The 115,343-nt window shown below is 56.4% G+C and carries 104 protein-coding genes, 1 tRNA gene and 1 riboswitch (1 of these 106 running past the window's edge); of the genes, 44 read left to right on the top strand and 61 right to left on the bottom strand.

The window, feature by feature from the left end; translation table 11 throughout:
• Positions 1-620 carry the 3' portion of an HD domain-containing protein gene (locus KOE80_RS00525; protein WP_226348082.1) on the top strand. 22 nt of this gene lie to the left of the window's left edge, so only the last 620 of its 642 coding nucleotides appear in the window; its start codon lies off the left edge, out of view; it ends in the stop codon at positions 618-620.
• Positions 621-633: 13 nt separating this feature from the next.
• Here KOE80_RS00525 and KOE80_RS00520 read toward each other — a convergent pair whose 3' ends face one another.
• The 4 genes from KOE80_RS00520 to KOE80_RS00505 form a co-directional block, all read right to left on the bottom strand.
• Positions 634-1,008 (bottom strand): nucleotide pyrophosphohydrolase, encoded by a 375-nt coding sequence (locus KOE80_RS00520; RefSeq protein WP_026484969.1) that lies wholly within the window; start codon positions 1,006-1,008, stop codon positions 634-636.
• A 71-nt stretch (positions 1,009-1,079) separates the two neighbouring features.
• Positions 1,080-1,541, bottom strand: coding sequence for a YaiI/YqxD family protein (locus tag KOE80_RS00515; protein WP_088451220.1), 462 nt, complete (start codon positions 1,539-1,541; stop codon positions 1,080-1,082).
• 3 nt (positions 1,542-1,544) lie between these two features.
• Complete coding sequence (locus KOE80_RS00510; protein ID WP_083054211.1) at positions 1,545-1,811, bottom strand: hypothetical protein; 267 nt, start codon at positions 1,809-1,811, stop codon at positions 1,545-1,547.
• 168 nt (positions 1,812-1,979) lie between these two features.
• Entirely contained in the window at positions 1,980-2,882 is a 903-nt protein-coding gene (locus KOE80_RS00505) for a LysR substrate-binding domain-containing protein (RefSeq protein ID WP_226348081.1), read from the bottom strand.
• 106 nt (positions 2,883-2,988) lie between these two features.
• On the opposite strand from KOE80_RS00505, the gene KOE80_RS00500 reads away from it, so the two are divergent.
• From KOE80_RS00500 to KOE80_RS00475, 6 genes are all read left to right on the top strand, one after another.
• A complete protein-coding gene (locus tag KOE80_RS00500) occupies positions 2,989-3,744 on the top strand; it encodes an SDR family NAD(P)-dependent oxidoreductase (protein ID WP_226348080.1) in 756 nt (251 codons plus the stop codon).
• A 24-nt stretch (positions 3,745-3,768) separates the two neighbouring features.
• Complete coding sequence (locus KOE80_RS00495; protein WP_226348079.1) at positions 3,769-4,632, top strand: transketolase; 864 nt, start codon at positions 3,769-3,771, stop codon at positions 4,630-4,632.
• Entirely contained in the window at positions 4,629-5,627 is a 999-nt protein-coding gene (locus KOE80_RS00490) for a transketolase family protein (protein ID WP_226348078.1), read from the top strand. The genes KOE80_RS00495 and KOE80_RS00490 overlap by 4 nt, the downstream gene beginning before the upstream one ends.
• A gap of 81 nt (positions 5,628-5,708) precedes the next feature.
• Positions 5,709-6,710, top strand: coding sequence for a TRAP transporter substrate-binding protein (locus KOE80_RS00485; RefSeq protein WP_226348077.1), 1,002 nt, complete (start codon positions 5,709-5,711; stop codon positions 6,708-6,710).
• A 27-nt stretch (positions 6,711-6,737) separates the two neighbouring features.
• Complete coding sequence (locus KOE80_RS00480; protein WP_226348076.1) at positions 6,738-7,280, top strand: TRAP transporter small permease; 543 nt, start codon at positions 6,738-6,740, stop codon at positions 7,278-7,280.
• 1 nt (position 7,281) lies between these two features.
• Positions 7,282-8,547, top strand: coding sequence for a TRAP transporter large permease (locus KOE80_RS00475; protein ID WP_226348075.1), 1,266 nt, complete (start codon positions 7,282-7,284; stop codon positions 8,545-8,547).
• Positions 8,548-8,698: 151 nt separating this feature from the next.
• On the opposite strand, the gene KOE80_RS00470 is transcribed toward KOE80_RS00475, so the two are convergent.
• Both KOE80_RS00470 and KOE80_RS00465 read right to left on the bottom strand, forming a co-directional pair.
• Entirely contained in the window at positions 8,699-8,980 is a 282-nt protein-coding gene (locus tag KOE80_RS00470) for a peptidylprolyl isomerase (protein ID WP_009463196.1), read from the bottom strand.
• Between the two features lie 96 nt (positions 8,981-9,076).
• Entirely contained in the window at positions 9,077-9,784 is a 708-nt protein-coding gene (locus KOE80_RS00465) for a TerC family protein (protein ID WP_035271346.1), read from the bottom strand.
• Between the two features lie 458 nt (positions 9,785-10,242).
• Between KOE80_RS00465 and KOE80_RS00460 the strand changes: the two genes are divergently transcribed.
• The 3 genes from KOE80_RS00460 to KOE80_RS00450 all read left to right on the top strand — a co-directional run bounded on the left by KOE80_RS00460 (position 10,243) and on the right by KOE80_RS00450 (position 14,317).
• Positions 10,243-10,749: an RNA polymerase sigma factor gene (locus KOE80_RS00460; RefSeq protein WP_226348074.1), complete on the top strand. Its 507-nt coding sequence runs from the start codon at positions 10,243-10,245 to the stop codon at positions 10,747-10,749.
• Positions 10,739-11,734, top strand: coding sequence for a FecR family protein (locus KOE80_RS00455; protein ID WP_226348073.1), 996 nt, complete (start codon positions 10,739-10,741; stop codon positions 11,732-11,734). The genes KOE80_RS00460 and KOE80_RS00455 overlap by 11 nt, the downstream gene beginning before the upstream one ends.
• A 147-nt stretch (positions 11,735-11,881) precedes the next feature.
• A complete protein-coding gene (locus tag KOE80_RS00450; RefSeq protein WP_226348072.1) occupies positions 11,882-14,317 on the top strand; it encodes a TonB-dependent siderophore receptor in 2,436 nt (811 codons plus the stop codon).
• 123 nt (positions 14,318-14,440) lie between these two features.
• Here KOE80_RS00450 and KOE80_RS00445 read toward each other — a convergent pair whose 3' ends face one another.
• From KOE80_RS00445 to kynU, 13 genes are all read right to left on the bottom strand, one after another.
• The gene (locus KOE80_RS00445) at positions 14,441-15,250 is read right to left on the bottom strand and encodes a phosphodiesterase (RefSeq protein WP_226348071.1); all 810 of its coding nucleotides are present in this window, start codon (positions 15,248-15,250) and stop codon (positions 14,441-14,443) included.
• Between the two features lie 9 nt (positions 15,251-15,259).
• Positions 15,260-16,102: a carbohydrate ABC transporter permease gene (locus KOE80_RS00440; protein WP_009463184.1), complete on the bottom strand. Its 843-nt coding sequence runs from the start codon at positions 16,100-16,102 to the stop codon at positions 15,260-15,262.
• The gene (locus KOE80_RS00435; RefSeq protein ID WP_009463182.1) at positions 16,102-16,992 is read right to left on the bottom strand and encodes a carbohydrate ABC transporter permease; all 891 of its coding nucleotides are present in this window, start codon (positions 16,990-16,992) and stop codon (positions 16,102-16,104) included. The genes KOE80_RS00440 and KOE80_RS00435 overlap by 1 nt, the downstream gene beginning before the upstream one ends.
• Positions 16,993-17,004: 12 nt before the next feature.
• Positions 17,005-18,267 carry an ABC transporter substrate-binding protein gene (locus tag KOE80_RS00430; protein WP_203145139.1) on the bottom strand — a complete coding sequence of 421 codons (1,263 nt, stop codon included), beginning with the start codon at positions 18,265-18,267 and terminating at the stop codon, positions 17,005-17,007.
• Between the two features lie 19 nt (positions 18,268-18,286).
• The gene (locus KOE80_RS00425) at positions 18,287-19,387 is read right to left on the bottom strand and encodes an ABC transporter ATP-binding protein (RefSeq protein WP_009463178.1); all 1,101 of its coding nucleotides are present in this window, start codon (positions 19,385-19,387) and stop codon (positions 18,287-18,289) included.
• The gene (locus KOE80_RS00420; RefSeq protein WP_009463176.1) at positions 19,384-20,154 is read right to left on the bottom strand and encodes a DeoR/GlpR family DNA-binding transcription regulator; all 771 of its coding nucleotides are present in this window, start codon (positions 20,152-20,154) and stop codon (positions 19,384-19,386) included. The genes KOE80_RS00425 and KOE80_RS00420 overlap by 4 nt, the downstream gene beginning before the upstream one ends.
• Positions 20,155-20,307: 153 nt before the next feature.
• Positions 20,308-22,047, bottom strand: coding sequence for an amidohydrolase (locus tag KOE80_RS00415; protein ID WP_226348070.1), 1,740 nt, complete (start codon positions 22,045-22,047; stop codon positions 20,308-20,310).
• Positions 22,048-22,138: 91 nt separating this feature from the next.
• The gene (locus tag KOE80_RS00410) at positions 22,139-22,690 is read right to left on the bottom strand and encodes a peroxiredoxin (RefSeq protein ID WP_083054219.1); all 552 of its coding nucleotides are present in this window, start codon (positions 22,688-22,690) and stop codon (positions 22,139-22,141) included.
• 88 nt (positions 22,691-22,778) lie between these two features.
• Entirely contained in the window at positions 22,779-23,327 is a 549-nt protein-coding gene (locus tag KOE80_RS00405) for a TetR/AcrR family transcriptional regulator (protein WP_035271362.1), read from the bottom strand.
• A 199-nt stretch (positions 23,328-23,526) separates the two neighbouring features.
• On the bottom strand, positions 23,527-23,979 hold the full coding sequence (locus KOE80_RS00400; RefSeq protein ID WP_226348069.1) for a hypothetical protein: 453 nt from the start codon (positions 23,977-23,979) through the stop codon (positions 23,527-23,529).
• Between the two features lie 30 nt (positions 23,980-24,009).
• Positions 24,010-24,471, bottom strand: a complete 462-nt coding sequence (locus KOE80_RS00395) for a hypothetical protein (protein ID WP_226348068.1) — start codon at positions 24,469-24,471, stop codon at positions 24,010-24,012.
• A 359-nt stretch (positions 24,472-24,830) separates the two neighbouring features.
• Positions 24,831-26,204 carry an amino acid permease gene (locus tag KOE80_RS00390; protein WP_026484954.1) on the bottom strand — a complete coding sequence of 458 codons (1,374 nt, stop codon included), beginning with the start codon at positions 26,202-26,204 and terminating at the stop codon, positions 24,831-24,833.
• 37 nt (positions 26,205-26,241) lie between these two features.
• Complete coding sequence (kynU, locus tag KOE80_RS00385) at positions 26,242-27,492, bottom strand: kynureninase (RefSeq protein ID WP_226348181.1); 1,251 nt, start codon at positions 27,490-27,492, stop codon at positions 26,242-26,244.
• A gap of 143 nt (positions 27,493-27,635) precedes the next feature.
• Between kynU and KOE80_RS00380 the strand changes: the two genes are divergently transcribed.
• The gene (locus KOE80_RS00380) at positions 27,636-28,097 is read left to right on the top strand and encodes an Lrp/AsnC family transcriptional regulator (RefSeq protein WP_021447021.1); all 462 of its coding nucleotides are present in this window, start codon (positions 27,636-27,638) and stop codon (positions 28,095-28,097) included.
• Between the two features lie 43 nt (positions 28,098-28,140).
• Here the strand turns inward: KOE80_RS00380 and KOE80_RS00375 are convergent, their stop codons facing one another.
• The 3 genes from KOE80_RS00375 to KOE80_RS00365 form a co-directional block, all read right to left on the bottom strand.
• Positions 28,141-28,845, bottom strand: a complete 705-nt coding sequence (locus KOE80_RS00375; protein WP_226348067.1) for a GntR family transcriptional regulator — start codon at positions 28,843-28,845, stop codon at positions 28,141-28,143.
• A gap of 113 nt (positions 28,846-28,958) precedes the next feature.
• Positions 28,959-29,387, bottom strand: a complete 429-nt coding sequence (locus KOE80_RS00370) for a hypothetical protein (RefSeq protein WP_035271368.1) — start codon at positions 29,385-29,387, stop codon at positions 28,959-28,961.
• Positions 29,388-29,591: 204 nt separating this feature from the next.
• Positions 29,592-30,605, bottom strand: a complete 1,014-nt coding sequence (locus KOE80_RS00365; RefSeq protein ID WP_226348066.1) for a TetR/AcrR family transcriptional regulator — start codon at positions 30,603-30,605, stop codon at positions 29,592-29,594.
• 507 nt (positions 30,606-31,112) lie between these two features.
• Here KOE80_RS00365 and lldP point away from each other — a divergent pair.
• From lldP to KOE80_RS00310, 11 genes are all read left to right on the top strand, one after another.
• Positions 31,113-32,780, top strand: a complete 1,668-nt coding sequence (lldP, locus tag KOE80_RS00360) for an L-lactate permease (RefSeq protein ID WP_035271369.1) — start codon at positions 31,113-31,115, stop codon at positions 32,778-32,780.
• Positions 32,781-32,858: 78 nt separating this feature from the next.
• The gene (gene lldR / locus KOE80_RS00355) at positions 32,859-33,638 is read left to right on the top strand and encodes a transcriptional regulator LldR (protein WP_009462556.1); all 780 of its coding nucleotides are present in this window, start codon (positions 32,859-32,861) and stop codon (positions 33,636-33,638) included.
• Positions 33,635-34,774, top strand: a complete 1,140-nt coding sequence (gene lldD, locus KOE80_RS00350; protein WP_026484948.1) for an FMN-dependent L-lactate dehydrogenase LldD — start codon at positions 33,635-33,637, stop codon at positions 34,772-34,774. Before lldR ends, lldD begins: the two co-directional genes overlap by 4 nt.
• Positions 34,775-34,776: 2 nt before the next feature.
• The gene (gene dld / locus KOE80_RS00345; RefSeq protein ID WP_060186218.1) at positions 34,777-36,498 is read left to right on the top strand and encodes a D-lactate dehydrogenase; all 1,722 of its coding nucleotides are present in this window, start codon (positions 34,777-34,779) and stop codon (positions 36,496-36,498) included.
• Positions 36,499-36,794: 296 nt separating this feature from the next.
• Complete coding sequence (locus tag KOE80_RS00340; protein ID WP_226348065.1) at positions 36,795-38,582, top strand: ABC transporter ATP-binding protein; 1,788 nt, start codon at positions 36,795-36,797, stop codon at positions 38,580-38,582.
• On the top strand, positions 38,576-40,342 hold the full coding sequence (locus KOE80_RS00335; RefSeq protein WP_226348064.1) for an ABC transporter ATP-binding protein: 1,767 nt from the start codon (positions 38,576-38,578) through the stop codon (positions 40,340-40,342). Before KOE80_RS00340 ends, KOE80_RS00335 begins: the two co-directional genes overlap by 7 nt.
• A complete protein-coding gene (locus KOE80_RS00330; RefSeq protein WP_226348063.1) occupies positions 40,342-41,286 on the top strand; it encodes an ABC transporter permease in 945 nt (314 codons plus the stop codon). The genes KOE80_RS00335 and KOE80_RS00330 overlap by 1 nt, the downstream gene beginning before the upstream one ends.
• Positions 41,283-42,224 carry an iron chelate uptake ABC transporter family permease subunit gene (locus KOE80_RS00325; protein ID WP_226348062.1) on the top strand — a complete coding sequence of 314 codons (942 nt, stop codon included), beginning with the start codon at positions 41,283-41,285 and terminating at the stop codon, positions 42,222-42,224. Before KOE80_RS00330 ends, KOE80_RS00325 begins: the two co-directional genes overlap by 4 nt.
• Positions 42,221-42,997 (top strand): ABC transporter ATP-binding protein, encoded by a 777-nt coding sequence (locus KOE80_RS00320; RefSeq protein WP_226348061.1) that lies wholly within the window; start codon positions 42,221-42,223, stop codon positions 42,995-42,997. Before KOE80_RS00325 ends, KOE80_RS00320 begins: the two co-directional genes overlap by 4 nt.
• Entirely contained in the window at positions 42,994-43,998 is a 1,005-nt protein-coding gene (locus KOE80_RS00315; RefSeq protein WP_083054236.1) for a siderophore ABC transporter substrate-binding protein, read from the top strand. The genes KOE80_RS00320 and KOE80_RS00315 overlap by 4 nt, the downstream gene beginning before the upstream one ends.
• Positions 43,999-44,105: 107 nt before the next feature.
• Positions 44,106-46,358 carry a TonB-dependent receptor gene (locus KOE80_RS00310; protein ID WP_226348060.1) on the top strand — a complete coding sequence of 751 codons (2,253 nt, stop codon included), beginning with the start codon at positions 44,106-44,108 and terminating at the stop codon, positions 46,356-46,358.
• 88 nt (positions 46,359-46,446) lie between these two features.
• Here the strand turns inward: KOE80_RS00310 and KOE80_RS00305 are convergent, their stop codons facing one another.
• The 3 genes from KOE80_RS00305 to KOE80_RS00295 form a co-directional block, all read right to left on the bottom strand.
• Positions 46,447-46,944, bottom strand: coding sequence for a GNAT family N-acetyltransferase (locus KOE80_RS00305; protein WP_226348059.1), 498 nt, complete (start codon positions 46,942-46,944; stop codon positions 46,447-46,449).
• 161 nt (positions 46,945-47,105) lie between these two features.
• Entirely contained in the window at positions 47,106-48,107 is a 1,002-nt protein-coding gene (locus KOE80_RS00300) for a 2Fe-2S iron-sulfur cluster-binding protein (protein WP_226348058.1), read from the bottom strand.
• 94 nt (positions 48,108-48,201) lie between these two features.
• Positions 48,202-48,723: a MarR family winged helix-turn-helix transcriptional regulator gene (locus KOE80_RS00295; protein ID WP_063689037.1), complete on the bottom strand. Its 522-nt coding sequence runs from the start codon at positions 48,721-48,723 to the stop codon at positions 48,202-48,204.
• A 102-nt stretch (positions 48,724-48,825) separates the two neighbouring features.
• On the opposite strand from KOE80_RS00295, the gene KOE80_RS00290 reads away from it, so the two are divergent.
• Entirely contained in the window at positions 48,826-49,803 is a 978-nt protein-coding gene (locus KOE80_RS00290; protein WP_226348057.1) for a tripartite tricarboxylate transporter substrate-binding protein, read from the top strand.
• Positions 49,804-49,821: 18 nt separating this feature from the next.
• Positions 49,822-51,384, top strand: a complete 1,563-nt coding sequence (locus KOE80_RS00285; protein ID WP_226348056.1) for a sulfatase-like hydrolase/transferase — start codon at positions 49,822-49,824, stop codon at positions 51,382-51,384.
• 60 nt (positions 51,385-51,444) lie between these two features.
• Here the strand turns inward: KOE80_RS00285 and KOE80_RS00280 are convergent, their stop codons facing one another.
• On the bottom strand, positions 51,445-52,257 hold the full coding sequence (locus KOE80_RS00280; protein ID WP_226348055.1) for a helix-turn-helix domain-containing protein: 813 nt from the start codon (positions 52,255-52,257) through the stop codon (positions 51,445-51,447).
• Positions 52,258-52,567: 310 nt separating this feature from the next.
• On the opposite strand from KOE80_RS00280, the gene KOE80_RS00275 reads away from it, so the two are divergent.
• Genes KOE80_RS00275 through KOE80_RS00265 form a run of 3 tightly spaced genes read left to right on the top strand, consistent with a single transcriptional unit; the run spans position 52,568 to position 56,498 of the window.
• Entirely contained in the window at positions 52,568-54,034 is a 1,467-nt protein-coding gene (locus KOE80_RS00275) for an alanine/glycine:cation symporter family protein (protein WP_226348054.1), read from the top strand.
• Between the two features lie 59 nt (positions 54,035-54,093).
• Positions 54,094-55,497 (top strand): aspartate ammonia-lyase, encoded by a 1,404-nt coding sequence (locus tag KOE80_RS00270; RefSeq protein ID WP_226348053.1) that lies wholly within the window; start codon positions 54,094-54,096, stop codon positions 55,495-55,497.
• Positions 55,494-56,498 carry an asparaginase gene (locus KOE80_RS00265; RefSeq protein WP_226348052.1) on the top strand — a complete coding sequence of 335 codons (1,005 nt, stop codon included), beginning with the start codon at positions 55,494-55,496 and terminating at the stop codon, positions 56,496-56,498. The genes KOE80_RS00270 and KOE80_RS00265 overlap by 4 nt, the downstream gene beginning before the upstream one ends.
• A gap of 244 nt (positions 56,499-56,742) precedes the next feature.
• Here KOE80_RS00265 and KOE80_RS00260 read toward each other — a convergent pair whose 3' ends face one another.
• The 7 genes from KOE80_RS00260 to KOE80_RS00230 form a co-directional block, all read right to left on the bottom strand.
• Positions 56,743-58,131 (bottom strand): MFS transporter, encoded by a 1,389-nt coding sequence (locus KOE80_RS00260; protein ID WP_226348051.1) that lies wholly within the window; start codon positions 58,129-58,131, stop codon positions 56,743-56,745.
• A gap of 11 nt (positions 58,132-58,142) precedes the next feature.
• On the bottom strand, positions 58,143-59,279 hold the full coding sequence (locus KOE80_RS00255) for an FAD-dependent monooxygenase (RefSeq protein ID WP_226348050.1): 1,137 nt from the start codon (positions 59,277-59,279) through the stop codon (positions 58,143-58,145).
• The gene (locus KOE80_RS00250; protein ID WP_413228913.1) at positions 59,276-59,761 is read right to left on the bottom strand and encodes an acyl-CoA thioesterase; all 486 of its coding nucleotides are present in this window, start codon (positions 59,759-59,761) and stop codon (positions 59,276-59,278) included. The genes KOE80_RS00255 and KOE80_RS00250 overlap by 4 nt, the downstream gene beginning before the upstream one ends.
• 8 nt (positions 59,762-59,769) lie before the next feature.
• Positions 59,770-61,437: an AMP-binding protein gene (locus KOE80_RS00245; protein ID WP_226348048.1), complete on the bottom strand. Its 1,668-nt coding sequence runs from the start codon at positions 61,435-61,437 to the stop codon at positions 59,770-59,772.
• 19 nt (positions 61,438-61,456) lie between these two features.
• Positions 61,457-62,338, bottom strand: coding sequence for a VOC family protein (locus KOE80_RS00240; protein WP_226348047.1), 882 nt, complete (start codon positions 62,336-62,338; stop codon positions 61,457-61,459).
• A gap of 85 nt (positions 62,339-62,423) precedes the next feature.
• Positions 62,424-63,689, bottom strand: coding sequence for an alpha/beta hydrolase (locus tag KOE80_RS00235; RefSeq protein WP_226348046.1), 1,266 nt, complete (start codon positions 63,687-63,689; stop codon positions 62,424-62,426).
• A 145-nt stretch (positions 63,690-63,834) separates the two neighbouring features.
• Positions 63,835-64,533 (bottom strand): TetR/AcrR family transcriptional regulator, encoded by a 699-nt coding sequence (locus tag KOE80_RS00230; protein WP_086069486.1) that lies wholly within the window; start codon positions 64,531-64,533, stop codon positions 63,835-63,837.
• 230 nt (positions 64,534-64,763) lie between these two features.
• Between KOE80_RS00230 and KOE80_RS00225 the strand changes: the two genes are divergently transcribed.
• Positions 64,764-65,762, top strand: coding sequence for an AraC family transcriptional regulator (locus KOE80_RS00225; RefSeq protein ID WP_226348045.1), 999 nt, complete (start codon positions 64,764-64,766; stop codon positions 65,760-65,762).
• A gap of 14 nt (positions 65,763-65,776) precedes the next feature.
• Here KOE80_RS00225 and KOE80_RS00220 read toward each other — a convergent pair whose 3' ends face one another.
• The 11 genes from KOE80_RS00220 to nadE form a co-directional block, all read right to left on the bottom strand.
• Positions 65,777-66,514 (bottom strand): SDR family NAD(P)-dependent oxidoreductase, encoded by a 738-nt coding sequence (locus tag KOE80_RS00220; RefSeq protein WP_226348044.1) that lies wholly within the window; start codon positions 66,512-66,514, stop codon positions 65,777-65,779.
• Positions 66,515-66,558: 44 nt separating this feature from the next.
• Positions 66,559-67,464, bottom strand: coding sequence for a transporter (locus KOE80_RS00215; RefSeq protein WP_226348043.1), 906 nt, complete (start codon positions 67,462-67,464; stop codon positions 66,559-66,561).
• A 22-nt stretch (positions 67,465-67,486) separates the two neighbouring features.
• Positions 67,487-69,016, bottom strand: coding sequence for an aldehyde dehydrogenase family protein (locus KOE80_RS00210; RefSeq protein ID WP_226348042.1), 1,530 nt, complete (start codon positions 69,014-69,016; stop codon positions 67,487-67,489).
• A gap of 192 nt (positions 69,017-69,208) precedes the next feature.
• A complete protein-coding gene (locus KOE80_RS00205; protein ID WP_413228912.1) occupies positions 69,209-70,255 on the bottom strand; it encodes a porin in 1,047 nt (348 codons plus the stop codon).
• A gap of 463 nt (positions 70,256-70,718) precedes the next feature.
• Positions 70,719-71,894 (bottom strand): DUF4236 domain-containing protein, encoded by a 1,176-nt coding sequence (locus KOE80_RS00200; RefSeq protein ID WP_226348041.1) that lies wholly within the window; start codon positions 71,892-71,894, stop codon positions 70,719-70,721.
• Positions 71,895-72,534: 640 nt separating this feature from the next.
• Positions 72,535-75,462 (bottom strand): DEAD/DEAH box helicase, encoded by a 2,928-nt coding sequence (locus KOE80_RS00195; protein WP_226348040.1) that lies wholly within the window; start codon positions 75,460-75,462, stop codon positions 72,535-72,537.
• 533 nt (positions 75,463-75,995) lie between these two features.
• Positions 75,996-76,661: a hypothetical protein gene (locus tag KOE80_RS00190; protein ID WP_226348039.1), complete on the bottom strand. Its 666-nt coding sequence runs from the start codon at positions 76,659-76,661 to the stop codon at positions 75,996-75,998.
• Between the two features lie 396 nt (positions 76,662-77,057).
• Positions 77,058-77,282, bottom strand: a complete 225-nt coding sequence (locus KOE80_RS00185; RefSeq protein ID WP_226348038.1) for an antitoxin VbhA family protein — start codon at positions 77,280-77,282, stop codon at positions 77,058-77,060.
• Positions 77,283-77,611: 329 nt separating this feature from the next.
• A tRNA-Leu gene (locus KOE80_RS00180) sits at positions 77,612-77,696 on the bottom strand.
• Between the two features lie 312 nt (positions 77,697-78,008).
• Positions 78,009-79,073, bottom strand: a complete 1,065-nt coding sequence (locus tag KOE80_RS00175; RefSeq protein WP_021447032.1) for an AI-2E family transporter — start codon at positions 79,071-79,073, stop codon at positions 78,009-78,011.
• Between the two features lie 628 nt (positions 79,074-79,701).
• Positions 79,702-80,529 (bottom strand): ammonia-dependent NAD(+) synthetase, encoded by an 828-nt coding sequence (gene nadE / locus KOE80_RS00170; protein WP_226348037.1) that lies wholly within the window; start codon positions 80,527-80,529, stop codon positions 79,702-79,704.
• Between the two features lie 283 nt (positions 80,530-80,812).
• Between nadE and KOE80_RS00165 the strand changes: the two genes are divergently transcribed.
• The gene (locus KOE80_RS00165; protein WP_226348036.1) at positions 80,813-81,466 is read left to right on the top strand and encodes a GntR family transcriptional regulator; all 654 of its coding nucleotides are present in this window, start codon (positions 80,813-80,815) and stop codon (positions 81,464-81,466) included.
• Between the two features lie 84 nt (positions 81,467-81,550).
• Here the strand turns inward: KOE80_RS00165 and KOE80_RS00160 are convergent, their stop codons facing one another.
• The 6 genes from KOE80_RS00160 to ilvD all read right to left on the bottom strand — a co-directional run bounded on the left by KOE80_RS00160 (position 81,551) and on the right by ilvD (position 88,512).
• Positions 81,551-82,999: an amidase gene (locus KOE80_RS00160; protein WP_226348035.1), complete on the bottom strand. Its 1,449-nt coding sequence runs from the start codon at positions 82,997-82,999 to the stop codon at positions 81,551-81,553.
• Positions 82,996-84,288 carry a TRAP transporter large permease gene (locus KOE80_RS00155; protein ID WP_226348034.1) on the bottom strand — a complete coding sequence of 431 codons (1,293 nt, stop codon included), beginning with the start codon at positions 84,286-84,288 and terminating at the stop codon, positions 82,996-82,998. Before KOE80_RS00155 ends, KOE80_RS00160 begins: the two co-directional genes overlap by 4 nt.
• Positions 84,289-84,801 (bottom strand): TRAP transporter small permease, encoded by a 513-nt coding sequence (locus KOE80_RS00150; RefSeq protein ID WP_226348033.1) that lies wholly within the window; start codon positions 84,799-84,801, stop codon positions 84,289-84,291.
• A gap of 18 nt (positions 84,802-84,819) precedes the next feature.
• Positions 84,820-85,842: a TRAP transporter substrate-binding protein gene (locus KOE80_RS00145; RefSeq protein WP_226348032.1), complete on the bottom strand. Its 1,023-nt coding sequence runs from the start codon at positions 85,840-85,842 to the stop codon at positions 84,820-84,822.
• 152 nt (positions 85,843-85,994) lie between these two features.
• Entirely contained in the window at positions 85,995-86,480 is a 486-nt protein-coding gene (locus KOE80_RS00140) for a cupin domain-containing protein (RefSeq protein ID WP_009462584.1), read from the bottom strand.
• A 172-nt stretch (positions 86,481-86,652) separates the two neighbouring features.
• Positions 86,653-88,512, bottom strand: coding sequence for a dihydroxy-acid dehydratase (gene ilvD / locus KOE80_RS00135; RefSeq protein ID WP_026484131.1), 1,860 nt, complete (start codon positions 88,510-88,512; stop codon positions 86,653-86,655).
• Positions 88,513-88,675: 163 nt separating this feature from the next.
• On the opposite strand from ilvD, the gene ppc reads away from it, so the two are divergent.
• Both ppc and KOE80_RS00125 read left to right on the top strand, forming a co-directional pair.
• Positions 88,676-91,510 carry a phosphoenolpyruvate carboxylase gene (gene ppc, locus KOE80_RS00130; protein WP_060186179.1) on the top strand — a complete coding sequence of 945 codons (2,835 nt, stop codon included), beginning with the start codon at positions 88,676-88,678 and terminating at the stop codon, positions 91,508-91,510.
• 139 nt (positions 91,511-91,649) lie between these two features.
• Entirely contained in the window at positions 91,650-92,432 is a 783-nt protein-coding gene (locus tag KOE80_RS00125) for a sulfite exporter TauE/SafE family protein (protein ID WP_060186178.1), read from the top strand.
• Positions 92,433-92,517: 85 nt separating this feature from the next.
• Here the strand turns inward: KOE80_RS00125 and KOE80_RS00120 are convergent, their stop codons facing one another.
• Positions 92,518-93,087: a class I SAM-dependent methyltransferase gene (locus tag KOE80_RS00120; RefSeq protein WP_035273583.1), complete on the bottom strand. Its 570-nt coding sequence runs from the start codon at positions 93,085-93,087 to the stop codon at positions 92,518-92,520.
• 119 nt (positions 93,088-93,206) lie between these two features.
• Between KOE80_RS00120 and KOE80_RS00115 the strand changes: the two genes are divergently transcribed.
• The gene (locus tag KOE80_RS00115; protein WP_009462588.1) at positions 93,207-93,428 is read left to right on the top strand and encodes a hypothetical protein; all 222 of its coding nucleotides are present in this window, start codon (positions 93,207-93,209) and stop codon (positions 93,426-93,428) included.
• A gap of 4 nt (positions 93,429-93,432) precedes the next feature.
• Positions 93,433-94,647 carry a class I SAM-dependent methyltransferase gene (locus KOE80_RS00110; protein ID WP_088451292.1) on the top strand — a complete coding sequence of 405 codons (1,215 nt, stop codon included), beginning with the start codon at positions 93,433-93,435 and terminating at the stop codon, positions 94,645-94,647.
• A 223-nt stretch (positions 94,648-94,870) separates the two neighbouring features.
• On the opposite strand, the gene KOE80_RS00105 is transcribed toward KOE80_RS00110, so the two are convergent.
• Positions 94,871-96,013: a tRNA CCA-pyrophosphorylase gene (locus KOE80_RS00105; protein ID WP_226348031.1), complete on the bottom strand. Its 1,143-nt coding sequence runs from the start codon at positions 96,011-96,013 to the stop codon at positions 94,871-94,873.
• Positions 96,014-96,024: 11 nt separating this feature from the next.
• Complete coding sequence (locus KOE80_RS00100; RefSeq protein ID WP_226348030.1) at positions 96,025-98,127, bottom strand: lytic transglycosylase domain-containing protein; 2,103 nt, start codon at positions 98,125-98,127, stop codon at positions 96,025-96,027.
• On the opposite strand from KOE80_RS00100, the gene KOE80_RS00095 reads away from it, so the two are divergent.
• Positions 98,126-98,755, top strand: a complete 630-nt coding sequence (locus KOE80_RS00095; RefSeq protein WP_035273579.1) for a 5-formyltetrahydrofolate cyclo-ligase — start codon at positions 98,126-98,128, stop codon at positions 98,753-98,755. The genes KOE80_RS00100 and KOE80_RS00095 overlap by 2 nt on opposite strands.
• A gap of 143 nt (positions 98,756-98,898) precedes the next feature.
• Here the strand turns inward: KOE80_RS00095 and metF are convergent, their stop codons facing one another.
• The 4 genes from metF to metK all read right to left on the bottom strand — a co-directional run bounded on the left by metF (position 98,899) and on the right by metK (position 103,048).
• Complete coding sequence (metF, locus tag KOE80_RS00090; protein ID WP_021447042.1) at positions 98,899-99,738, bottom strand: methylenetetrahydrofolate reductase [NAD(P)H]; 840 nt, start codon at positions 99,736-99,738, stop codon at positions 98,899-98,901.
• On the bottom strand, positions 99,735-100,073 hold the full coding sequence (locus KOE80_RS00085) for a phage holin family protein (RefSeq protein ID WP_009462594.1): 339 nt from the start codon (positions 100,071-100,073) through the stop codon (positions 99,735-99,737). The genes metF and KOE80_RS00085 overlap by 4 nt, the downstream gene beginning before the upstream one ends.
• 42 nt (positions 100,074-100,115) lie before the next feature.
• Positions 100,116-101,513: an adenosylhomocysteinase gene (gene ahcY, locus KOE80_RS00080; RefSeq protein ID WP_026484121.1), complete on the bottom strand. Its 1,398-nt coding sequence runs from the start codon at positions 101,511-101,513 to the stop codon at positions 100,116-100,118.
• A gap of 74 nt (positions 101,514-101,587) precedes the next feature.
• A riboswitch (S-adenosyl-L-homocysteine riboswitch) is annotated at positions 101,588-101,680 on the bottom strand.
• A gap of 204 nt (positions 101,681-101,884) precedes the next feature.
• Positions 101,885-103,048: a methionine adenosyltransferase gene (gene metK, locus KOE80_RS00075; protein ID WP_026484120.1), complete on the bottom strand. Its 1,164-nt coding sequence runs from the start codon at positions 103,046-103,048 to the stop codon at positions 101,885-101,887.
• A 237-nt stretch (positions 103,049-103,285) separates the two neighbouring features.
• Between metK and KOE80_RS00070 the strand changes: the two genes are divergently transcribed.
• From KOE80_RS00070 to KOE80_RS00050, 5 genes are read left to right on the top strand one after another with little or no spacing between them, the layout of a single operon-like run.
• Positions 103,286-104,140: a lysophospholipid acyltransferase family protein gene (locus KOE80_RS00070; protein ID WP_035273572.1), complete on the top strand. Its 855-nt coding sequence runs from the start codon at positions 103,286-103,288 to the stop codon at positions 104,138-104,140.
• Positions 104,137-105,027, top strand: coding sequence for a lysophospholipid acyltransferase family protein (locus KOE80_RS00065; RefSeq protein WP_009462598.1), 891 nt, complete (start codon positions 104,137-104,139; stop codon positions 105,025-105,027). Before KOE80_RS00070 ends, KOE80_RS00065 begins: the two co-directional genes overlap by 4 nt.
• An 8-nt stretch (positions 105,028-105,035) precedes the next feature.
• The gene (gene dapF, locus KOE80_RS00060; RefSeq protein WP_083054274.1) at positions 105,036-105,959 is read left to right on the top strand and encodes a diaminopimelate epimerase; all 924 of its coding nucleotides are present in this window, start codon (positions 105,036-105,038) and stop codon (positions 105,957-105,959) included.
• 2 nt (positions 105,960-105,961) lie between these two features.
• Entirely contained in the window at positions 105,962-106,639 is a 678-nt protein-coding gene (locus KOE80_RS00055) for a DUF484 family protein (RefSeq protein WP_083054275.1), read from the top strand.
• A complete protein-coding gene (locus KOE80_RS00050) occupies positions 106,627-107,667 on the top strand; it encodes a tyrosine recombinase XerC (protein ID WP_413228911.1) in 1,041 nt (346 codons plus the stop codon). Before KOE80_RS00055 ends, KOE80_RS00050 begins: the two co-directional genes overlap by 13 nt.
• 1 nt (position 107,668) lies before the next feature.
• Here the strand turns inward: KOE80_RS00050 and KOE80_RS00045 are convergent, their stop codons facing one another.
• The 4 genes from KOE80_RS00045 to KOE80_RS00030 are packed head-to-tail and all read right to left on the bottom strand — an operon-like array spanning position 107,669 to position 110,505.
• Positions 107,669-108,730: a metal ABC transporter substrate-binding protein gene (locus KOE80_RS00045; RefSeq protein ID WP_226348029.1), complete on the bottom strand. Its 1,062-nt coding sequence runs from the start codon at positions 108,728-108,730 to the stop codon at positions 107,669-107,671.
• Positions 108,730-109,629: a metal ABC transporter permease gene (locus KOE80_RS00040; protein ID WP_031232761.1), complete on the bottom strand. Its 900-nt coding sequence runs from the start codon at positions 109,627-109,629 to the stop codon at positions 108,730-108,732. The genes KOE80_RS00045 and KOE80_RS00040 overlap by 1 nt, the downstream gene beginning before the upstream one ends.
• Complete coding sequence (locus KOE80_RS00035) at positions 109,629-110,351, bottom strand: metal ABC transporter ATP-binding protein (protein ID WP_226348028.1); 723 nt, start codon at positions 110,349-110,351, stop codon at positions 109,629-109,631. Before KOE80_RS00035 ends, KOE80_RS00040 begins: the two co-directional genes overlap by 1 nt.
• A 4-nt stretch (positions 110,352-110,355) precedes the next feature.
• Positions 110,356-110,505, bottom strand: coding sequence for a hypothetical protein (locus tag KOE80_RS00030; RefSeq protein WP_165589481.1), 150 nt, complete (start codon positions 110,503-110,505; stop codon positions 110,356-110,358).
• A gap of 82 nt (positions 110,506-110,587) precedes the next feature.
• Here KOE80_RS00030 and KOE80_RS00025 point away from each other — a divergent pair, with 82 nt between their 5' ends.
• The 5 genes from KOE80_RS00025 to hslU all read left to right on the top strand — a co-directional run bounded on the left by KOE80_RS00025 (position 110,588) and on the right by hslU (position 115,128).
• The gene (locus KOE80_RS00025) at positions 110,588-111,079 is read left to right on the top strand and encodes a Fur family transcriptional regulator (protein WP_009462608.1); all 492 of its coding nucleotides are present in this window, start codon (positions 110,588-110,590) and stop codon (positions 111,077-111,079) included.
• 199 nt (positions 111,080-111,278) lie between these two features.
• A complete protein-coding gene (locus KOE80_RS00020) occupies positions 111,279-112,379 on the top strand; it encodes a CobW family GTP-binding protein (protein WP_009462610.1) in 1,101 nt (366 codons plus the stop codon).
• A gap of 82 nt (positions 112,380-112,461) precedes the next feature.
• Positions 112,462-112,899, top strand: coding sequence for an RNA polymerase-binding protein DksA (dksA, locus tag KOE80_RS00015; RefSeq protein WP_026484112.1), 438 nt, complete (start codon positions 112,462-112,464; stop codon positions 112,897-112,899).
• Positions 112,900-113,239: 340 nt separating this feature from the next.
• Positions 113,240-113,773, top strand: a complete 534-nt coding sequence (hslV, locus tag KOE80_RS00010; protein ID WP_009462614.1) for an ATP-dependent protease subunit HslV — start codon at positions 113,240-113,242, stop codon at positions 113,771-113,773.
• Positions 113,774-113,790: 17 nt separating this feature from the next.
• Positions 113,791-115,128 carry an ATP-dependent protease ATPase subunit HslU gene (hslU, locus tag KOE80_RS00005; protein ID WP_026484111.1) on the top strand — a complete coding sequence of 446 codons (1,338 nt, stop codon included), beginning with the start codon at positions 113,791-113,793 and terminating at the stop codon, positions 115,126-115,128.
• Positions 115,129-115,343 lie beyond the last annotated feature (215 nt).

Here is a 115,343-nt window from a genome sequence, read left to right as displayed (position 1 = left end):
TTGAAAAGCTTGCCGCCCAACTCCTGCCCCATAGCAGCACCAGTCACAACGACGGCTCCCACGACCAATCGCACTTGCAGCGCGTCTGGAAGAACGTCTGTGCGATTCAGGAAAAAGAAGGTGGGAATCTGCGGATTTTGCTGGCAGCAACGGTGCTGCACGACTGCGTGGCGGTAGAAAAGAATTCGCCATTGCGCTCTCGGGCTTCCACCCTGTCGGCGGAGCAGGCACGACACATTCTGACCAGGCTGGGATGGTCAGAGCAGGACTGTGAAGCCGTGGGCCAAGCAATTCAAAGCCACAGCTTTTCAGCAAACATCCCGCCCGTCAGTCTGGAGGCCCGCATCTTGCAGGATGCAGACCGCCTGGATGCCATTGGCGCTTTAGGGATAGCTCGCTGCTTCTATACAGCGGGGCGAATGGGCTCCAGCTTGTATGAGCCGGAAGATCCAAAAGCAGAGACTCGTCCTCTGGATGACAAGCGCTACGCGCTGGATCACTTCCCGGCCAAATTATTCAAATTGGCCGAGGGTTTTCAGACTGAACGGGGGCAAGCAATCGCGCGTGAGCGACACGCGCGGATGGAACGGTTTATAGAGGAAATGCTGGGGGAGCTGTAATCCCTAGCCCCTTTTACAACTCCGTATATTTCTTGTTCGTCCCCCGCACTTTGTCAGCGGGATATTTCCGGGCATTTTTCACCAGCTTGTTGGTAACAGCCTCATTCATGTCCACACCCAGAACGAAGGCCAGACGGCTCAGGTAGATTTGCACATCGGCCAGTTCATCACGCACGGCTTCGGCGGTTTTCGGGTCTTTGCCTGCTTCGCGGGACTGGTCTTCTGTCAGCCATTGGAAGATTTCGATCAGCTCGCCCACTTCGTTGGTCAGGGCCATGGCCAGATTTTTGGGGCTATGGAACTGGTCCCACTCACGCTCGCGGGCGAACTGGGCGACGGCCTCGTTCAGGCCAGTCAAATTCATCAAGGGGCGTTTTGGGTCTGTCATTACGTACTTCACTCTAAAAATTTCAATCCAGCGACAGACTCACACAAGCACCGGGGGGATGGCAAGTCTGTTTACGATCTCGCAGCCGTTTGCAGGCTCATCATCAGGCGGTCCAGTGCGTTGGCAAACTCGCGCCGGTCGGCCTGGCTGAAGGGGGCTGGGCCTCCGATATCCACGCCAGTGCTACGCAGTTCTTCCATCATGTCGCGCATGGCCAGGCGCTCGCCTATGCTGTTGGCGTCCAAGCGTTCTCCCCTGGGGGTCAGGACCAGAGCTTTACGCTCCAGCACCTGGGCAGCCAGAGGGATATCGGCGGTAATCACCAGATCTCCCACGCTGGCGTGCTGGACGATGTAGTCATCCGCCACGTCAAAGCCCCGCGCCACCTGCACCGCTCTCAACCAGGGCGATGGCGGGGTGCGCAGCATCTGATTCGCCACCAGGATCACATGGCAACTCCAGCGCTGCCCGGCGCGGTACAGAATTTCTTTGATGACTACGGGACAAGCGTCCGCATCGACCCAAATCTGCATGGGTTACAGGCCTAGAGCTTGAGCCAACAGGCGATCAATGACCTCATTGGTCGAGACGCCTTGCTCGGTAGCACGAGCGCGCACGGCATCAATAACGGGCTGGGTCAGCTTGACGGGAAAGGACACCAGGCCAGCAGCCTGATCCAGACGACGTTGTTCGCGCCGATCGGCCACGGCGGAGTCACCTGCAAAGCGTTGTGGCGTACCCGCTTTTTTTACATTGCTCAGCAGTTTGACGGCGCTGAGTTTTTCCATATCGGTGCGTTTCATCGGATTTCTTTATAAGAATGGGCTGGTTCGCTCACGGTAAGCGAACAATACGGCGACAAGGCCGTTAGCCGGTATGGCTGGCATACTGCGCAGCTTATGGAAAAAAGTCCAGATTTTTATACATGCCCTGCCGTGAGACGTGAGTTAACTAGACACAGCACTCTTTACTTACGTCGGTACAGCAGAGCACGAACTCGGCATTCCCAACTCTGCCATCATCCATTCCCGAAACTCGCCAATAGCTTGCAAGCGGCGTGTTGCATGGGAATAGGTCAAGTAATGGCCTGTGTAATACATTTCTTGCTCAATGCCCGCTAAAGGGCGAACTAAATCGCCTCGGGCCAGCTCACGCTCGGCCAACAAGGTTGACTCCAAGGCAACACCCAAGCCATCTGCCGCTGCGGCTATCGCCAGAAAGCTACGATCAAAGCGAGCACCTTTCAAAGGTGGTGAGGGCATTCCATGATGTTCAAACCAGGCCGGCCAACGAATCTGTTTCACATCGCTCTGAATCAATGGCACCCGGTATAAATCCTCCACTGTCCGTATTTGCGCCGCCATCTCTTTAGAACACAGCGGCGTCAGCAACTCCTCTGCCAATGGAACTACCAACTGCCCCTCCGAACGCGGCTTGCCGTACACCACGTCAAGATCAAACTCGTTGTATTCAAAACGCGCGTATTCCGTATTGGCAGCCAGACGCAAGTCGATCTGTGGATGCGTTTCCAGAAAACGGCGCAGACGTGGCAGCAGCCACTGCGCCGCAAAACTGGGAGCTGAGTGCATGCGCAGCACGGCAGGCCGATCACTGGAGACCAGATCAATACCTTGGCGCAGCTCGTCAAACGCACGCCCAACGTGACTGTATAGCGTCTCCCCGGCGGGCGTCAGCACGATGGTACGGGTACTGCGCTTGAACAAGGACGTACCCAGTTGATCCTCCAGGCGCCGGATGGCATGGCTGACGGCACTGGGGGATAGAAACAGCTCATCGGCAGCTGCTCGAAACGAACCAGTACGAGCCGCTGCCTCAAAAGTCCGCATCATCGCGATCGGAATATTTCTGAGCATATTAGTGACTCCAATTCATCAATACATGCAATCTTACCGTTTGTTTGGCCTTTTCTCTGTTGATACGATTCATCAATAACAAGATATCCATTAAGGAGAAGGCATTATGTTGTTGAAAGATAAAGTCGCCGTCATCTCTGGCGCTGCTGGCCTGCGAGGTATCGGTCTGGCAACGGCCCGTCGTTTTGCCGAACAAGGCGCCAAAGTTGCAATCCTGGATCTGAACCTGGAGGCTGCACAGACTGCTATCGCCAGTCTGCCTGCTGGTTCACATCTGGCTTTGGTGTGTGATGTCACAGACCGTGAACAGTGTCAGCTCGCGGCTAAGCAGATTGCTGAGCACTATGGTCGTATTGACGTTCTGATCAACAATGCAGGGATCACACAGCCCGTACGCACACTGGAGATCGACCCGGAAAGCTGGGATCGCATCCTGGACGTCAATTTGCGCGGCGTACTCAACTTAAGCCAAGCCTGCCTGCCTACGATGCGCTCCCAGGGTAGCGGCTCCATCGCCTGCATGTCTTCCGTATCAGCACAGCGCGGCGGTGGCATCTTTGGCGGCCCTCATTATTCTGCCGCCAAGGCAGGGGTTCTGGGTCTGGCCAAAGCCATGGCTCGTGAATTCGGCCCCGATGGCATCCGTGTGAACTGTGTCACACCAGGTTTGATCGAAACCGACATTACCGGCGACAAACTGACCGATGCCATGCGCCAGGACATCCTCAAAGGGATCCCACTGGGCCGACTAGGCGCTGCGGGTGATGTGGCCAACGCCTATCTGTTTCTAGCCTCTGACCTGTCTGCCTATATCACCGGTGCCGTTATCGATGTCAATGGCGGCATGCTCATTCATGGCTAAGGCCGTCATCAGGAGTCAATTTCCATGAGTCTTACCACCACTGCAACTTGCTCAACACTGCTGTCACTGCAAGACGCCGCCTGGCGCATTCGTCGCCTAGCTTTACGCATGGGCGAAGTGCAAGGCCAAGGTTACATCGGCCAGGCCCTGGGCATGGCCGACATACTGGCTGTGGCCTACCGCCACGCCATGAACTACAAAGCGGACGATCCCAAATGGGAAGGACGAGATCGTTTCCTGTTGTCGCACGGTCACTATGCGATTGCCCTGTATGCCGCCCTGATTGAGGCTGGTGTGATCCCGGAACAGGAGCTGGAGACCTACGGTAGCGACGACAGCCGTCTGCCCATGTCCGGAATGGCGACCTATACCCCGGGGATGGAAATGTCCGGAGGCTCACTAGGCCAAGGGCTACCTATCGCTGTGGGCATGGCACTAGCGCTACGCCAAAAGAACAACCCCGCCTTTGTATATAACTCCATGTCGGATGGCGAGCTGGATGAAGGCTCGACCTGGGAAGCCGCCATGTCAGCCGCCCATCATGGTCTCGAACAGCTAATTTGCCTAGTCGACATCAATCAGCAACAAGCTGATGGCCCCTCCGGTAAGGTACTGGGCTTTGAACCGCTGGCTGACAAATGGGCTGCGTTTGGTTGGCACGTACAGCGAGCCGATGGCAATGACATTGCTGCGGTACGACAGGCCTTTGATACCGCTCGCCACGTAGCCACCCCCAAGCCACGCGTGATCTTGTTCGATACCCGGATGGGATGTGGCGTACCTTTTCTTGAACAACGCGAAAAGAACCACTTTATCCGCGTTGATACTGATGAATGGCAGCAAGCGCTCGATATATTGGACGCCAACAAGCCGGGAGTATCCCCATGAATAGCACCTCCACTGCCCCTCGCCTGAAAACCTCCGCCATGATTGCCTCGATTGCCGATGACAATCAGCGCACTGAAACAGCTCCCTTCGGCCACGCATTGGCAGAGTTGGCAAAGCAGCGCCCTGATATTGTTGGCATGAGCGCTGACCTGGCCAAATACACGGACCTGCACATTTTCGCGCAAGCACACCCCGAGCGTTTTTTCCAGATGGGCATGGCCGAGCAGCTGCTTATGGGCGCCGCTGGGGGAATGGCTAAAGAAGGCTTTACGCCATTTGTGACCACCTACGCGGTCTTTGCTTCACGCCGCGCCTATGACTTCATTCACCAAGTCATTGCGGAAGAAAATCTTAATGTGAAGATCGCTTGCGCCTTGCCCGGACTGACCACTGGCTACGGCCCCAGTCATCAAGCCACAGAAGATATTGCCATCTTCCGAGGAGTGCCTGGTCTGACGATTCTTGATCCCTGCGATGCTCTGGATACACGCCAGGCCGTGGCAGCCATGGCCGATCATCCTGGCCCAGTGTACATGCGCTTGCTACGCGGCAAAGTGCCTCTGGTGCTGGACGAGTACGACTACCAGTTCGAGATAGGTCGCGCCAAGCTTTTGTGCGACGGTGATGATGTGCTGTTCATCAGCAGCGGACTGATGACCATGCGCGCACTGGACGCTGCCAAAATCTTGCGCGAACAAGGTATCAGCGCCGCTGTACTACACTCTCCGACCATCAAGCCACTTGATAGCGACACTATTCTTGCTCAGGTCCAGCGCCGTCCACGTCTGGTCGTGGTTGCTGAAAACCACTCCAGCATTGGCGGTCTGGGTGAGGCCGTAGCCCACACTTTGTTAATGGCAGGCGTCACTCCAGCGGGCTTCCGTCATATTGCCTTGCCGGATGCCTTTCTGGATGCAGGTGCCTTACCTACCCTGCATGATCGGTACGGAATTTCAACAAGCTCGATCTGCCAGTCTGTTCGCAGCTGGCTCTAGCCTCAGTCGGCCACCCTTGTGGCCGCGCTGAACAAGAAGAATGGCGCCAAGACCATTCCTGATTCTATCTAGGAGACAAACATGACGATGACTCGCAGAACCTTTCTGGCTGGCGCCAGCGTAGTTGCTATCGCGCCCGCTTTCCCTGCTTTCTTGCGGCGCGCCCATGCCGCCACGACGTTAACCTTGGGACATGGCGCAGTACCTGGCAACCCTCGTGCACTTGCAGCTGAACGCTTTGCCGCTCTAGTCCTGGAAAAAACCCAAGGTGCTGTGCGCATCAACATCGCCGGGGCTGAACAATTGGGTAGTGATGCCGCCATGCTTACGAGCTTGCGCACAGGCGTACTGGACTTCAGCATCAACAGCCAAGGTGCCACGGCAGCCGTCGCTCCCGAATTAAATGCACTGGGCCTGCCGTTTCTATTTCGCGACCCGGCGCACGCATTGGCCATACTCAAAGGCCCCATCGGCAATGAACTAGCAGAACGCCTGCAAAAACGGGGCTTGGTCGCGCTGGACTGGTGGGACAACGGCGTACGTCATGTCACCAATAGCAAACGCCCTATCCTGACCCCGCCCGATCTGGCCGGTATGAAAATACGAGTCCCAGCCGATGCCATGCTGATGGATGTGTTCCGAGCTCTGAACGCCAGCCCTGAACAGATCGCCTTCGGGGAACTGTATCTGGCCTTGCAGCAAGGTGTTGTGGACGGCCAAGAGAATCCACTGGCCAACATCGCCAGCTCCAAACTGTATGAAGTGAACGCCTTCATCAGCCTGACCGGCCATGTCTGGCAGAGCAATCCATTTCTGATGGCCCGTATGGCACAAGGCAAGGTAGGGCAACCTGAATTGGCGGCCATCCGTGAAGCAGCCGTTGAAGCAGGCCTGATGCAACATCAATTGATGCATGACACCAACGAAAAGCTGGCGCAAACGCTGCAGGATTTTCCCGGCGTGAAAATCAACGAGGTTGACCGCCCTGCCTTCCAACAGGCGACCAGTGCAATTGCCGAACAATGGAAGAAAAAACCATTCGGGGATCTCATCACGCAATTGATGGACCAAGCGGCGCAATAAGTGCTGCGATGTGACAAAAGGAATGCCATGACCTTACCCTCTGTGCACGCACCGCGCCTGCTTGCGGCAACACACTGGCTGGACCGTCAAATCTACCGTGTGTGTTCAGCCTTGCTGCTCGTCACGATGCTGGTCCTGCTGGTCGGATTGAGCCTGAATGTCGTGCTGCGTTATCTGTTGCAAGGTGGCGGCCTGGGATGGGTGTCCGAGATGCCGTCCTATCTCTTTCCATGGATGATCGCTGCCGGAATCGTGATGGCAGCACAGCAAGGAGCCCACATTGCCATTGATATCCTGAGCCAGAACCTGGGCCACCGTGCCCGCTGCGCTCTGGCCTTAAGTGTCAACGCGCTCATTGTGGTCGCGTATCTGGTGCTGTTCGATGTCATCGTGGACATGATGGAAATTGTGGCCTTTGAACGCAGCCCATTGCTTGATCTGCCTTTGAGCTGGGCGTATGCCGCTCTGGCATTCGCCGCCTTGGGAACCGCCATTTGTAGTTTGCTGATCGGCGTACGAATCGTCCTTCAGGGCGAAGCCGACCTGCCACCCCCGAATAAGGAGTACTGACATGATTGCGGTCATGATCATTACATTTTTTGCTCTGCTGATTTTGTCAGTGCCTGTCGGGCACGTTCTGGTCATTGCATCCGGAGCTGCCGTTAGCTCCAGCGACTTTTTGCCCTTGAACCTGATTGCCCAGCAGATGTTTGCCCCCACGCAGTCATTTCCTATGCTGGCTTTACCTTTCTTCATTCTGGCGGGCAGCCTTATGATGAGCGGGGAGCTAGGGCGCTACCTGATCGAATTCGCCACGCTTCTAGTGCAACGCTATCGGGGTGGCTTGGCCTCCGTAACAGTGTTGGGTTCAGCAACGGTTGGGGGAGTAGCAGGCTCCGCGGTGGCTGATGCAACCGCTATGGGCTCGGTGTTAATCCCTTGGCAGAAACGCGAAGGCTATCCTGCCGCGTTTGTCGCCGCCAATAATGCCGCCACATCCATGATTGCCGTGCTGATCCCACCCTCCATACCCATGATTCTGTATTCACTGGTGTCCGGGGTGTCCATCGGTGAGCTATTTCTGGCGGGTGTCTTGCCGGGCCTGCTGATCACAGTGGCCTTTATTATGGTGTGCAACATTTCTGCACGCCTACGCAACTTTCCTTATCAGCGCACTGCCTTTGATTGGCAACGGTTCTGGCCTCTGCTCTGGAAAGCACTGCCAGCCTTGGCGTTACCCGTACTCATTTTGGTACTGCTGCGTTTCGGCATTGCTACTCCCACCGAAGTCTCCGTGCTGGCAACCTTGTACTCCCTATTTATGGGGACGATGGTTTATCGGGACCTGAACATGAGCAAGATTGTTCAGGCAGCACTCTCAGCAGGTGTTTCGACCGGCATTGTCATGCTAGTCATCATGGGCTCGGCAGCTGTTGCCTGGTTGGTCACGTATGCGCAAATTCCCCAGCTATTCACGGCTTGGGCCTTAGAGACGCTACAAAACCCCTTGCTCATTATTCTGCTGCTCAACGTAATTATGTTGGTGGTGGGAATGTTCATCGACCTACCTGCCGCCATTTTGCTGCTTAGCCCTATCTTTGTGCCTTTGGCCATGGAAATTGGCCTGGACCCTTTGCAATTGGGCATCATGATGGTCTTGAACCTGAGCATTGGTTTATATACTCCACCAGCGGGCACCACACTTTTCATCTCCAGCACGATTGCCAACGTGCCTGTGCTTAAAGTGGTACGTGAACTGGCACCGTTTTACCTGGCTGCACTGATCATCCTGGCCTTGTTCAGCTACATTCCTGCCCTAACACTGCGTTTTAACTGATATCGAATCCGCATTGAAAGCAAGAGGCGATCTCCAAGCGCCCCTCAACACGGTAAAAACGGAAAACACACTCGCTTTACCTCATGCAGGAACAAAACCAGCCACCCAATAAAAAACCCGCCGTAGCGGGTTTTTTATTGGCCTGATCGTATCAGTCCTGACGTGCAGTCACTTCTACCAGGTGGTAGCCGAACTGAGTCTTGACGGGGCCTTGCACAACGCCAACGGGGGCGCTGAACACAACCTGATCGAACTCGGGCACCATTTGGCCACGGCCAAATGTTCCCAGCTCACCGCCCATGCGGGCCGATGGGCAGCTGGAATTTTCCTTGGCCACCTGAGCAAAGTCAGAACCACCTTCGATAGCGGCTTTCAGTTCGTTCGCTTTCTCTTCGGTGCTGACCAGAATGTGGCGTGCGGAGGCTTGTGCCATGGTGTACTCCTTTTTTTAGAAAATCGTTTGAGCTTAACCCAGAACCATGCCGGAAGCGAAGCCCCCGGCGCCGGTTCTACACCTGCTGTTTCAATTTCAGGCCTGGGCAGCTTTCTTGCGCTTGGCCGCGGCAATGCCATGACCCAGGGCAACGATCAGCAAGGCACCCACCACTTCAGCAATCAGCTTGGTGCTGGTGGAGGCTTCACCAAAGAACTCGATGAACTTCACGTCGGTCACGATCATGCCACCGGCAATCCAGCCCAGCAGCGCGGCGCCGAAGGTCACCACGATAGGGAAGCGATCGATCAGCTTCAGAACCAGGGTGCTGCCCCAGATAATGATAGGCACACTTACGACCAGACCAAAGACAACCAGACCGATCTGATGATCCGGATCGGCGGTTTGAGCCGCACCGGCAATGGCGATCACGTTGTCCAGACTCATCACAAAGTCGGCAATGATGATGGTTTTAACGGCTTTCCACAGGGTGGCACTGCCTTCCACATTACCGTGGCCATCATCTTCAGGGATCAGCAGTTTCACACCAATCCAGACCAGCAACAGGGCACCGACCACTTTCAGGTAAGGCACGGCCAGCAAGGTCAGGGCAAAGGCAATCAGGACGACGCGCAGGCCAATGGCACCGGCCGTACCCCACAAAATACCTTTGACACGTTGTTTGGCAGGCAAATTACGGCAAGCCAATGCGATAACCACGGCGTTATCGCCCCCCAGCAATATATCGATCAGGATGATCTGAAATACTGCCGCCCAACTCATTGTTTGCAAAAACTCCATCATGTGTAAGACCGCCTTTTCATATTGTTTGATTGAAAGCTGACGACCATCTTGCATGACTGTACAACGAGAAAATGACGACTCGTGTACAAAACAAAAATGGCCTGATCCATTAAGGACGCAGGCCATATCGTTTTTAGAGGATACACCTTGCCCTTTAATGGCAAGGTCTTGCTTGCAACCCTAAGGTTGCCCGGGCACCGGGAACATGTGCAAAAAACACAGATTGCCGTGATGACGATGCGCCGGAAAGTAAGCTACTCCCCCTGATAGTTCGCAAGTATAACGATCTTGTATGAAACAACAAAGCTTTTCGCCGGACATGGCGATTTTTCGGTGCAAGTTCCGGATCGACGTTGCAAGCTGGCCTCACGCCCCGATAGGGCCTGAATAAAGCGCCATTGAGTTAATGAGAACTATTTGCAATAATTTGCTTTTTGTCATTCAAGCTCCCTGCCCCCATGTCCAATTCGGACCTCTCCCGCAAAAGCTGGCTGGCCTATTATGGCGAGTTCATGCAGTCCTGCCTGCGCCGCTTTGGCGGTGCCGCGGACGCGGAAGACGTCGCCCATGATGCGGTAGAGGCCCTGCTTCGAAAAGATCAGAAAACACTGACAGCGGCCCATGCCCGCAACTTTCTGTACAAGTCCGCGCGCCATCGGGCCATTGATCTGTGGCGTCGCAACAGCCGCTTCCAGCACCTGGCCTGGGACGAGCTGCATGAAGACGCTCACCCTATCACCGACGGTGCCGATGCCCATGCCAGTGCGGAGCAAGTGCGCCACGCCCTGGTTGCGGCCCTGGAAGCCTTGCCTTTGAATCACCGAAGGGCTTTTGTCTTGAATCGCATCGAAGGCTGGACCCAGCCTGAAATTGCCCGTCATCTGAAACTGTCCATTGCCAGCGTGGAGCGTTATATTGCGCTGGCCAGCCAGTTTATCCGCGAGCGCCTGCGCGATGAGTTCTGAATCCCCTTTCTACCCCAGTGATGCCACCTCCCCCGCCGAAGCCGCCGCCCAATGGTCGGCCCGCCTGCATTCGGGCCGCTTCAGCCCGGCTGACGAGCAAGCGCTGGAGGAGTGGTTGCAGGCTGACCCGGAAAACGAGCGCGAATTTATGGCGGTGGAGCAGTTAAGCTCCCTGGCCAGCACGCTGGACAAGGATTTGGTCAAGCTGCTGTATGGCGGCAAAGTGCCCCAGCGGCCCGATCTGCGCCGCCGCAAACTGATCCGTAATACCGGCGCCCTGGTCGCTGTCGCGGGCTCTGCCGGTTTGGCAGGCCTACTACTCAGCCCCCAGGCTGTTTACGCTGCTAGCCTGCAAACACGTGTGGGCGAGCGCCGCTGGGTTCCTCTGCCAGACGGCTCCAGCCTGGAGCTGAATACCGCCACCCAAGCCGAGCTGCGGTTTTATGAAGACAGCCGTCATCTGGATCTGATTCAGGGCGAAGTGATGTGCGCGGTAGCATCCAGCCCACAACGCCCTTTCATCGTCAAAGCAGGCAATACGGTGGTGCGCGTTACCGGCACCAGCTTTACGGTTCGCCGTGATGCCGAGCAAGTCAAAGTGCTGGTCGAAAGCGGCAGTGTGGAGGTGTCCAGCGGCCACTGGTGGAACCGCCAGACCCGGTATCTGGCCGCTGGCTCTGGCGCCACCGTTTCCGTTCAGGATGGGCTCAGTATTCAGCCCGAGGTTGATGTGGCCGCTGCCACCGCCTGGCGGCAAGGACGCCTGATTGTGCGGGACCTGTCCTTGTCCGAGGTCGTTGCTGAAATCAACCGCTATCGCGAGCATCCCATCCGCATCGCTGACGGCAGAATCGGCCAGCAGCGTGTCACCGCGTCTTTCCTGCTGGACGAACAAAGTGCCGTGCTTCAAGCCCTGCAACAGATCCTGCCACTGCAGGCCAAGACACAAGACGATGGCAGTGTCCTGCTGAGCAGCGCCTCGTAATTACAATTAGTTTCAAATAAATCGATTCAAGCTGAGGGGTTTAGTAAGACTGACTCGTATTTAGATTCAGCGTTCCTCAACATCGCGTTTGACGAACATCTCTGAATCCGGGCGTCGCCCTGCCCGCCCCTACCCTGAATCTGCACCGTGAACCGAACCGCTTTCCTACCCCGCCTGCGCCCCGTCCTGCTCGCTTTGATGCTGGCCAGTGCCAGCACCCCTGCCCTGGCCCAAGACAATCCTGTCCCTATCCACATTCCTGCCCAGCCCTTGTCCGAAGCGCTGCTGAAACTGGCCGAACAGACCCAGCTGCAGGTGTTTTTCTCGCCTTCGCTAGTGCAAGGTCTGAGCACGACACCGATTCAGGGCCGCATGCGCCCGGAAGACGCGCTACGCAGCCTGCTGCAAGGCTCTGGCCTGGAATACCGGCGCGAGAACAACACCATCACCCTGTCGCGCCCCAATACGGACGCCACCATGCTGGACCCGGTGCGCGTCGTGGGCCGTCGCCTGCCCGTGACGGAAGGCAGCCAGACCTACGCCAGCCACGGCGCGACCACCACGGCCACCAAGCTGAACATGACGCTACGCGAAACGCCACAAACTATCAGTGTCATGACGCGCCAGCGCATTGAGGACCAGTCACTGGACAACATCGGCAGCGTGCTGCAACAAGCGCCCGGTATTTCCATCCAGCACATAGGCAGCGACCGCTACACCATCTACTCGCGTGGCTATGCCATCGACAACTATCAGCTGGACGGCCTGTCCACGCTGTCCGATATCGTCAGCCAGAACATCCCACAGGGGCTGGCGGATATGGCGATTTATGACCGCGTGGAAGTGCTGCGTGGAGCCTCCGGCTTGCTGACGGGCGCAGGCGACCCGTCTGGCGTTGTGAACATGGTGCGCAAGCGCCCTACAGCAGACTTCCAGGGCCATGCCGAAGTGAGCTACGGCTCATGGGATCAGATGCGCGCTCAAGTAGACCTGGGCGGCCCGATTAACGAGAACGGCAGCCTGCGCGGCCGTCTGGTTGGAGCCCATCAGGAAGGCAACAGCTATATGGACTACTTCACAACAAAAAAAGATGTGGTCTACGGCATACTTGAGGCCGACATTACGGACACCACGCTTGTCACCTTGGGGATGGATTATCAAAAAAATGATCCGCGCGGCTCCTCTGGCTCCGGCTTTCCTTTGTTCTACGACACCGGCGAACAGACCGATTTTGATATTTCCACCAATGCAGGGGCTCGTTGGAACACCAATACACTGGAGTCTCACAACACCTTTGTGAAACTGGACCAGCAACTGGGGGCAGACTGGTCACTGGCCATGTCCCTGAATTACCTGAAGGCCCGCCGAAGCGGGAAAAGCGCGGATGCTTCCTGGGGCTATCCCAACCGTGAAACGGGCGACGGCGTGCAGCTTTACGGAGGTGTTTCAGATGCCACACAGTATCAAACCAGTTTTGATATTCACGCAAAGGGCCCCTTCCACCTGTTTGGGCAGGATCACGAACTGATCGTCGGCTTTAATTCGTCGCGCTACAAGAATCGCCATGACACCATGGACGACGATATCGAAGGCACCTCCATCAATCTCCACGACTGGAACAACAACCCGGCCTTACCCAATACAACTGGAGAAAAGCTGTTTGACTATGATCTGACCGTCAAACAGTACGGTGGGTATTCGGCGCTACGCCTTAAACCCAGCGACAAGCTGGCTGTCATTTTGGGGGGGCGCCTCAGCAATTACCGCTACAGTCTTTCCCAAAGCTATCCTGACCCCGGTATGCAGCGCTTTAACAGCCTGAAAACCATGCACGAAGACAATGTCTTCACTCCCTATGCCGGCATTGTGTACGACCTGAATGAAGAGCATTCGATCTACGCCAGCTACACCAGCATCTTCAAGCCACAAAGCTATTGCGACCGTAGCGGCAACTTTCTGGACCCGCGCAAAGGTAATAACTATGAGATCGGTCTGAAAAGCGAAATGCTGGACGGCCGCGTGAACAGCAGCATTGCGCTGTACGAAATCCGCCAGGACAATCTGGCCGTGGCCGACAGTGGCTTTATCGTGCCGGGTACCGAGCGCGAAGCGGCCTACACGGCGGTCAAAGGCGCCAAGACCCAGGGCCTGGATATGGAAGTGACGGGCGAGCTGCTCGATGGCTGGAACATGGCCTTTAGCTATACCTACAGCCAGACCAAAGACGCCCAGGGCGAGCGCATCAAAACCCTGGTGCCACGCCATATGGCCAAGCTGTGGACCACGTATCGCCTGCCCGGCAGCTGGAATCGCCTGACGATTGGGGGTGGTGTGAACTGGCAAAGCCAGATCCATTTCACCGCCACACCGTGGGATTTGGGCAAGACTGTCACCGCAGAACAAAGCAGCTACGCCGTCGTCAACCTGATGGGCCGCTACGACTTCAGCAAGCAATTGACGGCCACCTTGAACGTCAACAATCTATTCAACCGCAAGTACCTGAGTGCGCTGGATCAGACCTTCTACACCGGCTATTACGGCGCACCGCGTAATGCCATGCTGAACCTGCGTTATTCCTTCTAATCACGTGAAAGCGGCTACCAGGCAAACAGCCCCCGTAACCTGGAAAATAATCCAGGCCTCGGGGGCCACTGCGGGTTTGCTGATCGCTACCGCCTTGTGCCAGCGTTGCTGAACCCGGAAGGCTTACACGCACTTCAGGGCACTCAAGTCCCCCGTATACGGAAAGCGCAATTCCTCGTAGCCAAAGGGCTGAAAATGCACCGTCAAACCATCTGCGTTGGGCAAGATAAGCGCGTAACTGGCAGGCTCGAAAGTCGATGTTGCGGCTCCCTCGCGCTCCAGATCCAGTTCGTGCTGATGGTTGGTGCCATTGACCGTCACAAAATGCAGGCCGTTCCACACACCGCTGGCGCAGCGATGCACGTGACCGGAGAACAAATGCACGGGCGCGGGATGAGCCTTGAGCAAAGGCAATAAATCCGACGCATTACTCATACGCAGCCAATCCATGGACGGATACTGTAAGGCAGGTAAAGGATGGTGCGAAAACAGCATTACCGGCCCGCTATGCGCGGCCAGCTCCTGCTGCAACCATTGCAGACGCCGCGTACACAAAAAGCCGTTGGTATAGCCGTCCTCCAAGGTATCCAGGTAGATCAGGCGCCAATCCCCCAGGGTCTCGGCATGCTGTACAAAGCCGGGTAAATCGGTCGAGATCTGCGGAAATACACTGTGAAAAGCGCTGCGGCTGTCGTGGTTGCCCATCATCAAACGTACAGGCGGAATCAAATCCTGCAAGCCTTCACGCAGGCGCTCGTATGCGCGTGGATGACCGGCATGGGTCAGGTCGCCCGTCAGCACGCAAAAGTCTGCATCGGCATGATGACGATTGACGTGCTGTACACAGCTACGCAAGCGATCCAGAGGGTCCGAGCCAAACAACAGGCCATCGGGCGGGGTAATGTGCAGGTCCGAAAACTGGATGATCTTCATCAGAATTCCTTAACGAATGCCGGCGCGTAAAAAAGCCTGCATGAACTGCTTTTGAAACAGCAAAAAGCCCAACAAAAGCGGCAAGATAGTCATTAATGTGGCGGCACTGATCAGGGAGATACTGACCCCGCTTTCCGGTGCGCCAAACAGGGATAAACCTACGGTCAAAGGACGGGTATGGTCAGAGCTGCTGATCACCAAGGGCCATAGAAAATTGTTCCAGTGCGTCGACACCGACACCAGGGCATAAGCCAGATACACAGGCTTGACCAACGGCACGTACACACGCCAGAGCACACCCAGGCGGCTGCATCCTTCCAGTCGCGCCGCATCCTCCAGTTCACGCGGCACTTGCTTGAAAGCCTGGCGCAACAAGAACACACCAAAGGCACTGGCCATATAAGGCACACCCATGCCCCAGACCGTGTCCGTCCAGCCCAGCAAGGCCACCATGCGGTAGTTCTCCACAATCAGCACTTCAGGCAGGATGAACAACTGCAAAAGCAACAGCATGAACAAAAACTGACTGCCAAAGAAACGAAAGCGGGCAAAGGCGTAAGCGGCCAGGGTGCACAGCACAAACTGTCCGAGCAGAATGGTCAGCACCAGCACGGTGGTGTTGAAGATGTAGCGCAACCAGGGCGCACGGTCCCAGGCGGCTGCAAAATTGCTAAAGGTCCAGCCTGCGCTCCAGTCAAAACTCAAGGCGGCGGACGGGTCGCGAAATGCAGCCCAGCAGGCGTATAGCAAAGGGGCAATCCATAGCAGGGCCAGCGCATGTGCCCCCACCGTATCCAGGGATGGCAAACGCAAGCTGCGGCCCGGAGCAGTCAAAACAGTGTCCATGTTCATCACTGGTAGTGCACGCGTCGTTCAGCGTAGCGAAATTGAAAGATGGCGACAGCACCCAGCCCCAACAAGAGCACAACTGTCAGCACGGCGGCACTAGGCGTATCCATATAGGCAAAGGCGGTTTCCCAGATCCAGTACAGCATCAGCTTGGAGGCATTATTGGGGCCGCCCTTGGTCAAGATAAACAGGTGATCAACCAGCTTGACCGAGTTGATCAGCGCGTTGATCAAAATGAACAGGGTCGTGGGTGCCAGCAAGGGTAAGAGCACACGGCGGCCATACTGCCAGCGGGTCGCGCCTTCCAGACGAGCGGCATCGCGCAGCTCGGGCGGGATGGTTTGCAAGGCCGCCAGATAAAAGATCATGAAAAAACCGGCTTCTTTCCAGATCGTCACCACCATGACCGCGCCCAAGGCGGTTTGCGGCTGGCCCAGCCAGTTGGTGGCCCCGGCGCCAAACAGCTTGGCAATCTGATCCAGCAAACCCAGATCCGGTGTGTAGAAAAACAGCCATAAATTGGCGGCGGCAATCATGGGCAGCATGGTGGGGGTGAAATAAGCACAACGCACCCAGGCCCGCATACTCATGGCCCGGTTGGCCCACAAGGCCATCAGCAAGGCCAGGGCCATGGACACCGGAATCACAATGGCGGCATACCAAAGATTGTTCTTCAGAACCAGCCAGAACGTCGGGTCAGCCAGCATGGCATCGTAGTTGTCCATGCCCACAAACTGGGCCGGACGACGCGCCGTGCCTTTACTCAACAAGCTGGACCAGAACGTGTGCAGCGCCGGGATAAAGGCAAACACGCTTAGCAGCACAAACAGCGGCGTCAACAAGAGGTAAGCAAATACCCACTCTTTACGCAGCACACGCAATGGTTCAGCCATTCCTGCACCTGCTTAGTTGAAAGGACGCAGCAGACGGTCTGCGGCAGCCTGGGCTTCGTCCAGAGCGGCCTTGGGCGTCTTGGCATTGGTCAGCACGGCTTGCACAGCGTTGGACAACAGTTCACGTACACGTGCTGTCTCGTAAGTGGCAAACTCGGGCGAAGCTACGGCCAACTGATCGCGGGCGACCACAGCCTGCGGGAACGTTTTGGCGTACTCGACCAGAGCAGGCGTTTCGTAGGCGGCAGGGCTGACACCGACATAGCCCGTAGCCATGGACCACTTGGCGGCACGCTCAGGGGCCGTCATCCAGCGCACAAAATCCAGAGCCGCTTTCTTCTGTTCCTCGTTCGCGCCCTTGAACAGGTAGAAGTTGCCACCGCCGGTAGGCGAAGCCGCTTTTTCCTTGGCGGGCAGCATGGCAACACCAAAGTCGAACTTGGCTTCATTCTTGACGGCCGTCAGGTTGCCCGTGGTGTGCCACATCATGGCCGTCTTGCCTTGGACAAAAGCCTGACGCAGCGTGCCCCATTCAATGGTGCCAGTGGGGCTGACTTTGTGCTTGTAGGCCAGGTCGTGGAAGAACTGCAGCGCCTCCACCGACTTGGGGTCATTGAAGTAAACCTGCGTGCCTTCTTCATTCATCAGCTGACGGCCATTTTGCAAGGCCATGGCCTGGAACATCCAGTAGGGGTAGCCGGTCGACGGAATCATCAAGCCGTGATGCTGGTCATTAGTCAGTTTCTGGGCGGTTTGCACCAACTCGTCCCAGGTCTTGGGAGCTTGATCCGGATTCAGGCCCGCTTCACGGAACATGTCCTTGTTGTAGAACATGACGATGGTGGAGCGCTGGAACGGAATGCCCCAGACCTTGCCTTCCAAGGTGCCGTTAGCCATCAAGGCGGGATAAAAGCTTTTCAGCCAATCCTGGCTGGTGGCGTCCTGAGCCACATCGCTAAAGGCTTCAACCAGGCCTTGTTCCACCAGATCATGCGTATCCAGTGCGCCCAGCACAGAAAGCTGCACCGGCTCGCCCGCACGCAGGGCCGACAAGGCACGTACACGGGTTTCATCGTAGTTACCGGAGTAGACAGCTTTAACGGTGACTTCCGGGTTTTGGGCCTGATAGTCCTTGATCATTCCATCGACCACATCGGTCAGCGGACCCCCTACGGCAATGGGGTAATACATGGTCAATTCCACCGCGCTATGGGCATTGGCGCCCAGGCCCATCAACAGGGCGCTGGAGGTGGCAAGCAGACAATTCTTCAACATGGGTAGACTCGCAGTACGTTTAGGGAAGAACAGCAGGAGGAACAGCGAAAGGAGCAGCAGTCAGAGCATCCGCAGACGGCAGGCGAGCCCCGCTGTCCTGGTTAAAGTAAAAAGCGTGAACAGGGTCCCAGCTCAAGCCACAGCGAGCACCCGCCTCGACGCTGCGGCTGTGCGGCGCGCGCACGATCAGGGTGTGGCCATCATCAAGCTGCACATACACATAGGCATCGGCCCCCTGAAACTCCTGGTGCACCACGGTGGCAGCCACATACTGCTCGCCCGCTTCGTGCAAGTTCAGGTTCTCCGGGCGCACGCCCACCAGCACACGATGCGGCTGGTCGTACTGACGGCGCGAGGGCCACAACTCCAAGGGCACGTGGTCACTGTGAATCATCATCATGGGTGGGCTGCCGATAAAGCCGGCGGTAAAGACGCTATTGGGCTGCCCGTACAGGTCCTGGGCACTGCCCTGCTGCTCGATGTGTCCAGCGTTAAGCAGCACCACGTGATCGGCCATGCCCATGGCTTCGGTCTGATCGTGGGTGACGTACACCACGGTCAAACCCAAGCGTTGCTGTAGAGCACGGATTTCATGGCGCACGGTGTGACGCAGCTTGGCATCCAGGTTCGACAGCGGCTCGTCCATCAGGCAGATACGATGGCCCGACACAATGCTGCGCGCCAGGGCTACACGCTGCCGCTGCCCGCCCGACAACTGGCCGGGCTTGCGCTCTTCCAGACCTTCCAGATTGGTCAGCGCCAGGGCTTCACGCAAACGCTCTTTTTGCTGCTGACGATCGGCACGGCGTACTTGCAGGCCGAACAAGATGTTGTCGGCCACATTCAGATGCGGGAACAGGGCGTAGGATTGGAACACCATGCTCAAGCCACGCTTGGCGGGCTCCAGATAGGTGGCGTCCTGCCCATTAATAAAAAGACGACCCTGATCGGGGGTTTCCAGCCCGGCAATAATGCGCAGCAAGGTGGACTTACCGCAGCCCGAAGGCCCCAGCAAGGCCGTAAATTTACCTTCCTGAATGGACAGATCCATTTGCTTGAGCACGGCCTGTTCGCCCCAGGCTTTGCCTATGCCTTGCAGCTCGATAGCGGCGCGATTCATGCCTGCACCTCGTCAGCAATCACGATCTGAACACGCGCAGGAATTTGCTCGCGGTAAGGCTCGGGAATAGGCTGGTCGCTGACCAGAATATCCACATCATCCAAAGAGCCACTGCGCACAGGGGCACGACGGCCAAACTTGGTGTGGTCCAGCACCAGGATCCGCACCCGACAATTGCCGCGCAGGGCTTTGTGGCAATCGGACTCGGCCATATCAAAGTCCAGCAAAGCACCGTCCGAGTCAAAGCCCCCTACCCCGGACACGCCAAAGTCCGCCTTGAAGCTGTTGAACAGGCGTTCGGCGCCGGGGCCCAGAATTTCGGGGTTGGGCTGACGCAGTTCACCACCCGTCAGCACCACGCGGTGGCTCATATTGTGGGACAGGGCCAGAGCCGCGCTGATGTTGTTGGTGACCACGGTCAGATCGCGATGGTCGGCCAGCGCCAGGGCCACTTGCTCGGGGGTGGTGCCAAAACCCAGCAGCAGGCTGGCACCGGGAGGAATCAATGTGGCAACGGCTCGCCCGATACGGGCCTTGGCTTGCAAATGGGTAATGCGGCGCGTTTGGAAAGGCACATTGCGCTCGACCACGTTCAGCTCGGCACCACCATGGCGGCGGCGCACCAGATCGGCTTCATACAAGTGGTTCAGGTCGCGCCGGATAGTCTGCGGCGTCACCCCAAAATGCGCGGCCAAGCCATCCACTGACACCGCCCCTTGGGCGGCCAGCAGATCCACAATAATGCTTTGCCTGACAGATAGGTTCATAACACGGCGTATGGGTTTCGTTTGAATACCCGGCAGTGTAGGAACGCGAAGTTACGAGTCGGTGACGCTCAGATGAAAGTTTTATGACGCCCAAATGTTCATATGAACATTTGGGCGCTCAATTCAGACAGCATTCGCACGGTCTGTCTGGTGTTAGTGAGGGACAAGCTGCTTTGTCTCCACTGCCCCATCCTGTTCATAAATCAGCTTGCCCCGCTTGATGGTCTGAACCACTTGCAAGCTGGTCAATTGCTCAGGGGCGACCGAGGTCGGGTCTTGCGACAGGACGACAAAGTCCGCCAGCTTGCCCGGCTCAATCGAGCCTTTCTCCTTCTCCTCAAAATGCTGAAAAGCCGGCCAGATGGTCATCGCCTTAAGGGCCGTCATGACATCCACCCTCTGGTCCGGCCCCAGAATATCGCCCGATCGAGTGCGACGAGTCACGGTCGCCGACAGCACCCTCATGGAATCAGGAAAGGCAACTGGTGCGTCGTGGTGGGTGGAAAACATCAAACCGTGTTCACGCACCCAGCCAGTGGGAGAAATATTGTCGGCATTGACCGGCCCCACTGTGCGGTCACGGTGCCAATCCCCCCAATAAAAGGTGTGCATGGGGAACAGGGAAGGAAAAACATCCAGCTCCGCTATGGTCGCCACCTGGTCCCGGCGCAAAAACTGCCCATGAATCAATACGGCTCGCCGATCCCGGGGGCCATACTTGTCACGGGCTGTTTTAATCGCAGCCAGCAAAAGGTCTGAGGCGGCCTCACCATTCGCGTGAGTCAGAAGCTGTATATCGTTCTTGAAGGCCCAGTCCACCGACTCAAACACCTGATCTGACGTGACCGCCGCATAACCCCGGTAATCGGCGCGGTAACCTGCTGGCGGCTTGTAATAGGGGCGGTCGCGATAGGCCGTAAACCCCTGAGGAGAGCCGTCAATCGTAAGCTTGGCACCGGCCACCCGGAAACCGTCGGTGTAATGCCGCGAGACATGACGCGCGATAAAGTCCCGGTCCTGCAGCACATCAACGTAGACGGCGACATCAATATCGATCTTGCCCGCCGTCGCTGCTGCCTGCATTAAAGGCACCGTATCGGACGTCGCGCGCCCCTCCTGCCCGGTCGTGTAGCCATAACGCTTTAGCAGATCGGTGCCGGCAACAAACAGAGCCTGAACCTGTTCGGACGTAAGTTTGCCCATCTGACTGGTCAAGCTGGAGAAAAAAGCCATCTCCTCCAGCACCCCATCAGGTTGAGTCCCGCCCTCTTCCCGCCGAATGACACCGCCTGCAGGATCTGGGGTCTGGGCGGAAATGCCCGCCATCTCCAACGCCTTGCTGTTGAGCACTCCAATGTGGCTAGACTGATGAATGATGATAATCGGCACTGACTCGGACACCGCATCCAGCTCATGTCGATTGGGATGTCGCTGTTCCGCCAGCTGGGCATCGTCATAACCAAAACCCAGGATCAGACCCACCTCCCTGGTTTTACTTTGCTCACCCAGCCATTGCCTGAGCGTCTCTTGCAGACTGTGGATATCTGTCACCGCGCCATCCGGAGGCGATAGCAGATTGGCGGACATGGCCTGCAGACCGATCATGAAAGCGTGGCTGTGTGCGTCCACAAAGCCCGGCAGCAAGGCCTTGCCCTGCAAATCGATCACGGTAGTGTCCTGACCTTTGTAGGCTTGCATCGCCTGCAGGGTACCCACATCCAGAATCAGACCATTCTTGACCGCAACCGCCTGGGCAGCAGGCTGGCTGTCATTCATCGTCAGCACGGGTCCTCCCATCCAGATCTGATCGGCTATTTCTGCCGTCCAGGCAGAGCCAGCCATCACCATGCTGCTAGCCAGCACAAACACTTTCAGTGTGCTTTTGAACGACATATGCTCCCCTTTCTATTCAGAAAAAAGTTGCCGACTCGTTTACTGTGCCCCTCGCCATGCTGTGCGGAACAACAAGCTGCTATCCCGGTTTTTACTTGACCCCCTGTTGTGCGGACCAGTCGCGTACGGCACCCAGGGTCTTGTTCACGTGTTCGTCCGGCTCCATTGCCGTATATTCAAAAATGATTTTTCGCTCAGGCGAAATGACGTAAGAAATGCGGGAAGCACGCTCGGTGTGCGTCCCCAGGCCCGCGTCATAAGCCTTGATGACCTGGCCTGTGGTGTCCGCACCCACCGCGAACTTGCTGCCGCAAGGTCCGGTGGAAAAATCCTTCAGGGTATCGATATTGTCCGAAGACAAGCCAATTACAGTGGCGCCAAAGTGGCTGTACTCGTCAATGGCTTGCGCAAAAGTATGCGCTTCGACAGTACAACCCTGGGTGAATGCTGCCGGATAAAAATACAGGACGACTGGCCCTTTTTTTAAGGCCTCATCCAAATTGAATTCAAAGGTTTTACCGGCCAGAGCGGCCTGCACGGTAAAGTCCGGCGCGGGGGTGCCCACGTCCAAAGCGGCCTGTGCGCCACCTGCCCCCGCCAGCAGGGACAAACCCAAAGAGAAAGCTGCTATTGCCTGTTTCATGCCATTGCCTCCGTATGTGTGCGCTGCACCAACAAGCAGCGTAATCCGCACAGACATGAAAGCACAAGGCCTGGTTTTCCGGTCCCGATCAGGGATGAACGATGCCGCTCCACAGCAGGACAAACACATTATGGGGTGCATCATGGCGGGCCAGACGGCCAGCTCGAATCAGCCTGGCAGCCTTGCCCAGCAAGGCAAACAAGGACTCGCATAACCAACTGGCCGCCAGATCGCGCCGCAAGTCCCCGCTTTCCTGCCACTGTTGAAACTGCTCAATCAACGCCTCTCGTACCGCTTCACTGCGGGCCGTGGAATACTCCTCTACCTGCAACTGCAGCTCAACGTACATGTACAGATCCACAATAGGCAGCAGTTCCTGGATTAGTCGTTGAATGGCTTCTTGTGCCCTTCCCTCGCACAGACGGGCGCGTTCAATAGCCTGCTCCGCACTATTTACCCCTTCCTGGAAGATCTCCATCATCATGGCTTCGCGAGACGGGAAGTAGCGGCACAGGGTTGCGCGACTCAAGCCCACCAGACCGGCCAATTGCCCCATGGACGCCCGCGGCTGGTCAGCCAAAGCGCTTACAAGGCGCAATAGCAATTCCTCGCGAGGCCGAGGCTTTGCTGCAGTCATAATTCTTCCCCTAGGTAATGCAGGACTGGATCGGGCACGGGCTATTGCCAGATCGCTGCGAATCGGTCTTCTTGTTTGGCACCACTGGAGATCAGGAAAACGAACAGGCACGCTACCTGGGTGGAGCGTGCGCTAGTGTAACGTCATTCATTGAGAAACCGTATTTCACCCATGGAATAATGACTATGCAGGTGATTTTTTAAACGCTCAGACCGGCACGCGGAGCCGGCCAGAAAGCATCTGTCAGCAAGGTATCCGGATCCAGATCCAAAGGGCCGGGCCGGGTTTCCGGCACGCAGCGGCGCAAGGCTTGCTGCATCCGGTGCAAGGCCAGCTCGCCCGTGGCCCCGGCAGTGACCCGATCCCACCAGAAGCGATGCACATGGCGTACCTGCACGGGTACGCTAGGCAGGCCCAGCCTCTGGGCCATGGCCAATCGGTGCAGACCACGATTAATTTTCAGAATACGGCCATCACGGGAGATAACCACACCCAAGGCATCTTTGCCGCGCCTGGGATCAAAGCCATCACGAGCCATATCGTCCAGAAAACCCAGGTAAATGCGCAGGTACTCAATAATCTTTTCCGGCGTATCCAGAAATACACCTTGCTGATACGACTCCCAAGGATTGCCCTGTTCAATACGCTTCATCAGCTTTTTGAAACGCGCCGTTTGTTCCAGCTAATGCCGGTTTTCATCCAGATCGCTGATCAGGGAGTAACGCGTTCCGACGCGCAAATCCTCACGCCGCTGGTCCCAGCTTCCCTCCCAGATAAAGGCCAGGGAGGACGGCCGTTTTTCCTCCTTGCGAGGCGCCTGAATGGCCATGCGGATCAGCTCTCGCGGGTTCACATGCAGGGTTAAAGCCTGCTCCCCCAAGGTTTCATGGACGATGTGACGCGGCAGGCCAAACGCCTCGATCCGACGGCTGCCGACTTTGCTGTGCATCCAGCGCTGCAGCATGATGCGGCCCAAGGGGAAACCCAAGTACTGCTGGGTCTTGTCCCGGCTATGGGCCACCCAATGGGCCAGCAGCACGCGCTGCCGAATCTCGGGCGCCGCCAAGCTGCTAAAAGCAGCATCCGCGCCAGGGCCCAGCAAGGTTTTGCGATTCGATTGACGCAACTCACGTGGATGAGTCATGCGCTTTCCATGACGGTTCACAGTTTTCCTCCCAAGCACTCGCAGCACTGGCCGCCCCCAACAAAGAACAGCGGCCCAGAACGACTGACAGTGGCCTTCTTGAGCAATCACAATACCAAATGATACATAATAGTCTCAAATAATACACATTTTTATTGAGTCGATTCTCCACAAACCGCAAGGCTGACAAAGATCAAACCGGCCCCACACCACATCCTTACCTGCTCAGACACACACGCCTCAACATCACTACGCTCCCGCTGTTATCCGACGGGACGAGCTTCTTGAAACGCACGCTGCAAAAAAAAGCCCCTGCCAAGGCAGGGGCTTGTTCAAACAGAGCCAGAAAGTCAGATCACTCAGGCAGCCTTACGAGCGCCTCGTACAAAGTAAATCACGACCAAGGCAAGCAGGAACGGCACACCAAACAGCAAGGTGTAGTGAAAGATATTGATGAACCAGGTAGTCACCAAAATCGCCACAATGCCAATCAAGCCCAGCAAGGTGCCGATGGGATAGGCCGGCATACGAAAACGTAGCTGCACACCGTCCTGTGCCACGCGGCGGCGGAAGAACAAATGAGTCAGGAAGATCATGCCCCATGTGAACAAGGCGCCAAACATGGACAGGGCAATCATCACCGGAAAGGCGGTTTCCGGATTGTTGGCATACACCACTGCGGCCACGGCCACACCGCTGGCCGATAAAGCCAGGGCATTCAAGGGCACACCATTGCGCGCCACCTTGCCCAGCGCAGCGGGCGCATCACCGGCACGCGACAGGCTGAACATCATGCGGGTCGAGATATAGAGCATGCTGTTCATGGCCGACAAGGCCGCAATAATCACAATGAAGTTCAGGATGCTGTCTGCATAGGGAATGCCGACGGACTGCATCACTGTAATGAAAGGACTGGTTGTGCCTTCCGCTACCAGCACCTGCCAAGGCACCAGCATCACGATAAGCGACAAGGACAGCAGGTAGAAAATGATCAAGCGCCAGATGGTGGCCTTGAAGGCCTGGCGCACGGCTTGCTCGGGGTTTTCTGCCTCGCCCGCCGCCACGGCAATCATCTCGATACTCAGATAGCTGAAGATGGAAATGATCACCCCTACCCACACCCCATACCAGCCATTGGGCATGAAGCCACCCTGGCCAAACAGGTTTTCCTGTACCTGTGCGGGCTTGTAATAGCCCGTCAACATGCCAATGGCCAGCACGATGAACGCAATAATGGCAAACACCTTGATCAGGGCAAACCAATACTCCACCGAGCCAAAAGCCTTGACGCTATAGGCATTGACGGCAATCAGCACGGCCGAGAAAAAGGCGATCCAGATCCAGGGTGAGACGTCCGGGAACCAGAACTTCATATAGTCCGCCACCGCCGTCACCTCGGTGCCCACGGCCAGAACAATGCAGGCCCAATAGCTGTAGCGCACCAGGAACCCGGCCAGCGGATGAATATAGAACTCCGCATAGGCTCCAAAAGAGCCCGATGTGGGGTGTTCCACCGTCATCTCGGCCAGGCAGCCCATCAGGACCAGAGCAATGAAGCCGCCAATCACATAACTCAGTACAACGCCGGGACCAGCAAAGCCAATGGCAAATTTGCTGCCCAGGAACAAGCCGGTACCGATGGCGCCCCCGATCGCAATCATGCTCATTTGGCGGGCGCTCAGTTTTTTATGCAGCCCGGCTTCGCGCGATTGAATTTGCTCAAATCGGCTCATGTCTCCTCCTTTATGCTTATTTTTTATATCAGCCTGATCAGGTCACCTTGGAGCGTGTTTTATAGGCGGGCTTGTCCCATTCCTTATCGGTCAGTACCGCCTTGATATGCTGCACAGCCTGCCAAATATCCACAAAAGACAGATACAAGGGCGTAACGCCAAAGCGCATCACTTCAGGCTCGCGGTAGTCCCCAATCACACCACGGGCGATCAGGGCCTGCACCACGGCATAGCCTTGCTCATGGGCAAAACTGACATGGCTGCCACGGTAGTGGTGATCGCGTGGAGTCACCAGACGCAGGCCAAATTCCGCACATTCCTGTTCCACCAAAGCGATGAACAAGTCCGTCAGCGCCAGGGATTTACGGCGCACCGCCTGCAGGTCGGTTTGCAGGAACACGTCCACACCACAAGCCACCAGGCTCAAGGAAACAATGGGCTGAGTACCGCACAAGAAACGCTCGATACCGTTGGCGGCTTCATATGACGGGCTCATGGCAAAAGGGTGCTTGTGGCCCCACCAGCCGGACAAGGGCTGGCTGATCTGACCCATCAACTTGGGGTTCACCCACAGCAGGGCCGGAGCACCCGGACCGGCGTTCAGGTACTTGTAGGTGCAGCCAATGGCAAAGTCGGACTCGCTGTCTTTCAGCTCGATAGGCAAGGCACCCACGGAGTGGCACAAATCCCAGATCAACAGGCCATTGTGTTCATGCACCAGGCGGTTAGTCTCCTGCATATCGTGCAAGTAACCCGTGCGGTAATTCACATGGGACAGCACCACCACAGCGGTTTCATCATTGACGGCTGTTTGCAGGTCTGCCGGGTCATCAATCAATTCAAGCCTATAGTCTTTGCCAAAGAAGGCGTTAAACCCTTCAATGATGTAAAGATCCGTAGGGAAGGAATCACGCTCGGCCAGGATCACTTTCTTTTCCGGATGGCGCTCTTTTTGCAAATTGACGGCGGCAGCCAGCACCTTGAACAGATTGACCGAGGTGCTGTCGCTGACGATGGTTTCACCTTGACCGGCACCGATCAGGGGCGACATCTGGTCGCCCAGACGCACGGGCAAGGTCCACCAGCCTGCCTTGTTCCAGCTATTGATCAGGTCGGTACGCCATTCCTGAGCAATAACTTCCTGGGCGCGCTCCATGGCGTGTCGGGGCATGGCGCCCAGCGAATTCCCGTCCAGATAAATCGTGTTGGGTGGCAGGTCGAACTTGGCTTTGAAGGCAGCCAGTTCATCGGCCTGATCCCACTGCTCGCATTGCTGCAAGGTAATCATATTCATGCTCCTCGATTCTGCTTTTTAAGCTATTTAGTCTAGCACCGAGCCTCTGGTAAATTATTCCAAAGCGATGAAGATTATGATTAATGCTGGAAGAAAATTCGGTTTTTAAAAACCTTTTTCATAGAAAATTCTAAAATATGAGACTAGATGAGACAGACCTGAAAATCCTGCGTCTTTTACAGGACAACGGCAGGCTCAGCAACCAGGAACTAGCTGACCTGGTAGCCCTTTCGCCCTCCTCCTGCCACCGGCGCGTAAAGATTCTGGAGCAGGAAGGCTTCATCGAAAACTACAGCGCCAACTTGAGCGCAGGCAAACTGGGCTTTGCCATTGAAGCCTTTGTGGAAGTGAATATCGGGCAGCTCAACGAGAGCGAGCATCAGTACCTGAGCAAAGCACTGGCTACCATGGATGAAGTGCTCCATGCCTACATCGTGACCGGGCAGGCGAACTACATGCTGCACATACGCACGCGCAACTTCGAGACTTTTTCCAATTTTGTCATTCACAAGCTCAACACGCTGCGCGGCGTCACCAAGATCCATTCGCAGATCGTGCTGTCTTGCATCAAGGCCAAGGGGCAACGCTTGCCTGTGTAAACCGGCATACCGGCAAGGTCTGGCCAGGTGCCAGTCCGCGGGCTTAGTCGTAGTTCAGTTTGAAGCGTCGCTTGAAATGCTCGCTGCGCCACCAGCCCTTGCCGCTTTGCACCGGTTTGTTATCGGTATTGAACAGATCAATACGCTGCACAATCACGGCCTGGTTCTCCTTGATCCAGAGCTGCTTGGCCATGTCTGCCGACGCATTGGCCATGCTGATCTCTTCTTGCGCATGCTTGATGGGCACATTCAGCACGCCAGTCAGCATCTCTACCATGGTGTGTGTTTCCAGAGCCTGTTGCTCGATACGTTCTCCTATCGAGCGTAGCAAGTAGTTCTCAGCAAAATAAAGAGGCACCGCTGACCTGTAGCGCACCGCTTGCAGCTTATAAACCGGCTCATCGGAAGCGAAAAACTCAGCAATGTCTGCTGGCGGAGCGACCAGCCCCCAGTTGGCAATCTGGGTGGTGGTGTCTTTGCCCAACTGCACCAGATCATTGATGGAGCTCAGCTCCCAGGAGCCGGTGTTCTTGCGTTCCAGCACAAAGGAGCCTCGGCTGGGAAAACGCTCGATCAAGCCATTGCGCGTCAAGATCGCCAGACCCTGACGCACGGTGATGCGGCTGACGCCGAACATCCCCCCTAGCTCGGCCTCCGTAGGCAAACGGTCGCCGGGCTTCAAGCGACCGTCCTGGATATAGCGGGTCAGCTTGTCGGCAAGCTGCTCATACAGTGGTTTTGTACTCACTTTTTTATCTCATCCCTGTTGATGACGCTCTGCTGCTGGCTCTCCCTACGTGCTGTGTTCCACCTGCGGTATCAACAGAAAATCGTTGGTTCCCCTGCCAGTAAGCCATCTTCTTATTCGCGTTCCAGCAGGCCTTTGATCAGAAACATCTCGGCCTCATGGACACAGGAAATCTGCTCCCATGCCGCATCGCTTTGTGTAGCCAAACGCCAGGTCAGCAAGCTCACTACACATTTGTCTGCGCCCAGCTTGAGCACCTCGCCTGGGATAACACGCGACATATTACGAAACTGCATCGCCTCCTTGCTGGCGCCCACCTCGTAATCCACCTGAAAGCGGTCTGCATCCACATTCAGGCGCACATAGGTTTCCTGGCCGCTAAAGACCGAGGTCCCCTTGAACAGGCCCGGTTCCACTTCGCTGCGATTCGCACTGCCCCAGGCCCACTGACCTTGCAAGATGCCATCGGACATGATTTCAAAAGCGACCTTAGCCGGGCGCTCCACCAGGATGCTACTGGAATGACAATGTGGATCTTTCACGTACTTGCTCCTGTGACGAATGCTTATTGTTATGACAATGTTTTTATTGTCATGCCAAAGGAAAACCGAGACTAGACGGGAAAACACGTACAGTTCAGCGAAAGATTGTCCATAACAAAGCCGCTGCCTCTCAACCCGGAGACGCAGCGGCTTTGAAACCTGAAGCAAAGCGCTATCAGGCGATGGACTACTGTCTGTTATGTCCTAACTTGCTGTCACCCACTGCTGGATGAAAGCGCGCAGCTCGTCGGGGCTGGAGGCCACACCCCCGGGTACGCGATAGACCTTTTCCAAAGGCCCCACCATCTCCTGCAGGGCAGGCAGATTGGCAGGGTCATCGCACATCATCACAATCCCGCGGCAATAACGACCGAAGCCTTCACGATGTGCCTTTAACCACAACACCGCTTTCTTGCGCCCTTCCGGGTCGCCGGGAGTGGAAGGATCGGGCAGGCTTTCGTAGACCAGAACGAACTCTTTTTCGGCCTTGATCAGGGTTTCCATATCGTCCAGCCATTGCGTGGCCAGCTCCAGGGTCAAGGGAAACTCGCGCACCCTTGCTATCGGCAAAGCGGATGTATCCAGAAACTGGGTGGAAAAGTCAGGAGAAATGTCTTGCTCACTCATTGCTAAAGCTCCTTGAATCAGGGCTGTCATGCCCAATTGCAATATGCCCTCCATCTCGACCTCCTCCACGACCCGTTCCACGGCTGCACGTGGCTCCCGGCCAGCCACGGCATAGACCGTATCGGCAACCGCCAGGCAATGAAAGGCCACCGTTCCCATCAAGTAACGCGAGCGCTCAAAGGACACGCCATAAGCCTGAGCAATGTGCTCTTGATGCTCCCGGATCTTGTCCAGCATGGAAGGAGTCGCCACCAGCCTGCGTATCACATAGGGCGTGATGCCCGGATTGGCTTTCACAAAAGCCTGTGTCGCCGCACTGAACAGCTGCAGATAGTCTTCCAGGCTGCCTTGAACCGGAATCGTGGCCCGAGGTACTTGCCAGCGGCTGAAAATTTCTTCGGCCACCAGTTGTTTAAGCCCTTCCAGATTACCCACATGCTTGTACAGCGCCATCTGGCTGACACCCAAAGCGGCCGCTACCCCCACAAAGGTGATGTTGGGCAGGCCAATCTGAATGCCAGCGTCGGCAATCCGTGCTCGGGTGATGGTGGGAGGACGTCCGCGTGGCGCGGGCGCCTGAGGGGTTGGCATATCTATGTTGACCCTTTTGATGACAGCAGCGCGGTAGTACCTGCCACTGCCTCTTATTTAATTTATGAAACTCTACTAATTAGAAGCCTAGTTTACATCCACGATAATGATTCTCAATATCATTTTTTGCAAAGCGAGTGTTCCTGCTGATGAAGTCGCAAGACATCGACCTGAACGAGCAACAGCGTAACCCGATTCCTCCCGCCCTATCCTGGCAAAAATAGTCAGGCACAAAGACTTTTCACGCCTGAAAACCGTGTGACAGCCCCTGCCCGTTCCACCTCTCATTTCTGGTTTTTCACCTAAATTGGTCAGACCAATTAATTGAATAAAAAATTGTTTATTCTTGAATTGTTAGGGTAAACACTTAGATTCAATAAAATAATCCTTTCTATACAATGCGCTCTGTTCTTGACGATCTCAAGAAATGGTCAGACCAATTTAACGACCTTCAGGCTCGCTTGCGATACAAGCGCCTCCCATTTGCTCCTGCGGAGATAGAACAACATGCAACAAGCGTGGCTGCAGCAATACGATCCCACCGGCAATATCTGGCTGTCGGCACTGATCGCCCTTATTCCGATCATCTTTTTTTTCCTGGCCCTGACCAAGTTGCGCATGAAGGGGTATCTGGCAGGGACGATTACCGTCTTGCTGGCCCTGGGCGTTGCCCTGTTTTTCTATCGCATGCCGGTTTCCACTGCGCTGGCCTCGGTGGTGTATGGCTTTTTCTATGGGCTGTGGCCGATCGCCTGGATCATTGTGGCCGCCGTTTTTCTGTACAAGATTTCGGTCAAGACCGGTCAGTTCGACATCATTCGCGCCTCCATCCTGTCCGTCACGCCTGACCAGCGCCTGCAGCTGATTCTGGTGGGCTTTTGCTTTGGCGCCTTCCTGGAAGGGGCAGCCGGTTTTGGTGCGCCCGTTGCCATTACTGCCGCCTTGCTGGCTGGCCTGGGTTTCCGCCCCTTGTACGCGGCCGGTCTGTGCCTGATTGCCAATACCGCCCCGGTGGCGTTCGGTGCCATGGGTATTCCTATCATCGTGGCCGGTCAGGTATCGGGTATTGATCCTTTTGAAATCGGCCAGATGGCTGGTCGCCAACTGCCTTTCATGACGGTGATCGTGCTGTTCTGGCTGATGGCCATCATGGACGGCTGGCGCGGTATCAAGGAAACCTGGCCTGCCGTGCTGGTCGGTGGCGGCTCCTTCGCGCTGGTGCAGTTCCTGACCGCCAACTACATTGGCCCCGAGCTGCCGGACATTACCTCGGCTCTGGTTTCCCTGGTTGTACTGACCCTGTTCCTGAAAGTGTGGCAACCCAAGCGCATCTTCCGTTTTGAAACACAAGAAGGCTCGCCTGCTCAGGACAATCTGGCCGATCAGGCCCCTACCGTGCTGAGCACTGGCCGCATCATCAAAGCCTGGTCGCCCTTCATCATCCTGACTGCCATGGTCACGATCTGGAGTGTGCAGCCCTTCAAAGCCTTGTTTGCTGCCAATGGTCCGCTGGCGTCGACCATCGTGAACATTCCTGTGCCCTTCCTGCACAATCTGGTCGACAAGGCTCCACCCGTCGTGGCCTCGGCCACTCCGTATGGCGCGGTCTACTCCTTTAACTGGCTCTCTGCCACCGGCACCGCCATTCTGATTGCCGCCTTGCTGACTATCCTCTTTTTGCGCATGAAACCCGCAAAAGCGGTGGAAACCTTGGGCGAAACCTTCAAGGAACTGGCTGTACCGATCTACTCGATTGGCATGGTGCTGGCCTTTGCCTTTATCGCCAACTACTCCGGCCTGTCCGCAACTTTGGCGCTGGCCCTGGCTCACACCGGCAAAGCCTTCACCTTCTTTTCGCCATTCCTGGGCTGGATCGGTGTGTTCCTGACTGGTTCCGACACGTCAGCCAACGCCTTGTTTGGTGCCTTGCAGGCAACCACGGCACAGCAGCTGGGTCTGCCTGAAGTGCTGATGGTGGCCGCCAACACCACAGGTGGTGTGACCGGCAAGATGATCTCGCCCCAGTCTATCGCCATTGCCTGCGCGGCAGTGGGTCTGGCCGGTAAAGAATCCGATCTGTTCCGCTTTACCGTGAAACACAGCTTGATCTTTGCGGTTCTGATTGGCCTGCTGACTACCCTGCAAGCCTATGTGTTACCTTGGATGATTCCCTAAGGGCCCGCCCTCATCCTTCATCTGCAAGGCGCGTATACGCGTGCCTTGCAGATTTATTTTTCCGGTATCTCAAGAACTATGCGCCTCTCTGATCACGTTGCCCAACAATTGCTGGCGCTGATTCAATCCAGCGATTTCAAGGCCGGGCAAAGACTGCCTGCCGAGCGTACGTTGGCAGCTCAATTGAATGTGTCGCGTGCATCGCTGCGCGAGGCTATTCAGCAACTGAACAGCCAGGGCATTTTGCGCAGTCAGGTAGGTTCAGGCACTTACCTGGCCTCCCAAACGCCCCAATGGACCCAGCGCTCGGTAGACCCGCTGGCCGCCCTGATGCTGTCCGATCCCCAGTACCGTTACGACGTGCTGGAAGCGCGCATTGCTCTGGAGAGCAGTACCACCTGGCACGCCGCCCTGCGTGCCTCGCCCGAAGACAAGGACAAGATCCTGCAATGCTTCGAGCAAATGATTCGCTACCAGCAAAGCGGCGATACCGTGCAGTCCGCCCGCGCCGATGCCCAGTTTCACCTGGCCGTGGCCGAAGCCTCGCACAATCTGGTGCTGGTTCAGGTCATGCGGGGCCTGTTTGATCTGGTGCTCAGCAGCGTGACGCAAAACCGGGACATCATCATGTTCGTGCATGACTCCCCCGAGACCATTGTCAATCTGACGGCGCAACACGAAGCCCTGGTCAAAGCCATTGTTGATGGCGATCCCGCTCAAGCACGCCACGTTGTGAACGAACACCTGGGCTACGTACGCAACACCCTTCTTCAGGCTGACGAAGACCTTGCACGCCGCGAACGTGCCGCGCGCCTGCAAACCCCTCCTTCCGTCTTATCCGACCCGACTCTGCCATGATTATTTCCTCCTCGACCGACTACCGGCGTGCCGCCCAAAAACGACTGCCTCCTTTCCTGTTCCACTACATTGACGGCGGTGCCTACGCCGAGCACACGCTGCGCCGCAATGTGGACGATCTGGCCAATGTCGCCCTGCGCCAGCGTGTCCTGAAGGACATGAGCCAGCTCGATACCAGCATTGAGCTGTTTGGTGAAAAACTGTCCATTCCGGTGGCCCTGTCCCCGGTAGGTCTGACAGGCATGTACGCGCGTCGAGGTGAAGTCCAGGCTGCCCAGGCAGCCGATGCACATGGCATTCCCTTCACCATGTCGAGCGTGTCAGTCTGCCCGATCGAGGAAGTTGCCCCGCGCCTGAAGCGGCCCATGTGGTTTCAGCTGTATGTGCTGAAGGACCGCGGCTTCATGCGCAATGCACTGGAACGCGCGCAAGCTGCAGGCTGCAGCACCCTGGTCTTTACCGTAGACATGCCCGTACCTGGCGCCCGTTACCGCGATGCGCATTCGGGCATGAGCGGCCCGAATGCCGCTCTGCGTCGCTATGCACAGGCTGTCATGCACCCGCGCTGGGCCTGGGATGTCGGTCTGCTGGGTCGCCCGCACGATCTGGGCAATATCTCGCGCTACCTGGGCAAGCCTACGGGTCTGGAAGACTATATGGGTTATCTGGGCGCGAACTTTGACCCCTCGATTTCCTGGAAAGATCTGGAGTGGATACGCGAATTCTGGAAAGGCCCCATGCTGATCAAAGGCATTCTGGACCCCGATGACGCCCGCGATGCCGTGCGCTTTGGTGCCGATGGCATCATCGTCTCGAATCACGGCGGCCGTCAGCTTGACGGCGTCTTGTCCTCGGCACGCGCACTGCCTGCCATTGCCGATGCCGTCAAAGGCCAGATCAAGATTCTGGCAGATTCGGGTATCCGCAGTGGCCTGGACGTGGTGCGCATGATTGCCCTGGGTGCCGACGCTGCCATGCTGGGCCGCGCCTACATCTATGCCTTGGCCGCCGCCGGGCAATCCGGCGTGGACCACCTGCTGGGCCTGATTGAAAAAGAAATTCGGGTCGCCATGACACTGACCAGTGTCAGCAGCATTTCCCAGATCACCTCTGACCTGCTTGTACAGGAGTCTTGACCATGTCAGTTTCCACCAGCGCTGCGGATTTGTTGCAGCAACTGCGCTCTATTGTCGGCAACCCTCACGTCCTGACGGACGACCGCAGTACGCGTCGTTACCGCAAGGGCCATCGCACGGGTGAAGGCAAGGTATTGGCCGTTGTGCGGCCCGGAACGCTGCTGGAACAATGGCGCAGCCTGCAAGCCGCTGTCGCTGCCGATTGCATCGTGATCATGCAGGCGGCCAACACCGGCCTGACAGGCGGCTCCACCCCCGACGGAGACGACTACGACCGTGACATCGTGCTGATGAACACCATGCGTCTGCAAGGCATACAAGTCATCAACGATGGCCAGCAAGTTGTCTGCCTGCCCGGTGCCACGCTGGACCGTCTGGAACAGACCCTGGCCCCGCTGGAGCGTGAACCCCACTCGGTGATTGGCTCCTCGTGTATCGGCGCCTCTGTGCTGGGCGGTGTTTGCAATAACTCCGGCGGTGCGCTGGTACGACGCGGCCCGGCCTACACGGAATTGACGCTGTACGCGCAAGTGCTGGACGATGGCACCCTGCAGCTGGTCAATCATTTGGGCATCAATCTGGGGGATACCCCGGAAGAAATTCTGAGCCGCCTGGAGCAAGGCAAATACAGTGTTGCGGATATCATCAACGACCCGGAACGCAAGGCCAGCGACCCACGCTACGCCGACGATGTGCGCGATGTGGATGCCCAGACCCCGGCCCGTTTCAATGCCGACCCTTCACGCCTGTACGAAGCCTCCGGCTCGGCCGGCAAGCTGTGCATTTTTGCCGTGCGTCTGGATACCTTTCCCAAAGAAGCCAGTACCGTTTTCTACATCGGCACCAATGACCCGAACGAGCTCACGGCCGTGCGCCGTCACCTGCTGACGGAACTGCCCCGCCTGCCCATTGCGGGCGAGTACATCCATCGCACCGCCTACGATATTGGCGAGCAATACGGCAAAGACACCTTCTTGCTGATCGACCGTTTTGGTACCGCCAAAGTACCATCCGCCTTTGCCATGAAAAGCCGTGTGGATGGCTTTTTTGAGCGCTTTGGCTGGCGCGGCGTCACTGATCGCGTAATCCAGGCCATCATGAACCGCCTGCCCAGCCACCTGCCGCCGCGCATGCGTGAATGGCGCGACCGTTTCGAGCATCACCTGTTGCTGCGCGTCTCCAACGACACCGCGCAGGCCACGCGCGAATTTCTGAGCCAGCAATTTGAAGGCAGTCAGCAAGGTGCCTATTTCGAGTGCGATGCCGAAGAAGGTCGCAAAGCCTTTCTGCACCGTTTTGCCATTGCCGGTGCTGCCATCCGCTACCGCGAGGCGCACCCCGACAGCGTGGAAGATATTGTGGCGCTGGACATTGCCTTGCGCCGTAATGACAAGGAATGGGTGGAGCAACTGCCGGACGATATGGAAAAAGACATCGTCCACAAGCTCTATTACGGCCACTTCCTGTGCCACGTATTCCACCAGGACTACATCGTCAAAAAAGGCGTGGTTCCTCTGGATATGGAACACCGCATGTGGAAGTTGCTGGATGAACGCCGTGCCGAATACCCGGCCGAGCATAATGTTGGCCACCTGTATATCGCCAAACCTGCCCTGGCCGGCTTCTACCGCGAGCTGGACCCGACCAACACCTTCAACCCTGGCATCGGCCACACCTCGCGCCGCAAATGGTGGAGTGTGTGCTGCGGCGGCAAACACGACTAGCCCCCCTTTTTCTTGAAGGCACTCACGGGCTGCAAGCCATTCCCTTGCTTGCAGCGCGGTCCGCCCCTTCAATAAACCGTCCTTCATGCAAACCAGCAGGCCCCCAAGCTCGACTTGGTGGGCCTGTTTTTTTTGTGCATTGTGACAAACAGAACACAAAAATATTCTGCCGCCTTTCCTATTTAGTTTAATAGGTTCCACTAATTCAAAATTTAGATTACATTATCGATAATGATTCTCAATACCTTATATTGAAGAGCCGAATTCTCCGGCTTTTTAGATACTTACCACCGCTCATGACCACTCGTGAAACTGCTACGGACGTGCGTAAAGAGCCTGGCCCCATCAGCCAGATCCTCAGCTCTATACGCTCACGTCTGATTGTTGCCGCCGTTCTGGCGGCCTTGGGTTCAATGTTGACCCTGGTGCCTTTGGCCGGAATCGCCCATATCGCCAAGCTGACTTTGGGCAATACCCTGTCTGGCGAGCTGCAAGGCGATATAGGCTGGACGGTGCTATTGAGCATCATCAGCATGTTTGCAGGCCTGGCCCTGATCTCGGCAGGCGAGCTGCTGGCCCACCTGGCCGACAATCAGCTGACACGCGGTCTGCGTCTGAACGCCGCCCAGAGGTTAGCCAAGGTGCCACTAGGCTGGTTTACCGGCCAGGCTTCAGGCGAAGTGAAACAAGCCATGCAGGATGACATCGCCACCCTGCACAGCCTGACCGCACACTTTTACACCTCGGTCGGCCGCGCCGTCGGTGCCATTGCGATCTCGGTGCTGTACCTGTTCGTCATGGACTGGCGTATGGCCATCGTGGCTCTACTGCCCTTCCCCGGTTTCTTCCTGTTTTTGCGCCACGCCATGAAAGCCAGCAGCGCGAACATGCAGGGCTTTGCCGAAAAGCTGGGCCGCTTGAACAGTGCCACCGTGGAATTTGTCAGCGGCATTCCCGTGGTCAAGGCCTTTGGTTCCAATGGGCAGGCACATGGCGGCTATAGCAAGGCCGTGGATGGCTTTGCCAACGCCTTTCTGAACTTTGCCCGCCCTTTGGTGGCCCGCATGGCTCACGCCCATGCCATGATCGCTCCAGTCACGGTTCTAGGTGTCGTGCTGATCTTCGGTGCCCTCTTCAGCTATTTGAACTGGATTGCCCCGGTAGACATTCTGCCCTTCGCCCTGGTGGCTCCCGGCATTTGCGCCCCCCTGCTCTTGTTGCATACCCTGCTGCACGATCTGGGTGGCGCAACGGGTGCGGCACAGCGCGTACAAGCTTTGATGAAAACACCCGTACTGGAACCGCTGAGCACTGATCAGCAACAAGTCCCGGCAAATCACGAAGTGCGAGTCGAAAACGTCAGCTATGCCTACGGCGAAGGCCATCAGGCACTCAGCAATATCAGCTTCACCCTGGAACCGGGCACAGTCACCGCGATTGTGGGCTCTTCCGGCTCTGGAAAATCCACCATCGCCCGCCTGCTACTGCGCTTTTTTGACCCCAGCGAGGGCCGCATCACCCTGGGCGGAGCCGATCTACGCCAGATTGAATCCACCGAACTTTACCGCCGCATTGGCTTTGTGCTGCAAGAGGTGCGCCTGATCAATGCCAGCGTGCGCGAGAACATTGCGCTGGGCCGCCCCTCGGCCAGTCAGCAAGAGATTGAAGATGCCGCTCGCGCCGCCAATATTCACGACCGTATCTTGACCCTGCCTCGTGGCTACGACTCTGTCGTGGGTGAAGACGCCCAACTCTCGGGCGGCGAGCGTCAGCGCGTCAGCATTGCGCGCGCTGTCCTGCTGGACCCACCCATTCTGGTGCTGGACGAAGCCACCGCCGCTGCCGATGCCAGCAATGAAGTGGCTATTCAAGATGCTCTGTCACGCTTTGCCCAAGGCCGCACCTTGCTGGTCATTGCTCACCGCCTGGACACCATCATGCACGCGGATCGCATTCTGGTGCTGGAAGACGGCGCGATTGTGGAGCAAGGCAGTCACACCAGCCTGCTGGCTGAACAAGGCCGTTACGCACGGCTCTGGACCCTGGGTGGCTACGACAACCGTTCCAAGGACACATCATGCTAAAGACCCTGATTCAGTTGCTGGGTACGGATGCCCCCATTTTCCGCCGCTATGGCTGGATGGCTGTTTTATACGGCCTGCTGTGCGGCCTGACCATGACTACCTTGGTCCCCGTTTTCACTCATCTGCTCAATGGCGAACCCAAACAAGCAGGCGGCTGGTTGCTGGTCCTGCTGCTTGGCGTGGCTGTCTGCTGGGCTTGGCGCCGCCATGTGGAGCAAGCGGGTGTAAATGTTGGGGCCGCCATCCTGCAAGGTGGCCGGCATCGTCTGGGCGAACATATCGCCCAACTGCCCGTAGGCTGGTTCTCCGCTCAAAACACCGCACGGCTGGGGCACATCGTCACTCAAGGCATGATGTCGGTGGCCCAATTACCTGCACACGTCTTCACCCCGCTGATCGCCGGAGTTGTGACGCCGCTTGTGCTGGTCGTGGCGCTGTTCATTCTGCATTGGCCGCTGGGTTTGATTGCCCTGATCGCGTTGCCTTTGCTGGCGGGTGTTCTGGCACTGACCGCCCATTTGGGACGCAAGGCTGATGATGCCTTCCAGGCCCACTTCGCCCATGCCAGCCAGCGCGTGGTGGAGTTTGCCCAAGCCCAATCCGTGCTGCGTGCCTTCAATGGCGAAGGCGGTGGCACCCGTCTGCTGGAAGAAGCGATTGAACGCCAGCACCAGGCGGGCAAGAAACTGATCTGGCAATCCACGGCCTCGGCGGTACTCAATGCCTGGGCCGTACAAGCAGCCTTTGCGGCCTTGCTGATTGCCGCCACGCTTTGGCTAAACAGCCATACGGGTCTGGGCCTGAGCAGTGCAGAAGTCATCGCCGTCATCGTGTCCTTGCTGCTGAGCGCACGCTATATCGACTCCTTGCTGGAAGTGGCCAGCTACGGTGAAGTGCTGCGCGGTGCACGCGGCCAACTTGATGCGATTCAAGAACTGTTTGCCGTTCAGCCCCTGCCCGAACCCGCTTCGCCCCAAACCCCAAGCGACGGCTCGATCGTGCTGAACAATGTGCATTTCCGCTATGCCGCCGACAAGCCCGATGTACTGAATGGCGTCAGCCTGAACATTGCACCTGGCAGCATGGTGGCCTTGATCGGGGAATCCGGCTCAGGCAAAACCACACTGGCTCGTCTGATTGCCCGCTTCTTTGATGTCAGCCAGGGCAGTGTCTCCATTGGAGGCGTGGATGTACGCCAGATCGGCAGCCCCGTACTGGCCACGCAAATCAGCCAGATTTTTCAGGACGACTATCTGTTCGCAGGCAGCATTGCCGAGAACATACGCCTGGGAAAACCGGATGCAACCGAGGCCGAACTGATGGAAGCGGTAGAACAAGCCGGTGTCAGCGAAATCATCGCGCGCTTGCCAGAAGGTCTGAACACAACGGTGGGCGAAGGCGGGGCCCGCCTGTCCGGGGGCGAGCGTCAACGCATCGCCATTGCGCGCGCTCTGATCAAGAACGCCCCCATTTTGCTGGTGGACGAAGCCACTGCCGCACTGGATGCCGAAAACCAGGCAGCCATTGCCCAGGCCTTGGCCCGTCTGCGTGGCAAGCGCACCCTGATCGTGATTGCCCACCAGCTCTCTACCGTCGCTATGGCCGATCAGATCGTGGTGCTGGAAAACGGCCAGATTATCGAGCAAGGTCCACCAGCCCAACTGCGCGAAACCCAAGGCCGTTACGCCCACTTTCTGAACCAGCGTCATGCCGCCAAAGGATGGCGTATTGCCACCACAGCCCAGAATAACGGTGTGTGATGCGAGCTAGATCTTTTGTGCTGGTGTTTCTGATGCTGTGCAGCCTGTCCTTGTTGATAGGCGCACGGCAAATCAGCTGGGCACAATTATGGAGTTTTTCAGGCGATGCCTGGCTGACACTGAGCGCCAGCCGCCTGCCCCGTCTGGCGGCACTGGTCTTGAGTGGCATAGGCCTGTCTGTCTGCGGGGTGATCTTGCAGCACATTGTGCGCAATAAGTTTGTGGAACCGGCCACCTCGGGCGGGCTGGATGCCGCCAAGCTGGGCATTCTGATCGCCCTGACTCTGGCCCCCACCAGCGGCACATTGGGCAAGCTGCTGTTTGCCCTCTTGTTCTGCTTTGCCTCCAGCCTGATCTTCATCGCTGTGGTACGCCGCATCCGCTTCAAGAACGCCGTGCTGGTACCGGTGATTGGCTTGATGTATGGGGGTGTGCTTAGCGCCATTGCCGAGTTCTATGCCTACCAGCACCAGATTTTGCAAAGCATGCAGGGCTGGATGCTGGGCGACTTTTCCAAGGTCGTGCAGGGCAATTACGAAATCATTTATCTGATCCTGCCCATTGTGTTGCTCACCTATCTGTATGCGCATCGCTTCACTGTGCTGGGCATGGGCGAAGGCATGGCCACCAGCCTGGGCCTGAACTATTCCGCCACCGTGGCCCTGGGTTTGATACTGGTCGCAGTTACCGTCTCGGCCACGGTCATTACCGTGGGAGCCATCCCCTTTATTGGTCTGGTCATCCCCAATCTGGTGGCGCTGCGCTATGGCGACAATCTGGCTCGCACCTTGCCCATTGTGGCGCTGGGTGGTGCCAGCCTGCTGCTGGCTTGCGACATTCTGGGCCGCCTCATCATCTACCCTTTTGAAGTCCCTATTGGCCTGACCTCAGGCGGCGTGGGTGGCCTGCTGTTTCTGTTCCTGATCTTCTGGAGGAACCGATGAAACGGCAACATCTGGTCTGGATCCTGTTGCTGGTGCTGGCACTGAGCTTTGTGTTCTATCGCTCCGGCCTGAACTTCGACTACATCATCCCCAAACGACTGAACCGCTTGGCGGCTATGGTGATTGGCGGCATCTGCATTGCCTGGTCCTCGATTATTTTTCAGACCATTACCGGCAACCGGATTCTGACACCCGCCATCATGGGCTATGAAGCGGTTTACCTGCTGCTCCAGTCCCTGCTGATTTTGCTGCTGGGCACACAAAGTCTGGTGATGCTGGGCGCCAATGGCAATGTGGTGCTGTCCATTCTGCTGATGCTGGCCTACTCGCTGGCAATCCATCACTGGCTGTTTCGCCAGGGCAAGAACAATGTGTATTTCCTGCTGCTGATGGGGCTGGTACTGACCATGATCATCAGCACCTTCACCCAGTTTGTGCAGCTAAAGATCAGCCCCGGCGAGTTCTCCATTTTGCTGGGTTTTAGCCAGGCGTCCTTTAACCGGGCCGAGCCTTTGCAACTGCTGGTTTCCGCCCTTCTGGTGGGGGGCATTTGCCTGGGCAGCCTGCGCAGCTTGCCCATGCTGGACGTGCTGTCTTTGGGCCGTGAGCAAGCCATTTCTTTAGGTGTCGACTATCGCCGTACCGTGCGCATCCAGCTGGCACTGATTGCTGCCCTGGTGGCTATTTCGACCAGCCTGCTCGGGCCCACTGCCTTCATGGGGATTTTTGTAGCCAACACCAGCTATGCGCTGGCCCGCAGCTTCCGACACCGAATCACGCTGCCGCTAGGCTGCGCCATCGCCATCGTCATGTTTTTGCTGGCACAGATAGCAGTGGAACACATTTTCAATTACCGCACGACCGTCGGGATACTCGTCAACCTGGTGTGTGGCGCGTACTTTCTGGGACTGATGGTTCGTACCCGAGGCACTGCATGATTACGATCAATCAGCTCTCCAAACACTACAAGAAGAAGACCGTGCTTTCCAAGGTCAGCACACAGTTCCCCGCCGGACAGCTCAGCTCCCTGATCGGCCCCAATGGTGCCGGTAAAACCACCTTGTTGATGAGCATTGCCCGTTTGCTGGAGGCCGACGAAGGCCAGATCCAGCTAGACGGCCGCAACATTGCGGATATACGTATTGCCGACTATGCGCGCCGGGTGGCCACCTTGCGCCAATCTCCTGATTTCAATTTGCGCCTGACCGTGGAAGAACTGGTCGCCTTTGGCCGCTTCCCTTATAGCCGGGGCGTGCTGACGGATGAAGATCAACAAGCCATCTCCGACGCTATTCAGTTTCTATCGCTGGAACCCTTGCGCCAGTCCTATCTGGACGAGCTGAGCGGTGGCCAGCGACAGATGGCTTTTCTGGCCATGATCATTGCCCAGCAAACCGACTATTTGCTGCTGGATGAGCCGCTGAACAATCTGGACATCAAGCACGCCGTTCAGATCATGCGCGCCTTGCGACGGCTCTGTGACGAGTACGGCCGTACCGTGATTCTGGTGGTGCATGACATCAACTTTGCCGCCAACTATTCCGATCACATTGTGGCCATGAAAAACGGTGCGCTGTACTGCGCAGGACCGGTGTCAGAGGTCATCACGCAAGCACGGCTGACCGAACTTTATGGCCTGGATTTCGAGATTACGCACAGCGAGCGTGGCCGCCTGTGCAATTACTTCACCCCATCAGGAGAACTAGCATGATCGCCAAACACAGATACGGGCTGATAGCCCTGTTTGTGGCCGCCAGCTTTGCCTTGCAAGGCTGCGAGAAAAAGACCCAGGCAGCGGCGGAAACCCCGGCACCGCAAGCCGCCGTCAGCCCGCAGGCCAGTGCCCGCTATGAACCGATTGTGGTTGAACACAAGCTGGGCTCGACACGCATCGAAAAACTGCCACAACGCGTCGTGGCGCTGGACATGAACGAAGTGGATTTTCTGGATGCCTTGGGTGTCCCGGTGGTGGGCATGCCCAAAGACTTCATCCCGGCATTCCTGCACAAGTATAAAAATGCCCCTGAAATCCAGGACACCGGCGCAATTGTGCAACCCAATGTGGAACAGGTGTACGCCGCCAAACCGGACCTGATTCTGATCACCTCCTTGCAAGCCAATCACTACAAGGAACTGAGCCAGATCGCCCCCACCATTCACTTTGACGTGGATTACCGCGATAGTCAGGTCAACCACATTGAAGTCATCAAGAATCACCTGCTGACTCTGGGCTCGATTTTCAAGAAAGAAGAGTTGGCCCAACAAAAAGTGGCCGAGCTGGATGCCAAAGTCGCCCAGGCCAAAGAAATCACCCAGGATCGTCCTGAAAAAGCCCTGATTGTTCTGCATAACAACGGCTCGTTCAGCTCCTTCGGGGTGCAGTCCCGCTACGGTTTTGTATTCAATGCGCTGGGCGTACAGCCTGCCAGCCCGACGGTAGAAACCGGCCTGCACGGACAGCCTGTTTCCAGCGAGTTCATCCAGCAAGCCAATCCGGACATCATTTACATCATCGACCGTACCGCCGTAATGGAACGTCGCCCTGCCCTGAACGCCGACAGCCTGAGCAACCCGCTGCTGCGTGAAACCAAAGCCTGGCAAAACGGCCGTGTGGTATTTGCCAATGCCGAAGCCTGGTACGTAACTGCCGCCAGTGTCACCTCGCTGAAATTGATTATTGATGACGTGATCAAAGCCTACCAACAACCATGATCTAACGGTATTTACACGGGCAAATAGACAGTAACGCGACTCAATCCAATTTCTATTTGCCTTAATCAAAGCAAAGAAACACACCCCGCTACATAAAGGAAACTGGCATGTACACACCACGCCACAATGGGACGTTTGCGCCCTCGATACGTAAAATCGGCAGTTCCAGCCGCTCCGGCTTTGCCCTGGACCGCACTTTCAGCGCCGTGCAAATGGCATTAATACTGGGTTTGGGAGCCAGCGCGCTGGCCTTGATGGCCTCGCCTGCGCAGGCACAAAACAGTACGGCTGCCCAGGCTGATGAAGTCGTCACCCTGCCATCCGTTACCGTCAAAGGCCAGCGTGACAAGACTGTAGAAAGCTATGCAGGCGGACAAGTCGCCACCGGCGGACGTGTCGGCTTGCTGGGCACCAAAGACTTCATGGAAACGCCCTTCAACACCATCAGCTATACCGAGCAATACATAGCCGATCAACAGGCGCGTGACATCAGCGAAGTGATCGCCAAAACCGACCCCAGCGTGTTCATGAGCGGCATCGCAGGCGAGAGCAACGAAAGCTACTCCATCCGCGGCTTCCGTTCCGATGTGGGTGATGTCACCGTCAACGGTCTGGCCGGGATGGGCGGCTACTACCGCAACTCACCCGAAGCCTACGAGCGCGTCGAGGTCCTGAAAGGCCCCTCGGCCCTGCTTAACGGCATGCCGCCCAAAGGCTCGGCAGGCGGCGCCGTCAACCTGGTCACCAAACGCGCAGGCGACGATCCCCTGTTTCGCGTCACAGGCAGCTATATATCCGACTCGCACTTTGGTGGCCACGTGGATCTGGGCCGTCGATTTGGCGAGGACAAGCAGTTTGGTGTACGCCTGAACACAGCCTACCGCGATGGTGAAATTGCCGTCAAAGACCAGGACAAGAAAATTACCCAGACCTCTTTGGGCCTGGACTGGCGCGGTGAGCGTGTCCGCTTGTCTGCCGACCTGTTTCACAGCAAAGACCGCGCCTACGGCCTGACGCGCGGCCTGACCTTGAATCCCGGCGTAGAACTGCCCAAACCACCCAAACCCGATGTGTCGTGGAACCCGCCTTGGGCTTTTTACGACACCACCGATAAAGGCGCCATGATCCGTGGCGAGTTCGATCTGAACGATCAATTCACCGCTTACGCCGCCGCCGGTATCAGCCGTACCAAATTCAGATCCAATATGGGCGCTGGTCAGGTGATCAATAACGCAGGCGACTTCAGGATCAACTTCAGCGGCGTGGCCGACGAAATGCGGCGCAAAACCGCTGAAGTGGGTCTGATGGGTAAGCTGCAAACCGGCCCGGTCAACCATCAATTCGCGATCAACGCCACGCAGTACAACGAAGACTACGACCTGAGCGGCTTCCGCAACCTGCTGCCCACCGCATGGGAAACCAATATCTACGATCCCGTCTGGGGTCCAGAGCCTTCCTTGCCGAACAATATTCCGCTGATCAGCACCACTAAAACTCGCTTGAAGAGCATCGGTTTTGCTGACACCCTGTCCTTTGCCGAGGACCGCGTACAAGTGACACTGGGCGCACGCCGTCAGCAAGTGATCAACGAGAGCTTTAATGGCACCACCGGCCAGCGTACAGGCGAGCGCTACAAGGAAAGCGCAACCACTCCCGCCGTCGCTTTCCTGGTGAAAGCCACTGATCAAGTCTCGGTCTACGCCAACTACATCGAAGGCTTGTCCCAAGGCGCGATTGCTCCCAACACCGCCGCCAATGCAGGTCAGGTTTTTGCCCCCTTCAAAACCAAGCAGAAGGAAGTGGGCCTGAAGCTGGATCTGGGTGACTTTGCCCATACCCTGGCCTTGTACGAAATCAAGCGCCCCAGCAGCTATACCGACCCATTTACCAACGTGTTCTCCTTTGGTGGCGAGCAACGCAACCGGGGCATTGAATGGGGCTTTTTCGGCTCCCCCATGGAAGGCGTGCGCTTGATGGGTGGCGTGGCTTACTCCGATCCGGAAATCACCAAAGCCGCCAACCCGGCTGAAGAGGGCCGCCAGGCCACAGGCCTGCCCAAGTGGCAAGCCAAGCTGGGCGTGGAATGGGATGTACCCAACTTGCAAGGTCTGACCGTGATGGCCAACGCCACCACCTCCTCCAAGCAATACCTGAGTGCAGACAACTCCCTGTCCATCCCTGGCCATACCGTGTTTGATCTGGGCGCGCGCTATCGCACCAAGATCTCCGGCCGCCCGCTGACCTTGCGGGCCACGGTGAATAACGTGGCGAACAAGGCTTACTGGGCCAAACCGCACTTCACCAGCCTGGCTGTGGGTGCACCACGTACCTTCATGCTGTCGGCAACGATGGAGTTCTAAGCTGAAAGCCTGAGTGTGATGAAGGGCCTTGTTGCGCGATAACAGCGCCAGCAAGGCCTTTTTCTTTGCAGAAGAAGAGGCTAAGTCTCTAATCCAGCAAACACAGCAGATGGATATCTTCCGGGTCCAGCTCGAACAAACGGGGATCAGGCTCTGGCGCGATTTCAAAGCCATGAGCCATATAGAAATCCACCGTGTTCACCGAAGGCGTGGCCGAGGCATAGACCGCCTTCGCGCCCCATTCCACAGCTTGTTTCTTGGCCTGATCCAGCAGCCATACGCCCATGCCCTGCCCTCGCAAGGACTGGCTCACATGCAGGAAAAATAGCTGACGCCAATCTCCCTGTGGCCCCAAAGGCAGGCTGTCCAAACCCACGGCAGCCAGCAAGCTACCCCCCTTGAATACACCCATGAACCAGGAGCCGCGATGAAAGGCGTCCTCATGTTCAGGGTGATATTTCTCCGGGTCGCCTTCCGGCCAGCCGCGCAGATCAATATCAGCCGCTTGCTTGTGCAATACGCCATCACGCAGCTCGTACAAACCGTCGATCCGCTCGCTGCGGTCTATGGACCACAGCAGGTTCAATTCAGATTCTTGAAGGGGACGAAACGTGCAGCCGTCAGGCAGGGAAAGGGAGGAGTCAGGCACAGTAGTCAATGCAGATGAACGGGTAAAACAGGATTTGGAACGCATAAGGCTCAATGGTAAACAATCGCCATAGGCTCTGCTATGCAGACGTGGCTTGCTCAGGGCGTAAAAAACACATCCACATGCAGGTTCTGCACCTTCACGCCGCGCTTGAGCACCATGCCAATGGCCTCATCCACCATGGAGGGCGACCCCGCCGCATACACTTTCCAGCCATTCAGATCAGGCATGTCCTTGCCCACCGCCTCAGTCACCATGCCCCTTCGGTACGATGCCACCGGCATCCCCGAAAGCACAGGCGTAAAGCTCAGATTGGCATAACGTTCCTGCAAAGCCTTGAACTCGTCCTCACAGTACAAATCCCGCAGCTCCCGCACCCCGAAATACACATGAATAGGCTGGCTCATGCCCCAGCCCAATGCGGATTCCACAATCGACTTGATCGGTGCCAGGCCCGTTCCACCGGCAATACAGAGAATCGGCCCGCCATAGCCATCACGCAAATAAGACGAACCTAGCGGCACCTTCAGGCTGACCGGCTCACCCATCTGCAAGACCGTATGCACATAGGCCGAGGCCACCCCGCGCGGCACGCGGCGCACGTAAAAATCCAGTTCCGGCTCCCCCGGACGATTGGCCATGGAGTAACTGCGCACCGGAGCCTGCCCGAATTTGATATCCGCGTACTGCCCCGCAAAGAAGATCAAAGGCTCCTGATTATCCAGACGTATCCGTACCTGCCGGATATCGTGGGTCAGATCCTTGATACAGGACACCGTACCCGTCAGCTCGCGAGACGGGATCAAGCCCCGAACATCGTCCGTCCCTATCCAGCCCACCGTCACATCGGTTTGGGGCACCGCTCTACAGGCAAGAATCAGTCCCCTGGCCTTTTGTTCCTCGGTCAGCGCAAAGCGGGAGTACTCCATCATCTCCACCTGCCCTTTGACCAGGCGCGTTTTACAGCCGCCACACACGCCCGTCTTGCAGCCGTGGGGATACGAGATCCCGCGCTCCAGCGCAGCCTGCAGAATGGTTTGATGATCCTGTGCCTGAATATGCTCTTGTATCTGCTGGATAAGAATTGTTTTGCCAGCCATGCGTGCCTCTCCTAGCTCCTTTCGGGCAATAGTGCTGCACTCTTGCTCCCGAAGCAATCAGAAACATAAGTCATAAGCCGGTGCGTGGACCCGCTTATCGATTTCGTCTAGCGCGTTCCTTCACCACATTACTTTCCAGCATCAAGGCCGCCCGGCTGGTGATCCGGTCCAGCATGCTGCTCAAAGCCGCCATTTCTGCTGCGCTCAGGTCCTGAAAGATCTCCTCATTCAGGGAGGCCACAATCGGCATGACTTCCTTGTAGCGTTGCACACCCAACTCAGTCACCGACACATGCACAACACGTGTGTCTTTGGTATCGCGTGTCCGCTTCAACAGGCCCTTCTCACACAAGGTGCTGACCGCTCGCGAGCAACGGGCCGTATCCAATGCGGCTGCCTCGGCCAAGGCCGTGCCCGTCAAGGCAGGATGCATATTGGCAATAGCCAGAATGCGCCATTCACGGCGAGTGATATTGAAGCGCCCCTCGCACAAGCGAATGAAAATCGGGTTGCCTGCCGACCAGGCCCGATACAGCTGGAACATCATCATGGCCGGCAGCGTAGGAGCCGGAGCGGCGCTTGCCGGGGTAGAAGAAGATGGAGAGGGGCTGACCATAGAAGGACCTTTAGCCTTGAAGATACTTGATTAGAACAAGTATCAGCCCCCTTGGTAAGCTGCGGTAAAAACTGATGGAAATCAAAAAAAAGGAGACAAATCATGGCCCAGAACCGCCTTCGCGCCACGGTAACAAGCTGTCTGCTGTCAGGACTGCTGTTCGCTGGTCCATCCCACGCCGCACGCCCGATTGAAAACCTGACAGTCGTTGTGCCCTATGCGCCGGGAGGCGCGTCAGATCGGGCCGCCCGCATTGTGTCGGACGGTTTGCACAAGAAGCTGGGGATTCCTATTGTGGTCGAGAACAAAACCGGCGCAGGGGGCCGGATTGCCGCCCAGTACGTCAAAAGCACAGCAGCAGACAAGAATGTGCTGATCCTGGCCAACCCCGCCATCATGGTGGTCGCCCCGCTGGTTTTCAATGACATCCCGTACAAACCCGACAGCGACTTTCAGGCGGTTTCCATGGTGACCGAGTACGGCTTTGGGGTGGCTGTATCGGCAGACAGCGACATTAAAACCATGGATCAACTGATCACCTGGGCCAAGGAACACCCCGGTGCCTTCAATATCGGTGTTCCCGCCACCGGCAGCCTGCCTCACTTCTTTGGCCTGATGCTGTCACAACAGATTGGCTCCAAGGGCGAGATCATTGGCTACCGTGGCTCGGCCCCCGTCATTACCGACCTGATCGGCGGCATTCTGCCCGTGGCCATTGATACGCTGGACGTGCTGACTTCCCAACACCAAGGCAAACGCATCCGCATTCTGGCCACCTCGGGCAGCGAGCGCGAAGCCGCCCTGCCGGATGTACCCACCCTGAAGCAGTCCGGCGTTGAGCTGGAAGCCTCCGGCTGGAATGCTCTCTTCGCCCCCGCTTCCATGCCCGCCGACAAAGTGACCCAACTGGGCGAGGCAATCAAGGAGGTCACCAGCGATCCGGCTCTGCAAGAGACACTGTTGAAAAATGAATTGATCCCGGTATCTGCCAATGCGGAAGAAACCCGCGTCCGCATCGAACAATTCCGCCAGCAATGGGCTCCCGTTATTCAGGCCTCCGGCTTCAAAGTCACGCAATAAACCAGCAACACCAACCACATGACACAACGCAAGAACGTCCTGTTTATCATGGCCGATCAGCTACGCGCTGATCACCTGGCCTGCTACGGGCACCCTCATATTCGCACCCCCAATCTGGATGCACTGGCCGCCAAGGGGGTACGCTTTGACCGTGCCTTTGTTAACTCCGGAGTCTGCGGTCCATCCCGCATGAGCTATTACACGGGCCGCTATCCCTCTACCCACGGCGCCACCTGGAACCGCGTACCCTTGTCGGTAGGCGAAGTCACCATGGGCGAATACTTGCGCGCCGGTGGGCACAAGCTGGTGCTGGCGGGCAAAACCCACATCATGGTCGACCACAAAGGGCTGGAACGACTGGCACTGGATGGGGGCAGCGAACTGGCTCGCCTGCTTAAAACCGGCGGCTTTGAAGAGATAGACCGCTACGACGGCCACCACGAACCGGGCGAAGAAAGTGGCTACCCAGCTTACCTGCGACGCCACGGCTATCAGTCCGATGACCCATGGACAGACTTTGTGATCTCCGCACGCGGGCCGGATGGAGAGGCCGTCAGTGGCTGGCATATGCGCAATGCTCGCTATCCCTCTCTGGTGGAAGACAAGCATTCAGAAACCGCCTACATGACGGATCAGGCCCTGTCCTTCATGGAGCGCATGGGGGATGAGCCCTGGGTACTGCACCTGAGCTACGTCAAGCCACACTGGCCCTACATCGCCCCTGCGCCCTACCACGACATGTACAGCGCAGATCAATGCTTGCCCGTAGTACGCAACGAGGCCGAATTAAGCAACGCGCATCCGGTCGTGGAGGCTTACCGCCAGCAAGAAGAATGCGTCAGCTTCTCCAGCGACACCTGCGTGGAGACGGTCCGGCCCGCCTACCAGGGGCTGATCACTCAATTGGACGACCACCTGGGCCGCTTGTTCGACTTCATGTCCCGCAATGGCCTGATGGACAACACCCTGATCATCTTCACCGCCGACCATGGGGATTTCCTGGGCGACCATTGGCTAGGCGAGAAAGAGCTGTTCTACGACACCGTGCAGCGCGTGCCTTTCATCGTCTACGACCCGTCACCGGAGGCGAATGCTACGCGGGGAACAGTGGATGACAGAATGGTCGAAGCCGTGGATGTGCTACCCACCATGCTCTCGTGGCTGGGCCTGCCGCTGGCCACGCACCGTCTTGAGGGGCGAAACCTTCTACCCCTGCTGCACGGCGCCCAGCCCCCGTGGCGCGACTGCGTGTTTTCCGAACTGGACTACAGCTATCGCCTGGCACGCGTGATACGTGACAAATCACCGTCCAATGCCAGAGCCTGGTCCCTGCGCAGCGACCGCTGGCGCTATGTGTATTGGCTGGACGAGCCTGAGCAGCTTTACGATTTGCATGCAGACCCAGAACAGTTCAACGATCTGGGCCGCTCTGCTGACCATGAGCATATACGTGAGGAATGCCGGGAACGCTTGCTGCAATGGTTCACGAGCCTGAAACGCCGTACCACTGTCACAGAAGAAGAGGTTGAACGCGGTACGAATGCGTATAAAAAGGCAGGAGTGTTTTTCGGGCAGTGGTAAAGCCTGGAGACTTGGCTGGTCTGGCGTTTTCAGATGGCAGACCAAAAGCAAGCGATCAGCCTAGTAACGCCCGCGCAAATGCCACTCACCAGGGCCAATGTCATTACGCACTGACAGGCGGGTTGACTCATCCAGGCGCGGATCGTCCGGGGCATACAAACCACACAAACGCAAAGCCTGACGCATATTGATCGCCGCACCAAGATACTCATAGACCACCCGCGTACAACACGGAATACGTTCGCCACTGCCGGACACCCCCAGCTTCAGGCCCGTTAAACGCGTGATCCGATTCTTAAACGAAGGAAACAGAATCGTCTGCGTCATCTCCAAACTGGTCAAGGTTTCATAATCCGTCAAAAAAATGCGATCCGTCAGCATATGCACCAGGCCTCGGTAAACACCGCGATACGCCTTGCTCTGCGCGTGCTCTCTGAGGCGCTCGGTGCGTTGATAGTAGACACGCTCGTCGCGCTTTTCCACATACACCAAAGTGCGTAACACCTGCCCCGGATACGCCATCGACAAATAGGTTTCGAAGTAGTAGCCCAGATACTTATCCAGGGCAACTGTCCCGATCTGTTTCAGATGCGCCAGATGCGGGGCCTCCGGTACCTGGCTGTCATCAGGCAGGGACTGTTTGGGGCGAACCTGTACCAACAACTCAAACTGCGTACTGGGCATCAAGATTTCGTGCTCTTCCACCCCAAAAAACTCACAACATCGGCGCAGCGTATGGGCCGAGGGGCGGTAGCGCCCGCTCAGGTAGCGATTGAACTGAGAGCGATTGATACCAAGACGGCGGCACACTTCAGCCACAGAACTGTAAAAAGTACACAGCAAACGCAAATTACGTGCGAAGTCCTCATGCATGGCGCTGTCCTTCAAGAACGGTGTACGTGAATCATAATTGCTTTCAGCATATGGCGCAGTATGACGCTACTTTCACATCATTTAGCACCAATCTGATGCAAAGTGCCAAATTCAATTTCGGCCGCCACAATGTTGCAATGTCTCGACATTCGCCGCTCAGGCAGATGAAAGCGACAACGACGGCACTCAGCCGCAAGGAGACATCAGATGCACACTTACCCGAGCCTCGCTCTGGCGTGGGTTGCCGTGCCCGGCAACTTCACCTTATTCGCCCTGCCGCATGACGACCCTCCAAAAAACGGGGGTAGCCATGCTTGAAATGCTCAATGATCTTCTCTGGTCCAAAGTACTCATCGTTACCCTGGTGGGTATTGGCCTCTGGTTCACCATTGCCTCGCGGTTTGTTCAATTCCGGTACTTTGGCCGCATGTTCCGTATTCTGGGAGCAAGCCAGGCGTTTGCCCACGATAAAAGCGGCCACCTGAACTCTTTTCAGGCGCTGATGCTCTCTGTGGCTGGCCGCGTTGGTGGAGGCAACATTGCCGGAGTCGCCGTGGCCATTACCCTGGGTGGGCCAGGCGCCATATTCTGGATGTGGATGGTTGGGCTGGTTGGCATGGCTACCAGCTACTTTGAATGTACCCTGGCCCAGGCGTACAAAATACGGGAACCCGACGGCACCTTCCGGGGTGGACCTGCCCACTACATCGCCCGTGGTATGGGAACGCGCTGGAAATGGCTGGCCACAGTCTATTCGATGCTGCTCTTGCTGACCTTCGGGTTTGGCTTTAACGCCGTGCAATCCTATGCCGTCGCCAACTCGATCAACGATGCCTTCGGCATTCCAGTCTGGACCACCGGCCTTATCCTTGCCCTGCTTACTGGCACGATCATTTTTGGAGGCATCAAACGCATCGCCAAAGCCGCCGAGATTCTGGTCCCGGTCATGACGGTCGGCTATATCACCATTACGCTATTCGTCATGGCACTCAACATCGACCAATTAGGCAATGTGTTCACACTGATCGTCAAAAGTGCATTTGGCTTGGAACCAGCGATTGGCGGCGGTATTGGTGCCGCCATTGTCATGGGTGTCAAACGCGGTCTGTTCTCTAATGAAGCCGGTTTGGGTAGTGCGCCCAATGTGGCGGCTGTGGCCTATGTACGCCACCCTGCCAGCCAGGGAATTGTGCAAGCCTTTTCCGTATTTATCGACACCCTGATCGTATGCTCGTGCACCGCCTTTATCATCCTGTGCGGCACCGTATATCAACCTGGAATGAGCGCCGAGATTGGGGGTGTCGCACTGACTCAGTCGTCTTTGGCCAGCCACGTCGGTGAATGGGGACGAGTCTTTGTCAGTATCGCGCTGATGCTGTTTGGCTTTACCACCGTTATCTACAATTCCTTTCTGGGCGAGAACAGCCTGAGCTGGTTCAGCAACAACAACCGCCCACTACTGATCGTCTACCGTACCGCCGTAATCGCACTATGTGGCTGGGGAGCGACCAACGATTTGAGCACGGTATTTGCCTTTGCCGACATTACGATGGGCTTGCTGGCCCTGACCAACTTGTTCGCTCTGGTCATGTTGTTCAAACCTGGGCTACGCCTGATGCGCGACTACGACGCACAGATACAAGCCAATGTAATCGAGCCTGAATTCAAGGCCGTACACTTTGCCGACATGAATATTGATATCGACACCTGGCGCCTGAATGAGCAGGACGAACGCAAGGATGTAAGCGCCCCGCAACTGATTACAAGCCAACACTAACAACACGTTGATCGGTCTGGCGCCTGTTGCGCCAGGCCCTGCCCTGAAGAGATGGAATCATGAACACCCGCATCGAACACGATCTGCTCGGAGAGATGACGCTGCCTGCCAATACCTGGTACGGCATTCAAACCCAACGTGCTGTAGAGAACTTTGCCATTACAAGCGTCTCGCTCCATCATTTCCCCGCATTAATCCGTGCGCTGGCAACCGTCAAAGCCGCTGCCGCCCACGCCAACCAGGAGCTGGGTCTACTTGAGCCGCCCAAAGCGCAGGCCATTGTTGCCGCGTGCACCGACATCATCAACGGACACCACCATGAGGCATTTGTGGTGGACATGATCCAGGGGGGGGCCGGGACCTCAACCAATATGAATGCCAATGAAGTCATCGCCAATCTGGCACTGGCAAAGCTGGGCCACGCCAAAGGCACATACGCGCACCTGCATCCTAATGACGATGTCAATAAGTCGCAATCGACCAATGACGCCTACCCAAGCGCGGTACGGGTCGCCCTACAATTTGCCGTCGAGCCTTTGATCGAAGCAGTCCACAACCTCACACAAGCCCTGCAAGCCAAGGGCACAGAGTTCGCCGATGTCATTAAAATGGGCCGCACCCAAATGCAGGATGCCGTACCCATGACATTGGGCATGGAGTTTGACGCTTTTACGGTAACCCTTGAGGAGGACATTGAACGACTGCACGATACCTGCCGCCTGTTGTGCGAAGTCAATTTGGGCGGCACCGCAATTGGCACTGGCCTTAACGCGCCCCCCGGCTACGCTGCGCTGGCGGTGCGGCACCTGGCCCGTCTATCGGGCAAACCCATCGTATCGGCTAAAAATCTGGTGGAGGCCAGCTCGGATATGGGCGCCTTCGTCCTGTTTTCTGCAGTACTCAAACGTCTAGCCATCAAACTATCCAAAATAGCCAATGATCTGCGCCTGCTCTCTAGCGGCCCGCGCACCGGGATCGGAGAAATTCATCTCCCCCCGATGCAACCAGGCTCGTCCATCATGCCGGGCAAGGTTAACCCCGTCATTCCCGAAGCCGTCAACCAAACAGCCTATCAAGTCATTGGCAACGATCTGGCCGTCACCCTGGCCGCCGAATCAGGGCAGCTTGAGCTCAATGCCATGGAACCACTGATTGCCTACAACCTGCTGTCCTCCATCAACCTTCTGGCGGCAGCATGCCGCATGCTGGATGAACGCTGCATACGTGGAATCCGCGCCGATCGTGCCCAGTGCCTGGCACAGGTTGAACGCAGTATCGGTGTTATTACGGCCCTGGTCCCACATATTGGATACAGCAACGCCTCACGCATCGCCGCCCAAGCCCTGCACAGCGGCGATACAGTACGCACTCTGGTACTGCGTGAAGGACTACTGAGCGAAACCAAACTGGATGCCTTGCTCTGCCCACAATCCATGTTCAAGACCGCAGGGTGCAGCACATGAGTGGCCGTATCCTGATGCTGCACACAGGTGGCACCATTGGCATGGAGCGTAGCCCGCAAGGATATCGCCCAATGACCCGGTTCAGCGCCATCGTGCCCCAACACATGGCTACTCTTTCAGGGCTGCCCGACTACGACCTTATCGAACTGGCCCCCTTAATTGACAGCGCCAACTTACTGCCCTCACATTGGGCGCGGATAGCCAGAACATTACGTACGCACTGGAACCAGTATGACGGTTTTGTCATCTTGCACGGCACCGATACCCTGGCATGGACAGCCAGTGCCCTGTCGTTCATGTTCCAGAGTGCCGACCGCCCCATTATTCTGACGGGCGCGCAAATCCCCTTACTTGAACCACGCAGCGATGCGCTGGCCAATCTGGGTACGGCACTGATTCTGGCCAGTTCCCCAGCAAATCGTGGTGTCACTATTTTTTTTGGAGGCGTCCTGCTCCAGGGCAACCGCAGCACAAAATCAAGCAGTACCGACTTTCAGGCGTTCAGCTCGCCCAATGCCGCGCCCTTGGCACGAGCCGGTATCAGCTTGCCATCACAACTGCCTGCCCCACCAACAGGGCCAATGCCCAACACCCACATCGACACACTAGACGACCATGCCGTGACCGTCTTGACCGTGTACCCTGGGCTTTGCGCTACACAGATTGAGGCCTTAACCCAGGCACCGGCCTTACGGGGCCTGATCCTGTGCAGTTACGGAACAGGCAACCTACCCGACGCCGATCCATCCTTGCTCCAAGCCCTGGCCCGCGCCGTTGAAAGCGGCATTGTGGTGGTCAACCGAACACAATGTGCGCAAGGATCGGTGGTACATGGCACCTACGCCACCAGCTCCACACTCGAGCGTATCGGTATCATTTCCGCATCGGATATGACGCTTGAAGCCGCCTTTGCCAAGCTACACATTTTGCTTGCCCTACACCGCGACCCTCAACAAGTGCGCGTGCAATTTCGCATTCCCCTGTGTGGTGAAATGTCTTAAGTCCAAGACCAAAGAGCGCCGCTCCATGCACTGACACACTAGATACTGGACCGGCCAGAGCGGTGCCTTACCCCAACTGACAAATCCGCATCACTGACCGGCCCGCTCAGGGAGCCTAGTGTGATTTACGCTACTCACGCCATCGAGAGCATCACTGTGCCACTGCGTAAAATCATCAGGACACGGGGCCCTGCCCCCTGTAAAGACGCTGCTACTGAACTGATCTGATTGGCCCTGTGCAATATTACCGCCGACTGGGGGCAACCTGCCTTGAACACGGAATGGTTGACAGACCTGCAACTGACCTTGCCGTGGCAGGCAGGCTGCCCAGTCGCCAAAATGCCAACACAGCAAACAGTGCGATCACGGCAGGCACTGCAGCGGCAATGAAAAGGTTGGATGTACTCCAGTTGAAACGCATCAGCTCCCCTCCAATCACCGGACCAAAAATAGAACCGAACCGCCCTATGCCCATCGCCCACCCCATGCCTGTGGAACGTACTGAGGTCGGGTAATACACCGCTGCCAACGCATTCAAAGCGGTCTGCCCACCCAGGACACAAAACCCGGCGGCAGCAATCACCAACCCTGCCATCGACATGGATGCCGCAACCTGGCCGATCACGACGATCATCAATGCCGCGCCGATAAAGGTCAGCGTCAACGTGGGACCAAAACCTCGGCGATCTACACACCAGCCCAGCAAGAGATTCCCGACCATTCCCCCCAGCCAGAAGAACGTCCCGGCGAGCACGGCTTGTGATGTGGAGTGCCCTGCCTCACTCATGATGACCGGCAGCCAGTTTGCCAGGAAGTAAGCGGCAAGCAGATTCATGAAATTCACGACCCAGAGCAGGACTGTTCCGGTTCCCAGACCATCACGAAACAAGTGCATGAAAGGCACACCCGACTTCTTTTTCTCCGGGATGGAAAAGGTACTATCCGCGGGCATGTCCAGCTGCGGATCAATGCGTGCAAGAGTCCGGCGGATTTGCTGTACCCGATTGCGCTGCATGGCCAGAAACTGCAGGGATTCCGGCATGGAAACCAACATCACAATCGCCAGCAGTAAAGGCGCTACCGCACCCGCAATAAACACAAATGACCAGCCATAAACTGGAATGACAGCCGCGGCAATGGCTCCCCCTACTGCCCCTCCGACAATAAAACCCGATGAGGTGATCATCATCAGGGTGACCCGTACCCGAGCTGGGCTGAACTCCCCAGCCAAGGCCACTGCATTGGGAATGATGGTACCCATGCTAAGTCCGGTCAGAAAACGCAGTACCAACAACTCATTGATTGAGCTGGCATACGCTGTGGCCAACATGCACACGGATAGGCAAAACATGGAGCCGATCAGCACAGGGCGGCGACCGATCCGGTCTGCTACTGGCCCCAGGGTCAAGGCACCAATCGCCATGCCCATCAAGCCCGCACCAAACACCGGACCAAGATCTGCTTTGGCAATCCCCCATTGTTTGATGATCGCCGGTGCGACATAGCCCATTGCCTGAACATCAAAGCCATCAATAATCAAGCTGAGCATACATAGGCCAAGCACGAAATACTGCAGTCTGCCCAAGCGGCTGCGATCAATCGTGTCCACCACGTTGATAATTTTCGTAGTCATGAGAGAAGTCCTTATTGCGTCAAATGCAATGCTTCATAGGCGGCGGTGAACAAGGGGTCGCGCTGCTGCAAGTCCTCGTGGCTAACTTTGCCGGTGCGGCGCATGTAGTCATAGGCAAAAGCGACGGGATCCAGATGCATTTTGTCGGCCACGTTCTCGTACCAATCCAGGCTCAAGCTGGCCGACTGCTGGAAGCTGCTCGATGAGGTGTCCCGCGCCGCACGGAAAGCGGCAAATGCAGCTTGAATATCCCCTGGATGAGCCACCAGGCCTTGGTGCAAGGCAATCGCATCCTGCATGGCCATGCGTGTTCCAGACCCCAGCGAGAAATGCACGGTACGCAGGGCATCACCCAGCAACACCACATTGTCGTGATACCAGTTCTCGTTACTGACAATATTGGCCTCGAACCACAAGGATCGATTGCTCAGCAGCTCATTGCTGCCCAGCTCCGTGCGAAACACGTCGGCGCAGAAGCGGCGGCTTTCCTCTTCACTGGCCTCGTGCAGGCCAGCGCGCTCCCAGGTTTCAGGATCAACCTCGACCAGGAAAGTCGACAATTCCGGGCTGTATTGGTAGCTATGGGCAATGAATACGCCATAAGGAGTGTCACGGAAAATCAGCGTGACGGGATGAAAACGCTGATGCGTGCCATACCAGGCAAACTTGTTCCGGCGGCGGGTAAAGCTGGGGCGAAAGTGCTCGGCCATTTGCGTGCGCACGGCACTGTTGCCACCATCCGCAGCGATCAGCACATCACACTCGGCAGCCAGCTTACGAACATCCTCAATACGCTGTTCGTAGTGAATCCGGATGCCCTCCCTCTGACAGGCTTGCTGCAATACACGCAGCATGTCGATACGCGATGTGCGCGAAAAATGATTGCCATGCACTTGTACATGACAAGACTGATGCACGATTTCCATATAGTCGCAGCGCTCATGATGTGCAATGAACTCTTGATAGAAATCCGGGTCAGCCTTTTGCAGAAACGACAGGCCGATGTCAGAGAATACGACTCCCCAACCATAGGTCGCGCCTTCGGGGTTTTGCTCAAATACCTGGATTTCATGCGATGGCATGTGCTTTTTAGCAAGCAAAGCGAAGTACAGGCCTGCTGGGCCAGCGCCAATAATCGTAATTTTCATGATGCGGCCTTATTCAGTGGGCGAGAGAAAGAGTCATTGCATTCGCGCTGATAAGCCAGCAATGCTTCGCGAAAACTCTCTGGAACAGGAATGGATTGACGTTCAGGGCGTTGCACACAGACAGGCGTCAGCTGTGCTGTAAAGACGGGTTCCCCTTGCGGAGTGGTAGCGACGATCTGCAGAACATAGGTTCGGGTTCTGACCTCCAGCACATGCACGGCCATGTCGAATGCTTCATCCGGACGCAGCGAACGCAGGAAGTCGAATGACAAGGCGCGGGTGGGTGTCCCGAACCCCTGCTCGCTCTTGCCCTGTTGTGGCGTGGTGCCGAACAACTCGCCATAAAACAGCTCGGCCGCTGCAATGACATAGTCGGAGAACGTAGCGGTATAGACCACGCCTGCGGGGTCACACTCCCCCCAACGCACTCGACGGCGCACAACAAGAGGACGTTGATGAAGCACGTATTCCAGTGGAGTCATAGTGACGCTCATGATTCAGGTGCCTCCTGCTCCAGCATCTGGGCAATACGCCGCTTCATGGCCGGTTTATCGACCTTGCCAACACGGGTCAAAGGGAACTCTTCCAGACTCTCTACGCGCTCCGGGCACTTGTATTTCGCCAGCCCTCGCCCAATCAGGAATTGCGCCAGTTCCTTGACGTCCGGTGCCTGATGGCCAGGGCGAGGAATAATAAATACGCAGGCCTTTTCACCATAAAAAGGATCCGGCATGGCGACCAGTTTCGCGTCGGACACGGCAGGATGCTGACTGACATGGGCTTCTACCTCTTCACAGCCAATTTTTTCCCCACCCCGATTCACGTTATCGTGCAAACGGCCTTCAAAGGAGTAGTACACGACACCATCAATACGGTGAGCTTTGACCATGTCCCCGGTGCGATAAAAACCATCGCGGGTAAAAGAGGTTTCGTTGGCCTGCGGATTGGCAAAGTACCCCGTCAGGCTGGACGGCCCACGAAAACACAGCTCGCCTACTTCACCCTCAGGTGCCAACTCCTCCAGAGTTGGTTTGAACAGACGGATCTCATCATCAGCGCAGCCTGAACTACCCTGGGTTGCGTGACGCACGACATCCGGAGCATCTGCTGGAGAGCCCAACAACAGCCCTTCCGTAATACCGTACAAGTTGGAACAAGGCAGGCCCAGATGCTTCTCCAGGGAGTCAGCACGACTCATCGTGGAAAACAGTTTCAAAGACGACAGGTCATGGCTGGCGATATCTGGATAAGCCATCAGTTGTGGGGCAATCGGCCCGATCGACAAGGCATGGGTAACACGATGCTCGGCAATCAGATCCAGCATGCGCTTGATATCTACCCTGGGCATCAAGACCACCGAGGTGCCGAACAAGACCGGTGGAATCAAGGCATAGAGCGAGCCTGCATTGTGAATTAAGGGCAGCGACCAGATGATCCGGCTATCTGCATCAATCCGATAGCGGCGAGACCAGCCTGCAGAGTGCCCCAAGTATTCGGCATGAAAGCGCGGAATAATTTTGGGCACGCCTGTTGTTCCACCCGAGAGCTGGAAGCTCAAGACATCAGACAGCCCCAATTTGATCTGCGCCAGTTTCTGCTTGGCTTCCTCAAAAGAGACACTGGCTAGCAGTTGCTGCATGGCAGGCGTGCCGGTACTCTGGCCTCGCACCAGAACCAGATGTTGCAGTGATGCATGACGCTCCACCATGCTTTGAGCAAAGGACAACAAGTCAAAATTGGGCGAGAAATCAGCCTGTACGAAGTATCCTCGCGCCTGGGATTGTTCTGCTAACTGCCCTATCTCGACTTCCCGGTGCTGAGGCAAGGAACACACCGGCACAATCCCTGCCTTGAAGCACGCCAACAAGACAATCACCGTCTCTACCGTAGTACCAAGCTGAAAGATGGCGCGATCACCCGGATTCAGACCCAAACTAAGCAAGGCTGCTGCCAGCCGTTCGCTAGCCTCATCCAGATCCGCAAAGCTCACGCTGCGCTCATCACTGATAAACGCCATTCGCTCCGGGTACTGACGGGCTGTATGACGCAAGGCATCGCCCACCGTACTGCCAATCCATGAGCCGCTCGCCAAGGCCGCTTGCGCACGTTCTGCACTAGGGTAAACAACGCCGTCAATGGGGTAATTGATATTGTTCATTTGTCTCCTCCCGCCCTGACTAGCCCTGCAACGGCACTAAGCGCACGACATCTCGGTCGAAACGCTCGATACGGCCATCCAAGCCACCGGTGAACATGCCATACCAAAGCGCCGGTTTCAGCCCCAAGGCTTTGCGCTCAAACTCAATCGGGCCGCTGGCTTGGATAATGTCGTAATCCTTGCCCGCCAGGATCTTGCAGTCCGGATGCTGCTCAGCAGAACGAATCAAGGAAGAAAACTCATCGACTCGGGGCACAAACACACGGACCGCCGCGCTTTCGACTTGCTCATGCTGGCCGACCAGCTGGGCTTTTTGATTCCAGACCACATCAATATCCGTCAATAGCTGTCCCTTGGCGAAGGCCTGATCTTCCAAGGCCATGGCCGCCTCCAACGTAATCTGCGCATCCAGAGCATCCAACTGCGTCAATGGGCGCAACTTATGCGTAAATTCCACGAAGTAACCGTTAGGGTCGCGCACATAAATCGACTCGATCACTTCATGGCGGGTTTCCACGGAAACGTCCAGGTTCTGCGCTTCCAACCGCTCTTTCCAGGCACGCAACTCTTGTGGCCCATCCACTAGCCAGGCGGTATGGGTGGCATCTGCTTCATGATCGTCGGGCAAAGGACGAGCCGCTGCGCGAGTACGCATTCCTGCCGGCTCCTGAGATCCCAAATAGTAGAAAAACGCAATGGTGCTGCCATTGCCGCTATCAAAGAAAAAATGCAGAAAATCAGGATGGGTTGTTGGCCCCCAGCCACGTGCCGAGATCACATGCACCAATGGCAAACCCAGTTTGTCTCGATAAAACTCTACCGTTTCACGCAGACGCCACGTAGGGCGAGCAGTATGGTCCACACCGAGTAAAGTCAGACGAGGAAGATTACGTTCAGGCATAGTTAGCCCTCCTTGAGAACAGGATGTATCTGGAATGGGGTGAGATAGCGCCTTAGTGCGCTATCAGGAAACTGCTAATGAGGTGCTAACGTGGAAAGTGTTCAAGCAACCATTGCGCCAGCAAGCGTCCCGCCTCCAAGCGCCCCGGTTCTTCGGCCTCTGTCAACGCTCTGCCATGGTGATCACCTCGAACCCGTAAATGCTGCTTATCGGACGCCCCTAAGGCCGCCACAATGCCTTGCACATCGCTGGGGAAACAGGCCTGATCCCCGGTGTATTCAATCACTAGAACAGGGGCTGAAATATCGGGAGCCGTCTTGAGCAAAGAAGCGTTGGACGACAAGGCGGACCAGGTAGACAGCCAGCTCTCCGGGGTGCACTGGCGAGCAAAGCCAACCGCCCCGTAATTCGACGCATACGGATTCGCCCCCCACAAGGACCCCGGCTTTCGATCCGAACTGTCTTGCGACAAATCGAAGCAGCGTAAGTCGGCGTCCGTGCGCCACACATTGATAATGGGGGTATGCGCGGCCAGACGACGATCTTCCTGACTGGCCTTTGCCCCCGCCTCCTTGACACGCTGACGTGCTTGTTGACGACGCGCGATCAGTTCACGGGCGTGGTGATCAATACGAGCGACACGGTCACGCTGTGCGGCGCGATAGCGTTCAATAAACTGAGCGCTATAGCTGGCCTGGCCTTTTTCTGCATATCCATTCTCGGGAGACAAGGGGTCCAGCATAGGATCAATAGACAGGGGATCGCTCTCATCCCGCACGCTAGGGTCAATGCAGTTGAGCAATAGCATCCCTTGACCGGGATGCGGGCCTATCAGCACCAACCCGTCTACTGCAGGCATATCCAGATCTGCCAAGTTCGTGGGCCGCCCGGCTGGCGTGCGCGCAATGCGCTGCTCTGCAGGCAAGGCCGATTGCTGAGCATACAGGGCATACAAGCCCGCGCCGCCCGAATTCCCCAACAAGATGATGCGTTTGAAACCCGCTGAACGCAGATACTGAAGGCCAGCTGCTACATCATGCAAAGCGAACTCGTGCTCCAGCCGCAAATCGTTGCCAACCGAGCGTGGCGACTGCGACCAGGCAGCGTAGCCTGCGCCGACGATATCGGGAATCAGATAGTGACAGGCCATGAATTCACGGGGATGCATGATGCAAACCACCGTATCGGCCCCTTGCGCTGGAGCATATAAAGAGCCACCCGTGGCCGCTTGGTCGGCCGTGCGCAACACAACATTTCTCGTGATGGTGCCCGCAGGGACATCACGGGGGTTCCAGTCGGTATTCAAGAAACCGGCGGTAGGCTGAGCGGTAGAGTTGGAATGACGGTTCATAGTGCTATGTGCAGGGCACAACCCATAACATTGATTTAGATCAATATTATTTTTATTCGACACCAACGTCAATAATTTGACTTAGGTGTTAATACTGAGTTGTATACGCTGACAGCACTGTCAAAAACCCAAGAGTTGGTGGGACTTAGCGGCGCTCCAGACTATCCGTCAGTTTTTCCATGGCGTCGCGCATCTGTGCCATCGCCAGATCTATTTCCTGATTATTATTGGCAGTCTCCGAGCCGGCATCAGTACGGCTCAACATCCGCAGGCCAAAGGATGCAATCAGTTCAGCAATAGGCTCTGTGGGCTTGCCCGCCCGGCTATCAAACCACCAGGCGCACCAGTTACACATGCCAATTATGGAAAACGCGGCGATATCCGCATCTACTGTCCTAAACATTCCCTCTGCAATACCGCGTTCAATCACCGCCACAAAACCTCTACGCACCGCACGGCGCGAGGCTTGCGCCTCCTTGCGTAGTTCTTCCGGCAAGCTGCTTTCACTGCGCTCTGCCACTCGAAACTGCAAGGGATGCTGAAGCACCAGCCCGGCATGATGCAAAATCAGCTGCCGCAAGGCTTCGTCCGGGGAAAGGTCTTCTTGCTGAATGACCTCTGCAATCAAGTCCCCTGCCCGCTTGGTGACGGCTGTCGTCAAACTCTCCAGCATCGCTTCCTTGCTGCGAAAGTAGTAATACAGCGCCGTTCGGGTCATGCCAACTGCATCAGCAATATCATTGAAATTCGTGCCTCCAAAGCCCTTTTCAATGAACAACAAAGAGGCCGCATCCAAAATGGCCTGGCGCTGAATATCACTGCGTGTCGGGCGAGACTTCGCCATGATTTTTTTCATCGTTTTTATGCTTAAGGTCAGTACACGATCTGTATTATTACTGGTCGCTGCGCAGGATGGGGACTTGGCAACACCACAGTAGCTCCGGGGGATGCCCAAAGAACTCAGGGTTCACGTCGCTGCGTGCTGAAGACATCGGGTTTCCATTTATTGACACTATTGTCAATGAATTCATAATTTCGTCAAACCCCGGTGTTCTTCTTAGGGTAGGCTCAAACATGCCCATCTCCCCTTCGCTCCGGCTCAACGAGCGCTTTCTTGAACTCTACGTCCAGGACCTTCCTGCAGCCCAGGCAGCCATTTCACGGCGGTATTGTTCTTATCGAGTTCGCCACGCCACGACCGACACAAGGTCCCCCATCGTGCTGCACAGTGCCGTATCGGGTGCCGTCACGCTATCCACCTTGACGTTTGGGCGCGACATCGAGATCGAGCCGGAAGATCTGGACTCTTGCCTCTTGATCACGACAACGATGAAAGGCCACACCGAACTGGCGACACACCACACACGATATGGCGGCGGGCCGGGAACAACCGCCTTAAGTGTTGCGGCCGATCAGCCACGCTTTCACTACACCCCTGCTGGAGAGGTTCTTAAGGTCCAGTTGGATTCTCGGCGTGTGTCTGCCGTGTGCTGGCGTCTGATGCAACGCCAAGGCCAGCAAGCCTTGCGATTCAACACTCAAATGACGGACCCAGAGGCACTACGGCGCTGGTTGATGTTGCTCGACTTTGTGGTGAGCACTTTGAATGACAGCGATATTGCCTTGCGCACATCACTGGCGCCCAGCATAGAGGAAATGCTGACGCTGACACTGCTGGACATACAGGCGCATAACTACACCGATGCCTTGCGCTCGCCCATCACCAACATCACCCCAAAACAACTACGCCTGGCGATCGACTTCATGGAAGCCCATTTTGAGCAGGCCTTAACCCTGGCCCAAATTGCGGACGAGGCCAATTGCAGTATTCGCTCGCTTTCACGCGCTTTCCAGCAGTTTCGACAAACTACGCCCATGCAGCACCTGAACGAACTACGTCTACAGAAAGTCCACGAAGAGCTGCTCAACACCGCCAGCTCTACCCAATCCATTGCAGCCCTGGCTCTGCAACATGGTTTCAGCCACCTGAGCTCTTTTAATCAACAATACCGGCGCCGTTACGCAGAAAGCCCATCGCAAACCCGCGCACGGGCTCACGATGGGACTGTGTAGTACAAGAGACGGATTTAAGAAATCTTGTACATCCCGCCATCTACGGCCAGAGCCTGCCCCGTCACAAAAGCACCATCATCGCTAGTCAAAAAGAGAATAGGGCCGACGATATCTTCAGGTGTCGCAAAACGCTTGATCGCCTGTTGCTGCCACACGCTGCGGGCCATTTCTTCTGGCAGACCTCGGGTGCCGGGAGTTTGTGTCAACGCCGGCAAAATCGCGTTAACGGTAATGCCGTCTTCCGCCAATTCATTCGACAAACCTCGCACAAAACCGATCACTCCCATCTTGGCCGCCATGTAGTGGCTTAGACCCGCCAGCGGAGTACCAATCGAGTTCGAGGAAAAATTCACAAACCGCCCCCACTGGTTCTTGCGCATCAAAGGCACAAACGCCTTGGCCGAATGAAAATGCGAATCCAGGTTCACACGCAAGGTACGTGACCAGAGCTCAAAATCCAGCTCATCAAAGGTCGCAAAGGGATAGATACCGGCATTGTTCACCACAATGTCCGCCCGGCCATATCGCTGGTCAACAGCCTGCGCAAAACTCGCCCAAGCCTTGGGATCACTAACGTCCCCCGTCAAAACCAGCGGATCACCACCGATCATGGCTTGAGTTTCCGTTGGGGTTTCAAGATCAATCAAAACCAGTTGCGCACCTCGCTCCGCCAAGCGAACAGCCACCTCGCGTCCAATACCTCGCCCAGCGCCCGTCACTACCGCTACACGTCCTTCATAGGTGTTATTCATGATGTCTCCTTTCATTTAAATAATGGAAATACAGCCTGGATCGCTTAGAGCGGGAACGCTGCCCGAATCCAGAAAGCGTGTCCCTGAGGCCCATTGCGAACCGCCATTTCCTGTTGCCACTTTGCCGTCACGAACCAGCCCTTGCTGCTGGCGTACTTGATGCTGGGTCCCACAGCAAACGCCCGATGACGGCTGCCACTGATCGTCTGCCCGCCCTGCTTGTCATCGCTTGTCTGAACGGTGGCGTAGCCACCGACACCCAGAGCCCACTCAGGCGAAACCGACCATCCCAATGAATAGTCCGCATATAGTTCATTGCCGGACGTATAAGCGGTGCTGCGGTTTTTTTGATTGAACAAATAACCAACTTTGACGTCTGCATTCAAGCCTTTAGGATCCACCCAGCTAGCTGCCACTACTGGCCCGTAAGACCAGTAATTACGTCCGATATTGGCGAGATTGCTTTTGCTGTAGCCCCCGGTGGGTGCAAAGACATCCAGCGCCCCAATGACATGAAAACGCTCGCTAAAGTGCCAACCAATGCCAGACGACAAAGTAATGTCACCCAGCCCCGTTCTGGTCTGGCTTCTACCCGCAGCGGAAACATGCAGGTTCACCAAAGGAACAATGGCACTGAGCAATACATCACCACCCAGAGCCTTCTGAGGCGTGACCCAGACAAAGCGGCTAACCAACGCATTGGCCTTGAGGCTGAAGTCCGGTGGTGACGCATCTTGCCCCTCATTGCCACGCACCTTGTTCGCCGAATACACCTGCCCGTAGAACAGGCTGTAAAAACCGGGCGGCGGCAATACACCCGTCAAAAAGTTCTCGGCTCCAAAGGGATAAACCGAACCGCCACCTTCGGTAGCCCCTACCAGGGGGCTATTCAAAGCAAGCAGCAAGGCAGTCACACTGGTCGCTGCAGACCGACCCAGGAATAAAGACATGGGAATCTCCTTTGCGCCACGGCTAGCGCTGCGCCCCAAAAATCCCCAAAGCACCGGGCTGAAGATCCACAATCACACTCTTGGTCAGCGTGTAATGGTTCAGCACCTCATGCGCAAATTCCCGCCCAAAGCCACTTTGCTTATAGCCACCGATCGGCATGCCGCCCAAGAAGTTGTAGTAGCGGTTCACCCAGACCGTGCCGGTTTCCAGCTCGCACGCCATGCGGTGCGCCCGTGCCAGATTGGAGGTCCAGACCCCACCACCCAGACCATAAATCGAGGCATTGGCCAGGCGCATGACCTCGTCATCATCTTTCCAGGTCAACACGCTGGTCACGGGCCCAAAGATTTCTTCCTGCGCGATCTTCATGGTGTTCTTCACGTCTGTAAACACGGTGGGCTGCACAAACAAGCCCTTCTCGAAGCCCGGTACATGAGCGCGGCCACCACCACATAAAACCGAAGCGCCTTCACGTGGACCTTCCTGCAAGTAGCCCATGATCTTGTCCATTTGCATTTGAGACGCCTGCGGCCCCAGTTGGGTGTCAGGCGACTGCGGGTCTCCAATGCGAATACCGGCAAGAATCCGCTGAAGCTTTTCAAGAAACTCATCGCGAACCTTCTCATGCACGAACAAACGCGAACCTGCCAGGCACACCTCCCCTTTGTTCAGAATGGTGGACATCGCAGCACCTTCTGCCGCGGCATCCAGGTCTGCATCCTCACAAACAATATTTGCGGACTTGCCACCCAGTTCCATCGTCTGCGGAATGATATTGGTCGAGGCATACTGCATCAGCTTTCTGGCCGTAGGGCGGGAACCCGTAAAGCCAACCTTGCGCACACGAGGATCGGTCACCAGCGTCTCGCCCAAATCAGGGCCGTAGCCCGTCACGATATTGAGCACACCGGGAGGCAGCAGATCAGCCATCTCCCTGGCAAACTCCAGCACCGACAAACACACGATTTCAGAAGGTTTAAGCACCACCGTGTTGCCAGCCGCCAAGGCAGGAGCGATCTTGGTGGCCAGCATGATCATGGGCACATTCCAGGGAATGATCTGCACCACCACGCCTAAGGGCTCGCGATGGATGATGCCGATAGAGTCTGTACCCAGGGAGGAAGTGTGATGTACCGCTTCCCCGTGCAACTGCCAGGGCGTGCCGGAGAAAATCGCAAACTGCTCGATCGCCATGGGCATGTCGAAATGCGTAGATTCACTGATCGGCTTGCCGTTGTTCAACGTATCCATCAGCGCGAAATGGTGTGCCCGCGCCTTCAAGCGACGGGTGATCTCGTAAAGAATCTCCTGACGTGCCGCAGGCGGTGTACGAGACCAGGATGGGAAAGCACGGGCAGCCGCATCAACCGCCCGCTTGGCATCAGCGGCATTACCTGCAGCAATATGCGCCAGAGTTTCCCCTGTAGCCGGGTTGCCTAACGGTATGGTTTTGCCGCTGTCACCAGCTACCCAGGTGCCATCAATGAAATGGCCATACTCAGGAAGAAAACCCGCATTGCTCGAGTCGCGGGATGGATTGGGATTGGTCATCAAAACGTCTCCTTGTAGTCAATCATTCGCTCGTCTTGTCTGCGAGCCTGACTACAAGTTAGACGCCTACCGGGCAATGGCTCTACCATCCTGCGGCCAGGGGTGGCGGATTTTTGCCAGATTAAGCAAAAAAAAAGCAGACGACACGTCTACGGGCATGTCGTCTGCTTGCCTTCTACTACAGTGAACCGTTTAGAAGCGTGTGCGTATACCCACACCAAACGTATCGCCTCGCGACAAACCAGTCAGTTTGTCGCTGTAATACGCGGCATAAACATCCGTGCGCTTGGAAAGGTCATAGTCGTAACCCAAGGCCCAACTGTTGCGCTTGACGTCACTCGCCCCGCTGCTACGAGTATGACCATACGAAGCCAGCACCTTGCCGCCGCCCATGGGGACAGACACACCAAACTGCCCGCCCTTCATCGTGATGTCGCCACTAGTAATGGTGTTCTTCACGTACTGAAACTGAGCAAAAACCTTGGCAAAATCAAAGTCATAAGCCATGCCTAACTGGCTTGCTCGCTGATGACGAAAGCCCACAATAATGTTTTCCAGATCATCCGCCTGATTGTCGAACTTGATCTGCTGATAGGCCAATGTCGCAGAGAAAGCACCATTGAAATACAGCGCATTGCCACCCCATTTATTGGAGCCAGACTTGTTAGGCTCGTTACTGAACCCATAGATCAAGTTTGCCGTCAGTCCATTGAAGTCTGGCGTGGTGTACTTGACCGCATTGCTCCAGCCCGAATCGCCCAGCACACCTTGGCCTTCCATCCCCAGATAAGTGTGAAACACCGACGGGGAGAAAGTGTAGGAATCGCCAAATGGGTTAAACAAAATGGTGGAGACGAAATAAGGCGTAGTCAGCCGCCCCAGCGTCAAAGTGCCTGCATCATCACTTTGCAAACCCACATAAGCACTACGAGAGAACATGGGATCGCCATTGAACCGACCCGCCTGACCTGTCTCTGGCCGGAAGAACCCTTCCATGGCAAACACGGCGCGAACACCGTTGGACAACTCCTCCTGGCCTTTCAAGCCCCAGTAAGAGGTTGTCATCCCTCCCCCGCCTACCGTCCCTTCCCGCTTATTGCCTCCTACAGGCTTATGTATACCTGCCCAGGCATCAACCAGACCGTACAGCTGTACATTGGATTGCGCGTGGGCAGTTGACCCTATTCCCAGCAAAGCGGCCAGCAGCCCGCCTGCCAATATCGGCATCTTTAGAACCATTGTGTCTCCGTTATCGTTTTCAGTATTGTGGTGATCCCCCTTCCCTTTTTCTAAGGGGGAGCCCTGACTGGGTGTCATCCACTTCGGCAGTACAAGCAGGCAAAGCGAACAACCCCAGTTTTTCTAGGGGTTTTTAATTTTTACTGTCACTTACAAGTGGTTTGGGAAGATGCGGGTGATAACGGTTATTCAGGAAGGTACATCGCGAAGCAGGCGTGCTTTTTTGGGCACTACCGTTTTTCTTAATCTAGGCATGTGTTGCCGACGGGGCTTTTTAGGTGGTTGAAAAAGCTCAATAAGCATCGGTTTAGAGACGTAAATATTGAGAATATTTGGCTCAACTTACCAGGCATCAGAAGCATAAAAATCAACTAACCCAGATGAAGCCATCAAGGAGCCACTCCCAGGCTCCTTTTAAAGTACGCATAACCTCAGTCCTTCAAGATTAAAAAAAATTTATCCATCAAAAGGGCTCAATAGGTTTAAAAACACCCGTCTTACTCATATTGCGCCGAAGGTCAAACTGAGCCAGTGCCTCCACCACATCAATCATGGGCAACATCTCAAAATTGATCTCTGACCATGCCTCCCGACTCACCTTCACGGAGTACAAATAATCATCACGCAACTGCCCTGTTGCCGGATCATGACGTTGAGAAAACCCCGATAGAGTGATGCCCTGAACGACAGGGAGAGCGGCAAAGGTTTCCCCAATAATCCGGAAGCCTACGCCATGAACATGGGCCATATAACGCTTACGTACCTGAACTGTTGGTAGATCCTTCACAGACAGTTTCAAGCCCCTTGCCGGAACCGCTGCAATCTTTGAGGGCATATCCTCAATCTCCGGCAAATCGATATCCAAGTGAACATGCGCTCCCTGCTCCGCAATGTCCAACGATATCAACGTCTCCCGAGGCCAAGCGATGTCTTGGAGGTTAGCTTCCAGCCATTGCTCCATCGCTGCCGTATCTTGATAGATATCCTCTTCAAGCAGCTTACGCCGCTGCTCTTGCTCATAAGCATGTTGAGTCTGATCACTTTTCCATGCAGCCAATAAACGTTGATGCTCGCTGGCTATCTGCTGATTGAGCTGATTCAATTTTTCCAAACGTTTGGGGAAAAACTTTTCCCACCATTTTGCACTTAGCAAAGTAGGCAGCAAGGGCTCAGAACGAAGAAAACGCTCTGGAACATACCTAGGTGCAATATGAGGCGCAGGAGTGTCTAGATGAATATTAGCCACCGCTTCACATTCACTATTTATTTCATCGCATTTACGCTGGATTAAGCGTTGGATAGCCTGGCGATTCTGCTTCTTGGCGAGTTCAACAACCGACTCGGAAACAGGTTCTCCGGCCTGATCATGGAAACTCAACATTCCTTGCTCTGTGACCCCACACACCAAAGAGAAAGTTTGTGTTTGCTGAGCAGATTGGCGCGACTTAGGGGCAGGAGCAGCCTTATATAGGGTATGACGAGCGGAAAATCCCAAAAAACTGGTATTGAGATGTGCCCCACGCTTACCAACATTCACCGTTGAGCCCCGCGGCCCCAAGGTCCAGCTAGTGCCCGAACCACTCAAATTCATGCGTATGCCTGGAGCCAACTTAATCGATCGTCGAAAACGTACAGCCACAACTCCCTCCACGCTTTTTAATAGTTTTAAAAGCTTATGAACTTCCAAAAATGAGGTTTTGGAATGCAGAGAAACCTGATGGGGATATATAACACTGTGCTGAGGTTAACTCAAAGCTAGAGGTGGCTAACTACCTGGCATAGTCACTGAATAAGCAGAAGCAGAAGCAGAAGCAGAAGCAGAAGCAGAAGCAGAGATAAGGGTACGAGACGGAGACAATCGCAGACAAAGGTAAGCATCGCTGTACCGATTCTGTATCTATTTAAGTGCTGAGTTGATTCCCTGAACAGGGACTGACACTACGGTATCTTCCAACTATTTGAACTTTAGGGGGATTTTTGAGTGGTACCAGGGTCGGAATAGAACCGGCACGCCTTACGGCGGGGGATTTTGAGTCGGTGATTTACAGTGTTTCTACAGGGAAATGGGGCGAATTCTAGCGTAGGTTGAAATAGGTAAAACCAGTTTCAAATCAGTAGGTTAGCGTATATTAACTGAGTTGGTGAAAACTGGTCACTGTACCTGTGCTGTACCTAAATTTCGGTACAGTACAGTTATCTATCGTCTGCACGACATGAAGCTACTGACATTGATCTACCATGATCGAGTTTGATATGGGCTGCTTGGTGTGATGCGTTCTCTATGCACTAATTAGCCAGCGCAACTCCACTCCTTGCGACGTCAAGCTGTCATTAGCAGCAGCCATTATTGCCCTGACGTTTTCCACTAACCTTCCAGCCGATAGTCCTGGCTGAACAGCATACACTACAAGCTGAATAGCTATAGGGTCGCACTCTCGTACGAGGGCAATCGCTGCGTCCCTTGTGCCGGCCAAAAACGGCGAATGGCCACGCCCAGCACGTATAAGTGTTCGCCGTTCAATGTGGCGTATCAGATCGTCCTTGCGTTGGAATCTACCCGACTTTACGGCTTGGCCTGCGAGTTCGTAAACATCCTCAACACGCTCCCCGGACACAGGTCCACCAGCACCCTTGCAATGGTAGAGCGACACCGACAAACGATTGGCGGGCATGGTACGTACCACAATGAAGTCCGCTGCTTCACCGGACCGGTGATCATAAATGATGAAGTTGATATCCGGGAGCCCGAGTAAGTAGTCTTGTAGAAATCTCTGCACTGTCATACGTTCAGGATTTGCCAAGTCAAACTCTACCCGCATCTCACAGTTACCCCAGCCGTGAGGAATCAGACTCTCCGGTCGTATGCCTGCGCTTGCACGACGCCGATTGAGCGTACTTCGAGTGAACGAATCCAACTCTTTCGTGAAGAATGTAAGACCGTTTTCCTCAAACCACTCCTCAATGGATTCCCATTGTCCTTCTGCAGCAGCTACGTACATGGAAGGCTCAGCGACGATCAACGAAAACTGGGGGCTACGGTGTAAGCGATAACGCACCTGCTGATAATGGTGACCATTTCCTATGCGGAAAGTTAGCGAAGAGCCGTCTTCATTGACAACAATATCGCTCACATCCAAATCTAAGATACACGTCCTAATAGCTTCGGCACCATCTCCTATGAGTACAGCGGGATTGTCCTTGTACGCGTTTTTGGACCAATCTGTCATAAACGTGGATGCAGGAATTCTCTGGAGTGTTTCACCATAGGCTAGTAGGTCAAGGCCCGATCGACCGATATTGACCTGAGCTGCTGTAATCCGCCCGTGTAACGCTTCCATCCAGTCAATGATGTCGGGAATAGAAAGTTTACCGTTCGACCAAACCCGGCCGCCCGCGCTTGCACCAATCACCTCGGTTTCGCCATTGACCTGCCCCCGCCCCATGAAATGGCCTTGCGAAAAATTCGCGGCATCCGTATCGCGAACGCCTCTGTCAGCATTACTGCCCGCAACGATACGGTAAGACTCGGTGGTAGCCGTGGGTGATGTGCTCCGAATTCCAACGCTGTAGAACTCTTGGTCCGTCATTCCATTCAGGACTTTTCGAATCTGCTCAAAGGCTAACGGCCTTGCTTTACCACCAAAGAACACCTCAAGAAGTTCTGCATAGTAGCGCGCGGAGCGTTCAGTCGCCGTAATGAACAGAAGCTGCGAAGCTGGGAAATACTTTAGAAGAAAGCATTCGTGCGCAGCATCGACCAGTTGTTCGTCGCGGTACCAGATGGGTGATCGAACGGATTTGGCTAGAAGCAGGTAAGTCGTTTCATCGTCACTACGCCATGCATTCGTAACCTGCAAAGATTTAAGCGTCTCTGGGGCTGTATCAAAGTCAGGGGCTTGATCGACCCTGAACGCAGCGATATGCTGTCCCAAGCGGAATGCCCCAGGGTTCACGGCCTCGTAGTCTGCGGATGGGTGGCCTGCCTGCGCGAACGATTGGAGGGCCTCGCGTTCGCGAATTGCCAAACCCTGACGAGCCTCTGCGACATCCGCAAGTAGCACATCCCAGTCGACTCCCTCTCTATAGAGTTCCGTGCTCTCTGCATCTATTTCTCGTGGTATCGCCAAGAATGTAGCCGCGCCGGTATTCTCGTCATTCGTTCTTGCAAAGCGGCCTATGAATTGCAGCGTTGGAACCAAAGATTTGTGAGCGCTATGCAGTACGGCAATTTTGAATTTCGGAAAATCGTAGCCTTCGCCGAACATGTCCACGCAGACCACCCCGTCAAGGTCGCCAGCAATGAGACGGCTCTCGATATCTCCAATTTGCTGTCGAGTCTTTCGACTAGAAACGGCTTCCACTCTCAGGCCTGCAGCGACGTACATACCTGCAAGTCGTTCGGCATCGACAACACGGTCAGTCCTTGCGAAAAGTCTGTGTTGCAGGCCAGCATTGGCGTCTCGCCTGAATACGTCCACTGCTGTTGCCACCAATGCCACGTCCCGCTGTTCGGGGAGTGCATCTTCATCAATCATCACAGGGTGAAAGTCAACCTTGCCAAAAGCGTTTTCCTCTACGGCTCGACGCAGCGAGTAATAGAAGATAAGACGCCCTGGCAACTGTCTGCGATCTCGGCGAAACGGCGTTGCACTCAAGAGCACGTGACGGGCGCTTGGTGTCGCACGAATAAATGCCGCCCATGTCCGTGCGGGCGAGTGGTGGCCCTCATCGACAAGAACTAAGTCGAACAGTCCTTCTGGTGGTGCTGGCACGCCCTCTATCTCAGGACTCGCAGAGTGCGGTGTGCAGACAACGACGTCGAATTGCTCAAGCGCTTGCCACTCCTCAGGTGCACTAATCCGCTGCTCAATAATCGCTACTTGCGGTCCGGCTAAATCGGCCTCGGTAGGTAGTGCCGTGAGTCGACGTAAAGTTTCAAGACCTTGAAAAGCCTTCACCGCTTGGCTTCTCAGCGGGGCTGTTGGAGTGACTATTAATACACGTCGCGCCTGTAAGAGGAAGCATGCGGCGGTGAGAACTGCTGTTTTTCCGTATCCAGTAGGTAGCGAAACAATAGCGGGTTCATGGCGCTCAATAAAGTGGGCCGCCAGCGCATGCAATGCGCCAACCTGCCCGCGCCTCAGCCCTGAGTTGGGTGCAGTCCCTTCGCGGATGATTAGACGCGATGCGTTATCTTGAAAATACACTGCCGCCTCCTCTCAGGTGCCTAAAATTTTTATAGTTAATGACTGAACGGTGTGGTCGGTAATTGTCTATGCTGAAACACAATCTACAGATCACGTTAAAAAACTCGGCCTTCTCTTCTATTTCTTGTCTTTGCAAGACTCAAGTATTCGAGTGAATATCGCGCTTTGCCCTTTGTGAAATCCTATGCACACTTGCCACTTCGAGCCGCATTCGCTCCACAACGGGACGACAGCGAGATCGCCGCGCCCATTCCAGCCTGCTTTGTAGTTGTCTGCTCCGTCCTTTATGTAAGGGGGGGCGACGTGTGTGTAGTCAAAACTGCACACAGGGCAAGTAAGTAGTCTTGACTCGTCGCCCCAGCCCGCATCGTCGTGGCTTATTGCTTTTAAGATACTGCCGGGGGGGGATGTGGTCTGGCCTCATGTGTTTCCTTCGTGGTGATAATCGGCTAGGGATAGCTGGCAGACTGCTTGGCTGCTTCTGGAAAACAATTCTTGTGGAATGATTTAAGTCTAATCAAATTTGGTATTTCTTATTGTCTGTCCTCTTCTCCATGGACTTTTAGTTTTCTATTGTTTTGCTGTTCTGCGAGGGGTTCAGCCCTGCGAAATACTGAAAGTAGTATTTTTAGCTTCATAACGGGATTCCCTTGTACGCGCCGTTCTAGCTGTACATCCTCCACCTTAGAAAGGCCAAGAATCTTAACCATCTCTTCAGATGAAGATTTGCAGAAATCTATCTGGCGCTTTTTCAGTTCTAGTTCTTGATTCGCCAAATTGATCTTTGCCAGTTTGTGTTCGATGGCCCCTTTTTGAATGCTGCGATAGGTTTCGTTCGCTCTGTTTATAGATGAACATACTGCTTTAACTATTCCTGCCACAGTGGTCGCTGCGGCAAGTAGTAGTGTCAGTTCGATGAAGCCTGGTGACGCGTATTGGATACGCTTGACCTCAGGACGAAGTCTCGGCGGAGTTTGATGAAAGAGTTGGTTGAAAAAGTTAACAGTGCTATATCCTCCCCGCCATGGAAACTTTCCATAAATGTAGTCAACTTCTCTATGGTGTGGCTGCGGAAGGTCAGGTATTAGTGAGTAGGCAAATCCATAAAGCTGTACATAATTTCGGGTGGCATCTGATAATTCCTCCAGACTCCAACGGCCATCGAGACCGAGTTTGATATCTTCTGCAATAAGCGCCACAGGTACTCCTAGCAAAAGTCTAGCTTTTAATATGAATTTTGAATCGCCCTCCTTACGTGGGCGACGCTTATCAGAGCGGCCTTACACGAAGGGCGCGTTTAAGCTGGTGATAAATTCTCTTATCTGATTAGCCAATGTGCCGCTAGTATCGTTTCCTTGAAAAACTACTGACCCCGTATCGTAAACATTTAAGACTAGTCCATTGGTGAACTTGTACATGCTCTGCCCGTTTGGCTTATTGTCGAGCTTGTGCTCAATGTTACTTAAGAAGGATTTAAGAACCTCTATTTTTAAACATTTAACAGACATGACACTTCCATAGTTAGATTGACATACAAAAACCGGCGACAGCCTATCCTGCACCAGCTTCAACCACCTATATTTTCTTCGTCATGACTAAGCTTTTGGGCTCGCCAAGGCACTACGCGGTTGCACAAATTCTTCGACGTCAATGTCCCCGTCGATGAACCGTTGAGAATGTTCTTCATCTGCTGCACTGAGCGAGAATCCCTCCAAACCGACTGATGCGCGTGCGTAGTTGACGGCCGCTACACGCCGGTCGCGCTCGGCACCGGATATCGTTTTAGTTAGTTCCGTTTCGTGCGAACCCATCTCAGCCATGGTTGTCTCCCGTGCTTTAAGTAACGCTATATTACAAGGTGTGGATTTTTTTTGGTGACTTGTAGGGAAAACCAGCAAATAAGGTTTCACGCAGAAATTGTCTTGTTTTTGTGGCTATCAATAGGTTTTCCCGATTTGCGGCAGTATTGGCCACCATCCGTGATGGAGACTTCCCCAGGCGCAGAGATACACCTCGATAAGCAAAATGTTGCTACCGATACGCATTACGCTGCGTCAGTGTACCTAAGCGAACTTTGAGGAAAATCCCCCAGTATTGGGGCTATGACTTGAATCGCGCTAAGTGCCTGTTAACACTAGGGATTTTTGAGTGGTGCCCGGGGCCGGAATCGAACCGGCACGCCTTGCGGCGGGGGATTTTGAGTCCCCTGCGTCTACCAATTTCACCACCCGGGCTAGGTATGGCAACCTGGGAATCCAGGCTTGGAAGGAAAGATTGTTATTATACGCAGATTCCTGGTGGTTTTGGCAAGTGCTAAAGCAATTTTTTTAAATTTAGCCTGGCACTGAAAACATTCCCGCCTAAAGTCCGTCTGAAGCTCAGTTTTCCGCCTGCTTTGTCACAACTGCTTAAGCATTAACAGACGGTTCTCGGCAGGCAGGAACCCACACCACTTTTAGCCATACTCAAACCTGGATTCCAAATAACAAACAGGCCAGGTACACCGTCCTGGCCTGCTCAATTTTTTGGTTCTGAGTATGGAGCCCCTAGTCCCCTGCCACAGCCTGTCCGTTACGAATCCACTCTCTCCAGATCGCGACCAACAAAGCCATCAGGACCGGGCCGATAAACAAGCCCACGATGCCCATTGTTTGCACACCGCCAACCAAACCAAAGAAGGTCGGCAGGAACGGCAGTTTTACCGGGCCACCCACCAGGCGTGGTCGCAGTGTTTTATCGACGATAAACAGTTCGATAGCGCCCCACAGGAACAAGCTCACGCCAGCCACCAGGTGACCAGAGCCTATTAAATACAAGGACACCATTGTGAATGACAGGGGAGCACCGCCAGGGATCAGCGCCATAAAGCCGGTGATCACACCCAAGAGTACGGGCGATGGAACCCCTGCAATCCAGTACGCAATACCCAGAACCACACCCTCACCCAAGGCGATCAAGCCCATCCCAGTGACGGTGGAGTTAACGGTAGCAGGCACAACCCGAGAAAAGCGCTGCCAGCGGCCGGGCAGGATGCGCTCACCAACAATATCCAATTGCACCAGCAGCCTGTCGCCATCTTTAAAGATGAAGAACAACGTGATCAGCATGAACAGCACGGTCAGCAGCAGGTGAAAAACGTTGCCAGTAGCGGACAGGACCATGCGGTAGATATTGCCCAGATGCTGGCCGCTAACCATCTCGACCAGCTCGCCTAACGCGTGGGGTTCGCCTAAATAAACTTGCCAGTACTCGGTCAAGCGCTCGCCCATCAAGGGCATGGCTTTGATCCATTCCGGGGTCGGTGTGCCGTAGCGGTTGGCGGCCAGCGCCCAAGTGATGAAGCTGCTGGCTTCCTGGATCGCAAAGGACAAGGCCAAGGATAAAGGTACGACCAGGACCACGATGACGACCAGCAAGGCCAATGTAGCCGCCAGCGCGGTGCGGCCATTGCAGCGTACAACCAGCCGTTTATATAAGGGCCAACCGGCCAGGCCTATGATCAGCGCGGCCAGAACAGGGACCAAAAATCCCTTTAAAAAGTAGACGCCTGCGGCCAGCAATAGCAGCAATAGCCAGCGAGCGATTAGAAATGCGGGTAAGACGGGTTGCATAAACGGTGGAGACCCTCTTGTCTATTGGTCTGGGCATGGGTCGGTGCCCGAAAGTTTTTTGACGATAGCATGATCACAGCCCTAGGAATACCCGTTTCTTACAACAAGCTGATAACACTTTTTAAGGTGGAAGCAGGCTCTAAGCGGCACCCGCGATCTGCATAGGGTCAAGACTCATCATTGCGGGCTGGATAGCAGCATCAGGACTCGGTCGGTTCGATTGGACTGACTCGAATCTGACTCTTAATGAACTGCACCTCACACCGCGTCTTGCCAAGTCTACTCCTGCTGCTGTGAAGCAGCTTAAATGCTGCACACGAAAGCTTGAAATCTACAACAGGGGTTCAAGTCTTGTGATCCTCAGTCGCCTGAGAGCTGCAACAGGCATCACGTGCGAGTGCTGGTGCTGGTGCTGGTGCTGGTGCTGGTGCTGGTGCTGGTGCTGGTGCTGGTGCTGGTGCTGGTGCTGGTGCCTTCAGTCTGCTCTTGCAGAGCTCCCGACTTCTTTTTTTTATGGGCAATAAAAAACGCCCTTAGGTTGGATGCCTCAGGGCGTTTCTATATATTCAGGGGCTTCTTTAGACAAGGCCGTAACGGCTGTGGCTGCCTTTATCCCCTCAAGTCATGCTCAGGGCGCCACCGGCAATGCACGTTTATGCGCCGAAGCACGGAAGGTTTTGATGATGATCTGCGTGGCTTCATCATCAATCACCTTGCCTTCCAGAAAATCATCAATCTGGTCATAGCTGACACCAAAGGCGTCTTCATCCGGTTTCAAGGGGCTAAGGCTTTCCAGATCGGCGGTGGGAACTTTGAACACCAAGGCTTCTTCAGCGCCCATCGCACTAGCCAAAGCACGCACACGGCGTTTATTCAGGCCAGCCAAAGGCGTAATGTCAGCAGCGCCGTCACCAAATTTGGTGAAAAAACCCATCAAGGCTTCAGCGGCGTGGTCTGTACCAACTACCAAGCCACCGTTTGCACCAGCAATCGCGTACTGCGCCACCATACGCTGACGGGCTTTGATGTTGCCCATCAGAAAATCTTGTAGAGCGGCATCGCGGAACTTCAGGCCGGAGGCCAGCAATTGCTCCAGCATGGCATCCGATGCGGGCTTCACGTTCACGACCAAGGTCTGATCGGGATTGATAACCTTCAAACCACCTTGGGCGTCTTTCTCGTCAGCCTGCTCACCGTAAGGCAAACGCACGGCGATGAATTGCGCTTGATGGCCTTGCTGACGTGCCTGCTCTACGGCTCGCTGAGACAGACACCCAGCCGCCAGGGAGTCCACGCCCCCGCTGATCCCCAGGACCAGGCTGCGGCAGCCGGTACGCAGCAGATAGTCACTTAGAAAGCGGACGCGACGTTCGATTTCTTCCTGAGCATCGAAATGATCCGTGATCCCCAATTCCGCACGGATACTGGCTTGCAAAGCGCGTTGATCATCTGTCATGGCGCAGGCTCTCTACACAAAGTGAACAATAGTTCGATTGTAAAGGACTGGGAGAGCTGTGCCATACCGCCTTATCAGGGGCTTTTAAAAAATTGGGATCCTTATTCATTAAAAATGGATTCTGTATATAATCTTCAGTCAAGAAAAACAAATCGCCCTTACTGAGACAAGCCCCTTAGCTACTGCTCGGGCACCATAAAACCAGCCCATGCCATCCGGTGCCTTGCGCGACATTGAGCGTGCCTACGCGCCCGGCTGGCAGCAAGCTCACCAGACGTATCCCATGAGATCCTCAACTGAAATCGCAGACGAAATCCTGAGACGTATTCAGTCCGGCCACTACCGGCCCGGCGACTCGCTAAGTCAATACGAGCTTGCGGAGGAGTTTCAGACCAGCCGCACCCCTGTTCGGGAAGCCCTGCGTTTTCTGGAGGCACGCCGCGTAACCTCGTTAACCAAGACCGGGCGCACGATTGTGGCTATTCCTTCTGCCAAATCAATCCGCGAGGCATTTCAGATTCGGGCCGAACTGGAAGGCTTGGCAGCGCAACTGGCGGTGGACTGGATCAAGGACTCGGATCTGGAGATCTTGATGCAGCATCAGTCCGACTATGCCCGCACCTTGCGAACGCGTGTGCGCAGCGAGGAGGGGTCAGAATGGTTGCAACACAACCGCTCTTTCCACGACTTGATCACGATCACCAGTCACAACGAGCGCCTGCACGAGCTGATTCAGCAGTTGCAGAACGACAGTGTCTCCAGCGCCTTGAGCTTTGCCTCCAAAATGCCGCCGCGTTTGATGGAAGAAAATATTCTGGAGCATGAGGCTATCATCGCCGCGCTGGCTGATCGCAATGGCACCGCCGCTCGAGAAGCCATGACCGAGCACGTTGCCAAGACCATGAATCTGGTCCTGGACTGGTTGCCAGAGCGCTAAGCAAAAAAACAGTGCCACCCGCAAGGAGAGGTGGCACCGCACAATCAAGGTGGTTTGCGATCCCCCGGACAAACCACCCGACTGTTAAAACCGCGGCCTGCGCACCTGCAGGCAATCCTCTACCAGTTGGGCAACATCCACCAGCCATTCATCCTGATATAAACCCGCCACCAGTTGCAGCCCCACGGGCAAACCGGAGGCGCTGATACCGGCTGGCAAGGAAATGGCGGGCTGCCGCGTCAAATTGAAGGGATAGGTATAGGGATTCCAATCCAGCCAATTCTGCGAAGCGGCGTCAGACGGCGCTTCCCGGCCCGCCTCAAACGGCAATATCGGAACGGTAGGCGTCAGGACCAGATCAAACTGCGCAAAGTGTCTAAGCATGGCTTCACCCAGCTTTTGTCGGCCAATCAGGGCTTGGTAATAGTCCGGCAAGCTGTTCTTCTCGCCCTTACTGGCAACCTGGCGCAGACCTTCGTCCAATAAAGGACGCTGTGCCGCAGAGACTTGATTCACCAACCAGGCCGTACCAGCTTCCCAATGCGCTGTAATCAGCTCTTTTGCACCGGCCAGGGGTAGCTCGGTAGGCACAATATGCGCCCCCTGCTCTTGCAGCTTGTCAGCCGCCGTCTGGATAATGCCCCTGACCTCGGGGCTGCAATGCTCATCCAGATGCAGACCGATGCGCAGGCCCTGCAAGGCACGAGCGGGAGCTCGCACATGACGCGGCAAGGGCACCGAGTTCCAGTCACGTGGGTCGGCCTGCATCATGACGTTCAGCAAGCCTTTCAGGTCCGCCACGGATCGGGCCATGGGACCGACATTGGATAAGGTCAGCATCGGGCCGGCAGGCCAGGCAGGTACGCCCCCAAAGGTAGCTTTCATGCCGGTGACACCGCAAAAGCTGGCGGGAATCCGGGTGGACCCACCGCCATCCGTACCGATTTGCAGCGTTCCCATGCCCGCTGCCAGCGCCGTAGCCGCACCGCCACTGCTGCCCCCGCTGGTCAGACTAAAGTCCCAGATATTGCGTGTAACTCCCGTTAAAGGACTGTCCGCCGTGCCTTTCCAGCCAAACTCCGAGGTCGTCGTTTTGCCGATCAGTACCGCCCCGGCCTCACGCATCCGCGCCACCGAAGGCGCGTCATCCTGGGCAGCGTCCGCCATCTTTGCTGCACTTGAACCATAGCCAGTCGGCAAGCCACGCACCAGAAGCAAATCTTTAACTCCGTACGGAATGCCATCCAAAGGGCCACGTTCAGCGCCTGCCATCCAGCGTGCTTCTGATTCGGCAGCCTCTTGCAAGGTCAAGGCACGGTCCAGATAACAGTAGGCATTCACAATGGGGTTCCAGCGATCCACTGCATCCAGCGTAGCCCGCGCCACATCTACAGGAGACACCACTTTGCTTTGATACAAGCGCTGCAGTTCATCCGCACTGGCATAAATCAGATCCATAGAAGTGGGAGACTTCATGTCCACGGCGCTCTCAGATTTGGCGATTGGCTCATCCTTATGGGAACTGCGCATCATGCTGACGCCTCCATCAAACGAACCAGCACCAGGGAGATCTCAGGCACATAAGCCAGGATGAACAGAACGACGATGGCTGCAATGACAAAGGGCATGACCCCTCTCACCACCACCTCGTAAGGCTGGCCTGATACGGAGACCGTCGTGAACAGATTCAAGCCAAAGGGAGGGGTAAAGAAACCCACCACCAGATTGACGCAGAACACCACACCCAAATGGATAGGATCCACACCCAAGGCAATGCCGATAGGAACCAGAATCGGTGCCAGGATCACGATGCTGGCTGCAGCATCCATCACGCAACCAACCAGCAGCAAAAACACCACCAACAAAGCCAGGTACAGGAACTGTGTATCAAGCAAAGGCGTCAGTTCCGTCACCATCAGCATGGGGATACGCGCCGAGGCCAGAATCCAGCCAAAAATACCGGCTGCGCCCAGAATAATGCCCACCATGGAAGAGGTTTCTACCGAGCTTTTCATGACCTGCCACAGGGTACCTACGGTGAACTGGCGGTAGCACACACCCAACACCAGGCTGAATACCACACCCACGGCGGCGGCTTCGGTAGGCGTGAACACACCACCATAGATGCCGCCCAGAATCACAACAGGCATCAACAAGGACGGAATCGCCTTCAAAGCCACCATGACCATCTCTTGCGAGGTATAGGAACGCGTTGCGCTTTTAGGCACTTTCAGCTTTCTGGTCAGCAGCATATGGGTCAGCATGAAAGCCAGAGCCATCAACAAACCGGGCAGGATATTGGCTACAAACAGCTTGGGGATAGAAACGTTGACGGTTGCGCCATACAGAATCAAGGCAATGCTGGGCGGAATGATATTGCCCAAGGCACCGGACGAAGCCGTAATCCCTGTCGCCAAAGAAGCCGGATATTTCTGCGCGATCATCGCGGGCATCATGATGGCACCAATAGCCGCCACCGTTGCCGGAGCCGAGCCAGTCAAGGCACCAAACATGGCACAAGCAATCACCGTCACATAGCCCAGTGCGCCATGGACGCGCCCAACCAGCATGTCGATCAGATCAATCAGGCGCCTGGACAGGCCCGCCTTTTCCATCAGGTTTCCCATCAGGATAAACAGCGGCACCGCCAGCAAGGGGAAGGAGTCCAGCCCCGCCATCACACGCTGCGGCACAACAATCAGTGGCCGCATGCCGGTAAACAGCAAAAACAGCGCACTGCACAGCAATAAGGAAAAAGCGATAGGAATGCCCGCGATGAACAGCGTGAACATCAAGCTAAAAAGTAAGAGAGCTTCTTGCATTTACACCCCCTGCGCCGCTGGGCTGGGCTGATCCCGATACCCGTCCAGCAAGGCATTCACACACTGCACGGCGATGATGGCGCCGCCTACCGGCAGGGCCGCGTACACATAGGCCATGGAGATGCGCATGGCAGGACTAAGCTGTTGGTAAACGATGGCAATCAGTTGCAAACCCTGCACCAGCAGGACCAGTGCGCAGGTCAAAATCGCAATCTGAACCAAGCCGCCATGCACTTGGCGGGCTTTGCCTTTCAGTCGCATCACCAGCAGGTCAATCACGGCATGGCCATTGCTTTTAACCAGCACAGCTGTGCCCAGCATGATCATCCAGATAAAGCTGTAGCGTGTGATTTCCTCAATCCACGGTGGGGAGTAACCCATAAAATAGCGCCCGGCCACCTGTATTGATGCGGCCAGCACAATCAGCCCCAGAAATGCCGCCCCCAAGGTTCTGCATAAGCTGTCCAGGCGGGTACTGACTCTATCGGCCCAATCGAGCAAAGAGTGTTTCATGATGGTTATCCGCCAGGATTATTGAGCAAGCGCCGCAGCACGGGTGACCAGATCAGGATCAATCACCGTCTTGTATTTTTCGTAAATCGGCATGACGGCTTTGCGGAACTGCGCTTTATCCACATCGGCATTAATGGACACGCCTGCCTCCATCAGTTTCTTCTCGATCTGCGCTTCGCTCTGGATCAGGAACTGACGTTGCTCCTGCACCGACTCACTAGCCGCTTTCTGGAAGATGGCTTTTTCATCAGCCGATAAGGTGTCCCAGACCCGCCCGGAAATCACCAAAGGAATCGCCACATACACGTGCTCGGTTCGGGACAGATAAGGGGCCGCTTCGTAAAAGCGACTGGTATAGAACAAGGCCGTGGGGTTCTCTGCACCATCAATGGTTTTTTGCTGCAGGCCGGTAAACAGCTCCGGATACGCCATGGAGGTGACATTCACGCCCAGCGCCTGCCAGGTATCCACATAAATAGGACTTTCCGGCGTACGCACTTTCATGCCGCTCAGATCCGACAAACTGCGGATTGCGTGCTTGGAGTTATACAGATTCCGGAAACCGCCATGCCCCCAACCCAAAATTTTCAGGCCGGACTTTTCCAGATCTGCTTCAATCGGATCCGTGAAACTGGAGTCCAGGGTTTTGAAGGCGGTCTGGTAATCCTTGAACAGGTAAGGCAGGTCAAACACCATCGCTTTTTTCTCGAAGGTGCCCAAGGTGAAGCTGGCAAGCAGGCTCATGTCCACCGTACCCAACTGCATGCCTTCAGCCACATCGCGCTCGCCACCCAGTTGAGCACCGCCCAGCACCTGGACCTTGATGGCCCCCTTGGTTTGATCCTCCACTCGCTTGGCAAAATTCGTTGCCAGGTGGTGGTACATATCTTCGTTCTGCTCTACCGAAACGTGGGCAAGCTGTAATGTTCGCGGGCCTTTGCTTTCATGCTTTGCCGTATCGCCCGAACCGCCCTTGCCACATGCGCTCAGTGCGCCCAGCATCGCCAGAACCGCGATTCCCACTCGTGTCATTCGTTTCATGATCGTCCCCCTGCATCCTGTGGTATTGAATTTCTGTTCAGTTTTATTTGTGTTTCAAGCCAGCCCTGATCGGGCTTTTTTTGCTTGTTGATGCTGCCCATACGCAAAGGCATGGGCAGCTTTCCTGTAGCTCGCTGTTAAAGCGGGACTGCTTACACCGCTCTGGATTCTTCCTCTAGGGAACGGCGGGTTTTCATATTGAAGCGGCCTTCATAAATCGCAGGCTGGCGGGTGGTCGGCCCCATGTACTGCACGTACAGAATCTCGCCGTCTTCCAGGGTCGTCAGTGCGTGCTCGTAATGCGGGTCCGGGTGAAACACCATGGTGCCCTCGCCGTAGATCACGCCATTGATCTCGAACTTGCCCGCCAGGATGTACCAGATCTGGGCAAAGTAATGGCTGTGCAAAGGGTGCCCGGAACCCTTCAGATACTTCACGACCCCGGCGTTGGGAATGGTGGGGTCGTCTTGCGTGGGGTGGAACATCATCTTGGTGAACTGCCCTTCGTAGCGCAGGTTGTCCCACTCCAGATCATCCCGATGCTTGACCGCCATTTCCCGGTGAGCTGCCGTCAGCGGGCCACCAATGCCACCCGGATTCAGAATCGGAGCCAAGGTAATTGGATCTATTTCACTCATCACTTCCTCCTTAAAAACCAAATTAACAAAATGGGATCCCGTTTTGCATGAAATGGATTCTATCAGGACGATGGCACTGGAATATTCGTATTTACCCGGTACGTTTCTACCAGGCATAAAAAAACCCCACCTGCTTCAAGGCAGGTGGGGTTTTTACAAGCAGAACTAGTGCTTAGCGGTCCAGTTGCGACACATCACGCACAGCACCCCGGTCAGCCGAAGTGGCCAGCGCGGCATAGGCTTTCAGTGCTTGCGACACAACGCGCTCGCGGTTCACTGGCTTCCAGGCCTTGGAGCCACGCGATTCCATTTCGGCACGGCGTGCGGCCATTTCTTCATCGCTGATAGCCAGGTGAATACGACGGTTGGGGATGTCGATCTCGATGGTGTCGCCATCTTGCACCAGGGCGATATTGCCACCCTCAGCCGCTTCAGGTGAAGCATGACCAATCACCAGGCCGGACGAACCGCCGGAGAAGCGACCATCGGTGAACAAGGCCGAGCTTTTGCCCAGGCCCATGGATTTCAGGTAGGAGGTGGGGTACAGCATTTCCTGCATACCAGGGCCGCCTTTGGGGCCTTCGTAGCGAATGATGACCACATCGCCTGCCTTGACCACGCCGTCCAGAATGGCAGCAACGGAATCGTCCTGGCTTTCGTAAACACGCGCCGTGCCGGTGAAGGTCAGAATGCTTTCATCCACGCCAGCAGTTTTCACGATACAACCGTTGATGGCCAGGTTGCCGTACAACACGGCCAAGCCACCGTCTTGCGAATAAGCATTAGCCTTGTCGCGGATACAGCCCTTGGCACGGTCTGTGTCCAATTCCTGGTAGTAACGGTCCTGGCTAAAGGCCACTTGCGTTGGGATACCACCGGGGGAGGCACGGAAAAAGTCACTAATGGCTTTGACGTTGTCGCCTTTGACGTCCCAACGCTTGATGGCTTCACGCAAGGTGCCACTGTGTACGTTGCCCACATCCAGGTTCAGCAAGTCGGCCCGGGCCAGTTCGGCCAGAATAGCCATGATGCCGCCCGCGCGGTGCACGTCTTCCATGTGGAATTCGGGGGTGGCGGGAGCCACTTTACACAGGCAAGGGACGCGACGCGAGATCTTGTCGATATCGGCCATCGTAAATTCCACACCGGCTTCCTGAGCTGCGGCCAGCAAGTGCAGCACGGTGTTGGTGGAGCCGCCCATGGCCACGTCCAAGGTCATGGCGTTTTCAAAAGCCTGATAGGTGGCGATGTTGCGTGGCAGAACGGATTCGTCGTCTTGCTCGTAGTAGCGCTTGGCCAGATCCACGATCAGGCTACCAGCACGCTCGAACAAACCTTGGCGACGAGCGTGGGTGGCAACAATGGTGCCGTTACCGGGCAAGGACAGGCCCAGCGCCTCGGTCAGACAGTTCATGGAGTTGGCGGTAAACATGCCCGAACAGGAACCACAGGTCGGGCAAGCGCTACGTTCAACAGCTTCAGCCTGTTCATCAGTGACGTTAGGGTCAGCGGCTTGAATCATGGCGTCCACCAGATCCAGCTTCTGTACCACCGTCTTGCCATCTGGCGAGTAGACCTTGCCCGCTTCCATCGGTCCGCCCGACACAAACACCACAGGGATGTTCAGGCGCATGGCGGCCATCAACATGCCAGGGGTGATCTTGTCGCAGTTGGAGATACACACCATGGCGTCAGCACAGTGGGCGTTGACCATGTATTCCACCGAGTCGGCGATCAGTTCGCGCGAAGGCAGGGAATACAACATGCCGCCGTGGCCCATCGCAATACCGTCGTCCACCGCAATGGTGTTGAACTCTTTTGCCACACCGCCGACCGCTTCAATTTGACGGGCAACCAGCTGGCCCATGTCTTTCAGGTGTACGTGACCCGGTACGAATTGCGTAAAGGAGTTCACCACCGCAATGATCGGTTTGGAGAAATCCTCGTCTTTCATACCGGTGGCGCGCCACAGGGCACGCGCGCCGGCCATATTCCGACCGTGGGTCGAGGTACGGGAGCGATATTGGGGCATGACTACTCTCTGAACAGGAAAATTATGTAAAGATACCTATCATAAACGTCCCAAGGCGCTTTGTGCGCGTCAAGGTCGGGAAGGCGTCTTACCGTAGGGCGGCTACCGATCTGGCACCCAGAATCCTTTGCAGCAAAACCCCTTATTTAACAGGAGATATATTATGCCGCAGGCCGTGCCTGACCTTTCCAACCTGCTTCGACAGGACATCCGCTTTCTGGGCAAGGCCCTGGGAGAGGTGATTCGTGATAGCGAAGGAAAGGCGACCTTCACGCTGATTGAAGCCCTGCGCCGGGCGGCTGTCAGTTTCAGACGTGAACACGATCCGCAGCAAGCACGGATTCTGGAAAAAGACATTCCCAAGCTGAACGACGCGCAGGCCCGTTCCGTGGCCCGTGCCTTTGCCTACTTTTTGCACCTGTCCAATATTGCCGAGGACCGCGACCAGAACCGTCGCCGCGAAGAACAAGATCCCGAAAAGCTGCTGGGCAGCCTGCAACATGCCATTCAAACCTTGATGGACCAAGGTTTGAGCGCCAAGAAAATTCGCCGCTATCTGCAAGAAGCCTGTGTGATGCCGGTGCTGACGGCTCACCCTACCGAAGTTCAGCGCCAAAGTACGCTGGCTGTGCATATGGCCATTGCCGATGAATTGAACGGCCTGGATCACAAAGCCAGCGCCACACAATCGGCCCGTACCCAGGAGAAGCTGACCGGTCTGGTGTCCCTGCTGTGGCAAACCCGCATGCTGCGCGACCACAAACTGACGGTGATGGACGAGATCGACAACGCCCTGGCCTATTACGGCTCCACCTTCCTGCCCACCATTCCGCAGCTGTACCACGATCTGGACCGTTTGCTGGAACCGGGCAAGAAAAGCCTGCTGGATCAGAAAACACGTTCCCTGCCCGCCTTTTTGCGCATGGGCAGCTGGATTGGCGGTGACCGCGATGGCAACCCCAATGTGGGCCCTGAAACGGTTGAACAAGCGGTGCTGCGCCAGTCGACACGCGCGCTGCAACACTATCTGGAGCAGATTCGTCTGCTGGGTACAGAAATCTCCGTATCCGACGCACTGAACCGCGTCAGCAAAGACCTGGCGGCCTTGTCGGCCAGCAGCCAGGACCCATCGCCACACCGTGTAGACGAACCTTATCGCCGCAGCTTTATTCATCTGTACGCCCGTATGGCGGCCACAGCGCAGAACCTGCTGGGCCGCGACCTGGCCGATCGCCCCACTTACGCCGCCCCACCCTACGCAAACCCGCAAGAATTCAAGGCTGATCTGCAAATCATTGCCGACTCTCTGGCTGAAAACAAAGGCGGCGCCATTGCCGGCCTGCGCTTGAACGAATTGATTCAAGCTGTGGAGGTTTTTGGCTTCCATCTGGCCACTTTGGACCTGCGCCAAAGCTCGGACGTGCACGAGCGCGTACTGGACGAACTGTTCCGCGTGGCAGGCACGCTGTACAAGGACGAACCCGTCAATTACCGCCAACTGTCCGAAGAGGACCGCATCACTTTGCTGCGCTCGGAGTTGCGCCACCATCGCCCCCTGGTTTCGCCCTGGTATCGCTACTCGGAAGAAACCGAGAAAGAACTGTCCATTCTGCGCAAAGCCGCCGAATGCCGACGTCGCTTTGGTGCGCGTGCGCTGGAACAAACCATTGTGTCGCACACCGAAACGCTCAGCGATTTGCTGGAAGTGCTGGTACTGCAACAAGAAACCGGCCTGATCGTGCCCAACTCCAACGAGCCGGAGCATCAAGGTCTGATGGTTGTACCGCTGTTCGAGACCATTCCTGACTTGGAGCGTGGCCCGCAAATCATGCAGGAATGGCTGGATATGCCTGAAATCCGCCAGCGCGTGCGTCACGCTCAGGACAGCGTGCAGGAAGTGATGCTGGGTTATTCGGACAGTAATAAAGACGGTGGCTACCTGACCTCCAACTGGACGCTATACCGTGCCGAACGTGAATTTGCGCAGGTTTTCTCGCGCCGCAAAGTGCGTTTGCGCCTGTTCCACGGACGTGGCGGTTCGGTAGGCCGAGGAGGTGGTTCCAGTTTCGACGCTATTTTGGCGCAACCTCCAGGCACCGTGAATGGTCAGATTCGTCTGACCGAGCAAGGCGAGATGATTCAAGGCCGCTACAAGGATGCGGACGTGGGCCGCTGGCATCTGGAGCTGTTTGTCGCTGCCACGCTGGAAGCCAGCCTGGGGTCACGCAAGGGCTCGTCCAATGACGACGAACATCTGGCTGCGTATGGTGACGCCATGGCCTGGATGTCCGAGCAGGCTCATCAAAGCTATCGCCAACTGGTCTACGGTACGCCGAACTTTGATCAGTACTTCTTCCAGTCCACGCCTATCAAGGAAATTGCTGGCCTGAATATCGGCTCGCGTCCTTCCTCGCGCAAGGCCACGCAAAGCATTGAAGACCTGCGCGCCATCCCCTGGAGTTTCTCCTGGGCGCAATGCCGTCTGCCTATTCCAGGTTGGTACGGCATGGGCACAGCCTTGAACCGCTATCTGGAATCGGGGCTGCCCAATGATGGCCTGAACCGCGCCAAACGTTTGGCCCAACTGCAAACCATGGCGCGCGACTGGGCCTTCTTCCGCACGCTACTGTCCAATATGGAGCAGGTGCTGGCCAAGACTGACCTGGATATCGGCCTGAAATACGCCGGTCTGGTCGAGGACGAGGAACTGCGCGAGACCATCTTCACGCAAATCCGTGACGAGTTCGAGCTGACACACCGACTGTTCCGTGAAATCACCGGCCATGAACTGCTGGCGCACGATCAGGCTTTGCAAGATGCCCTGGCCGAACGCTTTGCCTACATTGACCCGCTGAACCACTTGCAGGTGGAACTGCTGCGCCGCCATCGCCGTCAAGGTGAAAAGGCCCACAAGCCCACACGCAGCGGTGTGAACAAGCAACACGTCATTCACCTGACGATCAACGGTATTGCGGCTGGCCTGCGTAACTCGGGCTAAAGCGAAACCATGGAAATTGGCTCTATTAATTACTTTTATAAATAAGCTAATTTCCAAAAGAAGTTAAGAGCGTACAATAAGCCATTACTACGCTTTCTGAAAAAGGCGTGATCCCTACCGGGGTCACGCCATCTGGCTTATGGCGCTTGCAATCATCCTGGGAATTCTGACTGGCCTGTCGCTGGGCCTGACTGGCGCGGGTGGCGGTATTTTGGCCGTGCCCGCTCTGGTGCTGGGCATGGGCTACAGCATGACAGCGGCAACACCGGTAGCCTTGCTGGCTGTGGGCGCCGCCGCCCTGGTCGGCGCACTAGATGGTTTGTACAAACATATCGTGCGCTATAGAGCTGCCATGTTCATGGCCGTTACAGGCGCTTTGGTCACGTCTTTGGGCGTACGCATCAGCCATGCCTTGCCGGAAAAAGTGCTGGTAACGCTGTTTGTCGCCATCATGCTGTGGATTGCCACCAAAATGCTGCGTCGTCCGGCGGCAACGGCCCATGCTCATACACCCTGTTGTCTGAACCCGGAAACCGGCCGCCTGCGCTGGACACCAGTAGGCACCGCCACCCTGGCTTCCATTGGTGCCGTAGCGGGTTTGTTTTCAGGCATGTTGGGCGTGGGCGGCGGCTTTCTGATCGTGCCTGCCCTGAAACGTTTCAGCGACCTGTCCATGCATAGCATTGTGGCTACATCCCTGATGTTGATCGCCCTGATTTCCCTGAGCGCGTCGGCCATGAGTCTGGCACACGGGGCGGAGATTCCCCTTAGCGGCTGGGTTTTTGTGGCCTCGGCCATGGGTGGCATGGTGATAGGCCGACAACTGGCCCCTCATATTCCTTCTGTGCGCTTGCAACAGGGTTTCAGCATCCTGACCGCTGTTGTGGCCCTGTCCATGCTGGCACGTACCTATCTGTTTTAAGCCGCGATTCTGTACACGCGCTCAAGCAACAACGGATACATGGCTTTGAGCCAAGCGCCGCGCTTGGCTCAAAACTGCACATGCTTTACTCGCAGATACTGCCACCACCGTCTTGCGGATTCAGACGGTAATCGCTGAAAGAGCCGCCCTCACGCGGACGCACGGCGACAATGCGCTGAACAATATGGTCCGGATCTGCCCGGAAACCATGCTCATACGCCACGATATCCAGGTCCGCACACCAGCGCAGCAGCTCCCCCGGCTGCAACAGAAAGTCCGGATTACGCGGCGTGTTGTATTGCTCGTTGCCCACCCCAAAGGTTTCATAAACCAGCACCCCACCTGGCTCCAGGCTCTCCAGCAAGGTCGGCATCAAGGGACGCCAAAGATACTTGGTCACCACCAGGGCATTGAACTGGCGCCCGGCAAAAGGCCAGGGGCCGTTTTCAATATCAGCCTGGATGATTTCCCCGTAAGGCGAGGTCGCTGCCACGGCTTCTGGATCCCGATCTACACCGATCACGGTATTGCCGCGCTCGGCCAACCAGCGGGCATTGCGCCCCCGACCACAGGCCACATCCAGGACCGTGCCCGGATTCGGAATCAAATGGGCCCATGCCTGTAACCAGGCGCTGGCCTGTCCCCTGTCGTTCATCCTTACCCCTTTGCTAAGCAGACAAAACGCCCATGGTAACGCAGCAGTGGGCAAGCTCAAGCACAGCACTGGCCTGGGCTACAATTGGCCCCGATTCCACGCTATTTTTTTGAGGGTGTATGAAAGTTCTGCTGCAAAAACCCATATTGCTGATGGCCGTTCTGTGCCTGCCTTTATGGTTTGTCTACGGCAACTTCATCCTGGCCGCTGCCACCTCCATCCTGATCGGGATGCTGGTGGGCATGATCCGCACCCTGCACCAAGTGACCCAGGCCAAGAAAGCCAGCGCCAAGAGCGCCGCCCCGGCTTCTTCCGAGACACCTAACGACAAGCCCAACTGACGCCATGAACGTACTGTCCGCCCCTGCCCTGCCACACGGTTTGCCTCCCCTGTCCGAGGAACTGAAGAAACACGTTGCACAGGTTAACGATTACTTGCTGGACCGCATTGCCGATGAAGGCGGTTTCCTGTCTTTCGACCAATGGATGCATCATGCGCTGTACGCCCCGCATCTGGGCTACTACACCGGTGGCAGCACCAAGTTTGGCAGCAATCAGCCCACGGGCGACTTTACGACGGCCCCCGAACTCTCCCCCCTGTTTGCTCAGACCTTGAGCCGTCAGGTCATGGAAGTGCTGGAAGGCAGCCAATCCCTGTCCATTCTGGAGTTTGGCGCGGGTAGCGGCGCTTTGGCCGAAGCGCTGATTACGGAGCTGCGCAAGCAAGGTATCGAGCCGCAGTATTCAATTCTGGAAGTATCGCCTGATTTGCGCGCGCGTCAGCAAGAGCGTCTGGCCCCCCTGCAAGCACAAGTGCAGTGGCTGGACAGCACACCGCACAGCTTCAAGGGTTGCGTGGTAGCTAATGAGGTTCTGGATGCCATGCCTGCCAGCCTGTTCACCTTTGATGTGGCTGGCAAGGTGCTGGAAGTAGGTGTCATTGCCGCAGACGACAGCACGGCCCAAGGCCTGCCAGCGCCTTTCTACCTGGCTACCCGCCCGGCTCCCGACCATCTGGCTTCGCTGGTGGCCGAGCGCGTGGAAGCGCAGCCCTTCTACCTATCCGAGATCAACCTGCAAGCCGAAGCCTGGGTGCGCAGCATGGGTACTTGGTTAAAGCAAGGCGCGGCCATTTTGATCGACTACGGTTTTCCGCAGCGCGAGTACTACCACCCGCAACGTGACAAAGGCACCTTGATGTGCCACTTCCGCCACTTTGCTCATGCCGAGCCCCTGGTGCTGGCTGGCTTGCAGGACATTACCGCCCACGTGGACTTCACCGCCATGGCGGATGCCGCCCTGGAGGCCGGTTTGGATGTGCTGGGCTATACCAGCCAGGCGCGCTTCCTGATGAATTGCGGCATCACCAACTTCCTGGCTTCTCCGCCGGAAGACCCATCGCCCGCCGTGCAACAGCAATGGGCACAGACCATGAGTGCCGCCAACAAGCTGCTGTCTGAAGCGGAAATGGGCGAACTGTTCAAAGTGCTGATTATTGGGCGCGATATTTCAGCCCCAGTGCTGGGCACAATGAGCGGAGATCGACGCGAGCGTCTGTAAAGCGGCCCTTGGGGAACTTCCTGAGGGCATTTCCCTCAAGAGCCATAAGCAGAGATCAGCAAACGGCAGGGTATATACCTTGCCATTTTTACGTAAAGCAACCGCGCCAGAACACTCCCACGAGACACCGCCCCCTAGACGAACACGCACTCAGCAGAAAAGAATAAGCGGCCTATTAGCCGCTTATTTTCTGAGTGTGCACTCTAGGCTGCTCACACATAGACTAAACAGACTGCTCCAAAGCTGCCAATCGAGCTGCGCGCACCGCTTCACGGATTTTGCCTGGCTCGGCCTTGTATCGAGCAGCAACTGCACCGGCATCCACACTGGCCATCACCTTTCGCAAGAAGTCCCATTCCAGCTCTGGAACGTCTTGCAGACAGGCCGCCGCACCGATCAGCTGAGTAAAGCGCTCTGGTTTGCGCAAGGCATCCAACGACTCCATGACTTGCAAGGCAGACTCCACGTCTGCACGAGGCTGCAACAAGGCAGGGCTGGCTAACAGCACTGGCAAAAGACGGGCCTGGTCGCGCCATTCAGAGGGTGCACGAATCTGTTCGGCCACCTGTCCTGGGGTGTCCGAAATATGGCACAGAACGGCAAAGCAGCTTGCCAGATCCAGACGCCTGTCTTTAGCGATCTGAACTTGCTCGCCCACCTGATCGCTGTAGCTCAAACCGGGCATGACACGCTCTAGTGCGCCGACCTCCCGCAGTACCTCGAACATGCGAGCGGGCTGCTGGGCAGATAAACCTTTCGCTATTTCCAGATAGATGCGCTCAGGCACCAGCTCGTCCACTTCACCCTGCTCGACCAGATCACGTGCCAGAGCCCAGGTATCGTCGGCCACGGTGAACTCGGAAAAGCGGGCGGCAAAACGTGCCAGACGCAGCAAGCGTACCGGGTCTTCGCTAAATGCGGTGCCCACATGCCGGAATAGACGGGCCTGCAAATCCGCCAAACCATTCAAGGGATCATGCAGATTCCCCGCCGCATCCACGGCCATGGCATTGATGGTCAGATCACGGCGACGCAAATCGTCCGCCAGGCTCACGTCTGTGCCGGTGTAAAAGGTAAAGCCTTTGTAGCCCCGGCCCGACTTGCGCTCAGTCCGGGCCAGGGCAAACTCTTCTTTGCTATGGGGATTCAGAAAGACCGGAAAGTCGCCACCTACGGGGACAAAACCTCGGGCAGCCAGGTCTTCGGGCCGGGCACCGACTACGACCCAATCCTTGTCACCCGCTGGCAGCCCCAGCAAGGCATCGCGAACCGCGCCACCCACCACATAGACCTGCAAACCTTCCAGAACAGGATCTGGCGGCCCCATCAGGGCCGCCAGCGCTGCTTGCTGTCTGTCATCAAGCATGGACGGGCTCATCAAGGCGAAATCGTACCCAAACGCCCTTTGAGGGACTGCGGCTGACCGCTGAACATCATGGCGTAATAGGTCGCGTTGGAGAGCACGTTTTTCACGTACAAGCGCGTTTCGGTAAAGGGAATGGTTTCGGCAAAAATAGCCCCTTCCACCGGAGTGTTCAAGCGCGAGCGCCACTGGCGGGGACGTCCTGGCCCTGCGTTATAGCCTGCCGATGCCAAGACCTGCGAGCCATCCAGCTGCCCCAGAACCATGTTCAGGTAATTGGTACCCAGCACCGTGTTCACCTCGAACTCGTTCACACGGGAGGGAGAGAAGTCGCGCATATCGATCTTGTTGGCCACCCATTTGGCGGTGGCAGGCATCAGCTGCATCAAGCCCGACGCCCCGACTCCCGAGCGTGCATCGGTAATGAAGCGCGATTCCTGACGGATCAGGCCATACACCCAGGCCGGGTCCAGATTGATGGACTTGGCCTGCTCGGTTACGCGGCCTTCAAAGGGCGCGATAAAGCGCTGGCTGAAGTCGATCTCGTTCTTGGTCAACAGGGAGGTATTCACCACGCGATCATAGATATGCTGCTCGCGCGCGAACTCGGCTGCTGCACGCAACTGTCTGTCGTTCATGCCACGCAAGGCAAAGTTCCACTCGGGTACCGCTTCCGGACGCCAACCCAGCTTGAACAGCTCCACCGCACGCAGCAAGCCCGCATTGGTACGCGCATCCTGCATGTCCAACGGCGTCAAAGGCTGTGGCTGAGGGGGCAAGGACGGTGTCAGACCCAACTCTTCCGTGGCCAGCTGACCGTAGAAGTTCAGATCACCCACAATGGACTGGAACTTGGCACGAGCCTGATCTTTATGACCCAAGGCTTCATGGGCACGCCCCGACCAGTACACCCAAACCGGCTCGGCCTTTTGCGCATCGTTCATCTTGTCGATGGCGGCAGAGACATGCTTCCACTCGATGGTGCCCTGACGCAACTCGGCGCGCACTTGCCAGGCATTGTTGTAATCCGTCATGGGGGTACGACCGGAGCGGCGATACCATTTGGCCGCATCGTCTTCCACCCGCAAGGCACTGATCAGACCAAACTGGCCCCACACCCAATTCAGGTTTTCCTGAGGGATTTTGCCGGCCCAGGTACGGTCGATATAGGCCGCTGCAGCATCACGCTGACCACGACCCAGACGGGACAAGGCCAAGGACACCAGCTCCGGATTGACCGAACTGTTGTTCACATTACGATCCAGCCACTTCTGCGGCGAAGCCATCAAAGCGGTGTAATCCTTCATTTGCGGCGCAGTGAAGATAATCGCAGCCAGGCGGCGGGCCTGGGATGTGCGGTTATTTTCCAGAGCATCACGCATCAGATCACGGACCTGATTCTTGCTGATCACTTTACGGGCGTACAACTGGTCCAGTGCCGACCAGCAGGCCTGGCTTGGAGAGAACGACGCCAGCAAGTCCTGCACATCCACAGGCTGACCGGCCACGTTCTCTGCCGACGCTACTGCACACTTCACAGCCGAGGTAGGGGCGTGAACGGGGGCCAGCTCACGCACCAAAGCATAGTTGCCGGTACGCGCGGCCGCCACAATCCAGTCGGACTTCAGGCGATTTTCCAGATATTCGTCTTGATTGCCGCTCAGGAACAAACGAATTTGCTCATCGGGCACGGGCGTGGTCGTATCCTGCAAAATCCGACGCAAGCGCCAGTATTCGGCGTAAGAACCCAGAACAGGATCATTCGCGGCAACCGGAGCCAGAGCATCGAGCGCCGTCCAGCGCTTGGCCTGCATGGCATCACGGGCGTCAATCAAAGCCTGACGGGCCGTTGGCGGCACAGGCGGGACGCTATCCCAGCGGCGCACGGCTTCTTTGGCAGGCTGCAACACGACAGCTTGCTTGGCAACGGCAGGATCCGGGGAATGGGTCTGGGCTTGCGGCGACTGCGACCCCGCACAGCCGACCAAACCCAGAGCAAACACCACCAAAGCGCTCAAGGGCGGGCGAGGAAGCATGGATGCCATGCCCCAAGCTGGTGTTTTCTGGTACTTTAGCTGGTTGATACCCATAGTGACGGCCTTTAGAAAATCACCCATGATTCAGAACGTAGAGCATAACGCAGCCGCGCTGCGCACGCGACTAAAAGACCTGCGAGCCGGGCAGCCCTCCATCGACACCAACCGGGGCGCTTTGCTGATCCGGGGCCGTCTGTTTACGTGGCTGGCTACCAACCGCAGCCGCCTGCGTGAACAGGGCCGTGCCGAACCCACCACCATTGCCGCTTTCTGGCCTATGGCCCAGGAGCCGGACTTGCGCCCACTGCTGCTTCAATGGGTGGAAGAGGAAGGCATCAATGTCTGTCTGCCCGTTGTCAAAGAGGCCGATGCCCCTTTGAGCTTTGTCGAGTGGACACCCGAGACCGAAATGGAAAAGGGTCGCTACGGCATCGAAATCCCCATTTCCACTAAAACCATGCAACCGGATATTGTCCTGGTCCCCACCCTGGGCTACACCAGACAGGGTGATCGTCTGGGGTATGGCAAGGGTTACTACGACCGGACCTTGGCGGCGCTGAAAGAACAAAACCACGCTTTTACCAGCATTGGTATTGCCTGGGCAGTGGGCGATTTATCCGGCCAGGCCTACCAGCCCGCCCCGCACGACCAACGCCTGGACAGTATTCTGACTGATAAAGGCTGGGCTGTGCCCGCTCCGGAACTATAAGTAACCCGCTACCACAAACTGTTTAATCCAGAACTCTGTTTACCAAGCAGTTGATTAAACCGGGTCAGATGCTGGCTAGTCAGTTCCCCATGAAAAAACCCGCCAAATGAATGTGGCGGGTTTTTTATCGCGACGCGAAGTGCTTAGCGCCAGGTCAGATTCGGCAAGATAGCCATGCTCGCATCTGCCCCGTTCAGGGTGTACATGTGAATGCCAGGAGCGCCGCCATCGAGCAGGTCCTGACACAAGCGTGCCACCACATCGATACCGAAAGCACGAATCGATGCACGATCATCACCAAAATCGGCCAGTCGCAGGCGAATCCAGCGCGGCACTTCTGCACCGCACATGGTCGAGAACCGCAGCAACTGGGACGAGTTGGTAATGGGCATGATGCCCGGTGTGATCGGAATCGTGACTCCTTGCGCCTGGGCTCGCTCAACAAAGCTGAAATACGAGTCCGGGTTGAAGAAGTACTGCGTGATCGCACCGTGCGCACCTGCCTTGACCTTGTTCACAAAGTGACCCAGGTCGTCGCTAAAGCCTGTGGCCTGAGGGTGCATCTCGGGATAAGCGGCCACTTCGATATGGAAGTGTTCGCCATAGTTTTCGCGAATGAATGACACCAGATCGCTGGCATAGCGCAGTTCGCCCGCGTCACCACCCATACCCGAAGGCAAGTCACCGCGCAGGGCCACGATACGTCGTATGCCCTGATCGCGGTAATTGTCCAGCATCTCGCCAAGCTGCGCGGGCGCCGTACCAATGCACGACAAGTGCGGTGCGACATCAAAGCCCAGTTTTTGCAGCAGTGCTACCGCATCGACCGTGCCAGCACGGGTGGAGCCACCGGCTCCAAACGTCATGCTGACATAGGCGGGGTTCAAGCCCATCAAGGACTTGGCGGTGCGCACCAGTTTTTCCTGCGCCGCGATATCTCGCGGCGGGAAAAACTCCAGGCTCAAGGTTTGCTTGTTGCTCATTTCATTAACAATCCCGACAGCAGCCCGGAAACCAGACTGTAGACGATCGCCCCAATCACGGCCCACCAGAAGCCTTCAACCTGGAAGCCTTTGAGGATGGAGCCCGCAAACCAGAACACCAAGGCGTTGAGCACCAGAAGGAACAAGCCCAACGTCACAATAGTGATGGGCAAGGTCAGCACAATCAGCAAAGGTTTGACCAAGGTATTGAGCAGGCCCAGTACCAGCGCAGCGATCAGTGCCGAGCCAAACGAGGCAACCGTAATACCAGGCAGGATGTAGGCGACAACCAGCAGGGCAACAGCATTCAGGATCCAGACAAGTAGCAAAGTCATGATAGGGCTCCAAGAATAGGCGTCCGAAGACGCCGGTGCGTTTTAGTAGCGGTAGTGCTCAGCCTTGAAAGGCCCTTGCACAGGTACGTTGATGTAATCCGCCTGCGCCTGAGACAAGGTCGACAAGTTCACACCCAATTTCTTCAAGTGCAAACGAGCGACTTTTTCGTCCAGATGCTTGGGCAGTACATATACTTTACCCGTTTCGTAGTTCTCGCCACGAGTGAACAGTTCAATTTGTGCAATGGTCTGGTTCGTGAACGAAGCCGACATCACAAAAGAGGGGTGGCCAGTAGCACAACCCAGGTTCACCAGACGGCCCTTGGCCAGCAGAATGATGCGCTTGCCATCAGGGAAAATGATGTGATCAACCTGAGGCTTGATCTCTTCCCACTCCAGATCTTCCACCGAGGCCACGTCAATTTCATTGTCGAAGTGACCGATATTGCACACGATGGCCTGATCTTTCATGCGTTCCATGTGCGAGCGGTCGATCACGTGGTAGTTACCGGTGGCAGTCACGAAGATGTCAGCCTTGTCAGCGGCTTCTTCCATGGTCACAACGCGGTAGCCTTCCATCGAGGCTTGCAGGGCGCAGATAGGGTCAATTTCGGTAACCCAAACCTGGGCGCGCAAGGCGGCCAGTGCTTGAGCACAACCTTTACCCACGTCACCGAAGCCGCAAACCACGGCGATCTTGCCAGCAACCATCACGTCGGTAGCACGCTTGATACCGTCCACCAGGGACTCGCGGCAGCCGTACAGGTTGTCGAACTTGGACTTGGTCACCGAGTCGTTCACGTTGATGGCAGGGAAAGCCAGCTCGCCTTTCTTGGCCATCTGGTACAGACGGTGCACGCCTGTGGTGGTCTCTTCGGTCACACCCTTGATCTGGGCCAGACGGGTGGAGTACCAGGTTTTGTCGTTTTGCAGACGGGCACGAATGGAGGCGAACATGACGCGCTCTTCTTCGCTGCCGGGTTTGTCCAGAACGGACAGGTCTTTTTCTGCACGGGCACCCAGGTGCAGCAACAAGGTAGCGTCGCCACCGTCGTCCAGAATCATGTTGGCCTGCTCACCGGGCCAATCGAAAATGTCGTGGGCGTATTGCCAGTATTCTTCCAGGGTTTCGCCCTTGACGGCGAATACAGGCACGCCAGATGCGGCAATGGCAGCGGCAGCGTGATCTTGAGTGGAGAAGATATTGCACGATGCCCAGCGCACTTCAGCGCCCAGGGCAGTCAGGGTTTCAATCAGAACCCCAGTTTGGATTGTCATGTGCAAACTGCCGGCAATGCGCGCGCCCTTCAGGGGCTGGGAGGCAGCAAATTCCTCGCGGGTGGCCATCAGGCCAGGCATTTCGGTCTCGGCAATGGTCAGCTCGCGGCGGCCCCATTCAGCCAAGGAAATATCGGCAATTTTGTAATCGGTAAAAGTCACAGTCGGGCTCCGTTATACGGCACGCAGACTGCAGGGAGAGCAAATGAATTCTCACCAGCAGCCCGCCATGCAGGTCGTGGTGAGCGTCGTTCTCCAAGGTGGATACCACCTATCCATGCCCCGAGCCTGGCAAGACCGTGAGTCTTGTCGCAACGCCCCTCGAGGATGGCAAATGAATGTGGGTGATTGTACTCGTTTGGATCGTCTTGGGAAGACAGCTCCACGGGTAAAAATCATAATTTCTTCTCATGAGACTGGCACTTGCCCGTCCCACCCAGCGTTGCTGGCTGACTGGTTTCCCGGCCCCGACAACGCTGTCAAACTGCAGCAAAGCGCCGCCCGCAAGCGGCCTTTGCCTATCCGCACATCGCTTAGATAGCCTGACGCAAAGCCTGGGCCTTGTCCGTGGCTTCCCAGCTGAACTCGGGTTCGCTGCGGCCAAAGTGACCGTAGGCAGCAGTCTTGGTGTAGATGGGACGCTGCAGATCCAGCATTTCGATGATGCCGCGTGGGCGCAGGTCGAAATGTTGACGAACCAGCTTGGCGATCTCGGTGTCCGGGATCACGCCTGTGCCTTCGGTGTAGATAGTGATATTGATAGGCTCGGCCACACCAATGGCGTAGCTCAGTTGCACCTGACACTGGCGAGCCAGACCGGCTGCCACAATGTTCTTGGCCACGTAACGAGCGGCGTAGGCAGCGGAACGGTCCACTTTGGAGGGGTCCTTGCCGGAGAAAGCACCACCGCCGTGAGGGCATGCGCCACCGTAGGTATCCACAATGATCTTGCGACCAGTCAGACCGCAATCGCCTTGAGGGCCACCAATCACGAACTTGCCGGTGGGGTTCACCAGGAAGCGGGTTTTCTCGGTCAGCAGGTCCGAAGGGAAGCATGGACGAATGATGTGTTCGATCACGGCTTCGTGAATGTCTTTCTGGGACATTTCAGGCGCGTGCTGAGTGGACAGCACCACAGTATCCACTTCGGTAGGACGGCCATCCACGTAGCGGAAGGTCACCTGGGATTTGGCGTCAGGGCGCAACCAGGGCAGACGGCCATCTTTGCGCAGCTCGCTCTGGCGCTGCACCAGGCGGTGGGCGTACCAGATAGGAGCAGGCATCAGATCAGGGGTTTCGTCGCACGCGTAGCCAAACATCAGCCCCTGGTCGCCAGCGCCCTGGTTCAGCAACTCTTCTGGGCTGCGATCCACACCTTGGGCGATATCGGGCGACTGCTTGTCATAGGCCACCAGTACGGCGCAGGACTTGTAATCAATGCCGTAATCGCCATTGTCATAGCCAATGCGCTTGATGGTGTCACGGGCAACCTGGATGTAATCCACGTTGGCGTGCGTGGTGATCTCGCCAGCCAGCACCACCAGACCGGTATTGCACAAGGTCTCGGCAGCAACACGTGCCTGAGGATCTTGCTCGAAAATAGCGTCCAGGATGGCGTCGGAGATCTGGTCAGCTACCTTGTCGGGGTGGCCTTCAGAAACGGATTCGGATGTAAAGAGAAAGTCGTTGTTGTTCACAGCGTAGCTTCCTTGAATAAGGGCTGATAATCAGCACGAGGTTGAACAAACTGCGTTGCACCTCGAAGCCAGCGATGTGGATACGATAGACGGGGCGCGACGCTTTAGCGGTTTATAGTGGGCAGTTTGCTGCCCGATCGCTCCGCAAGTTGTCGTTTAACTCAGCGATACAATCCATTTTAAGCGAAAATACGTATTTATTTCAGCAAAACTTCACACTAAAGGATTGCCTGGCCCATGCTCGCGGCACTTTTACGTCTGATGGCTCGTCTGCCTTTACCCGTTCTTCATGGGCTGGGCAAAGGAATAGGACGCCTGATTTACGCTTTTCCCGGACGCTACCGCCGCCGTCTGCAAAGCCACTGCCGACAAGCGGGTTACGACTCCCCCGCATTTTTCCGGCAAGCGGCCGGACAAACCGGCGCCATGATTCTGGAGACACCGCGCGTCTGGTTGTATCCACAAGCCTGTCTGGCCCGCTGCACCGTCGATGATGTGGCCTTGCTGGAAGCCACCCATGCCGAAGGACGCGGCGTGCTGTATCTGACCCCGCACTTGGGTTGCTTTGAGATTACGGCACGTTATCTGGTGGGTTTAGGCCCACTGACCGTGATGTTTCGCCCACCACGCCAGGCCGTACTGGAACCCCTGATGGTGGAGTCACGTGAACTGCCCGGCCTGCATGCCGTCCCCGCCAATATGAAAGGCGTGCGCGAATTTGTCCGCGCGTTTCGCAAAGGTGAATCGGTAGGCATGTTGCCCGACCAGGTTCCCAGCGGTGGCGATGGCGTATGGGCACCCTTTTTTGGCCGCCCTGCCCTGACCATGACACTGGCTGGCAAGCTGGCCCGTCAGTCCAATGTGCCTGTGATTGTGACCGCTGCCGAGCGCCTGCCTAAAGGGCGCGGCTGGCATATTCACACCTTGCGCCTACCCGAGCCGTTGCCCGAAGACCCGACGGAACTGGCCACCCTGATCAACGAATCCATGGAAAGCTTGATACGCCGTTTCCCCACCCAGTATCTGTGGGGCTATAACCGCTACAAGATTCCCCACGATGCGCCCCCTTTGCCTGGCGATACCACCCCATGAGTTTTAATTCTTACCCGCTGCTCAAATCCGTTTTCACCTACTTTGGCCGTGCCTCGGTACGCACGCGCCAGCGTTGGGGTGCTGTACTGGGCGGGCTGGTGCATCGCTTTGCCTCCCGCCGCCGTCATATCGTGCGTACCAATCTGGATCTATGCTTTCCAGACACGCCCGAGAGCACCCGTCGCGAGTGGGAAAAGCAGCACTTTCGCCTGCTGGCCCAATCCTATCTGGACCGGGGCCTGCTCTGGTTTGGTTTACCCAGCACTATTCTGAACACTCTGCACCTGACGGGCGAAGAACACATCACCCAGGCTCTGGAACAGGGTCGCAAGGTCATGCTGCTGGTGCCTCACTTTCTGGGTATGGATGCGGCGGGTACACGCCTGTCCATGTCCATCTCGCCCTTGGTTGCCTTTTACACTCCCCAACGCGACCCCCATGTGGATCGCCTGATGTACGAAGGCCGTAGCCGCTTCTCCTCCGTCCCGCTGATTTCTCGCAAAGACGGCATTCGCGGTCTGATGCGTGCGCTGCAAAAGGGCCAGCCGATTTATTACCTGCCTGATATGGACTTCGGCACCAAGGGCTCGGCCTTTGTACCCTTTTTCAATGTCCCGGCGGCCACACTCTTGTCCACCGCCCAGATCGCACGCAACCAGGACGCGCTGGTGATTCCGGTTATTTCCCGCGTGGACGCCGAGACTGGTCACTACCATATTCAGGTGCTGGAACCCATGTCCGACTTTCCGGGTGAAGGCAGCCTGGAAGAAGCCACGGAACGCATGAATGCCCTGATCGAAAAATATGTGCGCGAGGACCCGCCGCAGTATTATTGGGTACATCGACGCTTCAAAACCCGTCCTGAAGGTCAACCCGGCATCTACTAGGCCCCATCATGCACAGCCCCACCACACCCCAGCCCGCTTCCTCGCTTTGGCGTTTCAGCAAAATGCACGGCGCGGGCAATGACTTTGTCATGCTGGATGGTGTCAGGCAAAGCATTGAAATGACTCCCGAACGCGCCCGCGCGCTGGCGGATCGTCACTTTGGCATTGGCGCGGACCAGATCTTGCTGGTTGAAGCCGCGACCGAACCCGGCGCGGATTTCCGATACCGCATATTCAACGCTGACGGTGGCGAGGTCGAACATTGCGGCAACGGCGCTCGCTGCTTTGTCCGCTTCGTACACGAACAAGGCCTGTCCTCGGCCAACCCTTTACGAGCACAAATTCGTACCGGCATCATCAGTTTGAATGACGATCCGGAGCTTGGCGTGGATGTCATGATGGGCACCACCCGATTTGCCCCGGCCGATGTCGCTTTTGACCCTAGCGGGCTGGAACAGAAAACTCAGGGCGAAGATACGCTGTGGCTTCTGCCCGTACCCGATCAAGCCGAACCTGTCGCCCTGTCGCTGGTGTCCATCTCCAATCCGCACGCCGTGCAGGTGGTAGACGATGTGCTGCAGGCGCCGGTTGCCAGCGTCGGCCCCTTCATCGAATCTCATCCGCGTTTTGCTCAGAAGGTCAACGCCGGTTTCATGCAGGTTCTGGACGCCCATCACATCAAGCTGCGCGTCTACGAGCGCGGCGCCGGTGAGACCCTGGCCTGCGGTACAGGCGCTTGTGCGGCTGTGGTGGCAGGCATACGGCGGGGATTGCTCCAAAGCCCGGTTGTCGTTGATACTCGTGGAGGCAGTCTGCGCATTGAATGGGACGGACAGGCGCTACGCATGAGCGGCCCGGCCCAAACCGTCTTTACCGGACAAGTCGATATAGATGCACTGTGTGCGTCCCTAGCCAGAAAGGAAACCTTCTAGACATGGATACCCCCAACAGCCTTAGCGCCGTGGAAGTGGCCCAGTTTTTGAAAGCCAACCCTGATTTCTTCGACGCGCATGCCGATGTTTTTTCCAAACTGATGGTGCCGCACCCCCATCAAAGCCGCGCTATTTCACTGGGCGAGCGCCAGATCATGCTGCTGCGCGAGCGCGGCAAGAAAACCGAGCGCCAACTGGCCACGCTGGTCGCCAATGCCCGTGGCAATGAAAAAATTTCGCGCCAACTGCACCAATGGAACTGCCAGATGCTGGCCGAGTCCGACCCGGCAGCCCTGCCCGCACTGATCTGCAGCAGTCTGGAGCGCATTTTTGAAATGCCCGTTGTCCGTCTGCACTGCTGGAATCCGGACGAAGTGCTGGCTGACGACGCCCTGGTCAGCTGGGCCTACACCTTGATCAACCCCTATTGCGGCGCTCGACGCGAACAGGAGTTTCTGGCCGATTTGCAGCAAGACGCGCAATCGGTGGCCATTGTGCCCTTGACGTTTCCGGAGTCGAACACCCTGTTTGGTCTGCTGGTTCTGGGCTCGCCTGAAGCCACGCGTTTTACGGCCGATATGGGTACGGACTTTCTGGAAGGCATTGGCGAATTGTGCAGCGCCGCCCTGCAGCGTTTGTACAAGCCCAGCAGTGTTGATCAAAGCGAATGTCCGGCCTGAAAAAACAAGATCACTCCCCGCCCGGGGACACGCCTCAAAAGCAGCCAGCCGCCCCCCAGGCCCTCAGCCCGGCCATGCAAAGCTGGCTGCATCAACTAAGCCACGAAAAACGCTATTCGGAACACACCCTTAGTGCGTACCGTAATGATTTGCGCCACTTGCTGGCGCAGTACCCAGGTACAGACCCCGACACACTGACTCAAAGCCAGTTGCGACAGGCTGCCGCCCGCTTGCATGCGCAGGGCCTGGCGCCACGCAGCCTGGCCCGCATTCTGGCAGCCTGGCGTGGTTACTATCAAGCGCGCACTAAAGAACTGGGTTGGCCCTTGAACCCTGCAGCCAGCCTGAAGGCACCCAAGATAGGCCGCCCTCTGCCCAAGGCCTTGTCCGTAGACCAGACCCAGCAGCTATTGGACCGCCCCACCGCCCCCATTCAGGACGACCCGGTCAGCTGGCGCAATCAGGCCATGTTTGAATTGTTTTATTCCAGCGGACTACGTTTGTCCGAGCTGGTCAGCCTGGACACGCACTATCACCAGGACGCGCACTACCAGTCCAAGAGCTGGTTACTGCTGGATGATCGTGAGCTGGTGGTCAGTGGCAAAGGCGGCAAGACGCGCCGCCTGCCTGTCGGAGAGAAAGCGCTGCATGCCTTGCAGCAGTGGCTGGAAAAGCGCCCGGCTTTGGCATCACTGGCGACCAGCGCAGATGCCAGTGCGGCCCTGTTTCTGGGTGCCCGTGGAGCCCGCATTCACCCACGCGTGGTGCAGCAAGAACTGGAAAGCTATGCCCGCGCTAGCGGCCTGCCGGTGCATGTCCACCCGCACAGCTTGCGTCACAGCTTTGCCAGCCATTTGCTGCAATCAGCACAAGACTTGCGGGCGGTGCAGGAACTATTGGGTCATACCAATATTTCCACGACTCAGATTTATACCCGTCTGGACTTCCAGCATCTGGCCCAGGCTTACGATCAGGCCCACCCTCGGGCACAACGCAAGAACCGGGCCAGTGACAAGCCGGAGGAGTGAATCAGGGCTGCAAGGCCTTGACCAACTGGTCTGTATTCGAGCGCATCATGCCCAGGTAGGTATCCACGCCAGAGCCTGGGGCTCCCAAAGCATCGGAATACAAGGTGCCGCCGACTTTGGCGCCAGTCTCCCGTGCCACTTGCTCGACCAGTTTTGCGCTGACCGTATTTTCCACAAAAATGGCCTGAATCTGCTCGCTACGCGCTTGCTGGATGATCTGCGCAATATCACGGGCTGAAGGCTCCGCCTGGCTGGATACCCCCACCAAGGGAATGAAACGGATGTCGTAAGCCTTGCCCATATAAGAGAAAGCATCGTGCGAGGTAATGACCTTGCGCTTTTCTACCGGCACCGCCTGCAGGCGGGTTTTGATGGAATCGTCCAGCTCCTGAATGCGCTGTGCGTAATCCTTGGCGCGACGCTGGTAGTACTCGGCATTGGCCGGATCAGCCTGCTCCAGACCTTTGCTGATATTACGAACATAGATCTGTGCCAGGCCCAGGCTTTGCCAGGCGTGGGGGTCCTGGCTGCCGTGCTGATGACTATGGTCATGCCCGCCGTGGGACTGTGTATCCTCTTTGGCGTGGGTCTGCTCATGGTCGTGGGCATGCTCAGGTTCGGAGTCGTGACCGTGGTCATGGTCATGGTCATGGTCATGGTCATGGTCATGGTCATGGTCATGACCAGCATGATCCTCGTGTCCGCCACCTTCAAATGCCAAAGGCGTAATACCTTCTGTCGCCACGACTTGCGGCCCTTTATAGCCTGCTGCCTGCTGCAAGCGTGGCAACCAGGTCTCGAACTCCAGACCATTGATCACCAGCAGTTGCGCGTTAGCCAAGGTCTTTGCATCACTGGGACGCGGCTCAAACGAATGGGCATCCCCATTGGCGGGCACAATCGTGCTGGCCATAACCTTGTCGCCACCTATCTCCTTGACCATATCGTTCAAAATCGAGAAGCTGCTGACCACACGCAAAGGCTCCGCCTGCACCGACAGGCTGGCCGCCAGCAAGCCCAGGGCCAGCACCGTGCGGCCTGAGTAAATGTCTCGCATTTTCATCAATCGTGCTCCAAGAGAGAGGCCATGCGCCGACGCCGTGCACGCCATTGGGAATAAGCACGCAGCAAACCGCCTTGGGGGCCAAAGGTGATAGAAAGAAAATAGAAGGCGCCGGCTGCCAAAATAATCGCGGGCGAAGCAGGCACGTTGTAGTAGTACGAGAACAGCAGGCCCAGATAGGCGCTGATCATGCCCAGCAAGGCCGCCACCAGCATCTGACGACCAACGGAATACACCCAGAATCGGGCCGAGGCAGCGGGCAGCATCATGATCCCCACCACCATCAAGGTTCCCAGCACCTGGAAGCCAGCCACCAGCGTGATGACCAGCATGAACAAGAACAACATATGGACGACGGAACCGCGCCCGCCTTGCGTGCGCAAAAAGATCGGGTCCATGCACTCCAGCACCAGAGGCCGGAACACCAAAGCCAGAATAATCAGCGTAACCGTCGTGCTGCTGGTCACCAGCAACAAGGAGGCATCATCCAGGCCCAGCACCGTGCCAAACAGCACATGGATCAAATCCATATTGGAGCCGCGCAAGGACACCAGCAGCACCCCCAGCCCCAGGGAGACCAGGTAGAAGGCCGCAAAACTGGCGTCCTCCCGTTGTGGTGTCAGGCGGGCCACCAGTCCGGCCAGCAAGGCGACAACCAGGCCGGTAATCATGCCGCCTATGGCCATCGCGCTTAAAGACAGGCCCGCCGTCAGAAATCCAACCGCCACACCGGGCAGGATGGCATGTGCCATGGCATCACCCATCAGGCTCATGCGGCGCAACACCAGGAATACCCCCAAAGGTCCGGCCGCTGCAGCCAGGGCGAAAGAACCAGCCAGTGCGCGCTTCATGAAACCAAAGTCCATGAAGGGGCCAAACAGCACATCAATCAGCGCCATCATAGGTAGTCCCCCGCACACAAATGGCGAGCCAGATGCAGGTTCTCGGGAGTTAGCACCGCTTCAGTTTCCCCCCAACCCACTACCTGACCGGCAAGCAGCACGGTTTGCGGAAAACAGCTACGCACCATATCCAGATCATGCAGCACGGCCATCACGGTACGGCCCTGTTTGTGCCAGTCCAGAATCAGGTTCATCAATTCGTCCGAGGTTGCACGGTCCACCGCGGCAAAAGGCTCGTCCAGCAAAAGGATCTGGGCATCTTGCATGATCATGCGGGCGAACAAGGCGCGCTGTAACTGACCGCCCGACAAGGTGCCAATAGAACGACGCGCAAAGTCGGCCAGACCCACCTGCTCCAGCGCATGACCAATGCGTTCGTGCTCGGCTTTGGGGAAACCACCCCAGGCGCCCACACGCTTCCAGGCTCCCATGGCCACCAGGTCATGTACTGTCACCGGGAAACTTTTGTCCAGATCGCCCATCTGCGGCAACAAGGCCAGCTGATCCAGAAAACCGCTGTCGACAGCAATGCGCCCTTTCAGGGGATTGATCTGCCCGGTCAGCCCTTTTAGCAAGGTGGATTTACCAGCACCGTTAGGCCCGACGATAGCCGTCAAAGAGCCTCGGTTAAAACAGCCGCTGATATCACGCAGAGCGATTTTGTCTTTCCAGCCCAGCGCGACATGCTCGAGTTCGATCAAGGTTTGATGTGAACTCATGCCCTTACCACGCGCCCAATGCCCAGGCGGTCAGTAGCCACAGGGCTCCTGCCACGCACAAAGCGCCCAGTACGCGCTGTCCGGCCGAGGCCAGCAAGAGCGAACGACGAGGTGCCGGACTGCGGAAAGTCGAGGGAAATTGAGGACAGGACATGAAACAGGGATAATGCGGCTAGATTGGGAATAATTTAATTTTCCAAAGATGTTATAACATAACAAACAACCCATCAAGCGCCATGCCTGTACATATTCTTACGCCCAACGCCATTGAAGATCAGCTCGCCACCGCTGAACAGCTTTGTCTGGAACGCGGTAAACGGCTGACTTCAATTCGCCGCCAGGTGCTGGAAATCCTGATTCAGGCCCAGCGCAGTTTGCGCGCCTACGAACTGCTGGATCTGGTTCGCGAGTTCCAGCCCGGCGCCAAACCCCCTACCGTTTACCGCGCCCTGGACTTTCTGACTGAAGAAGGCCTGATCCACCGCCTGGATGCCGTCAATGCCTGGACGGCCTGTGTGGATGCCGGCGGCCATCCCCACGACTTGCTGATTGTCTGCACCCAGTGCGGCACCGTGGTGGAGCTGTGCGCTCCGGACCTGAGTCAAAGGCTGGCCGACTGTGTGCGCGGAGCGGGCTTTGCCCTGTCCGGCCACGAAACTGAACTGCGCGGCCTGTGCCAACGTTGCGTTGCAGCTAAAAACGAGCGAAAACCCTTATCTGCCCCCTAAAACGTGGTATTTTGCCGCCAATCGGTATATATTCCCCGATCTATTGGCAAACCTCTGTGAATTTTTACAGATCACCGTTTGCCCAACAGGCAAGGCTGTGATGTAATCGCACGTTGTTTTCGTGCGGAGCAGATGGGTGCAGGAAGCCGCGGTTGGTGCCGTGCCTTGTACCTTTCGCCCGCCACTGCGAGGCATGTTTATGAACGCGGCATCAGATCTGAACAACATGGTTCCAGTCACTGTTCTGACTGGTTTTTTGGGCGCTGGTAAAACCACGCTGCTCAAGCGCATCCTGAGCGAATATCACGGTCGACGCATTGCCGTCATCGAAAACGAATTCGGGCCCGAAGGTATCGACAACGAACTGTTGGTGCAGGACTCCGAAGAAGAAATCGTTGAGCTGAGCAATGGTTGCGTATGTTGCACCGTGCGTGGTGACCTGATGCGCACCCTGAATGATTTGCGCGTTCGCCGCCAGGCAGGCGAACTGAAGTTCGAGCGCGTCATCATCGAGACCACCGGCATGGCTAACCCCGGCCCGGTCTGCCAGACCTTCTTCATGGACGATGATATTGCCGACTACTATCGGCTGGACGCGGTCATCACGGTCGTGGATGCCAAACACGGCATGGCCACACTGGACCAGCAAGAAGAAGCTCAAAAACAAGTTGGTTTTGCGGACCGCCTGTTGATCTCCAAAAAAGATCTGGTCAACGATGTGGATTACGAGGCCCTGCGTGCCCGTCTGATCCGCATCAACCCGCGAGCCACGATTACGCCGGTTCACTTCGGTGAAACCGACATCAAGGATTTGCTGGAAGTCAGCGGTTTCAACCTGAATTCCATTTTGGACATTGATCCTCAATTCCTGGCAGAGCAACACCCCGATGCGGCGGACGGCCATGATCACCACCACGATCATGCCCACGGCGACGAAGGCGAGTGCGGTCCGGGCTGCGGACACGATCACCATCATCACCACCACGAGCACGCAGCTCACAATGACGAAATCGGGGCTTTCGTGTTCCGTTCGGACCGTCCTTTCGACCCCGAGCGTCTGGAAGATTTCCTGTCGGGCATTGTCCAGGTATTTGGACCAGATCTGATGCGCTACAAGGGCATCCTGTATCTGAAGGGCATCAATCGCCGTATGCTGTTTCAGGGCGTACACATGATGATGAGCGCCGAGCCTGGCAATGCCTGGCTGGCCAAAGATAAAAAGGGCACCAAGCTGGTCTTTATTGGCCGCAAATTGCCACAAGACATATTCACCCAGGGCCTGGAGAATTGCCTGGTTTGAATTAATAATTATTCAGTAAATGCGGAGCGATTGCGCGTGACGACAGTTACAGGCTCCCAGACGTCAACAAGAGGTAAGCATCATGGCAACTAAGTCACATGACAGTACTACAACCCTGCTGACCGAGCAGGAGCTTTTGGCGATGCCTGAGTCAGACTACATGAACGCCGCCCAGCTGGAGTTTTTCAAGCATCGCTTGCGCCAGCTGGAGCAAGACATTCTGGCCAACGCGGGTGCTACAACGGAAAACCTGCGTGAAACCCAGTTCGTTCCTGACCCGGCTGACCGTGCCACGATCGAAGAAGAACACGCTCTGGAGCTGCGTACCCGCGACCGCGAACGCAAACTGCTCAAGAAAGTGCAACAGTCCATCGCCCTGATCGATTCGGGCGAATACGGCTGGTGTGAGGAAACTGGCGAGCCCATCGGCCTGCCACGTTTGCTGGCACGCCCAACGGCTAACCTGTCTCTGGAAGCCCAGGAGCGTCGCGAGAAGCGTCAAAAGATGTTTGGGGATTGATAGGCGGCAAGGCCCATCACCCTGATAAAAAGCCCGCCCGATCATTCTGGCGGGCTTTTTTGTGGGTCACCCAACTCGATCCAACCCACTTGTGTACGCTGCTGAAAATAAGCAGGCTCAAAAAAGCCGGCTGCGTCTACCGCTAGCAGGCCAACAGGCTGCTTGCACGCCAAGAAGCCAGGCGACATACGAGAACCCCTGCAGCAGCCCCTGCCAAGGGAAGCCACCCTGTTTCAGCCCGGTTTCCAGGCACGACCCTCAGTCGGCAAAAACTTCCTGCTGTCATGCGCTTGAAATTTCCTGCCCGGCCCCCAGATGGGAACCTTAAAGGAAGGAAATCATGGAACAATTTCACGCCACTACTATTGTCTGTGTACGCCGCGGCGATCAGGTCGCCATTGGCGGCGATGGTCAGGTCACCCTGGGCAATATCGTCATCAAGGGCACGGCCCGCAAAATTCGCCGTTTGTACAACGACAGCATCCTGGCCGGTTTTGCCGGTGCGACGGCTGACGCCTTCACCTTGCAAGAGCGCTTTGAAGCGAAGCTGGAAAAGCACCAGGGCAACCTGCTGCGCGCCGCCGTCGAACTGACGCGCGACTGGCGCACCGACCGCGTTCTGCGCCGTCTGGAAGCCATGCTGTTGGTGGCGGACAAGGAGCACACGCTGGTCCTGACCGGCAATGGCGACGTGCTCGAACCCGAACATGGCCTGGCCGCCATCGGCTCGGGCGGCTCCTATGCCCAATCTGCCGCCATGGCCTTGCTGCAAAACACCGATATGGCTCCTGCCGACATCGTCAAGAAATCGTTGGAGATCGCAGGTGATCTGTGCATCTACACCAACCAGAACCATATCGTCGAAACACTCTGACAGCCGGATACACCACCATGTCTACACCTAATATGACTCCCGGAGAGATCGTCTCCGAACTGGACAAGCATATCGTTGGCCAGGGCAAGGCCAAGCGCTCCGTGGCCGTGGCCCTGCGCAATCGTTGGCGCCGCCAGCAGGTTGCTGAGCCCCTGCGTAGCGAGATCGTCCCCAAGAACATTCTGATGATCGGACCCACCGGCGTGGGTAAAACCGAAATCGCCCGTCGTCTGGCCAAGCTGGCCAACGCGCCTTTCATCAAGGTCGAAGCCACCAAGTTCACGGAAGTGGGCTATGTAGGCCGCGACGTTGAAACCATCATTCGCGATCTGGTGGATATTTCGGTCAAGCAAACCCGCGAAATCGAAATGCGCCGTGTCCGCACCCAGGCCGAGGAAGCCGCTGAAGACCGTATTCTGGACGTGCTGGTGCCCCCTTCGCGCGATGCCCACGGTCAACCCCAACGCGAGGACAACTCTGCCCGCCAGGTGTTCCGCAAGCGCCTGCGTGAAGGCAAGCTGGACGATACCGAGATTGAAATCGAGATGGCCCAGGCCATGCCTCGCATGGAAATCATGGCCCCTCCCGGCATGGAAGAGATGACCGAGCAGTTGCGCGGCATGTTCTCCGGTCTGGGTCAGGAAAAGACCAAAGCCCGCAAGCTGACGGTTAAGGAAGCCTTCAAGCAACTGACGGAAGAAGAAGCGGCCCGTCGCGTCAATGAAGACGATTTGCGCACTGCTGCAGTGGCCAACGCCGAGCAGAACGGCATCGTGTTCCTGGACGAGATCGACAAGATCACGGCGCGAGGCGAGAGCCAGGGCAGCGGCGGCGATGTGTCCCGCCAAGGTGTGCAGCGCGACCTGCTGCCTTTGGTAGAAGGCACCACCGTCACCACCAAATACGGGGTGGTACGTACCGACCACATCCTGTTTATTGCCTCGGGTGCGTTCCACCTGTCCCGCCCATCGGATCTGATTCCTGAACTGCAAGGCCGCTTCCCCATCCGTGTGGAACTGGAATCGCTGAGCGCCCAGGATTTTGTACAGATTCTGTCCACGACCGACGCTTCGTTGACCAAGCAATACGCAGCCTTGCTGGGCACCGAAGACGTACAGCTGGACTTCCGTCCCGACGGTATCCAGCGTCTGGCCGAGCTGGCCTTTGAGGTCAACGAGCGTACCGAAAACATTGGTGCCCGTCGCCTGTACACCGTTATGGAAAAACTGCTGGAAGAGCTGTCCTACAGCGCTGGCAGCCACGGAGAGCAAAACGTGGTCATTGATGCGGACTACGTGAACAAACAGCTGCAGGAAACCGCAGCCAGCCAGGATCTGGCGCGCTACGTGCTGTAAGCCTGACTTCGGTCGGACATGAAAAAGGGGCAGATTTCTCTGCCCCTTTTCAGACTGCTGATAAACCCCTGGTTTTGCGCCCTGGGGTTTATTTTTTTGTTCTCCCGCCCAGGCGATGAGGTGTCGCTCACGATTCTACGGTTTTCGGTCGATCAGGCCTCAGATCACACCATCAGGCCGTTTGCGGGCCGGGGGCAAGCTCGCAGGCGCGTGAA

Source organism: Alcaligenes sp. 13f, from assembly GCF_020496585.1.
In the GTDB taxonomy this organism is placed as follows: domain Bacteria; phylum Pseudomonadota; class Gammaproteobacteria; order Burkholderiales; family Burkholderiaceae_B; genus Alcaligenes; species Alcaligenes phenolicus.
Note: the sequence above shows the minus strand (reverse complement) of the source record. Positions and strands in the feature narration are given on the sequence as shown.

Coding starts and splice junctions, on each gene's coding strand:
- KOE80_RS00520 (WP_026484969.1), bottom strand. CDS start 1,008: ATGACAGACCCAAAACGCCCCTTGATGAATTTGACTGGCCTGAACGAG.
- KOE80_RS00515 (WP_088451220.1), bottom strand. CDS start 1,541: ATGCAGATTTGGGTCGATGCGGACGCTTGTCCCGTAGTCATCAAAGAA.
- KOE80_RS00510 (WP_083054211.1), bottom strand. CDS start 1,811: ATGAAACGCACCGATATGGAAAAACTCAGCGCCGTCAAACTGCTGAGC.
- KOE80_RS00505 (WP_226348081.1), bottom strand. CDS start 2,882: ATGCTCAGAAATATTCCGATCGCGATGATGCGGACTTTTGAGGCAGCG.
- KOE80_RS00500 (WP_226348080.1), top strand. CDS start 2,989: ATGTTGTTGAAAGATAAAGTCGCCGTCATCTCTGGCGCTGCTGGCCTG.
- KOE80_RS00495 (WP_226348079.1), top strand. CDS start 3,769: ATGAGTCTTACCACCACTGCAACTTGCTCAACACTGCTGTCACTGCAA.
- KOE80_RS00490 (WP_226348078.1), top strand. CDS start 4,629: ATGAATAGCACCTCCACTGCCCCTCGCCTGAAAACCTCCGCCATGATT.
- KOE80_RS00485 (WP_226348077.1), top strand. CDS start 5,709: ATGACGATGACTCGCAGAACCTTTCTGGCTGGCGCCAGCGTAGTTGCT.
- KOE80_RS00480 (WP_226348076.1), top strand. CDS start 6,738: ATGACCTTACCCTCTGTGCACGCACCGCGCCTGCTTGCGGCAACACAC.
- KOE80_RS00475 (WP_226348075.1), top strand. CDS start 7,282: ATGATTGCGGTCATGATCATTACATTTTTTGCTCTGCTGATTTTGTCA.
- KOE80_RS00470 (WP_009463196.1), bottom strand. CDS start 8,980: ATGGCACAAGCCTCCGCACGCCACATTCTGGTCAGCACCGAAGAGAAA.
- KOE80_RS00465 (WP_035271346.1), bottom strand. CDS start 9,784: ATGATGGAGTTTTTGCAAACAATGAGTTGGGCGGCAGTATTTCAGATC.
- KOE80_RS00460 (WP_226348074.1), top strand. CDS start 10,243: ATGTCCAATTCGGACCTCTCCCGCAAAAGCTGGCTGGCCTATTATGGC.
- KOE80_RS00455 (WP_226348073.1), top strand. CDS start 10,739: ATGAGTTCTGAATCCCCTTTCTACCCCAGTGATGCCACCTCCCCCGCC.
- KOE80_RS00445 (WP_226348071.1), bottom strand. CDS start 15,250: ATGAAGATCATCCAGTTTTCGGACCTGCACATTACCCCGCCCGATGGC.
- KOE80_RS00440 (WP_009463184.1), bottom strand. CDS start 16,102: ATGAACATGGACACTGTTTTGACTGCTCCGGGCCGCAGCTTGCGTTTG.
- KOE80_RS00435 (WP_009463182.1), bottom strand. CDS start 16,992: ATGGCTGAACCATTGCGTGTGCTGCGTAAAGAGTGGGTATTTGCTTAC.
- KOE80_RS00430 (WP_203145139.1), bottom strand. CDS start 18,267: ATGTTGAAGAATTGTCTGCTTGCCACCTCCAGCGCCCTGTTGATGGGC.
- KOE80_RS00425 (WP_009463178.1), bottom strand. CDS start 19,387: ATGAATCGCGCCGCTATCGAGCTGCAAGGCATAGGCAAAGCCTGGGGC.
- KOE80_RS00420 (WP_009463176.1), bottom strand. CDS start 20,154: ATGAACCTATCTGTCAGGCAAAGCATTATTGTGGATCTGCTGGCCGCC.
- KOE80_RS00415 (WP_226348070.1), bottom strand. CDS start 22,047: ATGTCGTTCAAAAGCACACTGAAAGTGTTTGTGCTGGCTAGCAGCATG.
- KOE80_RS00410 (WP_083054219.1), bottom strand. CDS start 22,690: ATGAAACAGGCAATAGCAGCTTTCTCTTTGGGTTTGTCCCTGCTGGCG.
- KOE80_RS00405 (WP_035271362.1), bottom strand. CDS start 23,327: ATGACTGCAGCAAAGCCTCGGCCTCGCGAGGAATTGCTATTGCGCCTT.
- KOE80_RS00400 (WP_226348069.1), bottom strand. CDS start 23,979: ATGAAGCGTATTGAACAGGGCAATCCTTGGGAGTCGTATCAGCAAGGT.
- KOE80_RS00395 (WP_226348068.1), bottom strand. CDS start 24,471: ATGACTCATCCACGTGAGTTGCGTCAATCGAATCGCAAAACCTTGCTG.
- KOE80_RS00390 (WP_026484954.1), bottom strand. CDS start 26,204: ATGAGCCGATTTGAGCAAATTCAATCGCGCGAAGCCGGGCTGCATAAA.
- kynU (WP_226348181.1), bottom strand. CDS start 27,492: ATGATTACCTTGCAGCAATGCGAGCAGTGGGATCAGGCCGATGAACTG.
- KOE80_RS00380 (WP_021447021.1), top strand. CDS start 27,636: ATGAGACTAGATGAGACAGACCTGAAAATCCTGCGTCTTTTACAGGAC.
- KOE80_RS00365 (WP_226348066.1), bottom strand. CDS start 30,605: ATGCCAACCCCTCAGGCGCCCGCGCCACGCGGACGTCCTCCCACCATC.
- lldP (WP_035271369.1), top strand. CDS start 31,113: ATGCAACAAGCGTGGCTGCAGCAATACGATCCCACCGGCAATATCTGG.
- lldR (WP_009462556.1), top strand. CDS start 32,859: ATGCGCCTCTCTGATCACGTTGCCCAACAATTGCTGGCGCTGATTCAA.
- lldD (WP_026484948.1), top strand. CDS start 33,635: ATGATTATTTCCTCCTCGACCGACTACCGGCGTGCCGCCCAAAAACGA.
- dld (WP_060186218.1), top strand. CDS start 34,777: ATGTCAGTTTCCACCAGCGCTGCGGATTTGTTGCAGCAACTGCGCTCT.
- KOE80_RS00340 (WP_226348065.1), top strand. CDS start 36,795: ATGACCACTCGTGAAACTGCTACGGACGTGCGTAAAGAGCCTGGCCCC.
- KOE80_RS00335 (WP_226348064.1), top strand. CDS start 38,576: ATGCTAAAGACCCTGATTCAGTTGCTGGGTACGGATGCCCCCATTTTC.
- KOE80_RS00330 (WP_226348063.1), top strand. CDS start 40,342: ATGCGAGCTAGATCTTTTGTGCTGGTGTTTCTGATGCTGTGCAGCCTG.
- KOE80_RS00325 (WP_226348062.1), top strand. CDS start 41,283: ATGAAACGGCAACATCTGGTCTGGATCCTGTTGCTGGTGCTGGCACTG.
- KOE80_RS00320 (WP_226348061.1), top strand. CDS start 42,221: ATGATTACGATCAATCAGCTCTCCAAACACTACAAGAAGAAGACCGTG.
- KOE80_RS00315 (WP_083054236.1), top strand. CDS start 42,994: ATGATCGCCAAACACAGATACGGGCTGATAGCCCTGTTTGTGGCCGCC.
- KOE80_RS00310 (WP_226348060.1), top strand. CDS start 44,106: ATGTACACACCACGCCACAATGGGACGTTTGCGCCCTCGATACGTAAA.
- KOE80_RS00300 (WP_226348058.1), bottom strand. CDS start 48,107: ATGGCTGGCAAAACAATTCTTATCCAGCAGATACAAGAGCATATTCAG.
- KOE80_RS00295 (WP_063689037.1), bottom strand. CDS start 48,723: ATGGTCAGCCCCTCTCCATCTTCTTCTACCCCGGCAAGCGCCGCTCCG.
- KOE80_RS00290 (WP_226348057.1), top strand. CDS start 48,826: ATGGCCCAGAACCGCCTTCGCGCCACGGTAACAAGCTGTCTGCTGTCA.
- KOE80_RS00285 (WP_226348056.1), top strand. CDS start 49,822: ATGACACAACGCAAGAACGTCCTGTTTATCATGGCCGATCAGCTACGC.
- KOE80_RS00280 (WP_226348055.1), bottom strand. CDS start 52,257: ATGCATGAGGACTTCGCACGTAATTTGCGTTTGCTGTGTACTTTTTAC.
- KOE80_RS00275 (WP_226348054.1), top strand. CDS start 52,568: ATGCTTGAAATGCTCAATGATCTTCTCTGGTCCAAAGTACTCATCGTT.
- KOE80_RS00270 (WP_226348053.1), top strand. CDS start 54,094: ATGAACACCCGCATCGAACACGATCTGCTCGGAGAGATGACGCTGCCT.
- KOE80_RS00265 (WP_226348052.1), top strand. CDS start 55,494: ATGAGTGGCCGTATCCTGATGCTGCACACAGGTGGCACCATTGGCATG.
- KOE80_RS00260 (WP_226348051.1), bottom strand. CDS start 58,131: ATGACTACGAAAATTATCAACGTGGTGGACACGATTGATCGCAGCCGC.
- KOE80_RS00255 (WP_226348050.1), bottom strand. CDS start 59,279: ATGAAAATTACGATTATTGGCGCTGGCCCAGCAGGCCTGTACTTCGCT.
- KOE80_RS00250 (WP_413228913.1), bottom strand. CDS start 59,761: ATGACTCCACTGGAATACGTGCTTCATCAACGTCCTCTTGTTGTGCGC.
- KOE80_RS00245 (WP_226348048.1), bottom strand. CDS start 61,437: ATGAACAATATCAATTACCCCATTGACGGCGTTGTTTACCCTAGTGCA.
- KOE80_RS00240 (WP_226348047.1), bottom strand. CDS start 62,338: ATGCCTGAACGTAATCTTCCTCGTCTGACTTTACTCGGTGTGGACCAT.
- KOE80_RS00235 (WP_226348046.1), bottom strand. CDS start 63,689: ATGAACCGTCATTCCAACTCTACCGCTCAGCCTACCGCCGGTTTCTTG.
- KOE80_RS00230 (WP_086069486.1), bottom strand. CDS start 64,533: ATGGCGAAGTCTCGCCCGACACGCAGTGATATTCAGCGCCAGGCCATT.
- KOE80_RS00225 (WP_226348045.1), top strand. CDS start 64,764: ATGCCCATCTCCCCTTCGCTCCGGCTCAACGAGCGCTTTCTTGAACTC.
- KOE80_RS00220 (WP_226348044.1), bottom strand. CDS start 66,514: ATGAATAACACCTATGAAGGACGTGTAGCGGTAGTGACGGGCGCTGGG.
- KOE80_RS00215 (WP_226348043.1), bottom strand. CDS start 67,464: ATGTCTTTATTCCTGGGTCGGTCTGCAGCGACCAGTGTGACTGCCTTG.
- KOE80_RS00210 (WP_226348042.1), bottom strand. CDS start 69,016: ATGACCAATCCCAATCCATCCCGCGACTCGAGCAATGCGGGTTTTCTT.
- KOE80_RS00205 (WP_413228912.1), bottom strand. CDS start 70,255: ATGGTTCTAAAGATGCCGATATTGGCAGGCGGGCTGCTGGCCGCTTTG.
- KOE80_RS00185 (WP_226348038.1), bottom strand. CDS start 77,282: ATGGCTGAGATGGGTTCGCACGAAACGGAACTAACTAAAACGATATCC.
- KOE80_RS00175 (WP_021447032.1), bottom strand. CDS start 79,073: ATGCAACCCGTCTTACCCGCATTTCTAATCGCTCGCTGGCTATTGCTG.
- nadE (WP_226348037.1), bottom strand. CDS start 80,529: ATGACAGATGATCAACGCGCTTTGCAAGCCAGTATCCGTGCGGAATTG.
- KOE80_RS00165 (WP_226348036.1), top strand. CDS start 80,813: ATGAGATCCTCAACTGAAATCGCAGACGAAATCCTGAGACGTATTCAG.
- KOE80_RS00160 (WP_226348035.1), bottom strand. CDS start 82,999: ATGATGCGCAGTTCCCATAAGGATGAGCCAATCGCCAAATCTGAGAGC.
- KOE80_RS00155 (WP_226348034.1), bottom strand. CDS start 84,288: ATGCAAGAAGCTCTCTTACTTTTTAGCTTGATGTTCACGCTGTTCATC.
- KOE80_RS00150 (WP_226348033.1), bottom strand. CDS start 84,801: ATGAAACACTCTTTGCTCGATTGGGCCGATAGAGTCAGTACCCGCCTG.
- KOE80_RS00145 (WP_226348032.1), bottom strand. CDS start 85,842: ATGAAACGAATGACACGAGTGGGAATCGCGGTTCTGGCGATGCTGGGC.
- KOE80_RS00140 (WP_009462584.1), bottom strand. CDS start 86,480: ATGAGTGAAATAGATCCAATTACCTTGGCTCCGATTCTGAATCCGGGT.
- ilvD (WP_026484131.1), bottom strand. CDS start 88,512: ATGCCCCAATATCGCTCCCGTACCTCGACCCACGGTCGGAATATGGCC.
- ppc (WP_060186179.1), top strand. CDS start 88,676: ATGCCGCAGGCCGTGCCTGACCTTTCCAACCTGCTTCGACAGGACATC.
- KOE80_RS00125 (WP_060186178.1), top strand. CDS start 91,650: ATGGCGCTTGCAATCATCCTGGGAATTCTGACTGGCCTGTCGCTGGGC.
- KOE80_RS00120 (WP_035273583.1), bottom strand. CDS start 93,087: ATGAACGACAGGGGACAGGCCAGCGCCTGGTTACAGGCATGGGCCCAT.
- KOE80_RS00115 (WP_009462588.1), top strand. CDS start 93,207: ATGAAAGTTCTGCTGCAAAAACCCATATTGCTGATGGCCGTTCTGTGC.
- KOE80_RS00110 (WP_088451292.1), top strand. CDS start 93,433: ATGAACGTACTGTCCGCCCCTGCCCTGCCACACGGTTTGCCTCCCCTG.
- KOE80_RS00105 (WP_226348031.1), bottom strand. CDS start 96,013: ATGCTTGATGACAGACAGCAAGCAGCGCTGGCGGCCCTGATGGGGCCG.
- KOE80_RS00095 (WP_035273579.1), top strand. CDS start 98,126: ATGATTCAGAACGTAGAGCATAACGCAGCCGCGCTGCGCACGCGACTA.
- KOE80_RS00100 (WP_226348030.1), bottom strand. CDS start 98,127: ATGGGTGATTTTCTAAAGGCCGTCACTATGGGTATCAACCAGCTAAAG.
- metF (WP_021447042.1), bottom strand. CDS start 99,738: ATGAGCAACAAGCAAACCTTGAGCCTGGAGTTTTTCCCGCCGCGAGAT.
- KOE80_RS00085 (WP_009462594.1), bottom strand. CDS start 100,073: ATGACTTTGCTACTTGTCTGGATCCTGAATGCTGTTGCCCTGCTGGTT.
- KOE80_RS00070 (WP_035273572.1), top strand. CDS start 103,286: ATGCTCGCGGCACTTTTACGTCTGATGGCTCGTCTGCCTTTACCCGTT.
- KOE80_RS00065 (WP_009462598.1), top strand. CDS start 104,137: ATGAGTTTTAATTCTTACCCGCTGCTCAAATCCGTTTTCACCTACTTT.
- dapF (WP_083054274.1), top strand. CDS start 105,036: ATGCACAGCCCCACCACACCCCAGCCCGCTTCCTCGCTTTGGCGTTTC.
- KOE80_RS00055 (WP_083054275.1), top strand. CDS start 105,962: ATGGATACCCCCAACAGCCTTAGCGCCGTGGAAGTGGCCCAGTTTTTG.
- KOE80_RS00050 (WP_413228911.1), top strand. CDS start 106,627: ATGTCCGGCCTGAAAAAACAAGATCACTCCCCGCCCGGGGACACGCCT.
- KOE80_RS00045 (WP_226348029.1), bottom strand. CDS start 108,730: ATGAAAATGCGAGACATTTACTCAGGCCGCACGGTGCTGGCCCTGGGC.
- KOE80_RS00040 (WP_031232761.1), bottom strand. CDS start 109,629: ATGGCGCTGATTGATGTGCTGTTTGGCCCCTTCATGGACTTTGGTTTC.
- KOE80_RS00035 (WP_226348028.1), bottom strand. CDS start 110,351: ATGAGTTCACATCAAACCTTGATCGAACTCGAGCATGTCGCGCTGGGC.
- KOE80_RS00030 (WP_165589481.1), bottom strand. CDS start 110,505: ATGTCCTGTCCTCAATTTCCCTCGACTTTCCGCAGTCCGGCACCTCGT.
- KOE80_RS00025 (WP_009462608.1), top strand. CDS start 110,588: ATGCCTGTACATATTCTTACGCCCAACGCCATTGAAGATCAGCTCGCC.
- KOE80_RS00020 (WP_009462610.1), top strand. CDS start 111,279: ATGAACGCGGCATCAGATCTGAACAACATGGTTCCAGTCACTGTTCTG.
- dksA (WP_026484112.1), top strand. CDS start 112,462: ATGGCAACTAAGTCACATGACAGTACTACAACCCTGCTGACCGAGCAG.
- hslV (WP_009462614.1), top strand. CDS start 113,240: ATGGAACAATTTCACGCCACTACTATTGTCTGTGTACGCCGCGGCGAT.
- hslU (WP_026484111.1), top strand. CDS start 113,791: ATGTCTACACCTAATATGACTCCCGGAGAGATCGTCTCCGAACTGGAC.